Below are 112,386 nucleotides of genomic sequence, written 5' to 3'. Positions count from 1 at the left end.
CTTCCGCGAGCGGGGCGACGGCGGAGGCGGGCAGCGTCCACCAGACGGCGCGGGTGCGGAGGGTTCGGGGCGGCAGGTCCAAGGGTTCGTCGCCGAGCATCTCGCCTGACTGGAGGCGTCTCTTGAGGTACGAGACCACCTGCCTGGTCACCTCCACCTCGCCGAAGTGCAGCGTGCCGGGGCCCAGCGGGTGGGAGCGCTGGGTGGCGAGGATGGAGATGTCGGTTATGTCCCGGGCGAACGTCGAGTAGTCGGGGTTGGCGGCGGAGACCAGGGCCACTCCGGCCTCCAGGTCGAGGAGCTCCACCAGGAACGTCTCGCCCTGGTGGATGTAGACCGCGCCCGTGTGCACGGCGGTGTGCGCGGACGGCTCGTCCACGCTGCCCAGCAGGCGGCCCGTGGACGACTCCACGACCTGGATGGGGGCACCGCCGCCGCCTCTGATGTCGGCGAGGTCGGTGGCGCGCTCGCGCTTGGTCCAGAACCAGCCTGCCTCGCGCCTTCTCAACAGACCCTGGCTGACCAGGTCATCCAGGACGTCGGCGGTGGTGGTGCCGAAAATGGACAGATCATTCTCGGTCAGGGGGATCTCGGCAGCCGCGGCGCAAAGGTGGGGGCCCAACACGTACGGGTTGTCGGGATCCAGGACGATCGCCTCCACGGGCTGGCCGAAGAGGGCCTGCGGGTGGTGAACGAGGTAGGTGTCCAAGGGGTCGTCTCTGGCGATCAGTACGGCGAGTGCGTCCTGACCGTCGCGGCCGGCGCGGCCTGCCTGCTGCCAGAGAGATGCTCGGGTGCCTGGCCAGCCCGCGATCAGCACGGCGTCCAGTCCGGAGACGTCTACGCCGAGCTCGAGGGCGTTCGTGGTGGCCAGGCCCATGATGGTGCCCTGGCGCAGCGCCTTCTCCAGGACGCGGCGGTCTTCGGCGAGGTAGCCGGCTCGGTAGGCGGCAATCTTGTTGGGGAGGTCCGCCAGGTCGGTGTGGTCGGGCACCGCCCACGTGAGAGAGTTCGCCGCCGTGGAGGGGGCGCTCGTGGCGGTTCCCTCGCCTGTCGTGCCGGCGGTGTCGTCGGATGCGCCGGTGGCGTCGGTCGCAGGTGCAACGTCGCCGGTCGGGGCGGCTGTGGTCCGCCTTGCACCCTTGTCATCGCCCGTTGACGTGCTCGCCCCATGAGACGGGTCAAAGGCGTTGGCCGCCTGCTGTGGGGCCGGCCTGGGCGGTTCGAGGTTCCCGCGGTGGGGAGTGGGCGGCGTACCGGTGAAGGGGATGGAGAAAGCGACGTCGGCGAGTTTGGCGCGGGCGGACAGGGCGACCGTTTCAGCGCCGCGCCGGGAACGGACGAACGCGAGCGTGCGGACGTCCGCCAGGACGAGGTCCGCCAGCAGATCGGCCGCCTCCGCCGTGGCCGTGCGCCGCACAGGAGCCCCTCCCTCGCCCCGTAGCTCCGTCAGGGGCGGCTCCCACAGCGCGATGGTGGTAGACCCCTTGGGAGAGGCGTCCACGGTCACCTCGTCCATCTCAAGCCCCGTCAGCCTCATCGCGAACAACCCCGGCTCGCTCGCCGTGGCCGAGGCGAGCAGGAACGTGGGGTGCGCGCCGTACCGGGCGCAGGCGCGCCGCAGGCGGCGCAGGATCTGGGCGACGTGGGAGCCGAAGACGCCGCGGTAGCCATGGCACTCGTCCACGACGATCATGCGCAGGCGGCGGAAGAACGAGGACCACTGGGCGTGTCGCGGCAAGATGCTCCGATGGAGCATGTCGGGATTTGTCAGGACGTAGTTTGCGTGCTGGCGTATCCAGGTTCGTTCCTCGAACGGTGTGTCGCCGTCGAAGCAGGCGGCCCGCACCTGCGTGATACGCAGCTCCCGCAGCCCGCGCAGCTGGTCGGCGGCCAGTGCCTTGGTCGGCGTCAGGTAGAGCACCGTGCCACCGTCGAGGCATGAGGCGACCGCGGGAGTGAGATACGCCAGCGACTTCCCCGACGCCGTTCCCGTGGAGATGATCACGTTTCGGCCACGAAACGCCAGGTCGGCGGCCTTATACTGGTGAGGCCAGAGTCCTGTCACCCCGCGGTTCGCCAAGCGCGTAACAAGCACTTCCGGCGCCCATTTGGGCCATCGGACTTGACCCGCCTGACGTGCTGGAACATGCTCCACATGGGTGACGCGCTCTTGACGTGCGGGAACACCAAGCAGGTGGCGGAGGAGTGGACCTGCCTGTTGTGGGGAGGATGCGAAGGAAGTCACTGTTTCCAGTCTTGCATCGATGGGCAAAGTCGCCGGGAATCGTGATTTCGTATAGACACAAGCCAGACGCGTGGTTGAATGCCGCGCGTCAGGGTCGGACAGTCTGGGGCCACGCTCCAGACTGCCAGGCCGGCAAGAGTACTTTCGCAGGCGAGGCGCTGGAGGATCTGTGGATCTGAAGTTGGATCACCACAACGAGGACCGACTCACCATCGTCGAGGTCGAGGGTGAGATCGATGTCTACACTGCGCCGAGATTGCGTGAGCTTCTCATCGACCTGGTGAACAAGGGCAACTTCCACCTTCTCGTCAACATGGAGAAGGTCGACTTCCTCGACTCCACGGGCCTCGGCGTCCTGGTCGGGGGGCTCAAGCGGGTTCGGGCGCACGATGGCTCCCTCGAGCTCGTCTGCACGCAGGAGCGCATCCTCAAGATCTTCCGGATCACCGGTCTGACGAAGGTCTTCGGGATCTACGCTTCCGTCGACGAGGCCAAGGAAGCTCACGGCAAAGACAAGTAGCATGGCTACCGTCGAGCTGACGTTCAGCGCGCTTCCCGCACACGTGCGGACCGCGCGGCTGGTGGCGACGGCGATCGCTCGCCGCACCGGCGTGGAGGAGTCCCTGCTGGACGAGGTCAGGCTCGCCGTGGGTGAGGCATGTTCCCGGGCGGTGGAGGCGCACCGCGTCCACTGTCCGGGTGAGCCCATCCGCATCGAGCTGCGTGACGACGCCGGGCGCTTCGAGGTCACGGTCAGCGACCATGCCCCCAGCGATGAGATCCAGCAGGAACAACCTCTCGATCTGGGCATGCTCTCCGATTCGTTCATGACGGGCTTCGGGCTCGCGGTCATCTCGGGGCTGGCCGACGACGTCGAGGTCCTTCCCACTCCCAAGGGGACCGACATCCGGATGAGCTGGCCCGCCGGCACCGGTGTCCCGCAGACATAACCCCTTCTTCACGGCGGAGCCAAGCAGGCTCCACCCGCCGACGCCGGTGACCGGCCCTCCAGGGGGACGGTTACCGGCTTCACCGGCGTGCCGCCGTTACGGCGCGCGGGCACCGTTGCCTCAGCGCGGCGTGGACCATGAGCTTCGTCTCCATGCCACCGGGCCGCCTCCGACGGTCCTGTGAGCGCAGCACCCGCCGATGTCTGGATTCAGCGCGTCCAAGACCAAGAGCCGGACCGGCGTCTCCCAGTGGACTCCGCCCCGCGCACAGGGCGGACCCTGCGTTGCCTCCGCCCGGCCCGCACGGGCCCGCACCTCGCCTCCGCCTGGGGGCGTGTCCGCAGGCTTCGAGCCGCGCGCCGCTGTGGACGTGCCTCGTGACCCGAGGGCGCGGGGGGCAGGGGAGGCCGAGCGCGGTGGGCAGTTCGTGTACTCCCCATCCTGGGTTTCGGTCGTCCGTATTGACACCTTGCCGTGACCGTAAATCGAGGGAAATTTCACTTGTCAGAACCCAAACCGGGGCGTTGTCAGGGGCTTACTAGACGCATGCCCAATTAGTGACCTTCGGAGCCTTCATATCCGTTCACTGCCTGCGTAGACTCCCGGCACCGGCCAAGGTGATCCGGCGGAATGCGGATTCAACCGGAAGCGGCACCCACAACCCGGATGGTGCCGCAACACCCGCCGAGGTACGCCGCAGGCACCGCCCGGGCAGGACGACCGGTCTTGCCGAGGAGAACGATGAGCAGGCACATGCTGGCAGCGCAGCCAGCGTCAAATCTGGACCTGAGCGCAAACAATCTCACCATCGTGATCGTGGTCGCCGCGGTCGCACTGATCGCGCTAGCCGTCGCCGGCGGCCTGGTGCGCGAAGTGCTGTCCGCCGGCCAGGGCACCGAGCGCATGCAGAACATCGCCCGGGCCGTACAAGAAGGCGCCGCAGCCTATCTCGCGCGCCAGTTCCGCACGTTGGCGATCTTCGTCGTCGTGATTCCCTTCCTGCTGCTCCTGCTACCCGGAGAGTGGGACGAACGCATAGGGCGGTCGATCTTCTTCGTGGTCGGCGCGGTCTTCTCTGCGCTGACCGGATTCGTAGGCATGTGGCTGGCCGTGCGCGGGAACGTCCGCGTCGCCGCCGCGGCCAACGAATCGGGTGAGAAGCGCGCCATGCGCATCGCGTTCCGCACCGGCGGCGTGGCCGGCATGTTCACCGTGGGCCTCGGCCTGCTCGGTGCGGCCGTCGTCGTGATCATTTACCAGGGCGACGCGCCCGTCGTGCTCGAAGGGTTCGGGTTCGGGGCGGCGCTGCTGGCGATGTTCATGCGAGTCGGCGGCGGCATCTTCACCAAGGCCGCCGACGTCGGCGCCGACCTGGTCGGCAAAGTCGAGCAGGGCATCCCTGAGGACGACCCGCGCAACGCCGCCACCATCGCGGACAACGTGGGCGACAACGTCGGCGACTGCGCCGGCATGGCGGCCGACCTGTTCGAGTCGTACGCGGTCATGCTGGTCGCCAGCCTCATCCTGGGCCGGGCGGCCTTCGGCGAGGAGGGGCTGATCTTCCCCCTCATCGTCCCGATGATCGGCGTGATCACGGCGATCATCGGCATCTTCGTCACCGGAATGCGCGACCGCGACCGCAACGGCATGGCCGCGATCAACCGCAGCTTCTTCATCTCGGCCGCGATCTCCGCGGTGCTGGTGACGGCGGCCGCGTTCTGGTACCTGCCCGACAACTTCGCCGGCCTGACCGGCTCCACCGTGCAGTCCACCGCCGACCCGCGGCTGATCGCCATCGGCGCGGTCCTCATCGGCCTGGTGCTGGCCAGCGCCATCCAGCTGCTGACCGGTTACTTCACCGAGACCACCCGGCGTCCCGTACGCGAGATCGGTGAAAGCTCGCGCACCGGTGCCGCCACCGTCATCCTGGCCGGCATCAGCGTCGGCCTGGAGTCGGCCGTCTACTCCGCCCTGATCATCGGCGGCGCGGTCTACGGGGCGTTCCTGCTCGGCTTCGGGAACGTCACGCTCGCGCTGTTCGCGGTAGCCCTGGCCGGTACCGGCCTGCTGACCACGGTCGGCGTCATCGTGTCCATGGACACTTTCGGTCCGGTCTCCGACAACGCCCAGGGCATCGCCGAGATGTCCGGCGACATCGAGGGAGAGGGCGCCCGCGTCCTCACCAGCCTCGACGCCGTCGGCAACACCACCAAGGCGATCACCAAGGGCATCGCGATCGCCACGGCCGTGCTGGCGGCGACCGCGCTGTTCGGCGCCTTCCGAACCGCCGTGGAGATCGAGCTCGCCAAGGCCGACCAAGCGATCAAGGACGCGCTGGGCGCCTTCTCCACCTTCAGCCTCAGCATCGACCAGCCGAACGTCCTCGTCGGCCTGATCATCGGGGCCGCGGTCGTGTTCCTGTTCTCGGGTCTGGCGATCACGGCGGTCGGGCGTGCGGCGATGCGGGTCGTCTTCGAGGTACGCGACCAGTTCCATAAGAACCCCGGCATCATGGACGGCACGGTGAAGCCGGACTACGGCCGCGTCGTCGACATCTGCACCCGCGACTCGCTCCGCGAGCTGGCCACGCCCGGCCTGCTGGCGATCATGACGCCGATCGCGGTCGGGTTCGCCCTCGGGTACGCGCCGCTGGGCGCGTTCCTGGCGGGTGCGATCGCCTGCGGCACGCTGATGGCCGTGTTCCTGGCGAACTCCGGTGGCGCCTGGGACAACGCCAAGAAGCTGGTCGAGGACGGGCACCACGGCGGCAAGGGCTCCGAGGCGCACGCCGCCACGGTCATCGGCGACACGGTCGGCGACCCGTTCAAGGACACGGCCGGACCGGCGATCAACCCGCTCATCAAGGTGATGAACCTGGTGGCGCTGCTGGTGGCCCCCGCGGTGGTCCTGTACGCGGGCAACCCGGCACTGCGGATCGGGGTCACGGTGGTGGCGGTGGCCGTGGTCGTCGGCGCCATCGTCGTCTCCAAGCGGCGGTCGGCGACCAGCGAGCCGGCCAGCGACAACAACGACCGCGAGCAGGAACCCGTCGCGTCGTAGCACTTTTCAGCGCCGAGACGCCCGCTTCCCCGCGTGGGAGCGGGCGTTTCGCGTCTGCGGCGCCGAGGTTCGGTGTGGGGGTTTCGCGTTTGTGGCGCCACCGTGGGGTGAGGGCGTTTCTGGTCTGTGGCGCCGCGGTCGGGCGCCGGTGTTCCCGCGTTTCGGGGCTGAGGTCCACTGTGGATGGTGAGCGCTCTGGCGCCGCAGCCAGGCGCGGTGGCCTGGTGATCAGGGCACCGCGGTCGGGTGTGGGCGCGCGGGGAGCCGGTAGGCGGGCGTGGCACCGGGACCCCTCGGTGGGAAACTGGGCGCGTGGAAGATGACAAGCAGCCCGGCGGCGGTAAGACCCTGGGCCTCATTCTCCTGGCCATGCTCGTCATCCTGGCCGTGCTGGTAGCGCTGGCCACCTGGGCCTCGAAGACAGGGTGATCCCGTGCGGACGTTGATAGTGCTGCGGCATGCGAAGGCCGCCCAGGTCTTGGGCCTCGCCGACCGGGAGCGGCCGCTGACGGGCCGCGGGGAGCGGGACGCCAAGCGGGTGGGCGACGAGATCAGGGCGGCCGGGCTCCAGCCGGACGTGGTGCTGTGCTCGCCGTCGATCAGGACCAGACGGACCGCCGAGATCGCCTTCCCCGACGCGGAGATCAGCTACGAGCGCGACATCTACGAGGCCTACCCGGAGGAACTGCTCGAGCTGGTCCGCCGGTCCGATCCCGAGCTGGGCACCGTGGTGCTGTGCGGGCACAACCCGGGCGTGCACGAGCTGGCCCTGGGCCTGGCCGGAGGCGACTACGTGTTCCGGCCAGGGGCGTTCGCGGTGATCGAGGTCGAGTCGGAATGGGCGGATCTCCATCCGGGGGAGGGCCGCCTGGTCACGCTCTGGGATCCGAAGGAGAGTTAGCCCTTCGCGAGCACGTCGTCCTCGGCGTCGGCCGCCTCCACCTCGTACCGGGAGATGCCCAGCAGGTAGAGGATGGAGTCCAGGTACGGCGTGTTGACCGCCGTGTCCGCGGCCTGCCGGACGACCGGCTTGGCGTTGAACGCGATGCCCAGTCCGGCCGCCGCGATCATGTCCAGGTCGTTGGCCCCGTCGCCGATGGCCACGGTCTGGGAGATCGGCAGGCCGGCCTCGCGTGCGAAGCGTTCCAGCGCCCTCGCCTTGCCCGGCCGGTCGACGATCTCGCCGACGACCCGGCCGGTCAGCCGCCCGTCGACGACCTCCAGGACGTTCGCGGCGGAGTAGTCGATGCCCAGCTCGTCGACCAGGCCGTCGGTGATCTGGGTGAAGCCGCCGCTGACGATGGCGAAACGGAAGTCGAGCCGCTTGAGGGTTCGTACGAGCGTACGGGCGCCGGGCGTGAGCACGACCTCCTTGCGTACGCTCTCGAACACCTCGGCGGGCAGGCCTTCGAGCAGGGCCACCCGCTTGCGCAGCGACTCGGCGAAGTCCAGCTCGCCGCGCATGGCCTGCTCGGTGACCCGGGCGACCTCGTTCAGGCAGCCGGCGTGCGCCGCGAGCAGCTCGATGACCTCGCCCTGGATGAGCGTCGAGTCGACGTCCATGACGATCAGGCGCTTGGCCCGCCGCGACAGTCCCGTGCGCTGCACGGCCACGTCGACTTCCTGGGCGGCGGCCTCGGCGGCCAGCTCGATCCGCAGGGCGTCGGGGTCGGCGCCGGAGACGGACAGCTCGATGCAGGTGACGGGCCACTGGGCGAGGCGCTCGATGCGGTCGATGTTCGCGCCGGCGGCGGCTATACGCCCGGCGATGCCGGCGATGGCGGCCGGCTGCAGCGTGGAGCCGAGCACGCTTACCGACAGGCGGCCGCGGCGGCGCTGCTCTTTGGTCTGGGATCCGGTGGAGAGCTCGACCTCCATGCCGAGGTCCTCGGCCACTCGTTCGACGGCGGTCCATAGGGCGCCGAGCGTCGTGCCGGTGCCGGTCGACGGCCCGCCCGCGTACGCGACGAGCACGCCGAGTGTGAGCCGGCCGCGGATGACGACCTGCTCGATGTCCGCCACGGTCACGGGGAAGCCGGACAGAACGGAGAAGAGGCGCGATGTGACGCCGGGCCGGTCGGGGCCGGTCAGGGTGATCAGGAGGCTGCGCTGGTCCACATCCAGCCACGGTACTGCGCCCGGTCCGATGGTCGCGCAGCAGGTGCGGCTTTCGGACACGGGCGCAGACAATCAAACGTCAGCGAACGACCTTGGTCTTGACGGTCTTCGCGAAACCGAACTCGGGGATGCCGAGCCGGTCCAGCTCTTCCTTGCTCATGTCTTCCATGCCCTGGTCCACGTTGTAGGAGACCACGCCGAGCGTCGCCTTCTGCGTGCCCGTGGCGGACTTCTTCACCTTGGCCCCGAAGGTCATGGAGACGGCGTCACCCACCTCGAGGAGTCGCGGCAGGAAGCAGAAGAACGCACGGCCCTCGCCGAAGCACTCGGTGCCCTTGACGCTGGTGGCGTACCTGATCTTCTTCAGGTCGACGCCCTTGGGGAACTGGCCGCCGACGAACCAGGCGTCCGCGTAGTGCGGGCCCTTGTTGGTGGCGACGATGGTGTACGTGATCGTGCCGCCGGGCTTGACCGTCTTGGACGCCTTCACCGTGACGTTGAAGGCCGAATACGGGTCGGCCGCGGCGGCGACCGCGGCCTTGGCGGCGACCGGGGCGGCGGCGGAAGCGGGAACAGCCGGGAGGAGCAGGGCGCCGGCGAGCAGAGCCAGTGTGGCGCCCTTGGCGAAGGAGTTGGGCATTCAACGTCTCCGGTGAGGAAGTGGGCACGGGGACGCACGTCAAAGAAAGCCCCCGTAAATGTCGGCTGTTCCTATCACAATGGCAAAATCTATGTAAAGCCTATTTCTTCAGTATCAGGTGTGTGTCGCCGAACTCGTGCCACAGATATCCCTCCCGTAGCGCCTCCTCATAGGCCTGTGCCAGCGCTTTCTCGCCCGCGATCGCGGTCAGCATCAGCAGGTGGCTGGAGCGCGGCTCGTGCAGGCCCGTGATCAGCCCCGTGACGGCCCGTACGCCGATCTCCGGTGTGACGACGTGCCGGGTCCAGCCCGCCGCCGCAGTCACCTGCCCGTGCGCGCCCGCGGCCGTCTCCAGGGCCCGTACGACGGTAGTCCCCGCCGCCACCACCCGGTTGCCGCTCTCCCTTGCCAGGTTGACCAGCCGCGCGGTGAAGTCCGGCACCTCGTACCGCTCCGCGTAGGGCGGCTCGTCCTTCTCCGGCGAGGCCACTCCGGTGTGCAGGGTGATCGGCGCGATCCCGACGCCGCGCGCCACGAGCGCCGTCACGAGGCCGGCGGTGAACGGGCGCGCCGCGCTCGGCATCTCCGCGCTGCCCGGCACGGTCGCGAACACGGTCTGGTAGGCGTCGATCGGCCAGTCTTCGTCCACGTAGGCGTAGCGGATCGGCGTCCCGTACGCGCGCAGGTACGCCTCCACGTCGCGGTCCAGCCGCGCCCGCCACAGCCGCGGCGTCTCCCGCTCGATCAGCCGCAGCGTGGCCCGCCCCGGCAGCGGCAGCCATTCGCCGGCCTCGCCCCCGCCGTACGGCTCGGACGCCCGCGCGGTACGCCGGCGCAGCTCCACCAGCCACGTGCCATCTTCGCGCGCGGTGGAGAAGTGCACGGCCAGCCGGTCCAGTCTGATGGCCGCGGGCAGCGTCGCCGAGTTGTTCACCACGATGAGGTCCCCGGGGTCGAGCAGCCCCGGCAGGTCGCCGAACCGGTGGTGCTCGGGCGCCAGGTCTCCCCGCGAGACCATCAGGCGCACCGCGTCCCTGGACAACCCTCTGGCCTCGGGCGGCTCGTGGGCCGACAGGCCGGGCGGCAGGACGAAGTCGAGTGCCAGGGTCATTGCAGGCTCACTTTTCCGCTGGCCGGGCGCGAGCTGACCAGGTCGTGCAGCGCCGCGGCGACCTTCGCGGGGTCGGTGGCGGCCGCGGCCTCCTGGGCGCCCACGGCGTCGGCGAGCATGCGGGTGTTCATCTCACCCGGATCCACCCACCAGACGCGTACGCCGGCCTCCTCGGCGGCCAGCACGTTCGACAACTGCTCCAGCGCGGCCTTGCCGGCGCCGTAGCCGCCCCAGCCCTCGTACGCGCCGGTGGCGGCGTCGGAGGTCACGTTCACGATCGCGCCGCCCGACGAGCGCAGGGCCGGCAGCGTGGCCTGGATGAGGGCGAGGGGCGCCGTCACGTTCGTCTCCAGCAGTGCCCTGAACACCTCCAGCGGGTATCCCGCCAGCGGCGGCAACGGGGTCGCCCCCAGATCGCTTGCGTTGTTGACCAGCAGGTCCAGCTCGGGCGCGGCCCGGGCCAGCCGCTCGACGTGCGCCGGGTCGGCCACGTCGCCGGGGATCGCGGTGGCGGCCAGCTCGGTCGCGACCCGCTCCAGGTCGTCCGCCCCGCGCGCGGTGAGCACGAGGTTCCAGCCCTCGCCCGCCAGGGAGCGGGCCAGGGCGAGGCCGAGTCCGCGGGAAGCGCCGGTGATGAGTGCGGTGTTCGTCATGGTTCCGACGGTAAGAACGCGGGTGGCGGCGGGCATCGGGCTGAGGGCCCGGTCCGTCCTGGGCACATCGTCCTAGGACCCTAGAGTGGATGCCGTGACGGCCGACCGAGACGAGATCCTGCAGGCGGTGAGCTCCGCGGTGCTCGCGGTCACCCGCCACCTGTCGGTCCGCGAGGTGCTGCAGGTCATCGTACGCTCGGCGCAGCGCCTGCTCGACGCCCGCTACGCCGCGCTCGGCGTGCCCGACGACGACGGGTCGTTCGCGGAGTTCGTCGCGGAGGGCATCACCGACAAGCAGTGGGAGGCGATCGGGCCGCTGCCCCGTCAGCATGGCATGCTCGGCGCGATGCTCCGCGAAGGGGTTCCCGCGCGGCTGCCCGACATCCGCGAGGACTCGCGGTTCGAGTATTGGCCGAAGGCGCACCCGGTCATGAAGGACTTCCTCGGCGTGCCCATCCGCGACGGGGAGCAGGTGCTCGGCATCATCTTCCTGGCCAACAAGCGCACGCCCGGCGGCTTCACGCAGGAGGACCAGGACCTCCTCACGCTGTTCGCCGCGCACGCCGCGATCGCGCTGACCAACGCCAGGCTCTACGAGCGCGGCCGTGAGCTGGCCATGCTGGAGGAGCGCAACCGGGTGGCCAGGGAGCTGCACGACGCCGTCACGCAGAAGCTGTTCTCGCTGCGGCTCAGCGCCCAGGCGGCGGGGACGATGCTGGCGAAGGCGCCCGACATGGCGGCCGTGGAGCTCGAACGCGTCCAGCGCCTGGCCGGTGAGGCCCTTTCCGAGCTGCGCGCGGTGATCGTGGAGCTGCGCCCGGCCGAGCTCGACCGGCACGGGCTGACCGAGACGCTGCGCAAGCACGTACGCCTGCTCGACCGGCTGCACCCGTCCGTGGTCGTGTTCGAGTGCGCGGAGCTGCCGCCGCTGGACTCGGCGGTCGAGGTGGCGGTGCTGCGGGTGGCCCAGGAGGCCCTGCACAACGCGCTCAGGCACTCGGGGGCCGAACGCGTCCTCGTACGCATGGAGTACCAGGACGGCACGCTGGCACTCACCGTCAGCGACGACGGCAGCGGGTTCGAGCAGGCGGAGTCGCGCGGCCTCGGCCTGGTGTCGATGCGGGACAGGGCCGAGTCGGTCGGCGGCGTGATGACCGTCGAATCGGCCCGGGGTCAAGGGACGACGGTACGCGTGGAGGTGGGCGTTTGATCCGGGTGCTGATCGCCGACGATCATCCGGTGGTGCGGCAGGGGCTGCGTACGTTCCTCGACCTGCAGGACGACATCACGGTCGTCGGCGAGGCGGGTGACGGGGCGCAGGCCGTCGAACTGGTCTCGGAGCTGGCTCCTGACGTGCTGCTGCTCGACCTGAAGATGCCGGTCCTCGACGGCCTGGGCACGCTGGGGCGCCTGTCCGGCTCCAAGACCAGGGTGCTGGTGCTGACGTCGGTGAGCGACCGCGGGGACGTGGGCCCGGCGATGCGCGCGGGCGCGTCCGGCTTCCTCTACAAAGACGTGGATCCGACGGCGCTGGTCCAGGCCGTACGCGCGGTGCACGGTGGCCAGGTGTTACTCGCTCCCGAGGCGGCCGAGGCGATGCTGTCCGCGTCCGCCGCTCCTGAGATGCCCGCGCCGGTCCCGCTGACCGACCGCGAGCGCGAGGTCCTCGCGCTCATCGCGGCCGGCCGGTCCAACAGGGAGATCGCGAGGAGCCTGGCCGTCGCGGAGAAGACGGTCAAGACTCACGTCTCCAACGTGCTGATGAAGCTGGGCGTGCAGGACCGCACCCAGGCCGCGCTGTACGCCGTACGGCACGGCCTGGGGTGACGGTCAGGTGTCCTTCTTCTTGTTCGTCTCGACGTGGCGGGACGGCGGGTTGTACTCCCTGACCGGGGGCGGCGGCGTGTAGCCGCGCGAGGGCCGGCCGCGCCGCGGCGGGGTGACGATCGTCGTCTTGACCTTCTTGAGCCAGTGGTAGCCCTTGACGCCCAGGCGCTCGAGCTCCGCCTCACTCATGTCATCCATGCCCTGGTCCACGTCGAACGACAACACGCCGAGGCGGGCCGTGGCCGTGCCCTTGGTGCCCTTCTTCAGCGTCACCTGAAAGTTGAGCCAGTCGGTCTCGCCCTTCTCCAGTTCGAACGGGCTCCAGCACCAGAACCAGCGGTCCTCCCATTCGCACTCCGTGCCCTTGGGGCCCTCCCAGTTCAGCGTCGTTACGATGCCCTTCGGCACTTCGCCGCCCAGCCAGTAGTAGTCGGCGTAGTGCGGGCCCAGATTCGTCGCCTTGATGGAATATGCGATCTTGCCGCCGCGCTTGGCGCGCGTGGTGTGTTTGACGGAGATCCGGAAATTCGAGTACGGCGCCATCCGCGCGGTGGCGGCCGTCGTCGTGCTGGTGGGCGCCACGGTCGTGGCAGTGGTTGCGGCGGTGGCCTGGCCCGGCGCGGTCAGGGCGCCGGCGGCGAGTCCGCCGGCTAAGAACAGGCTGAAGCTTTTGCGCATGTGACGGCTCCCCGTACGGTCTGGAAATCCCCGATCATCTCCACGATTATTGCGGAGGGCAAATTTTTCGCAAAGAGCGATGATCTTTCGTGACCTGGGATGGCTTGCGGGGTTTTGGGCGGGCCTATCACGCTTGTGGTCGGGGGTCTAGCACAAGGGGGAGGACCAGGTGCCGGAAGCGCATCCCTTACAACCGGGCGATCCGCAGTCGCTCGGTAACTATCGGTTGCTGGGCCGTCTGGGCAAAGGGGCGCAGGGGATCGTCTTCAAGGGGGAGGGGCCGGACGGGCGGCTGGTGGCGATCAAGCTGCTGAACACCCGGCTCGACAAGCCGGGGATGGACGGCGAGCGGTTCATGCGCGAGGTGGCGGCGGCGCGCCGGGTCGCCCAGTTCTGCACCGCGCAGGTGATCGGCGCCAACATGGACGGCGAGCAGCCCTACATCGTCAGCGAGCTGGTCGACGGGGTGTCGCTCCAGATCGTGGTGCAGCGGGAGGGGCCGCGCGAGGGCGGGGCGCTCTACCGTCTGGCGGTCGGCACCGTCACCGCGCTGGCGGCCATCCACCGGGCGGGCATCGTGCACCGGGACTTCAAGCCGAGCAACGTGCTGATCGGCAGCGACGGGCCCCGAGTGATCGACTTCGGCATCGCGCGGGCGCTGGACTCGGCGATGACGATCACCAGCGGGGTGGTGGGGACTCCGGCGTACATGTCGCCGGAGCAGATCTCCGCCGAGCGGGTCGGGCCGGCCAGCGACATGTTCAGCTGGGCTCTGACCATGATGTTCGCCGCCACGGGCCGGCCCGCGTTCGGGCAGGACAGCCTGCCGGCGGTCATCTACCGGGTGATGAACGAGGAGCCGGACCTGTCGGTGCTGCCCGATGAGCTGCGGCCGATCGTGCAGGCCTGCTTGAGCAAGCGGGCCGAGGAGCGGCCGCCGGCGGCCGATGTGCTGTTCGCGCTGCTGGAGAACCAGGGAGAGGCGCGGCCGCTCGACGACGAGATCGCCCTCACCACCGGCTCCCAGCTCGCGGCCGAGGAAGACCCCTCACCCACCCCCGCCTCAGCCCCGAACGCTTCGGAACCGCATTCCGCTGGGCCGCATGCCGGTGACTCGCATGGGGGCCCCGCTGCGTCGGGTGCGCCTGCGGGATCTGCGGCGGATGGAGGTGGAGCGGAGGGCAGAGCGCCTGGTGCCGGTGCCGGATGGGTCAGTCCCGAAGGGGCGACGCCGTCCGCGAATCCGGCGGCATCGGGCTGGGCCAATCCGTCGGGCGACGGCTACGGGCGTCCGCAGGCGCCTCCCGCCGATTCCCGGCACCTGGCCAACGGGCTTTATGTGCCGGCGCAGCCGTCCCCGGCGCCGTACGTGCCGCCGCAGCAGGGACCGGGCGGGCAGACGCAGAGGCCGCCGCACGGTCCGTCGGCGGGGTCGTTGGTGCCGCCGCAGTCCGCGCCCGGTCAGCAGTACAGGCCGCCCTACCCCATGGGCGCGGCACCGTATCCACCGGCGCCCTGGCAAGCGCAGCCCGAGTCGCCGCCCCGGGACGGCAACGACGCGTTCTTCAAGCACGCCCCGGTCGAGGAACGGCCCGGCGAGGTCAAGGCCAGACGGAGGCGGGCGGCCCTGGTGGCGGGCACGCTGGTCGTGGCGCTCACCCTGGCCGGCGGCGTGCTGTTCTTGGGCCCGAGGATGCTGGGAACCACCTCCGGCCCGGGCGGCGAGAACATCGCCCAGGCGACCACGTCGTTCACCCCGACCCCGACCCCGACCCCGACCCCGACCCCGACCGCACCGACGCCCACCCCCACGATCACCCCGACCCCCGCCCCCGACCAGCCCCAGGCGCAGACGGTTCCGGTGGTGGGCAAACAGGACGGCAAGTCGCTCAAGGGCCACACCAAGGGCGTCCAGACGTTCTCCGCCGTCTCCGTGGGCGACAAGACGACCTGGCTCGTCACCGGCGGACAGGACGGCCGGGTACGCCTGTGGGACCTGGCCAAGCACAAGTCCCTGGCCACCATGAAGGGCCACAGCCAGGAGGTGTACGCGGTCGCCGGCGCGATGATGGGCAAGACCCCCGTTGCGGTCTCCGGCGGCTACGACGGCAGCGTCCGCCTGTGGAACCTCAAGACCCGCAAGGGCAAGGTCCTCGGCTGGCACGGCGACGCCGTCTACGCGGTAGCCCTGACCAAGATCAAGAACAAGTGGGTGGCGGTCACCGGCGACGCCGACGGCTACCTGAGGTTCTGGGACCTGGACAAGCGCAGGTCCACGGGCAAGAGCATCAGGGCCCACCGCAAGCCGGTGAACTGGCTCAGCGCCACCCACCTCGGCGACCGCGCGATCGCGATCTCGGCCAGCGAGGACGAGTCCGTGCGCATGTGGGACATGTCGAAGCGCAAGGCGTACGGGAAGGCGTACAAGGGTCACTCGAAGGGCGTCTATGCCGTCACGGTCGGCAAGGTCGACGGCAAGGTGGTCGTGGCCTCGGGCGGCAAGGACGGGAAGATCCGGCTCTGGGATCCGAAGAACGGCAAGACCATCGGCACGATGGCAGGCCACAAGAAGATCATCTACTCGCTGTCCTTCGGCAGCATGGGCGAGCGGACGGTGCTGCTGTCCGGCAGCACCGACGGCACGATCAGGCTGTGGGATCCCGGCACCCGCAAGGCTCTCGGCAAGCCGGTCAGGGCGCACAAGAGCGGCGTGTACGCGGTGGGCGTCGTCCGTGTCGGCGACCGCGTCTCCATCGTCTCGGCGGGCAAGGACAAGCTGGTCAGGCTGTGGAAGGCTATTGGTTCCTGATCGGCTCGAAGATCGCGTGGTGGGCGGCCACGAGCGCGCGCCGCACCGCGCGGTCGAGCTCGCGCAGAGCGGCGGCGCGGGCGGCGGCCTGCCCGGATGTGAGGCCGCGGTCGTCGGCCAGGCGCAGCACCGCGGCCAGCCGCGTGGCCAGCGCGGAGACGCGGTGCGCCCGCGCGGGATAGCCCGGCGCCAGCTCGCCGCCCTGCCACCCCAGTTCGGGACGGCTCTGCGCGGGCCCTTCGACCGAGGCCAGCGCGTCGGTGGCCGACCGGATCGCGTCCGACAGGTCCCGCTCGGCTTCGGCCAGCGAGGGCAGGTCGTGGCGTACAGGCCCGGACTCGTGCACCTCCAGGCGTACCCCGACATAGGACGACCCGCGCCGGTCCGGCGCCGGCAGCAGGCCGAGGTTGTGGCCGTCGAGCACGGCGATCACGGCCTGGCCGACGTCGACCGCGGCCGAGTTGAACGAGGCGGGACCGGACAGTCCGAGCGGGTCGCCGGGCGCGGGGAGGGCCAGCCGCAGCTCGCGCAGACCGTCGGCACGCAGGTTTGCGAGGTATTTACGCAGCGGGACCTCGCCTGCGACGGCGGGGCCGCCGGCGGCTTCCACGTGGTCAGCGGCCTCGTCGAGGCCGACGTAGCCGGCGAGCCACGCGTTGCCCCAGGCGACCAGGGAGGGACAGACAGGCGATTCAGGGCGCACCGATCCACGATAAGCGCTCGGCCTGCAATAGGTTTGTCCCGAGGGTGACTCCAAAAGGAGGTTCGGGGATGGGTGGTCAGGTGCTGCGGCTCCAGGACGTTGCCGTCAGGCGCGACGGAGCGGCCCTGCTGCGCGGCATCGACTGGACGGTCAACGAGGACGAGCGGTGGGTCGTCATCGGTCCCAACGGTGCGGGAAAGACCACGTTGCTGCAGGTCGCGGCCACGTTGCTCTACCCGAGCGAGGGCTTGATCGAGGTGCTGGGAGAGCGGCTGGGGCAAGCGGACGTGTTCGATCTGCGGCCGCGCATCGGGCTGGCGAGCGCCGCGCTGGCCGAGCGAATCCCGCCGGAGGAGAAGGTCATCGACCTCGTCCTGACCGCCTCCTACGGGATCATGGGCCGCTGGACCGAGGAGTACGACTCCAACGACGTCACCAGGGCGGTCGAGCTGATCGACATGATGGGGGCGGCCCACCTGATCAGGCGCCGGTTCGGCACCCTGTCGGAGGGCGAGCGCAAGCGGGTGCAGATCGCCCGCGCCCTCATGCCCGACCCCGAGTTGCTCCTGCTCGACGAGCCCGCGGCGGGGCTCGACGTGGGTGGCCGCGAGGACCTGGTGCGCCGCCTGTCGGTGCTGGCCGGCGACTACCGCTCACCGACGCTGGTGCTGGTGACGCACCACGTGGAGGAGGTGCCCGCCGGGTTCACGCACGGGCTGCTGCTGCGGCACGGGTCCGTGGTGGCCCAGGGGCCGCTGGAGACGGTGATGACGTCCGACAATCTGACCCAGACGTTCGGGGTGCCGCTGTCGCTGGAGCGCAGCGCTGAGGGCCGCTGGTATGCCCGCGCTCACTAGATCACTCTCGATTTATGTCCATAAAATCCGCACAAACCTGAAACCAAATAGGATCTACGGAGTCGGTCCCCTCGGCTTCGGAGCGTCGCCATGTCCGTCGAGCAGCTCATCGTTGTCCTCGTCGTGGTCGCGGCGGTGGGCTTCGGGGTGGTCCGCACCATCCGCATCATCCCGCAGGCCACGGCGGCCATCGTCGAGCGGCTCGGGCGCTACCACCGAACGCTGACGCCGGGGCTGAACCTGGTGGTGCCGTTCATCGACCGCATCAAGGACATGATCGACCTGCGGGAGCAGGTGGTGTCGTTCCCGCCGCAGCCGGTGATCACCTCCGACAACCTGGTGGTCTCCATCGACACCGTGATCTACTTCCAGGTCACGAATCCGAAGGCGGCCACCTACGAGATCGCGAACTTCCTCATCGGCGTCGAGCAGCTCACGGTCACGACGCTGCGCAACGTGGTCGGCGGCATGGACCTGGAGCGTACGCTGACCTCGCGCGAGGAGATCAACACCGAGCTGCGCGGCGTGCTCGACGAGGCCACCGGCAAGTGGGGCATCCGCGTCAACAGGGTCGAGCTGAAGGCCATCGACCCGCCCGTCTCCATCCAGGACTCGATGGAGAAGCAGATGCGCGCCGATCGCGACAAGCGGGCCGCCGTGCTGACCGCGGAGGGGCAGCGGCAGGCGGCCATCCTGGCGGCGGAGGGCGAGAAGCAGGCGTCGGTGCTGCGGGCGCGCGGCGAGGCGGAGGCGGCCGTGCTGCGGGCCCAGGCAGAGGCGGAGGCCCAGGCCATGCGGGCCAAGGGGCAGGCGGACGCGATCGGCATGGTGTTCAAGGCCATCCACGAGGGGAAGCCCGACCAGCATCTGCTCGCGTACCAGTACCTGCAGACCCTTCCGGAGATCGCCAAGGGCGACTCCAACAAGATCTGGATCGTGCCGTCGGAAATGGGCAAGATCCTGGAGGGGCTGGGCGGTCTCTTCTCGCCGCCCAAGGGTTCGGACACCCCCTGACGACCCGCTGAGCGTCCTGCCGATACGGTGGGCCGCGTCCAGCGGTCCACCGCGGGCCGCGGGTCCCCGCACCTACGGTGGCCGCGCGCATCAGCGGTGGTCAGGGAGGGCTTGTGACGGGGTGGGAACTGGTCGCAATCTGCGCGGCCGGGGTGGTGGCGGGCGCCATCAACGCGGTCGTCGGGTCGGGATCGCTGATCACGTTCCCGACGCTGGTGGCCATCGGCGTCGACCCCGTCACGGCGAACGTGTCCAACACCATCGGCCTGGTCCCCGGCTCCTTCACCGCCGCGTACGGCTACCGCGTCGAGCTCGACGGCCAGCGCGGCCGCCTGCTGCGCCTGGGCATGGCCTCGGCGATCGGGGCGCTGATCGGCGGGATCCTGCTGTTGTTCCTGGACCCGGACGTGTTCGAGATCGTCGTGGTCGTGTTGATCGCGCTGGCCTGCGTGCTGGTTCTGGTGCAGCCCAGGCTCAACCGGTGGCTGGCCGACCGGCGCGAGCACGCGCACCCGCACGGCGGCGCCGCGCTGTGGCTGGGCGTGCTGGCCGCGGGGATCTACGGCGGGTACTTCGGCGCGGCCCAGGGGGTCCTGCTGATCGGCCTGCTCGGCAGCTTCCTGGACGACCACCTCCAGCGGGTCAACGCCGCCAAGAACGTCCTCGCCCTGATCGTCAACTTCGTGGCGGCCGTGTTGTTCGTGGTGGTCGCGGACGTGGACTGGCAGGCCGTGCTCGGAGTGGCGCTGGGCGCGGTGGCCGGCGGGTTCCTGGGAGCCAAGCTGGGGCGGCGGATCCCGGCGCCCGTGCTGCGGGGGATCATCGTGGGCGTGGGGATCGCCGCAATTATCGTACTGGTGTACGGATAGGTGTAATGGGTATAACCCGGACATGAAGGGTGACCGGGTGGAGATCGTCATCGACGCGGGCGGCTCCCCGCGCACTTACGAGATCAGGGCCACCCGCGCCGGCCGGCGGGTCGAGGTGGCCACGCGCCGGGGGCTCGTCGAGGTGAGCGAGGTCACCCGCAGCGGCACCCCCGTACGCACGGCCAGGTTCATGTCCAGCCGCATCCTCGCGCTCGTGGAGCACCCGGCCGACGAAGTCAGCTGAAGTCCGCCGCGTGGTCCGCCGCCCACTGGCGGAACGTCAGCGCGGGCCTGCCGAGCAGCCTCTCCACGGTGTCGGTGACCGGCTCGGGAACGGCCACGAAGCCCTCCCACGTCCGCAGCGCGGCCGCCACGAACGCCGGGTCGCCCCAGGCGGCCATCATCCGGTCGCGGGCCTCGTCCGGCGACTGGTCCTCCCAGCGCACCTCGCGCCCGATCACCTCGCCGATGACGCGTACCTGCTCGGCCTGGGTGAGCTGTTCAGGGCCGGTGAGGACGTACGCGGCCCCGCCGTGGCCCCCTGAGGTGAGCACGTGCACGGCCACCGCGGCGATGTCCTTCTCATGGATCAGCGGCCTGGACGCGGCCCCGTACGGCCAGCGCACGACGCCCTGCCGGATCTGCCCGGCCCAGCCCAGCGTGTTGGCCGCGAAACCGCCGGGCCGCAGGAACGTCCAGCCGAGCCCCGAATTCCGGATCAGCCGCTCGATCTCGTGGTAGTGCGTCCCAGGCTCGTCCGCCGCGTTGGCCGACAGATACACGACGCGGCGCGCGTGTTTGGCGATCGCCTCGACCACCTCGGCGGCGCCGTCCGCCGTGAAGGCCGGCCAGAGCAGGAACACGCTCTCGACGTCCTCCAACGCCGGGTGCAACGTCTCGGGCATGGTCAGGTCGCCCTGTGCCATCTCGACCGGCAGCCCCGCCCGGCCAGGATCCCTGACGAGCGCCCGTACCTCCAGCCCGGCCTCCGCGAGCTGAGAAACCACATGTCTGCCTACATTTCCGGTCGCGCCGGTCACCAGAAGCTTTCCCATGGCATGACGGTAAAACCTCAAGCGAACTTCAGGTCAAGCTCGGCCGGACCTGGATGGTGCCGTCCCGCCGGATCCGCGTCTCGAAGGTGGGCGCGGGAGCGGTCGCGGGCCCGTGCCGCACTGAGCCGTCCACCAGCCGGAACGTGCTCCCGTGCCACGGGCAGATCACGCACGCCTCGCCGTTGTCCATGACCAGCCGGCCCTGGTGCAGCGGCCCGGCCAGATGCGGGCAGTGGTCGGCGAGCACGGTCACGCCTTCGCCCTGGCGCAGGACGAACAGCTGGATGTAGCCGAGCCGCCGCGCCACCGGCCGGCCGTCCGGCAGGTCCCTGATCGGGCACAGATCGTGCCAGCCCAGCGGCACCAGGTGCGAGACCTGTGGCGCGTGGTTGGCCCCGGCGGCCTGCCGGTATGCCATGTGGCCGCCCAGATAGGCGCCGAGCACGCCGACGCCGAGCCCGGCGAAGGACAGCGTCTTCCCCGAACGCTCCCGGCCGCGCAGGCGGGCCACCAGCGAGGCGGTGAACAGGCTGAGCGCGGTCAGGTTCGACAGCATGTGGACGAAGCCCACCCGCTGCTGCTCGCGGTGGAGAGAGGACCAGTCCGTCAGACCGGCGGCCGCGGTGGGCAGCGCATTGGCGACGCCCGTGGCCAGCAGCAGGCGCGCTGCCCGCGGATCGGCGCCCGCCAGGTCCAGTATGGCCGTCGACATCCAGCAGCCCAGGCTCACCGAGGCCAGCGGCGGATGCAGCGGCTCGCCCAGCGGCACGCCGTGCAGCGTGTCGCGCAGCCAGCCGGGTCGGATGCGCCGGCGTACGGCATTGGCCAGCGCTCTGACCGGTCGGTCCATGACCTTCGATTTCTCGAGCCGATCGGCAAGCGCAACCGGCCCGGCGAAACCGCGCAGCTGCCGACGTTTCGCTCGTACTTCCTCTTTCACGACAAGTCCCCTACCCCAGCCGCGAGGGGATCACTCGGACAGGTGTCCCCTGGCCACGGAGAGATCGACCAGCTCCAGCGCGTACGCGCCGAGCGAGGGCGAGCCCTCCTCGATGATGCGTACCTTCTCCCTGACCTGCGAGGCCCTGACCTTGAACAGCGGCCACGTGCCGCCCTCGGTGTGGTGGTTGGCCAGGATCGGGGCGAAACGGTCCAGCGCCTTGGCGAACTTGGCCTCCGGCGTCTTCCTGTCCTCGAACTCGTCCCACAGCTCCCGCACCCACGCCGCCTGCTCGCCGGGCAGCAGGCCGAAGATGCGGTCCGCGGCGGCCCGCTCGGCCTCGGGCTGCGCGGCGACCTCAACCGGGTCGTAGATGAAGGCGTCACCGGCGTCGATCTCGACCAGGTCGTGCACCAGCAACATGGCCACCACCCGCTGGAGGTCGGTCCCCGGCGGGGCATGCTCGCCGAGGACCATCGCCAGCGTGCCCACGTACCAGGAGTGCTCTGCGGAGTTCTCCCGCCGCGAACCGTCGATGAGATGGTTGCGGCGGATGATGCGCTTCAACTTGTCGATTTCGATGGCGAAGGAGATCTGGGCGGTCAGGCGGTCCTCTTCTGGCGCGATAGTCACGCGCGACACCCTAATGCGCGGTGATCACCCCGGTTGGTGAAATACTGACCGGAACTCCGTTGAACACTGCGTTACCACTTGGAACGTCGACGGCGGACTCGTCGGTGAGCACGTTCACGGAGACTCCGGCGTGCTCGGCCGCCACGCTCTGCGCGCTGCCCGCGTGACCCCAGCCGTGCGGCAGGCTGACCACGCCCGGCATGATGGTGTCGGTGGGCTCCAGCGGCACCGTGAGCCGCCCCTTCGCCGAGCTGATCACGGCCTCCCCGTCCAGTCCGAGCCTGGCCACGTCGGCGGGGTTGATCTGCAGCGTGCAGGTGTTGCTGCCGCCGACCAGCGAGCCCACGTTGTGCAGCCAGCTGTTGTTGGAGCGCAGGTGGCGCCGCCCGATCAGGACGATCTCCGGCGGCTCCTCGTCCAGTCTGCTCCGCAGCCGCTCCACGTCCTCGATGAGCTGCGGCGGCGCCAGCTCTATCAGCCCGGAGGCCGTCCTGAGCACCTCGTCCAGGCGCGGCTCCAGCGGGCCGAGGTCCAGGCCGTGCGGGTTGTCGAGCAGCTTGCGCAGCGACAGGTCGCCCTTGCCGGCCCACTCGCCGTACGGGCCGAGCCGGAGCATGAGGTCGAGCCGGCGCTCGCCGCCCGTCTCGCCTTCCAGCGCGTCGCGCAGCTCCGCGATGTCCCGCCCCTCGACGCCCGAGCCGGGCGTCTGCGTGGCCTTGCGCAGCATCTCGTCGATGACGAACGCGTCCAGGTCCCCTTCCAGCCCCGAAGCGATCATGGCCAGCCTGGCCAGGATCTGGGCCTCCGACGGCTGCCCGTCCAGCGGCAGCAGCGGCGGCGAATACCGCGTGTAGTTGCGTACGGCGAATCCGAGCAGCGCGAAATCGTAGTGCCCGGACTGCAGCACCCGCGGCGGCGGCAGGATGACGTCGGCGTGCTTGGTGGTCTCGTTCAGGTACGGGTCCACGCTCACCATGAAGTCGAGCCGCTCGAAGGCCGCGTCCAGCCTTGCTCCGTGGGGCGCGGACAGCACGGGGTTGCCCGCGACCGTGATCAGGAACTTGACCTGGCCCTCGCCCGGCGTCTCGATCTCGTCGGCGAGCGTGGCCACCGGCAGTTCGCCGTTCGCCTCGGGCAGGCCGCGGACCCGGCTCTTCCATCTGCCGAGCTGATAGGGCCTGCGCGTTTTCAAGGCCTCACTCCGTGAGGCGGCACTCCCTCGCCGCGACGGGGACTCCGTGGCGGACTTGGGGAACATGGCCCCGCCCGGACGGTCCAGGTTGCCGGTGAGCACGTTGAGCACGTCCACCAGCCACTGGGCCAGCGTGCCGAACTCGGCCGTGCAGGTGCCGATCCTGGCGTACACGGCCGCCGTACGCGCCGTCGCCAGTTCCCTGGCCAGCCGCACGATCACCTCGGCCGGCACCCCGGTACGGCGGGCGACCGACTCCGGCGGGAAGTGCTTGGCCGCCTCCCTCACCTCAGCCAGGCCGCTCACCTCATGAAGCGGCGTGACGAGGTCCTCGGCGAACAGCGTGTGGACCATGCCGAACAGCAGATACGCGTCGGTCCCCGGCCGGACGAACACGTGCTCGTCGGCCAGCGTGGCGGTCCGCGTGCGGCGGGGGTCGACCACGACGAGCCGCCCGCCGCGCCGGCGCAGGGCCTTGAGCCTGCCGGGGAAGTCGGGCGCGGTGCACAGCGAGCCGTTGGACTCCAGCGGGTTGGCACCCAGCATGAGCAGGTAGTCGGTGCGGTCCAGGTCGGGGACGGGGATGGCCAGCGGGTGCCCGAACATCAGGCCGCTGGCGACGTGCTTGGGCATCTGGTCGGCGGTGCTGGCGGAGAACACGTTGCGGGTGCCGAGGGCCTTGATGAGCGGGGCGCCGTAGAGTGCGCCCGCCATGCTGTGCGCGTTCGGGTTACCGAGGTAGACCGCGATGGACTGGCGGTCGGCGACCTGATCGAGCCCGGCCTTCACGGCGGCGAACGCCTCGTCCCAGCCGACCTCGCGCCACAGGTCGCCCTCCCGGACGAGCGGCTTGCGCAGCCGGTCGGGGTCCTCGTCGAGCCGGCCGAGGCTGGCCCCCTTCGGGCAGATGAAGCCCTTGCTGAACGGATCGTCCTTGTCCCCGCGGACGCTGGTCACGTGCCCTCCCTCGTCGAGGGTGAGCGTAAGGCCGCAGACGGCCTCGCAGAGGGGACAAGTCCGGTGGACGGTCGACGTCATCACGACTCCTGAGTTCGCCAGCTGAACTCATCTTGGCCCGTACCCGGCGCATGGGGAAGCCCCGGAGCCCCCGCGGTCTCCGGGGCTTACCCCCTGGGGTTAGGCCCCATTCCTTCCCCAGGGTCTTAGCCGACCTGCGGCAACACGAGCGGTGCGCGCAGATCAGGCGGCTCCTCGAGGTCGGGCCGGAGTGAGACCCAGGCGTGCCGGCCGTAGAGCCGGTCCAGCCCGGGAGAGGAGACGCCGGGGAACTCATCGCGCCGGACGATCTCCACGATCAGCAGCTGCGCCCGCGTGCGATGCCGGTAGACGTTCACGCTCCTGGCCCAGCAGGCCGCCGCGATCTCCTCGCTGTACGCCTCGAACTCCTCGGCGCAGATCCCGGCCCGCGTCAGGATCAGCGCCTTCTCACCGGTCGTCGTCGGCGTGATCCACAACACCAGCGGTATCCGCCCGGCCCTGGTGTGCATCGTCGTCTCAAGGCAGACGCGCTGCAGGCGGTGCCTGGACACCACGCACCAGAAGTGGGCGGCGATCCAGTTGCGGCCCTTCCTGGTGGCGGCCGGCACCGAGATCGCGCTGGTCAGCAGCACAAAGGGCGCCCACCGGCCCTCCTGCGCCGTGCCCAGCAGCGTCAGCACGAACAGCGCCAGCGCGGTGACCGCCACCAGCTCGGCGCGGGCCCGCCAGAGCCGGACCAGCGGCCCGCCGCCCCGGGCGGCGGGCAGGTCCTCGTTCGCGGGGTAGATCTGGTTACGCGGGTTCCTCGGCACCTCACGTCACCTCCTCGTGCACCCGGCGAGGCAGGCGGAGCTGGTCGAAGCGTGGATCCCGGTAACGACGGGCGCCGAATCCCGTCTTGGTGACCGTCCATCCGATGTGGTACGCGAATTCGTCGGGCTCCATGCAGATTTCGCGATCGGCCCATGCGATGAGTTCCCGGATCCGGGACTTGATTCGGCTGAGTCCCTTGGTACCTTGTGAGTACATAGAAGACCCCTTTCGCGGCATTTCTAGAGGTGGCTTCTTCGCCGGTCCGACGGCTGGTGACCGGTCCCTTTCGCAGGGTGGCAGCCCATATGCGGGGAACTGGTCGTCAGCGTCGGTCCGGCATTTTCGTGCTCTGCTGAGCTCACATGCGCGCGATTCCGTGGCGCTGCGCTCGTCAGGCGATTTCGAGATCCTTCCGGCAGGCGGCCTCCCTGGGGTTGAAATTCCATTCCGGGACGGCGACGTTGCCGGTGTGACGGCCCGCGTGCGGGCGCGCGTTCATGGGGGGAAGGCCCGGTGCGTGCGGCGATGTCGTCATGCCCGGCCTCCTCACACTCGAGAAACCCTCTTGGCTCTGATCGTCCCCCTAGGCCCGTGATGCTGCAATACCTTGAGCAAGGAAGATTTGAATTTCTTCGCACCTTGCCTCTAGCCTTGCCGTGCAACTTGCACGAGAAGTGTCGAAGCATCCTGGAGCGGGGGAGGAACCTGGAAGACCTCGCCCACCTTGGGGGGCTTCACGGAGCTTGTCTTGCTCCTACGCTCTCTCCGTGAAAGCCTTCTGGCAAGGTCAAACGGCATGAGTCGTGCAACTTGCAGTGTAAGATTGGACGAACGGCCCAGAACGCCGGGCCCCAAACGATCCCTTCCGGCTACATCTTCCTTCCCGACGAGGAGAGTGGACGGTGTCATCGCAGCAGGGCAGTCCGACGGTACGCAGGCTCCGGCTCGGTCAGGAGCTGCGCTTGCTGCGCGAGCGGCGGAAGCTCACCGGGGCCAAGGCCGCCAGGGAGCTCGGCTGGTCCGCCAGCAAGGTCAGCCGCATCGAGGCCGCCAGGACCATGCCGAGCACCGACGACATCAAAGCCCTGGTGAAGCTCTATCGCGTCGATGGAGACAAATTTGACGAACTCATCGGCCTGTTGCGGGATGCGGAGCAGCGGGGGTGGTGGGAGGATTACGAAGACTCTCTGCCTGAGGAGTACACAAGATTCCTTGGGCTAGAGGCGGAGGCGATCTCTCAGCGATCGTGGGAACCCCAGATCGTGCCCGGCCTCCTGCAGACCGAGGACTACGCGCGGGAGGTCATCCTGGCCTCCCGGGGCATCGCGCGCATCACGCACAGCGGTGTCCGCAGCCGCGTCGAGGCCCGCCTCGACCGGCAGCGGCGCGTTCTGCATCGCCCGGATCCCTGCCGGCTCACGGTCGTGCTCGACGAGTCCGCGTTGATGCGCCGCTTCGGCGAGCCCTCGGTGATGCGCGAACAGATGGAGCATCTCCTGGAGATATCCATGCTGCCGCATGTCGGTGTGCACGTCCTGACCCAGGACTCACTTCATCCGGTGAACACCGGTACCTTTATCCACCTGCAGTTTGCGGCATTTGACGATGTTGTGTACCTAGAACAGCTGTACACTGCCAACTTCGTCGAAGACCTCGCACGAGTGGCTGGATACGAAACCGCCTTCGATCACATCAAGGCGGAGGCGCTCGACGAGGACGAGTCCCGCGTCCTCATTCAGCGCAAAGCCATGCTCTGGCGACGTTAGAGACGACCACCTCAACAAGGGGCAATGGAGCCCCTTTAGCTATTTGGGGAGATAATGCACAACCACCCTTCCAAGGCGGCTTGGCGGAAGAGCACCTTCTGCAATGGCGCAGATGCCTGTGTCGAGGTCGCCCCCCTCTCCGACGGAAACGTCGCGTTGCGTGACAGCAAGGAGCAGGACGGTCCCGTTCTGGTGTTCACTCCGGCGGAGTGGGCCGCGTTCACCTCGGGCGTACGCGAGGGTGAATTCGACCTGGCGACACTGGCCACGAGCGTCTGAAAGAGAAACGGCCCGGCGAGGTTGATGACGGCAACATCGCAGGGCCGCTCCCCGCGAGGCCCGGAAGGGCCCGGCTGAACTCCGCACACATCATGGCACAGCATCCCCCTGGATGATCAACCGGCCGCGCGGCGCTTTTTCATGCCCGTCGCGAGCCATCATTTCCCGGTGTGATAACCGGCGTTACCGGATCCGTTTCAGAGCTGACGGTGAAAAGCCGCGAGGTCCGGAAGAATTTCACTGGAACGCGGGTGCGGCGCATCCTTTTTCGGGGACGCGCCGCACGAACCACGTTCAGGCATGCGAGGGCACGCGCCGGCGGACCAGGAAGATCGAGCTCAGGCCGGCGAGGACGGCCAGGCCGGCCATGGCGATGGCGGCGCCCAGGGACGCGGACACGGCGGCGTGGCCCTGGCTGAGCGTGATGAACAGCGTTCCCACTGTGGACACCCCGATGACCTGGCCGAGCTGCATCACGGTGAGCAGCGCGCCGCTGGCGTCCGCCGCGTACGCGCCGTCGACCCGCTCGGTCGCCATGTTCGTCACCGCGATCTGCACGCCGAGCCCGGCGCCGATGAGCGCGCTCATGATCGCGTACATGATCCCGCCGTCGGCGGCGAGCCCGAGGCCGATGTAGGCCGGCGCGGCCACCACGTAGCCGAACGGCACCAGCGGGCGCTGCAACTGGATCGGCAGGCGCGGCCAGAGAAGCCCGACCAGGCCGAAGGCCAGCGCGCACGGGACCAGCATCATGCCGGAGGCCAGCGGCGTCAGGTGCAGATCACCCTGCAGGTGCAGGGCGGAGGTGAACAGGTACGCGCCCCAGGTGGCCGGGCCGAACAGCAGGATCGCCAGCCCCGGCCGCATGCCGGGCGCCCGCAGCACCCGCGCGTCCACCAGGGGCCTGCCGCCGCGCGCGGTCACCCACCGCTCGATGCGCACGAACGCCCCGAACGTCACCACGCTCAGCCCCATCGAGATCCAGCCCCACAGCGGCCAGCCGAGGTCGCGCCCGAGCACCAGCGGCACCACGAACAACAACACCGCAGCCGACAGGGTCACCAGGCCCCACGGGTCGAGTCCCGTACGGCCGCCACCCTCGTCGGCCGGCAAAACCCTGAACCCGGTCGCCAGCAGCAACGCGCTGATGGGCACCAGCACCAGGAACACGATCCGCCACCCCGCGCCGAAGCCCAGCAGGATGCCGCCGAGCGCCTGGCCGACCACGATGCCGCCGCTGACCGTCAGCGACCACAGCCCGATCGCCCGGCCCCTGGCCGCGCCCTGGTAGTTGCGCTGGATCAGGGTCAGGACCTGCGGCATCATCAGCGCCGCGCCGGCGCCCTGGAGCAGGCGGAAAGCCACCAGCCAGCCCGTGGAGGGCGCCAGGCCCGCGGCGAGCGTGGTGACGGTGAACGCCGCCAGCCCGCCGAGGAACGCGTTGCGATAGCCGAACAGGTCGCCGACCCTGGCTCCGGTGATCAACATGACGGCGTAGACAATGGTGTAACCGGCGACGATCATCTGCAGGCCGGCGCCCGAGGAGTGCAGATCGGCCTCGATGGTCGGGGTGGCCACGTTGACGATGTTGACGTTCAGGATGGCCAGGAACTGCCCCACGAGGATGATCGCAAGGAGCAGGCCGCTGGCCTTGGCTCCTCCCTGTGGCTTTGTGTCCACAGAAGGAGGGAAAGTGGCACTTTGCGTCATGCTGCTTAGTTTGCCGGGCGTTCAGTACCAGTAACGAGAGCCCACTTATACTGGTACTGGCGGTAACTGGATAAGCGTCACCGGATGTCTGCATAGTGGAGACATGACGGTGGCAGAGGCGAAACGTTCAGATTTGTCCGCATTCCTGCGCACTCGTCGCGAGCGGATCACCCCCGAGATGGTCGATCTGGCGCCCGGGCCGCGCAGGCGCACCCCCGGGCTGCGGCGCGAGGAGGTGGCGCAGCTGGCCGGGGTCGGCGTGACCTGGTACACGTGGCTGGAGCAGGGGCGGCCGATCAACGCCAGCACCCAGGTGCTCGACGCGATCGCGCGTACGCTGCGGCTCGACAGCGCCGAACGGCAGCACCTCTACCGGCTGGCGGGGCACGCGGAGACCCCCGCGCCCGTGGACTCCGGGCAGGTGACGCCCGAGCTGCAGGGCATACTCGACCGGCTCGGCGACATGCCGGCCGTCGTCTCCAACGGCCGCTGCGACGCCCTGGCCTGGAACGCCGCCTACGCCGCGTTGTTCCCCGAGCTGGTCAACGCGCGCGAGGGCGAGCGCAACTCGCTCTGGGTGACCTGCGTGAACCGCCATCCCACGACCCTGCTGGTCAACCGCGAGCAGGAGCTGGCGCGGGCGGTCGCCGTCTTCCGCGGCGCCTACAGCCGGCACGCGGACGATCCGTGCTGGCAGGACTTCGTGCGCCGGCTCTGTGCGGAGAGCGCCGAGTTCGCCCGGCTGTGGGCCAGGCAGGACGTGGCCGACCCCGGGCCCAGGGTGAAGGTGTTCAAGCACGCGGCGGTGGGGGAGCTGCGCTTCAGCACGACCAGCCTCACGGCCGTCCCCGAGATCCGGGTGATCGTGTACACGCCGATGGACGACGAGACCAGGTCCGCTATGGGGGTATTGATGGGGTCTGCACGGTAATACGCCGCGCATGGCATGCTCGATCCCTGAAAGTCAGGATTCGAGCGGAAGTGGCGGCAGATGAGACTCCCCCGTGCCCTCCCGTTGTTCGCCGTCGTCGCCTCGCTGGCCGCGTGTTCCTCGGCGCCCGACAAGGAGCCGCAGAGCAAGCAGATCGACCAGCAGGCCGCCGTCGAGTCGACGGAGAAGCCGACGCCGGAGCGGCGGCCGTACACCATCTCCTTCGGAGGGGACGTGCACTTCGAGGGGATCCTGCGGCCCCGTCTGTCGAACCCGCGCACGGCGCTCGGGCCGATCGCGAGCGTGCTGCGCAAGTCCGACTTGGCGATGGTGAACCTGGAGACGGCCATCACCACCGGGGGGACGCCGGCGCCGGGCAAGCAGTTCACGTTCAGGGCGCCCGCGACCGCGTTCACCGCGATGAAGGCCGCCGGGGTGGACGTGGTGTCCATGGCCAACAACCACGGCATGGACTACATGGAGAGCGGACTGGCCGACTCGCTGGCGGCGATCAGGCGCAGCAAGTTCCCCGTGGTGGGGATCGGGAAGGACGCGGCGGAGGCGTACAAGCCGTACAGGAAGACCGTGAACGGGAACCGGGTGGCGATCATCGGAGCCACGCAGGTGATGGACGCCGAGTTCATCCAGTCGTGGACGGCCACCTCCGGCAAGGGCGGGCTGGCCTCGGCCAAGGACGAGACGAGCCTGCTGAGGGCGGTGCGGCAGGCGCGCAAGAACTCCGACACCGTGATCGTCCACCTGCACTGGGGCACCGAGATGCAGAAGTGCCCGAACCCGGCTCAGCTCTCGCTCGCCCCCAAGCTGGTCAAGGCGGGCGCCGACGTGGTCGTCGGCGGGCACGCGCACATCCTGCTCGGGTCCGGATATCTCGGTGACGCCTATGTCAACTACGGCATGGGCAACTTCGTCTTCTACAACTCCAACCCGGCGACGACCGGCAGGACCGGCGTGTTGACGCTGACGATCAACGGACGGAAGATCTTGAAGGACCGCTGGACCCCGGCCACCATCCAGGGTGGGGTTCCCATCCCGATGACCGGGGCGGCCAGGACCCAGGCGGTGGCGGACTGGAAGGGGCTGCGCTCCTGCACCGGGCTTTCCGCCCGGCCCTGAGCTATATTGCACTCAGAGTCCAATAAGGAGGCCGCGATGCGGTGGGTCGAGTCCGGCGACGTGCGGCTGGCGGTCTTCGAGGACGGCGATCCGGCTCACCCGACGGTGCTGCTTCTGCACGGTTATCCGGACACCCATCGCGTCTGGGACGAGGTGGTCGCGAGGTTACGGGACCGCTTCCACGTAGTGCGGTACGACGTACGAGGGCACGGGGCGTCCACCGAGCCCGGGGACCGGCGCGACTACGGGTTCGACCGGCTGATGGACGATCTGCGGGCCGTGATCGACGCCGTGGGCAAGCCGAAGGTCCACCTCGCCGGCCACGACATGGGGTCGGTCCAGGGGTGGGAGGCGGTGAGCCGGCCGGAGGTCGCGGACCGGCTGGCCTCGTACACCAGCCTCGGAGGGCCGGGGCTGCGGCAAACGGCCCACTTCGTGCGGCACGGCAGGCGGCGCGACGTCGCCGCGCAACTGGCCAGGTCGTGGTACATCGGCGGCTTCCACGTCCCCGTGCTGCCCGAACTGATCTGGGGCTCGCTCCTGCCCCGCCTCGTCGCCGGCGGGTACGGCGACGGAGTCGGGCCGCGGGACGGGCATCCCGCCGAGACCCTCGTCAAGGACGCGCGCAACGGGTTGTGGATCTACCGGCGCAACATGACCGCCACGCTCGGGGGCGGCCTCGATCCACGCGTCGGCGACGTGCCCGTGCAGCTCATCGAGCCCACCCGGGACCCCTTCGTGACTCCCGCGCTGCTGGCCTCCATCGCGCAATGGGTGCCGAGGTTCTGGCATCGCAGGGTGGCGGGCGGGCACTATGCGCAGCGCAGCCATCCCGATCTCGTCGCCGGGATGATCGCCGAGTTCGCCGCGCACGTCGACGGCGCGGCGCCCGCCAGGGAACTGCGGCGGGCGGGCGCGGGGCGCGGGGCGTTCGGGGATCGTCTGGTGGTGGTCACCGGGGCGGGGTCGGGGATCGGACTGGCCACGGCGCGGGCGTTCGCCGCTCATGGGGCTGAAGTGGTCTGTGCCGACATCGACGCCGAAGCCGCCGCGCGGGCTGCGGACGGCATCGCGAAGGACCTTCGAGGTACGGGGTGGGCGGTACAGGTAGATGTCGCCGATATCGATCAGATGGAGGATTTTTCGCGAAATATCATCTCGCAATATGGGGTGCCGGACATTGTGGTCAACAATGCCGGGATCGTCGTTGCCGGGCCCATTCTCGATCATACGGTTGACGACTGGCGCAGGACGATCGACGTCAATCTCTGGGGTGTCATTCACGGGTGCCGGCTGTTCGGGGCCGCCATGGTCGAACGCGGCCAGGGCGGACATATCGTCAACGTTGCCTCTCTGGCCGCGTTCGCGCCGACCAGGACGCTTCCCGCGTACTCGGTGTCGAAGGCCGCCGTGAAGTCGCTCAGCGACTGCCTCAGGGCGGAGCTGGCCGGGCACGGGATCGGCGTCAGCGCCATCTGCCCGGGCTTCGTCTCCACCCCGCTGGCCCACCACGCCACATACGTGGGGCGGTACCAGAGGGAGGAGGCCGTGCGGGGGCTGGCGCGGCGCCGGTACCCGCCCGAGCGGGTGGCCGCCCACATTCTGCGGGCCGTGCACCGGAATCAGGCGGTCGTACCGGTCAACCTGGAAGGCAAAATAGGTTATGTCCTCTCCAGGATTTCGCCGCGGGCGATGCGCGGGCTGGCCCGGCTCGGTTGAGCCACGAGAAATCCATAAATCGGCAAGTAACGATCGCCCGCACAGGAGAAGATGAATACGTGTCTTCGCCGCAGACGGATGATGATTGCGCCCAGCCCCAGGCTCTCAGGCGGCGGCCCGCGCAGCGCCGCAGCGCCCGGCGGGTCGAGCGGATGCTCGACGCCTGTGCCGAGCTACTCGACGAGACCGGATACGAGGCCCTGTCCACCACCCGCATAGCCGAGCGGGCGGACGTGGCGATCGGGTCGGTCTACCAGTTCTTTCCCGACAAGCGGGCCATCACCCAGGAGCTCACCCGGCGCAACGTCGAGGAGTTCGTCCGCAGGGTGGACCGCAGGTTCCTCGAGGAGGACTACCGCGGCTGGTGGGAGGCGGTCGACGCGATCATCGACGAATACGTCGACATGCACCGGACCGTCGCCGGCTTCAAGAGCCTGCACTTCGGTGACGCCGTGGACCTCAACCTGCTCGACTCCGACTCCGACAACAACACGGTGATCGCGGGGCGGTTGCGCGGGCTGTTCCTGAAGGAGTTCGGGCTGGCGGACAGTCCCGCGCTCGACCTGGCGATGCTGGTGGCCGTCGAGGCCGGGGACGCCGTGCTGAAGCTGGCCTTCCGTCGCGACCCCGACGGCGCTCCCGAGATCATCGATGCCGCCAAGCAGCTGATCCGCGGCTTCCTGTCCCGCCAGCTGAGGTCCTGGTCGCCGCCCGCATAGGGCGCGGTCACCGGCCCCGGAAGCACGCCCGCGCGCACGGCAGCGCGAGCAGCACGACGACGAGCACCGAGCCGAGGTCGTCAGCGCGAGCTTGCCGATGTTCGCGTAGAGCAGCCAGCCCGGCATGACCTGTACGGCAGCGTCCACCAGGGCCCGTACTCGACGGCCTCGAGGCCCGGCTGGGCGCGATGACGCGGGAGCTCACTCCTCGAGGGCGTTTCCTACCTCTTTGAGTAGTCCGGGGAGCCAGGCCGGCACGTCATGGGGCCAGGGCCGGGTGTCGCCGAGCGCGGTGGCGGGCAGCTGCTGGAGCCGCGGCGTGGGCGGCGTGCGCAGGCATGGCGCGGGGAACGACACCGGGCGCGCGTCCCGGGCCTCGCGGAGATCCAGCCTCGCCTCCAGCGCCCGCAGGTTGCGCTCTGCGGCCTCGATGGCCTCCAACCGGGCCGACAGATAGCCCGCCAGACCGGGAACGAGGGCGGACAAGACGACCGCACAAGCCAGCGCGAAGGTCGTCTGCTTGGACATGCCCATCACAGCCCCTTCCGCTCGCGGAACGCAAAGCGAGTGTTATATGCCCTGTGACGTGCACAAACACGCGTACTGTAAGCAGGAATGGACCAGACGTTACCGAATATGGGACCGACCGGCGATGCGCATTGACCGGGCAAAGCGCCGGTGGGCTCGGTAGTCTCGCGGTGTGGCGCATGTGACCCGTGAGCACCTTGATCGTCTGCTTGAGCAGGCCCTGCTGGCCGACGACCACAGTTCCCTGGCCAGTCGGCTCTACGACGTCGCGCTGGACTATTCGTCCGGCGACGTCTCCAGGGCATCCATCCTGGTCCTCGCCGCCGAGGAGTGGCGAGCGGCCGGTCAGCCCGCGCGCGCGATGGAGTGTTTCCAGCGCGCGGTCGAGGACGGTGGCGAGGAGAGTTTCGACCCGCGTGCCGGCATTGCCGACACGCTTTTCGAGCTCGACCGGCCCGATGAGGCAAGGGAGGTCATCGAGACGATACGCCGTGAGGGCGGCGTCTCCACGGCGACCGCGCACACGATCGCCGAGACGCTGGTCGCGTATGGGGATTTGCGGGGCGGGCTCGAGTGGGCCACTCAGGCCGCGCTGGGGTCCGACGACAGCGATCCCGAGCATGTGGCGGCGCTGCGTACGCGGTACCGCATCAGGGTCGATCTCGGTCTGCCCGAGGACGAACTGGACGCGCTCGTCCACTGACGGGCACGTTCCATCGGCGGTGCGTGCGCATCCCGCTTGTCGGCGCACGCACCCGCCCATGTGGGCATGCCCGTCGACAGGACGCTGCGCGCCCGGCTCGCAACGGTCCTTCGCGGGACCGATGACACGGCGGCCTCCCCTTGATCACGTCCCCCTGGCTGTTCCGCTTCCGCATGTGCCGCTTCGTTGCAGGTCGACGGTGATGATCGGCGGAAACGACCGGCGCTGGCCGGTGACGGCGGTGCAGTGGCGGCCGGCAGCGGTGCGGCGACGCGGTGGTGTGGCGAAGATCCCTGGGCCGGCTTGGGGAGCGGAGCAGGGGCCGAGGGGGTCGCGGTTCCGGCTGGCCGCGACCCCCTCGGCTAGGGGACGCCGGGCGCGGCAGGCACAGAGCGCGCCCGGACGGTGTGGCTGGAACGCCGGCCGCTCACCGCAGGCCGAACCCCTTGACCAGGCCCGCGAGACCCTCCACGCCGGAGTTCCCGCCGGCCGGGCCTGGCACGGAGCTCCCGTCGGTGCCCTCCATCGCCTTCGGCAGCACTTCGTTGATGACCCTCGACCCGATCTCTCCCACCGGCTTCTCGACGCCGCCCCCCGACTTGCCGATGGCGTCCGACTTGTCGTAGCCCTCATCGCCGGTCGCCGAGACTCCGTAGAGGAACGGGCCGCGGCCGAGCGTCGTGTCCCGCGGGGCCTGTTCCTGGAGCGGATTCCCCGGAATGGGCAGGGCGGGCAGATCGGGCACGTGGGCTTCGGTGGACAGGTCCTCCATACCGACCGGCCCGGGCCTCAGGGACAGCCCGGGTGAGGCGGAGGCCAGCGAGGGCATGCCCCAGGTCGCCGCGATCCCGCCGAGGTCGAGCAGGCCGGGAACCGGCCGCGTGCTCGCCAGGCCGATCAGGCCGATGTCTCTGGCCAGCCGCCCGGCGGCCATGGTCAGATCGACCGCCTCCGGCGTGATCTCCCTGCTGCCGGGAGGGGCGTCGTTCGGTCGCGGCGCCGCGGGTTCCTCGCACGCGGTCTTCCCCGCCGCGTGCTTCTTCCCGCAGGCACCCGCGTCGGCGGGCGCCGCGGCGAGCCAGCTGACGCCCGCGGCCAGAGCCGCCGCCGCGATGATGCTCCGGATCTTGTGGGGTGACACCGCACGTCCCCTCGATGTCGGTGATCTGACGAACGCAGAACGTAGTCGCGGCCGCGGCGGTGGACGTGGGCTTGTCCGAAGAGTGGGCCGGACCTTACCGACAAGAGACCTGCTCACCGGACCCGGCGGACATTCGGATGACCGTGCCATGACACGCGGAAACCCGGAGATCGCCGATGGATCTCCGGGTTTCGTTCGTGCGGGTCAGGCGGCTCGCTGGACGACCAGCTCGTCGTCGCCGAGCTCGACCGTGACCTTGTCGCCGTCCACGACGTCCCCCGACAGCACGGCCTTGGCCAGCTTGTCGCCGATGGCGGACTGGACCAGGCGGCGCAGCGGGCGGGCGCCGTACATGGGGTCGTAGCCGGTCAGGGCCAGCCACTCGCGGGCCGCCGGCGTGACCTCCAGCGTGAGCCTGCGGTCGGCCAGGCGCCGGGCCAGGCGCTCGACCTGCAGGTCGACGATCTGCGCCAGCTCCTCGGAGCCCAGCGCGTCGAACAGGATCACGTCGTCGAGGCGGTTCAGGAACTCCGGTTTGAAGGAGCTGCGCACCGCCCCCATGACGGCCTCGCGCTTGGCGCCGTTCTCCAGTTTCGGATCGACGAGGAACTGCGAGCCGATGTTGGAGGTGAGGATCAGGATCGCGTTGCGGAAGTCGACCGTGTGGCCCTGGCCGTCGGTCAGCCGGCCGTCGTCGAGCACCTGGAGGAGGATGTCGAAGACCTCGGGATGGGCCTTCTCGACCTCGTCCAGCAGCACCACGGTGTACGGGCGCCGCCTGACGGCCTCGGTGAGCTGGCCGCCCTCCTCGTAGCCGACGTAGCCGGGAGGCGCGCCGACGAGCCTGGCCACACTGTGCTTCTCGGAGTATTCGCTCATGTCGATGCGGGTGATGGCCCGCTCGTCGTCGAACAGGAACTCCGCCAGCGCCTTGGCCAGCTCCGTCTTGCCCACGCCCGTAGGGCCCAGGAAGAGGAACGAGCCCGTCGGCCGGTCCGGGTCGGCGATGCCGGCCCGGCTGCGGCGTACGGCGTCGGAAACGGCCTGTACGGCCCGCTGCTGGCCGATGAGCCGCTTGCCCAGCTCCCCCTCCATCCGCAGCAGCTTGGCCGTCTCAGCCTCCAGCAGACGCCCTGCGGGGATGCCGGTCCACGACGAGATCACCTCGGCGATGTCGTCGGCGCCGACCTCCTCCTTGACCATGGCGTTGTCCGGAGGCGCGGCGTCGGACGCGACCTTCAGCGCCTGCTCCAACCGTGGCACCTCGGCGTACATCAGCCGGGACGCGGCCTCGAAGTCGCCGTCGCGCTGCGCCCGCTCGGCAGCGCTGCGGGCCTCGTCGAGCTGCTTCTTCAGCTCGCCGACCTTGTTGAGCCCGGCCTTCTCGTGCTCCCAGCGGCCTACAAGGGCGTTGAGTTCCTCCTGGCGGTCGGCCAGCTCCTGGCGCAGCCGCTCCAGCCGCTGGACGGAGGCCTCGTCGGTCTCCTTGGAAAGGGCCAGCTCCTCCATCTTCATGCGGTCGACGTTGCGCTGGAGCTGGTCGATCTCCACGGGACGGGAGTCGATCTCCATGCGCAGCCGCGAGGCGGCCTCGTCGACCAGGTCGATGGCCTTGTCGGGGAGGAATCGGCTGGTGATGTAGCGGTCCGACAGCGCGGCGGCGGCCACCAGCGCGCTGTCGGCGATCTGCACCTGGTGGTGGGCCTCGTAGCGGCCCTTCAGCCCGCGCAGGATGGCGATCGTGTCCTCGACCGTGGGCTCGCCCACGTAGACCTGCTGGAAGCGCCGCTCCAGCGCCGCGTCCTTCTCGATCCGCTCGCGGTATTCGTCGAGCGTGGTCGCGCCGATCATGCGCAGCTCGCCGCGGGCCAGCATGGGCTTGAGCATGTTGCCGGCGTCCATCGCGCCCTCGGCGGCCCCCGCGCCGACGACGGTGTGCAGCTCGTCGATGAACGTCACGATCTGTCCGTTGCTCTCCTTGATCTCGGAGAGCACGGCCTTGAGCCGCTCCTCGAACTCGCCGCGGTATTTGGCGCCGGCCACCATCGCGCCCAGGTCGAGCGCGATCAGCCGCTTGTTGCGCAGCGACTCGGGCACGTCACCGGCCACGATGCGCTGGGCCAGGCCCTCGACGACAGCGGTCTTGCCGACGCCGGGCTCGCCGATCAGCACCGGGTTGTTCTTTGTACGGCGGCTGAGCACCTGGACCACGCGGCGGATCTCGGTGTCGCGGCCGATGACCGGGTCGAGCTTGCCGCCGCGGGCACTCTCGGTCAGGTCGACGCCGTACTTCTCCAGCGCCTGGTAGGTGTCCTCAGGGGTCTCGCTGGTGACGCGGGCGTGGCCGCGTACTTTCTCGAAGGCGTCGAGCAGCGCCTGCGGCGTCGCGCCCTGCGACTTGAGCAGCGCGGCAACCTGGCCGCCGTCGGCGGACAGGCCCACGAGCAGGTGCTCGGTGGAAACGTAGAGGTCCTCGAGACGGTTGGCGTGCTGGGCCGCGGTGTTCATCACGGTGAGGAGCTGGCGCGAGCTCGACGGCGCCCCCACCGTCGAGCCCTGCGCCTTCGGCAGTGCCGCGAGCAGTTCCTCGGCCCGTGCCCGCAGCGTGCGCCAGTCGGCGCCCACGGCCTCGAGCAGGGGCGCGGCGGTGCCGCCCGTCTGTGAGAGCAGCGTGGTGAGAAGATGAGCCGGGGAGATCTCCGGGTTGCCCTCCGCGGCGGCACGCCGCATGGCACCCGAGAGCGCTTCCTGACTCTTCTGGGTGAGCTTGTATTCCATGTCCTTCTAGGCCCCCGGTGGCAGCTCGTAGCGGATCAAAGCCCTGACCATCCGCATCTCGGCACGCAGGCGGTGAACCTCCTCACGCAGCCGGAGAGTTTCGTTCTCGAGCTCGAGGATCCGCTTGATGCCCGCGAGGTTGATGCCCTCTTCTTGGGAGAGCCGCTGCACCTCGCGGAGCTGGATGATGTCTCTCGTGGAGTAGAGGCGGCCGCGCCCCGCCGTGCGCCCAGGACTGACCAGTCCCAGCCGGTCGTACTGCCGCAGGGTCTGCGGGTGCAGCCCGGACAACTGCGCGGCTACCGAGATCACATAGACGGGTGTGTCGTCTGACAGATCGAAGTAATTGGCGTCCATCGGCTACTCGCTTCTGGCTCGCTGAATGAGATCAGCGCGCGGGTCCTCTCCCGCTGCCGCGGTGTTGAACTCGGTCAGGAGCTCGCGCGACTTGTCGTCGAGCGTCTTCGGCACGACCACCTCGACGGTGGCCAGCAGGTCGCCCTTCGTGCCGTCCTTGCGGGTGACGCCCCTGCCGCGGACCCGGAAGGTGCGCCCGTTGGGCGTGCCCGCGGGAATGCGCAACGTGACCGGCAGGCCCTTGAGGATCGGCACCTTGATCTCGGCGCCCAGCGCGGCCTCCGTGAACGTCACGGGGACGGTGACGGTCAGGTTGTCGCCCGACCTGCCGAAGACGGCGTGTGGCTTGACGTGGGTCTGGATGTAGAGGTCGCCGGCCGGGCCGGCGTTCTCGCCCGGCGCGCCCTTGCCCTTGAGCTTGACCCGCTGCCCGTCGGCCACGCCGGCGGGGATGCGGGCCTGGATGGTGCGGGTGCTCTTGGCCCGGCCGCTGCCGTCGCACACGGGGCAGGGGTCGTCCACGATCAGCCCGCGGCCCTTGCAGTCGCGGCAGGGCTCGGAGAAGGCGAAGTTGCCCAGGTTGCGGCTGGCCGCGCCGGTGCCCTCGCAGGTCGGGCAGACCCTGGGGGTCGTGCCCGCCCGGGCGCCGGTGCCGGTGCAGGCGGTGCACGCGGCCGAGCTGGTCAGCCTGAGCGACACCGTGGTGCCCTCCACGGCCTCGGTGAACGTCAGCGTGACCTCGGACTCGATGTCCTGGCCGCGCCGCGGCCTGGACGTCGTGGTGCGGGTCGTGCCGCCGCGGTTGAACAGCCCGCCGAACAGGTCGCCGAGCCGCTCACCCGCGCCGCCGCTCTGCTGGCCGGTCCCGCCGAACAGGTCACCGAAGTCGAACGGGAATCCGCCACCGCCGGGCCGCTGACCGGCGCCCACCCCGGAGCCGAACAGCGTGCGCGCCTCGTCGTACTCCTTGCGGCGCTTGCCGTCCGACAGGACGTCGTAAGCCTCCGAGACCTCTTTGAACTTGGCCTCTTTGGTCGGGTCGCCCTGGTTGCTGTCGGGATGGTATTGCCTGGCCAGCTTGCGATAGGCCTTCTTGATCTCGTCGGCGGTGGCGGACTTGGGCACACCAAGGACGGCGTAGTAATCCTTCTCCAGGTAGTCCTTGGTGCTCATCTACGGCCCTTCGTCCTCGTTAACGGTCTTCTTCGGATTGTGCTTCGCCATTGGACGCCGTGGGGACGTCTTCCGGTTCTGCGGGCTCTGCCACGGCGACCCGCGCCGGGCGGAGCACCCTGTCACCCATGCGGTATCCAGGCTGCAACACCTCGATCGCGGTCGGCTCGGTCACGTCCGCCGAATAGCTGTGCATCAGCGCCTCGTGGACGGTCGGGTCGAAGGGCTCGCCCCTCTGCCCGAAGGCGCTGAGGCCCAGCTTCATGACGGCCGCCTCCAGCGACTCCGCCACCTTCGCGAAGCCTCCGGTGAGCTCGCCGTGGTCGCGAGCCCGGCCAATGTCGTCGAGCACGGGCAGGAGCTCCGTCAACGCGCCCGCGACCGCCTGCTCCCTGACCGCGGCCCGGTCGCGCTCGACCCGCCTGCGGTAGTTCACGTATTCGGCCTGGAGCCGCTGCAGGTCGGCCGTCCGCTCGGCGAGCTGGGCGGCCAGCTCGCCGTCGGGGGAGGGCGCCGGCGGGGTCTCGGTGGACGGCTGCTCGGCGGTGGTCTCCCTGACCTGCCCCGTCTCCGGGTCGATCTTGCGATTGTCGCGGATCACCGGTTCGTCATGCCCGTTTTCACGCGCCGGCATCACTTGTCCTTCTTCGGCTCGTCGTCGACGATCTCGGCCTCGACCACGTCCTCGTCGGCCTTCTGGCCGTCACCGGCCGCGGCGTCCTGAGGGGCGCCCTCGCCACCGGCCTGCTGGCCCTGGCTCGCGGCGTAGATGGCCGAGCCCATCTTCTGGCTGACGGTGGCGAGCTTCTCCGCCGAGTTGCGGATGACGTCGGTGTCGGTGCCCTCCAGAGCCTTCTTCAGCTCGGCGAGGGAGTCGTTGACCTCGGTCTTGATGTCGCCGGGGACCTTGTCGTCGTTCTCGCGGAGGAACTTCTCCGTCTGGTAGGCGAGCCCGTCCGCGTTGTTGCGGACCTCGGCCTCCTCGCGGCGCTTCTTGTCCTCCTCGGCGTACGACTCCGCCTCGCGCATCATGCGCTCGATGTCGTCCTTCGGCAGCGCCGAGCCGCCGGTGATCGTCATCGTCTGCTCCTTGCCCGTGCCCAGGTCCTTGGCGGAGACGTTGACGATGCCGTTGGCGTCGATGTCGAAGGTGACCTCGATCTGCGGGATGCCGCGCGGCGCCGGCGCGATGCCGGTCAGCTCGAAGGTCGCCAGCTTCTTGTTGTAGGCGGCGATCTCGCGCTCACCCTGGAAGACCTGGATCTGCACCGACGGCTGGTTGTCCTCGGCCGTGGTGAAGACCTCGGAGCGCTTGGTCGGGATCGTCGTGTTGCGCTCGATGATCTTGGTGAAGATGCCGCCCTTGGTCTCGATGCCCAGCGACAGCGGGGTCACGTCGAGCAGCAGGACGTCCTTGACCTCACCCTTGAGCACGCCGGCCTGCAGGGCGGCGCCGATGGCGACGACCTCGTCCGGGTTGACGCCCTTGTTGGGCTCCTTGCCGCCGGTGAGCTCCTTGACCAGCTCGGTGACGGCGGGCATACGGGTCGAGCCGCCGACGAGCACCACGTGGGCGATGTCGGAGACCTTGATGCCGGCGTCCTTGATGACCTGGTGGAACGGGCCCTTGGTCCGCTCGAGCAGGTCGGCCGTCAGCCGCTGGAACTCGCTGCGCGTGAGCTTCTCGTCCAGGTGCAGCGGACCCTCGGAGGAGGCCGTGATGTAGGGCAGGTTGATGTTGGTCTCGGACTGGCTGGACAGCTCGATCTTGGCCTTCTCCGCGGCCTCGCGGAGACGCTGGAGCGCCATCTTGTCCTTGGCCAGGTCGACGCCGTGGGCGTTCTGGAAACGCTTGACGAGCTCGTCCACGACGCGCTGGTCCCAGTCGTCGCCGCCCAGGTGGTTGTCACCGGAGGTGGCCTTGACCTCGACGAAGCCGTGGCCGTCCTCCTGGCCGACGTCGAGCAGCGACACGTCGAAGGTGCCGCCACCGAGGTCGAAGACCAGGATGGTCTGGTCCTGCTCCTTGTCGAGCCCATAGGCGAGGGCCGCCGCGGTCGGCTCGTTGATGATGCGGAGCACGTTGAGGCCCGCCACCGTGCCGGCCTCCTTGGTGGCCTGGCGCTGGGCGTCGTTGAAGTAGGCCGGGACGGTGACCACCGCGTCGGTGATCTTCTCGCCCAGGTAGGCTTCCGCGTCCTGCTTCAGCTTCTGCAGGACGAAGGCGCTGATCTGTTGCGGCGAGAACTTCTTCCCGTCGATCTCCTGGGACCAGTTGGTGCCCATCTCCCGCTTGACCGAGCGGATCGTCCGGTCCACGTTGGTGACGGCCTGCCGCTTGGCGACCTCACCGACCAGGACCTCGCCGTTCTTCGCGAAGGCGACCACGGACGGCGTGGTCCGCGAGCCCTGCGCATTCGCGATGACGGTGGGCTCACCGCCCTCGAGGATCGAGACGACGGAGTTGGTCGTCCCAAGGTCGATACCTACCGCACGTGCCATGAGTACGTCCTTGTAGTCAAAGTTGAGTCGGTCGGACTCAAGCTACGGATGTCTGTCGTTCTTGTCAAACGACTTGAGCCTACTCGACTCAACCCTCGTGAGTGCGGACGCATTCCCGATTCTGCATGACAAGGCAGACCCCCGGGCGGTGGGCGCGCACCGGGGGTCTGCGGGGGAGATGGCTCAGCTGACGGGCGAGCCCATGTCGGTCTGGATCTCGGCGTCGGTCAGTGCCCGGTTGTAGATGCGGACTTCGTCGATGAGGCCGTTGAAGTGTTCGCCCCAGAGGCTGTTGCCGCCGATGCGGAGGACGCCGTTGTCGGTGCGGATGGGGCCGCCGGCGGTGCGTTGGCTGATTTGGGTGCCGTTGACGTACAGGCGCAGGGTGGTGCCGTCGTAGGTGGCGGTGAGGTGGCTCCAGGTGTCGAGGGGGAGTGAGGCGGTGCCGCCGGTGCCGACTTCGCCGGTGGTGTGGATGACGGTGTGGGGGCGGTTGTTGTCGCTGCCGGCGGACAGGACGTAGGCGAGGTCGCCGGTGTATTGCTTCATGATGACGGTGCGCCAGCTGTTGACGGTGGTGGGGCGGATCCAGGCTTGGAGGGTCATGCCGGTGGTCAGGCGCAGGCTGGGCGAGTCGCCGACGGTGACCCAGCTGGACGTGCCGTTGAACGACAGCGCACTGCCGTATTTACCGGTGGCCGACCAGGTCGTGTTCGTCAGGGTGCCCGAATTGCCGGTGGCCGAGGCGTCCGCGATGGTCGACCCCGTTCCCTCGTTCATCCCGTACGCGGCCACCAGTCCCTGGTTGGTCGGCGGCGCGCTGACGGCGGCGGACACCTCGGCCGACGAGGAGCTCAGATTGCCGGCCGCGTCGAAGGCGCGGACCCGGTAGTAGTAGGTGCCCGCGATGAGGCCGGCGTCGGTGAAGGTCGTGGTCTGCGACGAGCCGACCTGGTTCGCGCCCGAGGGTGTGAAGCCGGGTGTCGTCGACCGGTGCACCGTGTAGCCCTCCACGCCCACGTTGTCCGTCGAGGCGGTCCAGGTGAGCTGCGCGTTGCCGGCGCCGCCGGCCGCGGCGGGCGAGCCCGGCGCGGTCGGCGCCTGGGTATCGGGCGGCGGCTCCTCGCCGATCGGGGTGCTCATGTCGGTCTGGATCTGGGCGGGGGTGAGTGCCCGGTTGTAGATGCGGACTTCGTCGATGAGGCCGTTGAAGTGTTCGCCCCAGAGGCTGTTGCCGCCGATGCGGAGGACGCCGTTGTCGGTGCGGATGGGGCCGCCGGCGGTGCGTTGGCTGATTTGGGTGCCGTTGACGTACAGGCGCAGGGTGGTGCCGTCGTAGGTGGCGGTGAGGTGGCTCCAGGTGTCGAGGGGGAGTGAGGCGGTGCCGCCGGTGCCGACTTCGCCGGTGGTGTGGATGACGGTGTGGGGGCGGTTGTTGTCGCTGCCGGCGGACAGGACGTAGGCGAGGTCGCCGGTGTATTGCTTCATGATGACGGTGCGCCAGCTGTTGACGGTGGTGGGGCGGATCCAGGCTTGGAGGGTCATGCCGGTGGTCAGGCGCAGGCTGGGCGAGTCCCCGACGGTGACCCAGCTGGACGTGCCGTTGAAGGACAAAGCCTTGCCGTACTTGCCGGTCGCGGACCAGGTGGTGGCCGTGGTGGTGCCGTGGTTGCCGGCCGCGGAGGCGTCGCCGACGGTGCTGCCCGCGCCCTCGTTCATGCCGTACGCCGCCACCAGGCCGGCGGGGGACTGCACGGCCTTGTAGGCCGCTGTGTAGGTGGTCGCCGTCGCAGGCGCCGCGATGTTGTGGGTGGCCGCGCCGCCGTCGGACCAGGCGTCGAACGCGTGGTCGCCCTGGGGCGAGGGCGCCGTGACGGAATTGCCGGAGTTGACGATCACCGTCCGGGTGAACGGCGTGACCGTCTGCTCCTGGTTGAAGCCCATCTGGAGGCCGGGCGGGTCGGTCTGGAACGTCAGATTCACGGTCTTGGGCTGCAGCAGCACGCTTTTGGTGTCGGTCAGCCCGTGCTCGTCGGTGACGGTCAGCCGCAGCTCCAGATGCGACGGGTACTCGTGGTCGGGCGCCTGGAAGGATCCGGACGCGCCGGTGTACCTGGTGATCTCGTGCTCGTGGCAGGCGCCGGGGCAGTGATGCATGATCAGGGTCCACGACATGCGTGCTCCGGGGATGGAGCCCTCCTCGGGATCCGTGCCCGTGCCCGAGAAGCCGATCGTGTCGCCGACCGCCCAGGTGGCGGCGGACGACGGGGTGGTGATCGCGGCGGTGGGGGCGGTGTTGCCGACGTTGATCGTGACGGTGGCGTCGCCCTGACCGCCCTTGTCGTCCTTCACCCGCAGCCTGACGACGTACGAGCCGGCCTGCGTGTACGTGCGGGACGGCGTGGCGGAGGCGGAGTCGTCGAGCTCCCCGTCGCCGTCGAGGTCCCAGGCGTAGGTGAGCGGGTCGCCGTCGGCGTCGCTGGAGCCGGTGCCGGAGAAGGCGACGGTCAGCGGCGCGCCGCCGGAGGCCGGCGTGGCGTTGATCACGGCCGTGGGCGGGGCGTTGTTGTAGATGTAGCGGACGATCGCGCCGTTGTCGTAGTCGACCGCGTACAGGTCGCCGTTCGGGCCGGTCTCCAGTTCGACGGCGCCGATCCCGGTGTCGAACGAGGTGACCGTGGCCGGGTCGGGCAGGCCGTTCGATCCCTCGGTCATCACCCAGGCGCACTTGCGGCTGTAGTCGGAGAAGAACAGGGCCCCGTCGTAGGCCTCCGGGTACGGCCCGCCCTCGTAGAACGCGACGCCGCTGGAGGAGGACTGGTTGCCCGGCGCGCAGGCGTCGCCGGCATGGAGCCGCTGGCCGTGATTCCAGGCGAAGTACGGCTGCGCGTGCGCGCTCGCGCCGGCGCTGTAGAGGTTCTCGCAGAGCGTCAGGTTGAGCGCGTCGTAGCCGTCCTCCCTGGCCGCGCCCTCGTAGCAGGGCCAGCCGAAGTTGGCCACGCCGCCCGTCGGGTTCGCGATCCTGTTGATCTCCTCGAAGGTGCCCCAGCCGACCTCGCCGGACCAGATCTCGTCGGTGCCTGGGCGGGTGGTGATGCGGAACGGGTTGCGCAGGCCGTGGGCGACGATCCTGGCGACGTTGGGGTCGGAGCTGCCGGCGTTCGGGTTGCCGGAGGCCGCAGCCCCCGTGTCCGGATTTATCCGGATGATGGTGCCGTCGAGTCCGGCCGGATCGCCGTTCGTCCGCACGTCCTGGGAGCGCAGCGCCCCGCCTTCGGCCGCGGGCGGGGTCAGCGCGGTCCCCACCGGGCTGGGCGGGTCGCCGCACGGGTTGTCCGGCACCACGTCGGAGCCGGTCTGGTTGTCCTGGCCGTAGTCGGGGAACTGGAAGCTGGCGCCGTCACCGGCCGAGGCGTAGAGCATGCCGTCGCGGCCGAACTGCAGGTCGCCGACGGAGTGGCTGGGGTACTGCTGGCACCAGTCGGTGATCAGCGGGGTCTCCGCCCCGGAGGGGGAGATGACGGACAGGCGGCCGGTGATGCGGCAGCCGTCCCCGGTCGGACCCGGAGGAGAGGCGCAGGCGTCGAAGTCGTCGTCCGGCAGGCCCCAGCGCGGCGCGGTGCCGCCGGGCTCGGCGTCGTACGAATAGAGCACGTACACGCGCGGGTCGGCCGGGAAGTCCGGGTGGAGGGCCATGCCGAGCAGGCCGCGGTCCCAGAAGTCGTGGACCTTGGTGCGCAGGTCGGCGTACACGGTGGGAGTGGTGTCCGAGAGCGAGTCGAAGACCTTGATGTAGCCGCCCTTCTCGGCCACGAAGACCCGGCCGTCGGAGGCGAACTCGATGTTGGTCGGACTCACCAGCCCGCTGAAGACGGTCTGTTTCTGGAAGCGCTGGGGCAGGGCCGCCGCTTGGGGAGCCAGCGCGATCAGGCAGGTCAGAAGTAAGGCAGCCGAAAACAGACAGTGCGAGAGCCGTCTCACGGATCCCCCCATTGGAGCGTGACATCACCGCCGGCGCCCCGCCGCCCGCGCGTCCTGATCGATGTATCGCAACAAATCGATCAGTTGTCACTGGGGTTGTCCGTATGTGGACATGTCAGACTTTGGAACCGTCCACGATCTTGCGCTTGCCGATCGCCTTCTTCAGCTTGACCGTCGTGGTCTTCTCTATCGCGATCATGATGCACGACACGTCCTTGGCCTTGGGCGAGGCGCCCTCGTACAGCGTGATCGTGACCTTCTTCGCGGTCTCCTTGACCTTGACCTTGTGCAGCACCGTGCACGGCGCGACACCCGACCACCAGGTGAGCCTCACCCTCTTGCCCTTGGCGTACACCTTGGCCTTGGTCCAGCCGACCTTGTGCACGTTCACGGCGTTGCCCGTGGGTTTGACCGGCTGGGGCTTCTTGGTGGGGGCGGTGGTTACCGGGCTCACCTCGACCGGCGCGCCGGTGGTGGGGGACGTGGCCTGCTTGGCGGGCGGCTCGGCGGTGGCACAACTCGTCGCGAGCACCAGGGATCCGGCCAGAAGAGTCGCTGTGGTCATTGTGCGCATACTCCTACGACGGACAAAGCGGGTTCCTGGTTCAGCGTCATGCCGGAGTTAGTGTGGTTCACGTGCTCCGTCAGGCCTTGCTCGCCGTCTCCAAGAGCGAACGCGCCGAGCGCGTCATCTCCACCTCGCCGCTGACCAGGGACGTGGTCAGGCGCTACGTCGCCGACGACGTCGGCTCCGTGATCGGCGAGCTGACCCGCAGGGGGCTGCTCGTCACCGTCGATCACCTCGGCGAGGAGGTGACGGACCGGGCGCAGGCCGAGAACGCCGTCAGGGAATACCTGTCGCTCCTCGACCTGCTGCCCGCGGGCGCCGACGTGTCCGTCAAGCTCACCGCGCTCGGGCTGCGGCTGTCGGAGCAGCTGGCGATCGACCACGCCACGGCGATCTGCCGGGCCGCCGCGATCCGGGACGTCACGGTGACGCTCGACGCCGAGGAGCACGACACGATCCGGGGGCTGCACGCCGTGCACACGGCGCTGCGCAGAGATCATCCCGACGTGGGCGTGGTGGTGCAGGCGTACCTGCCGGACGCGCTGGAGCGCTGCGAGAAGCTCGGGGGCGCGCGGGTGCGGTTGTGCAAGGGGGCCTACACCGCGCCGGGCGCCTACACCAGACCGCGCGACATCGACCGCTCGTTCGTCCGCTGCCTGAAGATCCTCATGGCCGGCACCGCCTACCCCATGGTCGCCACGCACGACCCCAGGCTGGTGCGGATCGCCTCCACGCTCGCCGTGCTCAGCGGGCGCGACGTGACGGGCTTCGAATACCAGATGTTGTACGGCGTCCGCCCCGACGAGCAGGCCCGCCTGGCCGGCCTCGGCGCCCAGATGCGCGTCTACATCCCGTACGGGGACGACTGGTACGCCTACCTCATGCGCCGCCTCGCCGAGCGCCCCCGCAACCTGACCTTCTTCCTCAGGTCACTGTTGTCCCGCGGATGACGCGCCGCCGTGGCGGCATCCGCCTGCCGCCCTCTCAGCTGGGCGACATCGCCCCGCACCCACCTGCCCTGGACGAGGCCGGGGTGTTAGTAGGCTGCCAGGATGATTGCGATTCTGGGCACGGGCAAGATGGGCGAGGCTCTGCTGTCCGGGCTGCTGCGCGCCGGGTTCAAGCCGGGCGACATCATGGCGACCACCCGCCGGCCGGAGCGGGCGCAGGCGCTGCGCGAGACGTACGGCGTGCGCACGGTCTCCAACTCCGAGGCTGCCAAGGCGGCCGACACGCTGATTCTGGCCGTCAAGCCGCAGGACATGGCCACGCTCCTGGCGGAGATCGCCCCCTATGTCCCGGCGGACCGCCTGGTGATCAGCGCGGCGGCTGGCATCACGACGGCGTTCGTGGAGCAGCGGCTGGGGGTGGACGTCCCCGTGGTCAGGGCGATGTCCAACACGCCGATCAGGTTCGACGAGGCGATGAGCGTGATCTCGGCGGGCGCGCACGCTGGCGAGGAGCACCTCAAGCTCACCGAAGACCTGCTCAAGCCCGTCGGCAAGGTGCTGCGCATCCCGGAGTCCCAGCAGGACGCCGCCACGGCCCTGTCGGGGAGCGGTCCGGCCTACTTCTTCTACCTGGTCGAGGCCATGGTGGACGCGGGCATCCTGCTCGGCATGCCCAGGGCCGCCGCGCTCGACATGGTCACCCAGTCCATCGTCGGCGCGGCCGTGATGCTGCGTGACTCCGGCGAGCACCCGGTGATCCTGCGCGAGGCCGTCACCTCGCCGGGCGGCACCACCATCGCCGCGATCGCCGAGCTGGAGCGGCACAGCGTGCGGGCGGCGTTCCTGGCCGCCATCGAGGCCGCCCGCGACCGCAGTCGTCAGCTCGCCTCCGGCTGAGGGCTCGCTGAGAGCCGGTCGGCCGCCCGCGGGCGCCGGCTCCTACGATGTCTCGGGTGACGTTACGTCGCGGTGTCGCGCCGCTGCTCGTCCTCTTAACGCTGACCGGCTGCACCTCCGAGGCACCGCCCGCCGTCCAGGTCGGCGACGTCAGGCGTGCCCCGGTGACCGAGGTCGTCGAAGCCCCCGCCACGGTCGGCGCGCGTGCCTCGGCGACGCTCCGCTCGCCCGCCCAGGGCACGGTCGCCAAGCTCTACGTGCGCGAGGGCGACCGCGTACGCAAGGGCGACATCCTGGCCAAGATCCGCTCGCCCCAGGCCCAGAGCCAGCTCGAACAGGCCCGCCAGGCCTCCAGGATGGCCGCCCCCGCCGGCGTCGCCACCCCGGACGTGCGCCTGCCGTCGTTCGACACCAGGGCGTTCGACCGCAAGGTGGCCACGCACTTCGCCAGGGCCCGCAGGGAGGCGAAGAAGGTCGAGGACGCCCGCGCCCGCAAGCAGCTGCTCAACGCCATCAGCCTGGCGCAGGCCCAGCACAAGGCGCAGACCAGGGCCCTGGCCTCGATCACCGCCCAGCTCAACCGCTCCATCAACGGCGTGCTGTCCGGCGTCACCACCGGCCTGTCCAGCTCCATGGCCTCGCTGCAGGCCGCCTCCAGGTCCCAGGCCAAGGCAGCGGTCAAGGCGGCCGAGGGCACGGTCAAGTCGCTCACGATCAAGGCGCCGTTCGGCGGGGTCGTCACGCTCGGCCGCGTCTCGGGCGGCGGAGGCGGCAGTGGCGTCGAAGGCCTGCTCAGCCAGCTCCCCGGCGGGCAGCAGCTCCCCTCCGTGCCCTCGGGAGGATCGGCCACCGGCACACCGGTGGCGACAGGGGTGCCGGTCTCGGCGGGCGACTCCATCGTCACCGTCACCGACGTCTCCAAACTGCTGCTGGACGCCGATGTGGATGAGACCGACGTGCTGCTGGTCGGGAAGGGTGTGAAGGCCGCGGTGGAGCTGGACGCCGTTCCCGGGGCCACGTACACGGCCGTGGTCACCGGCATCGGCGTCACCCCCAAGGAGGGCACCACGGGCGGCGTCAGCTACCCGGTGCGGCTCACGCTCGGCGCCGGGACCTTCGACGACGGTTCCAAGGCACCCACGCCCAAGCCGGGCATGAGCGCCGTCACGCGGCTGACCGTACGCGAGTCGCCGTCCGCCGTCGCCGCGCCCGCCTCGGCCATCGTCTCCAGCGGGCGCGAGAGCGTGGTCTGGGTGATCAGGAACGGCGTCGCCGAGCGGCGCGTGGTCAAGCTGGGCGCGCAGGGCGACGCGGTGGTCGAGGTGCTGAACGGGCTGTCCGTGGGCGACCGGATCGTGGTCAAGGGCGCGGACTCCGTACGGCAAGGGCAGCGCCTGCCATGACGCCGGCCATCGAGGCGGTGGACCTCACCCGGCGCTACCAGCTCGACGGCGTGGCCGTGGAGGCGCTGCGCGGCGTGTCGCTGACGATCGGGCAGGGTGAGTTCGCCGCCATCGTGGGCCCGTCGGGGTCCGGCAAGTCCACGCTCATGCACCTGCTCGGCTGCCTCGACCGCCCCACGTCCGGGACGCTCAGGATCAACGGAGTGGAGATGTCGGGTTTATCGGACACCGCCCTGGCCGAGCTGCGGAACAAGACGATCGGCTTCGTCTTCCAGTCCTTCCACCTGCTGGGCCGGACCACCGCGCTGGACAACGTGGCGCTGCCGCTGGTCTACCGGGGGGTCGGCAGGGCCGAGCGGCGGGCCAGGGCCGGCACGGCGCTGGAGTCGGTGGGGCTCGGGCACCGCATGGGGCACCGGCCGTCCCAGATGTCCGGCGGCGAGCAACAGCGCGTGGCCATCGCCAGGGCGCTGGTCGGCGAGCCGAAGGTGCTGCTGGCCGACGAGCCGACCGGCAACCTGGACACCGTCAACGGCGCCGAGGTGATGGCCATACTCGACCGGCTCAACGGCGAGCGCGGCGTGGCCGTGGTGCTGGTCACGCACGAGGCCGAGGTCGCGGCCCACGCCAGGCGGCAGATCCACGTACGGGACGGCCTGATCGAGAAGGACACCTCGTGAACCCGCGAGGGAGTGCCGCGCCGCCGAACGGAGTGAGGCCATGAGCCCGCGAGGGAGTGCCGTCGCCTGGAGGAGCGGCGGGAGCGGAGCGACCAGAGCGGGGGGAAGGCGGCGGCGTCTGGCGACCGAGCCCGCCTCACGGAGTGAGGCCATGAGCCCGCGAGGGAGTGCCGTCGCCTGGAGGAGCGGCGGGAGCGGAGCGACCAGAGCGGGGGAAGGCGGCGGCGTCTGGCGACCGAGCCCGCCTCACGGAGTGAGGCCATGAACAGGGTCGAAGCGTTCGTGATGGCGCTGGAGGCGTTGCGGGTCAACCGGCTGCGCAGCGTGCTGACCATGCTCGGCGTCATCATCGGCGTCCTGGCCGTGGTCATCCTGGTGGCCATCGGCACCGGCGCGAAGGATGAGATCGAGAAGCAGATCTCCGGACTCGGCACCAACATCATCCTGGTCGTGCCTGGCCGCATCAGCCTGGGCGCGGCCCCGACGCAGAGCAAGCTCGGCCTGGCCGACGTGGCGTACGTGCGGCGCGTGGTGGGCGACCCGTCGAAGGTGACGGTGTCGCTGCAGTCGGGCGAGACCGTGCGGGTGGGCCGGGCCGAGGCGTTCGTCACGGTGGTCGGCACCGACCAGAACCTCGTCAACATCTTCGAACGGCCCCTCGACAAGGGCCGTCCGCTGAGCGAGACGGACGTGGACACCCGGCGCAGGGTGGCCGTGCTGGGCTCGGAGGTGGCGGACCGGATGTTCGGCGACCTCGACCCGATCGGGCGGCAGGTGACGATCTCCGGGGCCAGGTTCCGGGTGGTCGGGGTGTACGCCGAGGTCGGGCAGACGTTCGGGCTCTCCCGCGACCAGGAGGTCCACATTCCGGTGACGACGGCGCAGCGGCTGCTGGGCCTCGAACGGATCAACGGGATGGCGGTCGGCGCCTCGGGGCCGGAAGACATCGACCCGCTGTCGGACAAGGTGACGGCCGCGTTGCGGGCCCGCTACCCGGGCGAGCAGTTCTCGGCCGTCACACAGACCGCGCTGCTCGGCACCATCGGCAACGTGCTCGGCATGCTCACCGGCGTGCTGGCCGCCATCGCGGGCATCTCGCTGCTGGTCGGCGGCGTGGGCGTGTCGAACATCATGCTGGTCAGCGTGCGCGAGCGCACCCGCGAGATCGGCCTGCGCAAGGCGCTGGGGGCCAGGCAGCGCGACATCCTGGCCCAGTTCCTCATCGAGGCGGTGCTGCTGACCACGATCGGCGGCCTCATCGGGATCGCGCTCGGGGTCGGAGGCTCGCTGGCCATCGCCGCGTTCACCGAGGTGCCGGCCTCGATCACGTGGTGGTCGATCGCGCTGGCGTTCGGGGTGTCGGCGGCGGTCGGGGTGTTCTTCGGCGTGGCGCCGGCGCGGAGGGCGGGCAAGCTGGACCCCGTCATCGCCCTCCGCGCCGAGTAGGCCGTGCTCATGCGTCGCGGCGCTGCATCAGCACGGCGCCCGCGATCGCGGCGACGGCGATCCACACCATGTAGACGCCGAACCCGCTCCACGGGTCCAGGGAGCCGCCGCGCCCCGGTATCACGAGCAGCGATCCGGCGTTGGTGGTGAAGTATTCGGCAACGGTTTTGCCCCACTGCCCGGGCAACTGGTTCGCCACCTGGGGCAGCACCAGGATCAGCGCGATGGCCGACACGATCGCGCCCGGCGTGTGCCTGATGAGCGTGCCGAGGCCCAACCCGAACAGGCCGCACGCGGTCAGGTAAAGGCTCGCTCCGAGCACGGCCTTCCCCACGTCGCCCATCTCGAACGACGACGGCTGGGCGATGGCCAGGCCGATGCCGACCGCCGCGGCCGACGCGACCGCGCTGACGATCAGCGACGCCGCGGTGAACACCACGATCTTCCCGGTCAGCAGGCTCATACGCTTGGGCACGGCCATCAGCGAGGTGCGGATGCCGCCCGTGCGATATTCGCTGGAGATCACCAGCACGCCCAGCGTGGCGATGGACAACGAGGCGAACGTGACGCCGAGCAGGCTCAGCTGGATCACCTCCGCGCCCGGCATCGGCTTGTCGGTCGAGCCCTTGGCCGCGGAGACGAGGAGCGCGCCGAGGCCCGTCATCAGCAGGGCCGTCACGGCGAGCGTCCACACCGTCGAGCGGACAGAGCGGATCTTGGTCCATTCGGACCTCAGGATGTCGATCATGACGTGAACTCCACGCTGTCCTTGGTGAGCTCCATGTAGGCCGCTTCGAGCGAAGGCTGCACGAACGTCAGCTCCTCCAGCGGGATGCCGGCCCTGGCGGTGAGGGTGCCGATCTCGAGCGTGCTCATCGCGGTCACCCGCAGGTGGTCGGGGTGCAGCTCGCCCACCTTGACCAGCTCCGCCACCTCGGCCAGCCGGGGCGAGCGCACCCGCACGTACCCCTGCGAGCTGCGCCCGATGAACTCCTCCACGCTCGTGTCGGCGATGAGCTTCCCCTTGCCGATCACGATCAGGTGGTCGGCGGTCTGCGCCATCTCGCTCATCAGGTGGCTGGAGACGAACACCGTCCGCCCTTCGGCGGCCAGCTTGCGCATGAACGTGCGGATCCACAGGATGCCGTCCGGGTCGAGGCCGTTGACGGGCTCGTCGAACAGCAGGATCTCGGGGTCGCCGAGCAACGCCGCCGCGATGCCCAGCCGTTGCGACATGCCCAGCGAGAACCCGCCGATCCGCCGCTTGGCCACCTCCCGCAGCCCCACAGCCTCCAGCACCTCGTTCACCCGGCTCGCCGGGATGCCGTTGCTCTGGGCGATGGCCAGCAGGTGGTTGCGCGCGCTGCGGCCGCCGTGCACGGCCTTGGCGTCCAGCAGCGCGCCGACCTTGCGCAGCGGATGCTTCAACTCGTGGTACGGCCGCCCGTCCACAAGCACCGAGCCGCCCGAGGGCCGGTCGAGCCCGAGGATCATGCGCATGGTCGTGGACTTGCCGGCCCCGTTCGGGCCGAGGAAGCCGGTCACCTGGCCGGGCTCGACGTCGAACGACAGGTCCGCTACCGCGACGGTGCCGCCGTAGCGCTTGCTCAGGTTCGTTGCTCGGATCACGGTCATGATCCCAGGGTGCCGTCGCGGCCGGCTGGTTTCTTCCTGCCCGGGAACCGTTCTCGGCGAGGGGATCTAGGACCCTGGTCCTACTCTCCAGGGTGGATCAAGGCCGCCTCGTACGCGACGATCACCGCCTGCGCCCGGTCCCTCACACCGATCTTGGCGAACAAACTCGTCACATGGTTCTTGACGGTCGAGGGGGAGACGGACAGATCGGCGGCGATCTCCGGGTTCGACCGGCCGCGGGCGATCAGCACGAGGATCTCCCGCTCCCGGTCGGTCAGCCCGTCGAGCCGCGCGGGCACCGCCTTCGGCCGCGAGGCGCGTACGAACGTGCCGATCAGCCTGGTCAGCAGGCGCGGCGCGACGGCCGACTCGCCGCGGTGCACCACGCGTACGCCCTCGATCAGCTCCTCGGGGGAGACGTCCTTGGGCAGGAAGCCGTCGGCGCCCGCCCTGAGCGCCGCGACGACGTTCTCGTCCAGGTCGAACGTGCTCAGTGCGAGCACCCGCACTTCCGGCAGCTCCCCGGTGATCAGCTCAGTCGCACGCACGCCGTCCAGGTTCGGCATGTGCAGGTCCATCAGCACCACGTGGGGCTTGAGCCGCCTGCTCAGCTCCACCGCCTCCGTGCCGTCGCCGGCCTCGCCGACCACGCTCAGGTCGGGCTGGGCGTCCAGCATCAGCTTGAAGCCCTTGCGTACCAGCTCGTGGTCGTCGGCCAGCAGCACTCTGATCATGATTTCTCCAGGGGGATGCGGGCGTGCACGCGGAAACCGCCTCCTGGGCGCGGTCCTGTGGACAGCCGGCCGCCGCATAACGCCACGCGCTCGGCCATGCCGCCGAGCCCGAACCCCGGCGCGCCGGACTCCTTCGCCAGGCCGTCGTCGATCACCTCGACCTCCACCGCCGCCGGCTCGTACGCCAGCCGCACGCTGGCCCTGGCGCTGACCGCGTGCTTGCGCGTGTTGGTCAGCGCCTCCTGGACGATCCGGTAGACCGCGTGGTCCACGGTGGCGGGCAGCTCCACGGGCTCGCCGATCACGGCCAGGCCGGCGGGCAACCCGGCCGACTCGGCCTCCTTGATCAGCGCGGGCAGCCGCTTCGCGCCGACCCCCGTCGCGGCGTCGGGGCCCTCGTTGCCGTCGGCCCTGAGCACGTCCAGCAGCCGGCGCATCTCCGACATCGCCTGGCGGGCGGTCTGTTCGGCGCTCTCCAGCGCGGACCTGGTGACGTCGTGCTCGGGCGGGAGCGTGGCCCGCGCGCCGCCGACCAGGGCGTTGATCACGGTGATGTGGTGGGCGACCACGTCGTGCAGCTCCCTGGCGATGCGCCGCCGCTCGGCGCGTACGGCGGCCTCGGTGGCCTCGCGCCTGCCGCGCTCGTTGAGCTCCGTCCTGAGCCTCACCAGCTGCCCGATGCCCACGGGCACGGCGACGGCGAACAGGGCCGCCAGCCAGCCGCCCTGCGCACCGCCCTGGACGCGCCAGAACAGCTCCATCGCCGTCGCGTAGAGGACGAACCCCGCCGCCGAAGTGATCACGGTCGTCCGGCCGCCCGTGTAGCGGCCCACGCTGTAGTACGCGATGGCCGAGGGCACATTGGTCACGATCACGAGCTGCGTCGCGATGCCCACGACGTCGAGCACGGTCACCAGTCCGGCGACCAGGACCGGCCGGCCGCGCCGCATGAGCAGGAACAGGGCGCCCACCAGGAAGTGCGCCGCGCCCAATGCCGTCAGCGCCTCGTTCTGGACGATCATGGAGACCATGCCGATGGCGGCAGGCAGGGAGATCACGACCACCAGCGCCGTGTCCAAGACCCGGGGGCGTCGGAAGAAACGCACGATCTTCATGAACGTTCGCGCCATGCGCACGGCTAAAACCCTAAGTCAGGATCATCCGCCATGAGCCCGGGCTACAACGAGGTGTCTGTGCTGCGGTAACGTCGGCGCAAGGTGAGGGAGCGCGCGGAGGAGTTGTGATGAGCCGGTCGGCACGGGTGATCTGGGACGACGCTCTCATCGCCTATAACTTCGGGCCGAGTCACCCGCTCGCCCCTGTGCGGGTGGAGCTGACCATGGCGCTCGCCCGCGAGCTGGGCGTCCTCGACAAGGTCGAGCTGGCCGGCTGCGAGCCCGCCGGCGATGACGAGCTGTCCATGGTCCACAAGCGCGACTACATCGAGGCCGTCAAGCGTGTGTCCGTCTCCGGCCGCCCCGACCTCGGCTGCGGGCTCGGCACGCCGGACAACCCGGCCTTCGCGGGTGTGCACGAGGCCTCCGCGTTGATCGCCGGGGCCTCGCTGGCCGCCGCCCGCTCGGTCTGGGAGGGCACGGCGGAGCACGCGATCAACATCGCCGGTGGCCTGCACCACGCGATGCCCGCTGTGGCCAGCGGCTTCTGCGTCTACAACGACCCCGCGCTGGCCATCGCGTGGCTGCTGGCCAAGGGCGTCGGCAAGATCGCGTACGTGGACGTGGACGTCCACCACGGCGACGGCGTGCAGGCGATGTTCTACGACGACCCGCGGGTCCTCACGATCAGCCTGCACGAGAGCCCGCGAACGCTGTTCCCCGGCACCGGGTTCCCGGAGGAGACCGGCGCCGACGGCACGGCCGTCAACGTGGCGCTGCCCGCGGGGTGCGGCGACGCCGGCTGGCTGCGGGCCTTCCACGCGGTCGTGCCGCCGCTGCTGAGCGAGTTCAGGCCCGACATCCTGGTGACCCAGCACGGGTGCGACAGCCACGCGCTCGACCCGCTCGCCAACCTGATGCTCAGCGTGGACGGCCAGCGCGCCGCGTACGCCGCCCTGCACCGCCTGGCCCACGAGACGGCCGGCGGCCGGTGGATCGCCACGGGTGGCGGGGGATACGAGCTGGTCCAGGTCGTGCCGCGGGCGTGGACGCACCTCATCGCCGAGCTGGCCGGCCACCCGATCGACCCGGCCACGCCGACGAGCGAAGAGTGGCGCAGGTTCGTCAGGGAGCGTACGGGTGAGACGCCGCCGCTCACCATGACCGATGGCCGCAGTCCGGAATTTCATGACCTTTCTAGTGGTTATGACCCAGCGGACCCCATTGACCGTGCGGTCATGGCGACCCGGAACGCGGTGTTCCCCCTGCACGGCCTCGACCCGATGCCCTAGCGAAGGAATGCTGTGCTGAGCCGCGACCAACTCCGCGAGCACCTTGTCCGCAGCCGCATTGCCGGCGACGTCGCCACCCCCCGCGAGAACAACCTCGACCACTACAGCTCGCTGGCCAACGGCGACCCGCACTACATGCTGGGCCTGACCTTCGACCAGCCGTGGTCCTATCGCGACATCCTGGCGCTCATGGCCAAGTCCGCGGGCGTGGTCGCGGATCCCGGCCACCGCTGGGGACAGGACACCATCGATCCCGACCTGACGATCGACGCGGTCGACGCCATGGCCGAGCGGATCGCGGCGGTGCTGTCGCGGCCGAGCCCGCGGATCCTGTTCGCCACCGGGCACCCCACCGGGCTGCTCGCCGTCCACCTGCCGCTGGCCCTGCTCTGCGCCGAGCGCGGTGCCCGGCTGGTGACGCCGGCCGAGGGGTGGACGTACTCCGGATCGGCCTTCGGCCGCCCGCGCCGGATCCGCTACCTGCAGGACGTCGCGATGCTCGACGACAGGGGCGGCTTCGTGCACACCCATGACGCGGCGCCGATGCGGCACATGATCGAGGAGCTCGGCGGCGAACCGCCGGACCTCGTGATCGCCGACCACGGCTGGGCAGGGGCGGCGGGACAGGTCGGCGTGCCGACGGTGGCGTTCGCCGACTCCAACGATCCAGGGCTGTTCGTCGGTGAGGCGGAAGGCAAGATCGACGTGGTGGTGCCACTCGATGACAACGTGCTACCGCGTTATTACGCTCCGTTGACGGATCGGCTCGTCACTCAGGTCTCACGAGCCCTTTGAGTCCGATTCGGTCCTCCCCATACCGTCTTTTCGCGCCTGCATTCCAAGGGGCTCGCTGTCCCTTTGCCAACTTTTGATGGGGCCTCGGCGACTCTTATGTGTGGCAACTTGGACAGTTCCAACGTCCGAGTGAGGTGCTCCGCCCGGCTCCTGGCCAGCGATTTTGCTGGTTCGGCTGACACGTGGCTCCGTCGAGGGAGAAAATAGGGGGTTTGCGCACTCGGAGTCCCGACTTACGCTGACGGCAGTACACGTGCGTGAGCAATGGCACCAGTGGGGATAACCCGGAAACACGTGCGGAAGAGGCGTCCGATGGGTGCAGGCGAAAGACCTCTCAGCGAGGTTAAGTTCCTGACCGTCGCAGAAGTGGCGACGGTCATGAGGGTGTCCAAGATGACGGTGTACAGGCTCGTACACTCCGGCGAGCTCCCGGCCATCAGGGTAGGCCGGTCGTTCAGAGTGCCCGAGCAGGCCGTACACGACTATCTGCGGGAGGCCTACATCGAGGCAGGTTGACGTAGCGACGTGATGGTCACGCCGTGAGTGCTGTCGCGGGAGAGAGGCCCGGCCGTCGCACGACGCGACCGGGCTCTCACCCCCCAATGGGCGATCTACCGTGGATCGCCGGTAGTCTGTGAGCCGGTGTGCGCTCGCACTCCGATCACACTTGCTACCAGCACCAGGGGGTCCCGTGGGCTCTGTTATCAAGAAGCGCCGCAAGCGGATGGCCAAGAAGAAGCACCGCAAGCTGCTCAAGAAGACGCGCATCCAGCGGCGTAACAAGAAGTAACCAACGCAGCTGCGAGGCGCTGATGACCCACACCGTGCTCGTCACCGGGGTCTCGCGCCACATCGGCGCCCGGGTGGCGAGTGTTCTCGCTGCGGACCCGGACATCAGCCGTGTCATTGGAGTGGACACCGTGCCGCCCCCCTCGCTTACGCGAGACGGCGGCATCTCTCTCGGCCGGACGGAGTTCGTCCGGGTGGATCTGCGCAGCCCCGACATCGCCCAGGTGATCGCGGCCGCGGACATCGACACCGTTGTGCACATGAGCCTCGTCAGCGCTCCCTCGCGGAGCGGTGGCAGGGCCGCCATGAAGGAGCACAACGTCATCGGCACCATGCAACTGCTCGGTGCCTGTCAGCGGTCGGCGACCGTCCGGCGCGTGGTGGTCCGCTCCACCACCGCCGTCTACGGCTCGTCGCCGCGGGATCCAGCGGTGTTCACCGAGGACCTGGAGCCGCATGACGGCCCCAGCCATGGCTATGCCAAGGACGCGGTCGAGGTCGAGGGCTATGTGCGCGGTTTCGCGCGCCGCCGTCCCGACGTGACGGTGTCGCTGTTGCGCTTCGCCAACTTCATGGGTCCAGGCGTCGACTCGCCGCTGACGCGTTACTTCACCCAGCCGGTGCTGCCGACCGTGTTCGGCTTCGACCCGCGGCTGCAGTTCGTCCACGAGGACGACGCGGTCGAGGTGCTGCGCCGGATGGCGACAGAAGATCACCCCGGCACGTACAACGTGGCCGGGGCAGGTGTGTTGCTGCTCTCGCAGTGCGCCAGGAGAGCGGGGCGGCCGTCGCTGCCGCTGCTTTCGCCCGCGTTCAAGGTGCTGGGCGACACCGCGCGCAGGATCGGGCTGGTCGAATACTCGCCCGAGCAGGTCAGGCTGATGAGCCACGGTCGCGCGGTCGACACCGGCAGGCTCGAGGCCGAGCTCGGCTGGAAGCCCAAGTTCACGACCGGGGCGGCCTTCGAGGACTTCCTGCGCTCGCGTGGCCTGCACCCGTTCGGAGGTGTGCCCAGTTGAGCGTTCCCCGAGATGAGGACGACGCCCGAGTGATCCCGATCAGCGCCGCGCCGTCCTTCGAGGAGCCTGAGCCGGATCCCATGGCCCGGCTCCTGTCCTTGCTCCGCAGGCGGGTCACCGGCGACTACGAGGTCGACGAGTTCGGCTACGACGCCGAGCTGACGGACAAGGCGTTCCTCGAGCTGGTCAGGCCCCTCTACACCCGCTGGTTCAGGGTGGAGACGGTCGAGCTGAAGAACGTGCCCGAGGAGGGCGGCGCGCTGGTCGTCGCCAACCACTCCGGCACGCTTCCGGTCGACGCGCTGATGCTGCAGGTGGCCATGCACGACGAGGCGCACCGGCCGCTGCGGCTGCTCGGCGCCGACCTGGTCTACCAGCTCCCGATGCTCAGCCACCTGGCCCGCAAGACCGGCCACACGCTGGCCTGCCGTGAGGACGCCGACCGGCTGCTGCGCAAGGGCGAGCTGGTCGGGGTGTTCCCCGAGGGCTTCAAGGGCGTCGGCAAGCCCTTCTCCGAGCGCTACAAGCTGCAGCGGTTCGGCCGTGGCGGCTTCGTGGCCTCGGCCATCCGCGCGGGGGTGCCGATCGTGCCCACGGCGATCGTGGGCGCCGAGGAGATCTACCCGAAGATCGGCGATCTGAAGGTCGTGGCCCGGCTGCTCGGCCTGCCCTACCTGCCGATCACGCCGTTCTTCCCGCTGCTGGGGCCGCTCGGGCTGGTCCCGCTGCCGTCCAAGTGGATGATCGAGTTCGGCGAGCCGATCCGCACCGACGAATATGAGCCCAACGCGGCCGACGACCCCATGCTGGTGTTCAACATCACCGACCACGTGCGCGAGGTGATCCAGCAGTTGCTCAACGAGTTGCGGCTGCGCAGAGGCCACGCGTTCCCGCCCTTCCTCTAGCGCAACCGGCGGGGTGTTCCCGGTGTTCTCCGAGCGATTCGCAGTTGACACCGAAGGGACATCCTCATGGATCTCGAGCTTTCCGGGCGCGTCGCCGTCGTCACGGGCGCGTCCAAGGGCATAGGCCTGGCCGTCGCCCGCACCCTGGCCGATGAGGGCGCACACGTGGTCGCCGCCTCGCGCACGCCGGTCGACGCCAAGGTGACGCACGTCGCGGTCGACCTCATGGACCCGCAGGCGCCGGCCATGGTCGTCGCCCGCGCCGTGGAGGAGTTCGGCGGAGTGGACATTCTGGTCAACAACGCCGGCGGGCCGCCGCCCGGGGTGACGCTGCCGCGGGTCGGGTTCATGACGCCCGGGGACGCGGACTGGCAGGCGATGTTCGAGTTCAACCTGTTCTCGGCCGTACGCATGATCCGCGCCGCCGTGCCCGTCATGGTCGAGCGGGGCAGCGGCTCGATCGTCAACATCTCCTCCGGCTCGGCCCGGCAGCCCGGCGCCATGAACGTCGACTACGGCGCGGCCAAGGCGGCTCTCAACCACGTGAGCAAGGCCGTGTCGGAGGAGTTCGGGGCGCAGGGCGTCCGCGTGAACACGATCTCGCCCGGCCCGGTGCTCACCGACTGGTGGACCAAGGACGGCGGAGCCGCCGAGGTGATCGCGGGCATGGCGGGGACCTCCAAGGAGGACGTCATCAAGCAGGTCGCGCCCGGCATGATGAAGCTGGCCACCGGGCGGCTGGTGGACCCGCAGGAGATCGCCGACATGGTCGCCCTGCTGGTCTCGCCGCGCTCGGGCAGCACGACCGGCGCCGACTTCGCCGTCGACGGAGGTTTTCTCAAGGAGCTGTAGGCGCGGACACCGCGGGCCTGCGGTGGGCCGCTGAACGCGGCCCACCGTGAACCTGATTGGCGGGTTGTGGCAAGACATCGGTGACCCGATTCCCCGCAGAAGGGCGGAGATGATCCTGCAACCCGCCACCAGGGGTGCGGACTCGGAGCTCGTGAGTGCCTCGTGGACCGAACCCGAGGCGTTCGCCGAGCTGTTCGACCGCTACTCCGCCATGCTCTACCGGTACGTCTCCAAACGGCTCGGTCCTGAGCCGGCCGAAGACCTCGTCGGCGAGACGTTCCTGATCGCGTTCTCCCGGCGGGAGAGCTACGACCTGGCGTACCCGGACGCCAGGCCGTGGCTCTTCGGCATCCTCACCAAGCTCATCTCCCGGCACCACCGCAAGGAGGCCGCTCGCTACCGCGCCCTCCTGCGCGCCCCTGTCGAGTCCGACATCGAGTCGCCCGCGGACCGGGTGGCCGCGGGCGTCACGGCTCAGGCCGTACGCGCCGAGCTTGCCGGCGCCCTCGCCGCTCTGCCGGCCAAGGACCGCGACGTGCTGCTGCTGATCGCCTGGGGCGATCTCACGTACGAGGAGGTCGCGCAGGCGCTCGGCATCCCCGTCGGAACCGTGCGCTCCCGCCTCAACAGGGGCAGGCGGAAGGTACGGGCCGCGCTCGGCGACACCAACCCCATGGAGGAGGAGTGACGATGGACGACCTGAATCTGCTCCGCGACCTCGGCGGGGAGCTGGAGCACGAGCCGCCCGCGACGCTCGCCCGCCAGCGTGACCGCCTGCTGCGGACCCGGCCGCGACGCCGCTGGGCGGGCTGGTGGACGGCAGGGCTCGTGGCCGTCGCCACGGCCGCCGCGGTTGCCGTGCCCGCCATGCTGATCGCCGACCGCCACACGGCCGCGCCGCCCGCCGGGTCGACGGCCGTGGACATGAGCGGCGCCAGGAACGTGCTGGTGATCGGCTCGGACACCCGCCAGGGAGCGAACGCCGAGTACGGCCCTCAACTGGCCAAGGAGCCTGGCGGTGGAGGCGCGCGAGCCGACACCATCATGATCGTCCACGTGCCCGCCGACCGGGGCGAAGCCACGGCCGTCAACGTGCCGCGGGACTCGATGGTGACGATCCCGAGCTGCTCCGGGAAGCCCGCGCAGAAGAACATGATCAATGCGGCGTACAACGACGGTGGCGCGTCCTGCCTGCGGAAGACGCTGCAGAAGCTGACGGGCCTGACCATCCACCACACGGTCGAGCTGGACTTCACCGGCTTCAAGGGCATGGTGGACGCACTCGGCGGCGTGGAGATCACCGTGCCGCGCGCGGTGGACGATCACAAGGCGAAGCTGAAGCTGCCGGCCGGCAAGAACACGCTGGACGGTGAGGAGGCGCTGGGCTGGGCGCGGCTGCGGTACTACGGCGACGGCTCGGACCTCGGGCGGATCAAGCGCCAGCAGCAGCTCGTGCTCGCGATGCTGAAGAAGGTCAAGGGGGCGTTCTCGGACGCGGGGCGGCTCAAGTCCTTCCTGGGGGAGGTTCGCAAGTCGGTCAAGACGGATTTGAGCGTGGAATCGATGTACGACCTGGCCACCGAGCTGTCCAAGACCAAGGTGAACCTGGTGACGACTCCGGTAAAGCCGGACGCGGACGACCACAACCGCCTTCAGTGGAGGCAGCCGGACGCGAACGAGCTGTTCGAGTCCCTGAAGGGTTAGCGGCCGCGGTAGTGGCGGCGCAGGGCGATGCCCGCCGCCACGCCGCCCGCCACGGCTCCCAAGCCCGCAGCGATGGGGAGGGCCGTCAGCGTGGCCTTGCGGCCGGTACGGAAGTCCTTGATGGGCCACTCGTGCTTCTTGGCGTGCTCGCGCAGCTCACTGTCCGGGTTGATGGCCACCGCGTGCCCGACCAGGGACAGCATGGGGAGGTCGTTGGCGGAGTCGCTGTAGGCGGTGCACCGGGTCAGGTCCAGGCCCTCACGGCGGGCCAGGGCGCGGACCGCCTCGGCCTTCGCGGGGCCGTGGAGGAGGTCGCCGACCAGGTTGCCCGTGTAGACGCCGTTGCTGGTCTCCGCGACCGTGCCCAGCGCGCCCGTCAGGCCTAGGCGCTGCGCGATGACCCTGGCCAGCTCCACCGGCGTGGCGGTCACCAGCCAGACCCGCTGGCCGGCGTCGAGGTGGCTCTGGGCGAGAGCCCTGGTGCCGCCCCAGATGCGGTCGGCCATGACCTCGTCGTAGATCTCCTCGCCGAGGCGTACGACGTCGTCCACCTTGGCCCCGGCCACGAACGCCAGCGCGGTCTCCCGCGCCACCGCGATGTGCTCGGGGTTCTCGTTGCCGCGCAGCCGGAACACCGCCTGCCCCACGGCGAACTTGAACAGGTCCGACGTGGTGAACAGGCCGCGCGTGGCCAGCCCGCGGGCGAAGTGGTAGATCGAGGCGCCGCGCATCATCGTGTTGTCGACGTCGAAGAACGCCGCCGCCTGGAGGTCCGGCTCGACCGGGGCGACGGTGACCGCCGCCCGCGCCGCGGCCTCGCCGGCGGCCTCGGGCTCCACCTCTTGTCGTCGTCGCAAAAGCCGCCACATGGGGTTCAGCTTACTTACCCCTTAGGCCCGTATCCCGCATGGTCGCGTCTCCTGTGATCGGTACGAGTCTCCCGTGGGCGGATTCCGCCTACTGGGGGGCGGCCAGGCCTTCGATGTAGTGGAGGTAGCCCTGCGCCTGGGCCTGCTGGTCCTCGCTGAGCCGCGGCAGCATGGGCCCGACGACCTTCTTCTGGTCCCGCGCGAATTTCTTGATCTTTGGGGAGCGCGGCTCGGCGCGTTCCAGTCTGTTGATGCCGGACCGAGTCGACGCCTCCATCTCCGTCAGCGTCTTGCTGACCAGCGGGCCGCTCTCGGACGAGCCGAGCAGGCTGGCGACCTCCTTGGCGCGGCTCTTGGCGGAATCCAGCTCACGCGCGCCGCGCTCGGCGTCGTCGGCGCTGAGGCGGACGAGCGTGCTCTCGGCGGCGCGCTTGAGCGGGTAGAGCGAGTCCCCCGGCACTGACTGGTACGTGGCGAACGCCGACACCATCATGGCCGCCGCCAAGCCGAACGTGGCCAGATGGGACACCAGCGGCCGCCTCGGCGTCGGGCGGCGGCGGGCGTGCCTGCCGGGCGCCGGGCGTACCGGCTCGCCGGCGTGGGCGCCCGAGAGCAGCTCCGCGCGCAGCCGGGCGCGGAAGGACGGCTCCGGCGCGCCGCCGAGCGGCAGTCGTCGCAGCGCCGTGAGGTGCTCGAGCACGCGTTCCCGCCGCCTGCGCGCGCTACCCATGACAGCTCCCGTCTGGCCGTGACACCTGCCTAACGAAGGGCGGATGGGGGAGGTTACGCCAGGTCGTGCTTGAGTGCCCTGGCCAGCGCGCGTACGGCACGGAACTGCAGCGCTTTGATCGCTCCACTCTTCTTCCCCATGATCAACGCGGTTTCCGCGAGCGACAGTCCGTGCAGGAAACGCAGGACCACGCACTCTTGCTGCTCAGGATTGAGCTCACGTACGGCACGCAGCACCCGGTCGTTGATGATGGCCGTGACCACGGCGTTCTCGGGAATGTGCGAGCCGTCGAGCGGAACGTCGATGATCTCCCCGGTGGGGATCTCCAGCCGGTACCGCCCCGACTTGAAGTGATCGGCCACCAGGTTCCTGGCGATGGTCACGAGCCAAGCGCCGAAATCTCGGCCCTGCCAGGTGAAGTCGGCCATCCTGCGCAGTGCCCGCAGGAAGGTCTCGCTGGTCAGGTCCTCGGCGAGCTGGTGGGAGCCGACACGGAAGTAGATGTAGCGGTAGACGAGATCCACATAACGGTCGTAGAGCGTGCCAAAGGACTCCGTGCATCCGTTCTTGGCGTGCAGCACGAGAGTGCGTACGTCGTCGAGCACTTCTTCGCGCACGGCGAGCTCGCCCGTCCGGGCAGGTCCAGCGACCGCTGGCGCAAGCAGCCCGGCGAACGGTGACGAGTTAGGCATCCGGTATCCCTAGGGGTAAGGGGTGCGGCGTGCTCGAACACTCTAGAAATCAACCGGAAATTCCACAATCCGCATCGTGCTTGCATGACTAGGCGTAATCGGCAGATACCGTGAGGTTCGACCTCTTCCCTCTTCGGCTACCGGCTGGGAGGCATCGTCCGGCAGCATTGGAGTCACCATGGAGATCCTCGTTGCTGTCATAGGTTTCGCCGGTGCGATCCTCGCCGCCTTCGCGGCCGGCGCCCTGATCAAGCGGCTGCGCGACGAGCCCGAGGGCTGGCTGATCGCTTGGACCGTCGCGGCGGTGGCGCTGTGCTTGTCACTCGGCGTGATCGGCGTCGGCTATCTCATGGGCTTCGGAGCGGTCACGTTCCGGGTCTTTCAGGTGACGGGTTCGATGCTGGCGCCGCTCTGGCTGGCCGTCGGCATGATCCAGCTGCTGGCCGAGCGGGTGCCGCCGCGGTTCCTCGCGTGGTTGATGGGCATCGCGCTGACGATCGTCGCCGGCGTGATCATGATCTTCGACCCGCTCAAGTCGGACGAGCTGGGCAAGACGCTGCCCGCCCCCTCGACGTTCTGGAACATCGTCCCCACCTACCTGCTGATCGCCGTGCACGCCGTGTCGGTGCTGGTGATGCTCGCGATGCTCGTGGTCGCGGCGTTCAAGTGGCGCAGCGGCGACGAGTACGACACCGACAACCTGCACGCGTCCCTGGTCATCGTCCCGTCGGGGATGGCGCTGGTCGGTGCGATGCGGTTCACGGTGCCGCCGCTGTTCACCACGGCGCTGCTGGCGGTGGCCGGGGCGGCGATCTGGTACACCGTGCTGCGCCCGCTGGCGCCGTACGAGGACGAGGACGAAGACGAGTTCTCCGGTCCCAAGGAGCAGGTGGGTCCGCGCGCGCAGCACAGGGAGGAGCGGCCGATGCCGCCTGACGACCGTTCACCGCGCGGGCGCAGGGCCATGCCCGAGCCCATGCCCATGCCCGCGCCCGCCGACCTGCCGCCCGGGCCGCCGCGCAGGCCGACCGGGCTGGGCGATCTGGTGGCCGAATACCGGGCCGGGGAACGGGAGGTCGACTACGCCGCCCGCATGGCGCCGCCGCCCTCCGATTCGGGCCCGGCGACCGGCTACATCATGAACGGCGCCCCGCCCCAGCAACAGGGCATGCCGCCCCAGCAACAGGGGATGCCTCCGCAACAGCAGGGCATGCCGCCCCAGCAACAGGGGATGCCTCCGCAACAGCAGGGCATGCCTCCGCAACAGCAGGGCATGCCTCCGCAACAGCAGGGCATGCCGCCCCAGCAGCAGGGGATGCCGCCCCAGCGTCCCGACTACGCGATGCCGCCCGCGCCGCCCTCGTCGGGACCGGCCACGGGCATGCTCTACTCCGGCGCGGACCTCTTCTCTCCCGCTCAGCCGCAGGCCCAGTCTCAGCCCGGCTCGACCAAGCCGTCGCCGAGCATCTACGGCCTGCTCACCGTCTTCACGATCATGGACGGCGCGGGCGAGGCGTTCGACCGGCTGGCCGAGGCCACGGTGGAGGCTGTGCGCCGCAGCGAGCCCGACACGCTGGTGTACGCCTGCCACGCGGTCAAGTCGGCCCCCCTGCAGCGCATCGTCTACGAGCTCTACCGCGACGAGGTGGCCTACCGCGACCACCAGCGCCAGTCGCACGTTGAGAGGTTCGTCACCGAGCGGCAGTCCATGGTGCTGGCCACCAACGTCATCGAGCTCAACGTCAACGCCGCGAAGGTGGTGCCCCTCCCGACGGCTATGTTCTGAGGGCCTCGCGCAGGCGGCCCTCGTCCACCCGCCAGAAGTCGTGCTGCACGCCGTCGATCAGCGTCACAGGGATCATCTCCCAGTATTTCTCCCTGAGCTCTTCGGAGGTTTCGATGCTGACCTCCTCCCAGGGCACGCCGAGCTCCCCGGCCACCCTCGAGATGATCTCTCTCGCATCGTCACACAAGTGACAGCCGGGTTTGCCGATCAACGTGATGCGGTGCATGGCACAACCGTACCCGGGTGACTTTGTGCATCGGTTCACAAAGGGATTAACCTGAAAGGCGGTTCGTTCCGTTTCCCGCGGTCCCCAAGCCGCCCGTCCCCTGGAGCTCCGGCACGTGAAGAGCCCGTCCCAGCCCCGCGACCGCGGTATACCCGAGGCGACGGTCGCCAGGCTGCCGTTGTATCTCCGGGCGCTGAACGGGATGGCCGAGCGGGGCATCGCCACCGTCAGCTCCGAGGACCTGGCCGTGGCCGCCGGCGTCAACTCCGCCAAGCTCCGCAAGGATTTGTCACATCTCGGCTCGTACGGCACCCGCGGCGTAGGCTATGACGTGGAATACCTCGTCTATCAGATCTCCCGCGAGCTCGGGCTGACGCAGGACTGGGCGGTCGCGATCGTCGGAGTCGGTAATCTCGGCCGGGCGCTGGCGAACTACGGCGGTTTCGTCTCCCGGGGCTTCCGGGTGGCGGCGTTGGTCGACGCCGACCCCGAAGTCGTGGGCGACACCATTGCGGGGTTGAATGTAGAGCACATCGACGAACTGGAAGCCGTCATCACGCGGCGCGGAGTCTCGATCGTGGTGCTGGCGACACCGGCGGATGCGGCGCAGGAAGTCTGCGAACGCGTGATCGCCGTCGGCGTCACCAGCATCTTGAACTTCGCCCCAGTTGTACTTTCCGTGCCGGACGGTGTCGATGTCCGTAAAGTCGACCTATCAATCGAACTGCAGATTCTCGCGTTCCACGAGCAACGCAAGGCTGGGGGGCCACTCATGGCGGTGGACAGTCAATGAGTGTTCTGGCTATCGGACTCAGCCACCGGACCTCTCCGGTGGCTCTGCTCGAGCGCGTCTCGATGACGGGTGACGCGCTCGCCAAACTCCTGCACGACGTCCAGCAGGACCCCTGCGTCGCGGAGGCCATGGTCGTCTCGACCTGCAACCGGGTCGAGGTCTACGCCACCGTCGACCGCTTCCACGCCGCGGTCACCGCCGTCACCGGCCTGCTGGGCCGGCACTCGGGGGTCCCGGTCGGGGAGCTGACGCCGCACCTCTACGTGCACTACGAGGAGCAGGCGGTCGAGCACCTGTTCTCCGTGGTGTGCGGGCTCGACTCGATGGTGGTCGGCGAGGGCCAGATCCTCGGGCAGGTCCGCCAGGCGCTCAAGCTGGCGCAGCGCCACGGCACCGTCGGCGCCACCCTCAACGATCTGGTCCAGCAGGCACTGCGGGTCGGCAAGCGGGCGCACCACGACACCGGCATCGACCAGCACGGCGCCTCGCTGGTCTCGGCGGGCCTCGCGCTGGCGGGCGACCTGGCCGGGCGGCGGGCGCTGGTGGTCGGCGCGGGCTCCATGAGCTCGCTGGCCGCCGTCACGCTGGCCCGCGCGGGCGTCACCGACATCGTCGTGGCCAACCGCACGTACGAGCGTGGCGCCCGGCTGGCCGAGAACGTCGGCGGCCGGGCGGTGGAGTTCGCCGCCGTGGCCGACGAGCTGGCCACGGCCGACATCGTGATCGCGTGCACCGGCGCGGGCCGGCACCTCATCACGCCCGGCATGCTGAGCCGGCCGGCGTTCCTGCTGGACCTGGCGCTGCCGCACGACATCGACCCGGACGTGCGCCAGGTGCCCGGCGTCACGCTGGTCGACCTGGAGACGATCCAGGAGTCCGGCATCGGCTCGCGAGAGGGCGACGCGGTCCAGTCCGTACGCACCCTCGTCGCCGAGGAGCTGCGGGCGTACCTCGACGCCGAGCGGGCCGCGAAGGTCACCCCGACCGTGGTCGCGCTGCGCACCAAGGCTGCGAGCGTCGTCGAGTCGGAGCTCGGCCGCCTCCTCATGCGGGTGCCCGAGCTCGACGACCGGACCAAGGACGAGGTCGCCATGACCGTGCAGCGGGTCGTCGACAAACTGCTGCACGAGCCGACTGTGCGTGTCAAGCAGCTCGCCACCTGCCCAGGAGGCGATCATTATGCGGAGGCGCTGCGTGAGCTGTTCAATCTGGATCCGAAGGTGCCCGAGGCCGTGAGAGAGGTGGAGCTGTGAGGTTGGGGACCCGCCGGAGCCTGATGGCCACCACGCAGTCGCAGATGGTGGCCGACGCCTACACCGAGCGCACCGGGCGTGAGATCGAGCTGGTGGGCGTCACGACCTTCGGCGACGTCTCCAAGGCCCACCTCGCCCAGCTCGGCGGCACGGGCGTGTTCGTCACCGCGCTGCGCGACAAGCTGCTCGAAAACGAGATCGACTTCGCCGTGCACTCGCTGAAGGACCTGCCGACCACGCAGGACCCGCGCTTCACGCTGGCCGCGATCCCGGCCCGGCACGACCACCGGGACGCGCTGGTCGGCCCGCTCAAGTTCGCCGACCTCGCGCCCGGCGCCCGGGTCGGCACCGGCTCGCCGCGCCGGATCGCCATGCTCAGCGCACTGCGCCCCGACCTGGAGTACGTCCCGATCCGCGGCAACGCCGACACACGTATCGGCAAGGTAACATCAGGTGAGCTCGACGCGGTCGTGCTGGCCTCGGCCGGCCTGACGAGGATCGGCCGGAGCGCGGACATCGCGCAGATCTTCGAGGTCGAGGAGCTGCTGCCCGCCCCCGGCCAGGGCGCGTTGGCCGTCGAGTGCCGCTCGGACCGGCCCGACCTCATCGAGTTCCTCAGCGTGCTCGACGACCCGTGCACCCGTTCCGCGGTGACCGCGGAACGCGCCGTGCTGAACGCTCTCGAGGCGGGCTGCGCAGCCCCAGTGGGTGCTTTCGCGGTCGATGACGGGCACACTCTGAACTTGACCGCCACGGTCGTCGCCATAGACGGCCGCGAGGCGGTCCGCAAGTCCGCCGCCGGCTCTCCTTCGGAGGCTGTTGACCTGGGTCGCCGCCTGGCGGCCGAGATGATCGCCGAAGGGGCCGACAGATTGATGGGGGAGCATTCCCATTGAGCTCCGATAGTCCAACCTCCGGATTCGTCGCGTTCGTGGGCGCGGGTCCCGGTGACCCCAACCTGCTGACGCTCCGCGCCGCCGAACTGCTCGGCAAGGCCGACGCCGTGCTGCTCGGCGAGGAAGCGCACCGCCCGCTGCTGCGTCACTGCCGCGAAGGCGTCCAAGTCGTCGAGGGCGACGCCGTCAAGCGCGCCGAGGGCGGGCAGGTCGTGGTGCGCCTGTGCACGGGCGATCCCATGCTGTTCTCCTCGATCACCGAGGAGGTCGCGGCCTGCGCCGCAGCGGGGGTGGACTTCGAGATCGTGCCCGGCGTGCCGCCCGCGACCGCCGTGCTCACGTACGCGGGCATCCCGCCGGCGACGGCCGTGCCGGAGTTCCGGATCGTGGACGCCGCGCAGGAGCAGGACTGGAGTGCCCACGCGGCCTGTCGCGGCACGCTGGTCATCTACAACGGCATCGGCGAGGCCGTGGCCATCGGCAAGGCCCTCATCGCCGGCGGCAAGCCCGACACCACGCCCGTCGCGGTCAGCAGCGGCGGCACCACCACCGAGCAGTACACCGTCGTGTCCTCGCTCGGCCGGCTCCAGGCCGACCTCAAGCACGCCGGGTTGACCGAGCCCGCGCTGATCGTGGTCGGTGAGGCCGTGGGGATGCGCGACAAGCTGTCGTGGTTCGAGACCAAGCCGCTGTTCGGGTGGCGGGTGCTGGTGCCCCGTACCAAAGAGCAGTCGCGCAGCCTGTCCGAGCAGCTCATCGCGTACGGCGCGGTGCCGGAGGAGGTGCCGACGATCTCGGTCGAGCCGCCCCGCACGCCGCAGCAGATGGACCGGGCGATCAAGGGCCTGGTCACGGGCCGCTACGAGTGGGTGGCCTTCACCAGCGCGAACGCGGTCAAGGCGGTGCGCGAGAAGTTCGAGGAGTACGGCCTCGACGCGCGGGCCTTCGCCGGGCTCAAGGTGGCGGCCGTGGGCGACGCGACCGCGCGGGCCCTGGTCGAGTTCGGGGTCAAGCCGGACCTGCTGCCGTCGGGCGAGCAGTCGTCCGAGGGGCTGGTGGCCGAGTGGCCGCCGTACGATTCGATGCTCGACCCGATCAACCGGGTGCTGCTGCCGCGGGCCGACATCTCCACCGACACGCTGGTGGCCGGGCTCACCGAGCTGGGCTGGGAGTGCGACGACGTCACCGCGTACCGCACCGTGCGGGCCGCGCCGCCGCCCGCGCCCATCCGCGAGGCGATCAAGGGCGGCGGCTTCGACGCCGTGCTCTTCACGTCCTCGTCCACCGTGCGCAACCTGGTGGGCATCGCGGGCAAGCCGCACAACGTCACCGTGATCGCGGTCATCGGGCCGCAGACGGCCAAGACCGCCGAGGAGTTCGGGCTCCGGGTCGACGTCATGTCCGACAAGCCATCCGCATCCGCCTTGGCCGCCGCGCTGGCCGAGTTCGGTGCCAAGCAGCGCCAGGCGGCCCTGATCGCGGGCGACACGCCGCGCAGGCCCTCGCAGAACCGCCGCGGCGCCAGGAGAAGGAGAGTCTGATGAGCGCGCACTACCCCGTGGCCCGGCCCCGGCGGTTGCGCCGCAACTCCGCCCTGCGGCGGATGGTGGCCGGCACCCGGCTGAACGCCGCCGACCTGATCCTGCCCCTGTTCGTCAAGGAGGGCATCGCCGAGCCGGCGCCTGTCGTGTCCATGCCGGGCGTGGTGCAGCACACTCGCGACTCGCTGCGCAAGGCCGCGCACGAGGCCGCCGAGGCCGGTGTGGGTGGGCTCATCCTGTTCGGCATCCCCGCCGTGAAGGACGCCCGCGGCTCGGCCGCAGACGACCCCGACGGGATCCTGCAGCTGGCGCTGCGCGACGTGAACGCCGAGGTCGGCGACTCCATCGTGGTGATGGCCGACACATGCCTCGACGAGTTCACCGACAACGGGCACTGCGGGATCCTCACCCCGTCGGGTGACGTGGACAACGACGCCACGCTGGAGCGGTACGCCTCGATCGCGGTGGCCCAGGCAGCCGCGGGCTCCCAGATGGTGGCGCCGAGCGGGATGATGGACGGCCAGGTCGGGGCGATCCGGTCGGCGCTGGACGGGGCCGGTTACGGAAATATCCCGATTTTGGCCTATTCCGCCAAGTACGCCTCCGCCTTCTACGGGCCGTTCCGTGACGCCGCCGAATGCGCGCCGCAGTTCGGCGACCGCAGCACCCATCAGCAGGATCCGGCCGGGCCGCTGGAGGAGGCGCTGCGCGAGGTCCGGCTCGACCTCGCCGAGGGCGCCGACGCGGTCATGGTCAAGCCGGCGCTGGCCTACCTCGACATCATCGCCCGGTTCCGGGCCGAGGTGGACGTGCCGGTGGCCGCCTATCAGGTGAGCGGCGAGTACGCGATGATCGAGGCCGCCGCGGCGAACGGCTGGGTGGACCGGGAGCGGATGATCATGGAATCACTGGTCGCGATCAAGCGGGCCGGGGCCGACCTGATCTTGACGTACTGGGCCACCGAGGTGGCACGACGCCTCTAACCTAGGGGTTTCCCGTCAACTCGTGGGACGTGTGCGTTAGAGTGCGATAACAAGTGCTGGTGTGTCCCGCGTGGCGTGTGCGCTCGCCTGCCCGGAGCTGGGACCTCCTCAGGCGCGCGAGGGACTCGACGGGAGACACCAATGGTGGGGGTACCACTGGCTCGGCGTACCAAAAAGCGGACGCGGCCGACGCGGATCGCCTCAGTGCTGGAATACGCCGCCTTGGGGTGGCCCGTCGTGCCCGGCGCCTTCCCTCTGAGGAACGGTCCGCGCGCGTGCTCCTGTGACCGCCTCGGCTGTCCCGATCCAGGCGCCCATCCGCTCTCTCCAGCCTGGCACCTGCAGGCCACGACGGATCCCGCGCTGCTCACCCGCTGGTGGCAGGCCGAGCCCGAGGCCGGTGTGATCCTGCCCACCGGACGCGTGTTCGACGTCTTCGACGTACCGCTCGCCACCGGCCTGTCGGCCCTCACCCGAATCGACGCCGCCGGAGCACACCCGGGCCCGGTCGCCGCCAAAGGCGACCGGGTTTTGTTTTATGTGGCCACGCGCGGCAATCCGGAGGACGAGGACGAGTGGTGGTCGTGCCATCTGGACTGTGATCCGGCGACCATCGAGGAGACGCCCGGACTGCGGTGGCACTGCCGCGACAGCTACGTCCTCGCGCCGCCGTCGATGTTGCCCAGCGGACAGCCCGTCTCGTGGCTCCGGTCTCCGGACGGGCGTCCTCTGCCCGACCCGCTGCGCATTCTGGAGTGGCTCGCCGACTGAGTCAGAATCGGCGGACGTCGCGCTGCTCGACCTCGGTCATGACCTTGGCGACGGTGGCGAAGTCGTCGTCCACGTGCAGCACCGTGAGGCCATGGTGCACGGCGGTGGCGCACAACAGCAGGTCTCTGACACCGGCAGAGCGGTGTTGCCCCCTCTGCGTGAGTTTGTATTGGGCGTTCTCGACCCAGCGCCAGGCGGTCTTCGGGACGGGCGCGAGTTCGCAGAGGGTATTGAGTTCGTGTTCCAACTCGTCCCGGTGAGCGGGCCCGGTGGCTGAATAGAGGAACTCGGTTCGTGTGGGTTCGCAGATGCGTAGCGGTTGCGTAGTGATCCGGTCGGCCCACGTCTCCAACGCTTCCGCGTTCCGCAGGAGGTACCAGAGCGCGGAAGTGTCTATGAGGTAGGACATCAAGTGATGGCCTCCTTCCACGCCGCTCTCGCCGCGTCGCGCGCCGCCGATGCCTCGTCGAATTCCCCGTGTTGCGCGCGGGAGGCGAGCCTGCGACAGGCCCCTTTGGGAGGTCGACCTGTGCTCTGGCTAACCTGGGTCGGGTGAGCCGTACACAGAACTCCGAGGACCTGTTCGCCCGAGCCCGCCAGATCGTGCCGGGAGGCGTCAACTCGCCGGTGCGCGCGTTCGGGGCGGTCGGTGGCACGCCGCGCTTCATGGCCTCAGGGCAGGGGCCCTACATCACCGACGTGGACGGCAACCGGTACGTGGACCTCGTCTGCTCCTGGGGGCCGATGATCCTCGGGCACCGGCATCCGGCGGTCGTCGAGGCCGTGTCCGGGGCGGTGGCCAGCGGTTTCTCCTACGGCACCGCCACCCAGGGCGAGGTCGAGCTGGCCGAGGAGATCGTGGCCAGGGTGGCGCCGGTCGAGAAGGTGCGGCTGGTCAGCTCGGGCACCGAGGCGACCATGAGCGCGGTGCGGCTGGCGCGCGGCTTCACCGGGCGGTCGAAGGTGATCAAGTTCGCCGGCTGCTATCACGGGCACGTCGACGCGCTGCTGGCATCGGCCGGGTCCGGGGTGGTGACGTTCGGGCTGCCCGACACGCCGGGCGTGACCGGGGCGTCGGCGGCGGACACGATCGTGTTGCCGTACAACTCCGTCGAGGCCGTCGAGGAGGCCTTCGCCACGGCCGACGTCGCGTGTGTGATCACCGAGGCGTGCCCCGCGAACATGGGCGTCGTCCCGCCGCGCGACGGCTTCAACGCGCGGCTGCGCGAGCTGTGCACGGCCAACGGGGCGCTGCTGATCATCGACGAGGTGCTGACGGGGTTCCGGGTCTCGGCCGCCGGCTGGTACGGCCTGGAGCCGGTGGAGGCCGACCTGATGACCTTCGGGAAGGTCATGGGCGGCGGTCTGCCGGCGGCGGCGTTCGGCGGGCGGGCGGACGTCATGGCCAATCTCGCGCCCGAGGGGCCCGTCTACCAGGCGGGGACGCTGTCGGGCAATCCGCTGGCGTGCGCGGCCGGGCTGGCCACGCTGCGGGCCCTGGACGAAGCGGCCTATGAGCGAGTGGACGCCGCGGCCCTGGCAGTGGGTCAGGCCGCCGCCGAGGCGCTGGCGGCCGCGGGGGTGCCACACCGGCTGCAGCGGGCGGGGAGCCTGTTCTCGATCTTCTTCACGGACGCCGAGGTGACGAACTTCACCGAGGCCAAGACTCAGAACACCGCCGCGTTCACCGCGTTCTTCCACGCGATGCTGGAGCAGGGCGTCTATCTGCCGCCGTCGGCATACGAGGCGTGGTTCCTGTCGGCGGCGCACGACGACGAGGCGATCAACCGCGTCGCGGAAGCGCTTCCTGCAGCGGCGAAGGCCGCCGCCGCCGTGCTGTAGTCCCCGCGTACAGCACGCCGCAGACGATGAGGACCGCCGCCAGCAGCTTGAGCCAGGTGAGCGGCTCGCCGGTCATCAGGGCGGCTGAGGACATGCCGAAGACCGGCACGAGCAGCGTGTACGGCGCCACGATCGAGGCGTCGTAGCGGCTCAGCAGCCACCCCCAGAGGCCGAACCCGCCGAGCGTGGAGACGAACGCCACGTACAGGAGGGACATCCAGCCCTCCAGGGGGGCGACGAGCACCGGGACGCCCTCCAGCCACAGCGACAGCAACAGGAGCGGGGGCGCGGACAGGGCGCTCACCCAGACCATGAACCGGAGCGAATCTGGTGGGGCAGCGCGGCGCTGGACCACGTTACCGAGGCCCCAGGCGGCCGCCGCGGCCACGCAGAGAGCGAAGGCCCCGAGCGGGCCCGACACCCCGAAGTCGTACGCGACCAGGGCCAGCCCGCCGAAGGCGATGGCCAACCCGAGGACACGGCGTGCGGTGAGCCGCTCTCCGAGCAGCGTCACCGCGAACAGAACGGTGAATAGTGCCTGCATCTGCAGGACGAGTGAGGTGAGTCCGGCCGGCATGCCCGCTCGCATTCCGACGAGCAGCAGACCGAACTGACCCACCCCGATGGTCGCCGCCACCCCGGCGACCCAGCGCCAGGCAACTCCGGGTCGCCCCGAGCAGGGCGGGGAAGGCGGCCATGCCGAACCTGATGCCCGCGTACAGCAGGGGCGGAAAGTGCCGCAGCCCTACCTGCATGACCACGAAGTTGAAGCCCCATACGGCCGCGAGTCCGACGGCCAGGGCGAGGTGGCGGGGGCGCACTCAGCGAGTGGGCTTCTGGTAGCGGATCCGCTGCTCGCGAGCCTGCTCGGCCAGCGTCTTCAGGTACGAGGAGGAGGACGGCTGCTGCTTCTTCGTCTTGATGATTCTCATGCATCTATTTTCATCTGCTACACATTGGAGGACAAGCGAGACTTTCTACGCTAAACCCTTTAGGCTGGCTTACATGTTGGACTTGAACCGGCTCAAGGCTCTGCATGCTGTTCACGTCTACGGGTCGGTGGGTGCGGCGGCCGACGCGCTCATGGTCACGCCGTCGGCGGTGTCGCAGCAGATCGCCAAACTGGAGCGGGAGACCGGCGCGCGGCTCATGGAGCGCAACGGCCGCGGCGTGCGGCTGACCGACGCCGCGGGGCTGCTGGCCGAGCACGCCGAGCGCATTCTCGCCCTGGTCGAGACCGCCGAGGCGGACTTCGAGGCGCTGCGCGGCGAGGTCGTCGGCCGGCTGAACATCGCGGCCTTCCCGACCGCCGCCCGCGGGATCATGCCCAAGGCGCTGGGCTCGCTCCGCACCCGCCACCCCGATCTGTGGATCCAGCTCAACGAGCGCGAGCCCGAGCGCGTCGTGCGTGACGTGGCCAGGGGCGAGCTGGACCTGGGCGTGATCCAGGACTGGCTCAACCGGCCCATGGCCATGCCCGACGGGCTGTCCAAGGCCACGCTGCTCGACGACGTCGCCGACGTGGCGCTGCCGGCCGGACACCCGCTGGCCGAGGCCAAGGAGGTGGAATTGGCCCAGTTGCAGAGCGATATGTGGATCAGCGGCTCGCCCGGCACCATCTGCCACGACTGGCTGGTGTTCACGCTGCGCAACGCCTCGCTGGAGCCGGTGATCGCGTGCATGGCCGACGAGTACCCGACCCAGCTCGCGCTGGTGGCGGGCGGTCTGGGGTGCGCGATCGTGCCGCGGCTCGGCCGGGACTGCGTGCCGGCCGGCGTCCGGCTCGTGCCGCTCAGGCCGCGCCAGTCGCGCCGGATCTACGCGATCTGGCGGGCGGACGCGGCCCGCCGCCCCGCGATCAGGGCCCTGGTCGAGGCCCTCGCCGAGGCGAGCAGGGACCAGGAGAACGCCTGGGCGGTCAGCTGAGTGGTCAGCTGAGCGCGATGGCGACGACACCGCCGAGGATCACGCCTGCCGCGAGCAGCCGGCGCGGCAGATCGCCCTCGGCCAGCAGCCGCCCGCCCAGCACGACGGCGATCAGCACGCTGACCTCCCTGGCCGGCGCCACCACGCTCACCGGCGCCATGGTGAAGGCGATCAGCACCAGCAGGTACGACACGAAGATCAGCACGGCCGCGCCCACGATCCGCCACCGGTGCTCCCGCCACACCGGCAGGACGAGCCGCCGCCGCGTGGCGAGCACGACCGGCGTGAGCGCGAGCGCGCGCCCGACCTCGCCGAGGTAGTTGAGCATCAGCGGCGCCACCGCGAACGCACTCACCACCCGCGAGTCCCACACCGTGTAGCCCGCGATGAACACTCCCACGACCAGCCCCGGCACCAGCCCGCGCAGGTCGCCGCGCGCCGCACCCCCGCCGCCCAGACCCCCGCTCAGCATGAACACGCCGACCCCGACCAGCACGATCCCCGCCACGCCCGCCGCGGACGGCCGCTCGCCCAGGAACAGCACGGCGACCAGGCTCGCGAGCATGGGCCCCGTGCCGCGTGCGACCGGGTACACCACGGACAGGTCGCCCGTGCCGTACCCGCGCTGGAGCAGCAGGAAGTAGCAGAGGTGGAGCGCGGTGCTGCCGCCGATCACGGCGAGGTCGCCCCACGTCGGCCGGTCGCCCGTGACCAGCAGGAACCCGGCGAACAGCGGGCTCCACACGACGGCGGCGGCCACGGCGACGATCCAGACGAAGACCAGGCCGTCGGCCTGGGCGGCGCGCTTGCTCAGCAAATTCCACGTGGCGTGGGCGACGGCGGCGACGATGATGAGGACGAGCGCCCAGGGACTCACCCCGCGACATTATCTCCGGGTGAACTCCCGGCGAACGCGGCCCGCCCGAGCGGATAGGCTGTCGGAACCATGGCTGAAACCACCGTCGTCCACCTGCTGCGCCACGGTGAGGTGCACAACCCCGGCGGCATCCTGTACGGCAGGCTGCCCGGCTACCACCTGTCCGAGACAGGTCAGCTCATGGCCGAGACGGTCGCCCAGGCGGTCGGCGGCCGTGACATCGTCGCCCTCTACAGCTCGCCGCTCGAGCGCGCGCTGGAGACGGCGGCCCCGCTCTCCGAGAAGCTCGGCCTGGAGATCCAGCAGGACGTCCGCCTGATCGAGGCGGGCAACCTCCTGGAGGGCCGCAAGGTGGGGCAGGGGATGGGGGTGTTCCGCGACTGGCGCAACTACCGCTATTTCTGGAACCCTCTGCGCCCGTCCTGGGGCGAGCCCTATCCGGTCATCCTGCAGCGGATGAAGTCGATGATCGACGAGGCCAGGGCGGCGGCGCGCGGCCACGAGGCGGTGCTCGTCAGCCACCAGCTGCCGATCTGGGCGATCAGATCGGCCGCCGAAGGCCGCCGGCTCTGGCACGATCCGCGGCGCAGGCAGTGCGCGCTGGCCAGCCTCACCACGCTCACGTTCGACGGCAACCGGCTCATCAGCATCGGCTACAGCGAGCCGGCCGGGACGCTGGACACCGGGCCCTCCATCCCCGGCGCCTGAACCCGATGTCCGGGGCGCACGGCCCCAACGGTAGAGTTGCAAGCTCTACCGGTTGTAGTACAAGGAGATCTTCCTCCGTGCGCGCCAAGTCCATCTCCCTCGTTCTCCTGGCCGTGCTGGTCGGGGGCTGCGCCGGCAACCAGCAGAGCGGTCAGCCGCAGGCCGGTGACACCCGGTTCGTCGCGGGCGACGGGAAGATGCAGGTGTTCGCCGCGGGCGAGCGCAAGCCGGCGCCGGCGATCCAGGGGCCGACCCTCGACGGGGGCAACGCCTCGCTCACCGCGCACCAGGGCAAGGTCGTGGTGCTCAACTTCTGGGCGTCGTGGTGCGGCCCGTGCCGGGCGGAGGCACCGGTGCTCAAGGAGGTCGCGGCCAAGACCAAGGGCAGCGGCGTGGAGTTCCTCGGCGTCGACTTCAAGGACCGGCAGGCCGACGCGCTGGCGTTCGAGCGCACCGAGAAGACCGGCTATCCCTCGATCTTCGACCAGCCGGGCAAGGTGGCGCTGGCCTTCCAGGGCACGGTGCCGCCCGCGGCCATCCCCTCCACGCTGATCATCGACAAGCAGGGCAGGATCGCGGCCAGGGCGCTGGGCGCGGTGAAATTCACCGATCTGATGGACACGGTGACCAAGGTGCGCGATGAGTGACGTCGTGGCCTCCGGGTCGCTGCTGCTGGCAGTGCCGATCGCGGTGCTGGCCGGGGTCGTGTCGTTCCTGTCGCCGTGCGTGCTGCCGCTGGTGCCCGGCTATCTGTCGTACGTGACCGGCATGAGCGCCGACCCCAAGCGGGGGCGGCTGGTGCTCGGGACGGTGTTGTTCGTGGCCGGGTTCGGGCTGGTGTTCGTGCTCAGCGGGGCGTTGTTCGGCGGGCTCGGGTCGGTGATGCTGGGCAACGCCGAGATCATCACGCGAGTGCTCGGCGTCCTGACGATCCTGCTCGGGCTGGCGTTCCTGGGCATCGTTCCGGGGCTCATGCGCGACGTGCGCATCCACCGGCTGCCGGCCGCGGGGCTGGCCGGGGCACCGCTGCTCGGGGTGGTGTTCGGGCTGGGGTGGACGCCGTGCATCGGGCCGACGCTGGCCGTCGTGCTGGCGCTCGGGCTCAATGAGGGCAGCGCCGCCCGCGGGGCTCTCCTGGCCGTCGCGTACGCGCTGGGCCTCGGGCTGCCGTTCGTGGGCGCGGCGCTGGCGTACAGCAAGGCTCTGCGGACGTTCCGGGCCATCCGTAAGCACTCGCGCCTGATCACCCGGATCGGCGGCGGCATGATGGTGGCCGTCGGCGTGCTGCTGGTGACCGGGCTGTGGGGACAGATGATCGCGGCCATGCAGGGACTGATCGGCGCGTTCGAGCCGGTGATCTGATGAGCGTTCAGGAGCTGGAGAAGGAGCAGGCGCCCCAGCCGGCCGCGTTCGGCGTGACGGGCTGGCTGCGGTGGGGGTGGCGCACGCTCACCTCGATGAAGACGGCGCTGATCCTGCTGTTCCTGCTCGCGCTCGGCTCGGTGCCCGGCTCGCTGGTGCCGCAGCGCGGTGTCGAGCCCGACAAGGTGGCGCGGCTCTACGAGCAGAACCCGACGCTGGCCGAGTGGTACGACAGATTCCAGCTCTTCGAGGTGTTCACCTCGACCTGGTTCGCGGCGGTCTACCTGCTGCTGTTCACCTCGCTGATCGGCTGCATCATCCCGCGCACCCTCACCTACCTGCGCGAGCTGCGCCGCAAGCCGCCCGCAGCGCCGAAGAACCTGTCCCGGCTGCCGCACGTGGCCGCCTTCGAGGCGGACCTGGACGTCGCGGAGGCCGCGCGGCGGCTGCGTAGGCTGCGCTTCCGCGTCGTGACCGGGGACGGCTGGGTCTCCGCGGAGAAGGGCTACCTCCGCGAGACCGGAAACCTGTTCTTCCACATCGCCCTGCTCGGCATCCTGCTCGCGATCGGCGCAGGCTCGCTGTACGGCTACCGAGGCAACGTCCTGGTCGTCGAGGGCGACGGGTTCGCCAACACGGTCGCCGCCTACGACCGCTACATCCCGGGCAGCCAGGTGTCCGCGGAGTCGCTGGAGCCGTTCTCGCTCCAGCTCTCCGACTTCAAGGTCTCCTATCAGGTCACGGGCGACAAACGCGGCCAGGCGCTGGACTACTCGGCCTACCTCAAGGTCAACGACTCGCCCGGCGCGCCCGCCCGCGACTTCGAGCTCAAGGTCAACACGCCGCTCGAGGTCAACGGCACGCAGACCTACCTGCTCGGCAACGGCTACGCGCCCGTCTTCAAGGTCACCGACGGCAAGGGACAGGTGGCCTTCGAGGGCGCGGTGCCGTGCCTGATCGAGGACAAGGCCACGATGACCTCGGGCTGCGTGGTCAAGGCGCCGGACGCGCAGCCGGCGCAGCTGGGGTTCCTGCTGCGGTTCCTGCCGACCAGCGTGCCGCTGACCGACGGCACGTACGCCTCCGCCTTCCCCGGGGAGCTCAACCCCGAGGTGCAGGTGATCGGGGCCTTCTCCGGTGACCTGGGCCTGCGCTCGGGGCGGCCGCAGTCCGTCTACGAGCTCGCGCCGCCCGAGGCCATGAAGAAGCTCACGCCGCTCCTCATGGGCCCGAACGTGCCCAAACCGCTCGCGGTGGGGCAGTCGATCGACCTGCCCCAGGGGGCCGGCAAGCTGGAGTTCGCAGGGGTCAAGGAGTGGATGACGCTCCAGATCGCCCACGACCCCGGGCGCATGCCGGCCCTGATCTTCGCCGCTCTCGCCGTCGTGTCCATCGCCCTCTCGCTCATGATCCGGCGGCGCCGGGTCTTCGTGCGGGTCAAGAACGGCGGCACGGTCGAGGTGGGCGGCCTGACCCGCACCGAGGGCTCCGCGGCGGGCTTCACCGAGGAGTTCGCCGACATCGTCAAGGTTCTATCAGCAGGAGAAAAGAATGTCCGCTGAGCAACTCGCCGGGCTGAGCGATCTTTTCGTCGTCGCAGCGGTCCTGCTCTATGTCTTCGGCATGGTCGGTTTCGCGATGGAGCTGGCCTTCGGGCGCTTCCGCCCGGGCCGGACGGCGGCCGTGGGGGCTGCCGCCAAGCAACCGGTGGCGGTGGGTGTGGGCGGCGCGGCCGGGTCGGAGGCCGGCGAGACCGGGGTGAGTGAGGTGGAGGCCGGCGAGACCGGCGTTAGTGAGGCGGAGGCCGTCGCAGGCGCGGGTGCGTCGGCGGGCGTCGCCGAGGCGGGCGGGCAGTCGCCAGGGGCCGCCAGGGCCGGGACGGTGGCGCTGGCGCTCGCCTGGCTCGGCTGGGCCGCCAACCTGGCCGCCATCGTCACCCGCGGCCTGGCCGTCGAGCGGTGGCCGTGGGGCAACATGTACGAGTTCGTGGTGGCCATCTGCTTCGCCGCCGTGTCCGCGTTCCTCGGCACCCAGCTCCGCCACAACGTCCGCTTCCTCGGCGCGTTCGTCATGGTGACCGCCGCGCTCGGCCTGGGGCTGGCCGTCAAGGTCTTCTACACCGCCGCGGGCCCCGTGGTGCCCGCCCTGAACTCGTACTGGATCGCCATCCACGTCAGCGCGGCGATCATCTCCAGCGGCCTCCTCACGCTGGCGGGCGTCGCCGGCGTTCTCTACCTGATACGCGGCGACGGGCTCTCCCGGTTGCCCGCCCGCGAGGACCTCGAGCGAGTGGCGCACCGGGCGATCGTGTTCGCGTTCCCGCTGTGGACGTTCGCGGTGATCGCGGGTGCGTTGTGGGCGGACCGGGCCTGGGGCCGCTACTGGGGCTGGGACCCCAAGGAGGTCTGGTCGTTCATCACGTGGGTGGCCTACGCGGCGTACCTGCACGCCAGGGTGACGGCCGGCTGGCGGGGCAGGGCTGCCACGATCGTGCAACTGGTGGCGTTCGCCTGCCTGCTGTTCAACCTGATCGGCGTCAACGTCTTCATCTCAGGGCTGCACAGTTACGCCGACGTCGGCAACTAGCCCAGGTCGTCACCGCCCCGCATGCGCCGGTCCAGGTCGCGCAGGAACTCGGGGTCGTCGTCGGGCCCCTTCGGCACGCCCGGGCCGGGGGGCACCGGCCATGCCTGCCGCGGCGCCCGTGGGCGGCCGCGCACCATCCAGACCAGGCCGCCGAGCAGCGGGATCAGCACGACGATCAGCATCCACAGGGCCTTTGGTACGTTCCTGACCTCGTCTTCCGGTGTAGTGATCACGTCGAACAGGGAAAAGAGCCAGAAGGCCAGCAGCGCCAGGCCGATCAGAACACCTGCCATTCCCGAACTGTAAGCCATCCGCGACGTGATCGTGCTTGCTGTTGTCCCATTTCGGGTGACTAGGGGAAGATCCGCGTCGTACGGTGGTACCCGATGCGGCGGAGCCGATGGGGCGCCACGGGGCGTTGAGAGGTGCGATGGCCTTTTCCAACGACAAGGGCCGGCATCGGCGCGGCCACTGGTGGCGGCGCGGGTCGTACCTTTTCTGGCGTCGCGCGGAGGCGCCGCCGGGGGCGGAGCGGTCCCTCTGGTCCAACGCCCGTGAGAGGCGCCAGGAGGTCCCGAACGGCCACGGCGAGGGTAAAGGGCTCAACGGCGCCAAACGACGGCGCTGGCCGGGCGCTGAGCGGCGGGAGCGGCACGAACGGCGGGAGCGGCCGGAGCGGCTGGACTGGCCGGGCATGGACGACCCGCGGCCGGCGCGTCCGAAGGAGAGCTGGGACGGTTTCAACCTGCGTGAGCGCCACGAGCGGCTGTCGGCCGCCGTCGTGGAGAGCCCGCGCTACAGCTGGTACGACTTCGAGCTCGACGACCGGCCCCCCAGAGCCCAGCCGAACCGGCCCGACGCGCCGTCCCTGGGCGACGGCCTGCGCCACTGCGGCAGGCTGGAGTCGATCCTGCACCGCCAGTGGGACGTCAGGCTGGGCCCTCCGCCGCCCGACGTCGTACGCGCCGTCGAGAGCCTGGCCAGGCTCCCCGAGGGGCTCAAGGAGAAGCTGGCGGCCGGCCTGGAGGGCATCTACGTCGGCCCCGGCGGCGTCCCCGACCTCGACGACATGGGCTACTTACGCGGCGCGCCCCTACCCTCCGGCCGCGCGACCTGGGACATCTGCGCCGGCGCGTACGGAGACCGCAAGATCGTCGTGGGCGACCGTCCCTCGCCCACCCCGGACGTGATGATGCACGAGGTCGGACACGCCATCGACGACATCGACTCGGCGTACGGCGAGTGGGTATCCGATTCGCCAGAGTTCGTGCACCTCTACGAGAAGGCGAGGCCCATCCTGGCCTCGGGCTTCCACCGTCAGGGCGGCGGGCTCGGCCGGAAGGAGTTCTTCGCCGACGCCTTCGCCGCCATCGCCGCCCGCCAGCGTCCCGCCCTCGTGGACATGCTCGGGGGTGACACACGAATGGCGCTCAACGTCATGCTGTTCTTCAACCGGCGCTTCGGAATCTAGGTGATTCGGTCATGTACGTCATCCGGCTCGCGGACGGGACCTTGCGCGTACCGCAGAGCCTGACCAGCGAAGACGGGCGTCTGATCGGCAACGCGTACGTGGAGTTGCAGCCCGGCGACTCCGGCTACGAGCAATGGCTGGCCGAGTCGCTGACGGAGGAGGAGGCGGAGCTGCGCCGCCGGCGCTGGGAAGAGGAGAACGACGACCTGGAACGCGAGTTCCTGGCTTTCAAGGCGGAGCAGGAGGAAGACGCCTGATCAAGCTATCGGACAGGCGCCAGCCACGGTCGGCGGTTGGCGCCGCCCCGTGCTTGCCGTTCGGAATGTGGCCGGGAAGCACGCGAACAGTGGGTTCCGCCGGCGGTGACCCTGCCGGATCGCAGGATCACCGTCTGCGCGGAACGTCAGACGCGCGGGGACTCACCTGTTGGCCTGTCGGCCGTAAGAACGTCCTCGCCTCGGAGAAGGGCGTGCACTTCCGACTCGCGGAAGCGCCGGTGCCCTCCGGGGGTGCGGATACTGCTGATGCGGCCTGCCGCAGCCCAGCGCGTAACCGTCTTTGGGTCTACCCGGAAGAGGGCGGCAACCTCTCCTGGGGTCAGCAGACGCTCGCTGCTACTCTCCACCAATCTCTCCCCCTCGCATCCCGCTTCCTGCCAGCGGGCGGACAGGTAACCAGTGTGTCGAGCGAAGCCTGATTTATCCGTGGTTTTCTGCAAAGATCACGGGTTGTTATCAGCTGACTGCCCGATTGTTATATGATAGAGCCTCTTTGGGGCTCTCGTGGGTGTTTCTTTACGAAACTCCCTAACTGGGAACAGTAGCAGCGCTCGCGTCCGATGCGAAGAGCGACCGCTACATGGGCCCGAGTAACCTCGTACCTGTGCGTCCCGTTCTCGTTTACACCGCGTCGCGGATTGGTCTGTTTATCGTGACCCTCGGTGTGCTCTTCCTGCTCGGCCTGCATAACCCGCTGATCCTGATCCTGGCTTCTTTCGTGATCAGCGGACTGGCGAGCTACGTCCTGCTGTCCAAGCAGCGGGACGCCATGAGCGCACGCATCAGTGACAAGCTCGACCAGCCGAAGCCGCAGGACGACTAGGGCAGAGGGAACATGCCAATCCGGGCATGGTACTCCCGTCCGAGTCTCGTCGTGTCACTACCGACAAGTAGTCCGCTCCCGTGCGCAGAAAACGCTTTGACGCCGATGCCGCGCTCCCGTGTGGGATTCCAAGTCAGGGCCTTCCCGGTATGCGGATGAATGGCTCCGATGCCCGGCCGCGACACCGCTCCTGGGCCGGCTGAGTCGCGGCCCTTCGGATTGTTCAGCCAGCGCTGGTGCCCGCCGACATAGACCGCCGCCCCCGTCACCGCCACCGCGTACAGCGAGTCGCCTCCCGTCGCGTTGACCCAGGTGGGCCGGATGCCGGAGCCCTTGGCGTACGTCTCGAACCTGGCGGCCGTGTCGCACATCCCGCCCCTCGCGCCTCCGGTGGTGACGACGACGAAATGGCCGCCGTCGGGGGAGAAGTCGAGGCCGCGTACGTACGAGGGGAACGCGGAGGCGCACTTGCGGGCGTACGCCGCCGTCCGCCACGGGGCGACCCTGGCCACGGCCCCGCCGACGTCGATCAGCCCGAGCTGGGGCCTGGAATGGCCGTCGAGCGTCGTGAACGAGCCGTCCACGGCGAGCCGCCCGCGCGAGACGGCCAGCGCGTAGACCTTCACGCTCGACGTCAGCGGCCCGCCCGGCGTGATGTCGAAGCGCGGGTCGGCCGCGCCGGTGGTCGCGTCGAGCCTGGCCAGCGCCTCACGGGGGCCGATGAAGTCGCCCCCGACGTAGAGATGGCCGCCCTGCCTGGCCAGCGCGGTGACCGAGCCGCCGATGACGCGCGGCGCGAAGCCGCGCACCAGCGCGCCGTCGGAGAGGCGCAGCCTGGCCAGCGCCCGGGAGCGTGCGCCGTTGACGCCGTGGAACTCGCCGCCGGCGTAGACGGTGCCGCGCTCGCCCGCGGCCAGCGCGTGCACGGGGCCGGTCACGACAGGGGTGAAGCCGGGCAGGATCCGGCCCGTTCGCAGGTCGAAGGCGAACAGGTTGTCGCGGGGCAGGACGGTGGTGCGAGCGGCGTCGGTCACCTCGCTGAACGCGCCGCCGACCACGACGGTGCGGCCGACGACGGCGATGGCGTTGACGATGCCGTCGAGCACGTGGGGGGTGCTGTCGATCGGGTCGGCCGAGACGACGCGGGTGTGGGCGACGGGGGCCGCGGCGACGGGGCTCCCCTCCGCGATGAGGGCCGATGCGATGATCGCCGCAAGGGCGACACGGGCAAGCATTCCCCAACATCTAGCAGACGTTGAGTAATGTCATGGCTACTTTCCGTAGATTGCCCTGATAGCCAATAGGCTAACTGGCATGACGCGCGCTCAGTTGGACAAGCAGCCGGACGAGGTCGCCGCGATGTTCGATCGCACCGCCCGGCGCTACGACCTGGTCAACGACGTGATCTCCCTCGGGCAGGTCAGGCTGTGGCGCAAGGCGGTGGCCGCCGCCGTGGACGCCGGACCCGGCGAGGTCGTCCTCGATCTGGGGGCGGGCACCGGCACGTCCACTGACGCCTTCACCACGTTGGGCGCCCGCGCGATCGCCTGCGACTTCTCCCTCGGCATGCTCAGCACCGGCGTGCGCCGCCACGGTGGCAACGCGCTGAGCGGGGACGGGGTGCCGTTCGTCGCGGGTGACGCGATGCGGCTGCCGTTCGCCGACGACTCCTTCGACGCGGTGACGATCTCGGTGGCGTTGCGCAACGTCCATGACACTTCCCTGGCGCTGCGGGAGATGCTGCGGGTGACCAGGCCGGGCGGGCGGCTGGTGATCCTGGAGTTCTCGCACGTGATGTTCGGCGCGTTCGATCTGGTCTACCGCGAATACCTGATGAAGCTGCTGCCCAAGGTGGCCAGGGTCTTCGGGTCCAACGACGACTCCTACGAATATCTGGCCGAGTCGATCAGGGACTGGCCCGACCAGCCGACGCTGGCCCGGACCATCCAGGACGCCGGCTGGGAACGGGTGGCCTGGCGCAATCTCACGATGGGGATCGTCGCCATGCACAGAGGGTTCAAACCCGCCTGAGCTCGATGGTGAGCAGGTGGGCCCAGCGCTCCGACTGGTGGATCGTCACCTCCTTGGCGAAGCACGCGACCTTGATCTCGGGAATGTAGGCTTCGAACAGGTCGGGGCTCATGCCCGACCTGCACCACAGGAGCATCGCCACACCATCGGGAATGGACTGGGTGTGGACGACGAGCGGCATGCGTCCCTCAGGAGTGCGCATCGAGGTACGCAGGCACAAGCTCTGGAAGCGGTGCCGGACGAACAGCCGCGTCGCGGCCCGCCGTAGCACGGGGAGGCCGAGGCACATCGCCGCAGCCGCCGCGATCAGCGGCGCCGTCCACGGCCCCGTCCACTGCGTGAGCGGAACACCGACCATCGGCGTCGCGCCGGCCAGGGCGATCTCCGCCCGCCACCGCCAGAACAGTCCGGCGAGGGCGACGAGGTCGTGTGCCCGGGGAATCTTCGGCTGCCTCCGGTAGTACGCTTCCGCGCCGGATCTCTTGGGTGGCGCCTCGCCGACCACCTCCTCCTTCTTCCTCTGGGGTTCGTTCTCCAGAAGCTCCTTCTTGTGCTGGTCGAAACGCGGGTCACGGTACCTGCGACCGCCCCGCCTCGATCGGTCGATGTCCCAGCCCTGCTCGCGCGCGAACTGGTTGGGCCGTTGCCAGATCCACCGCTCCACGGCGGTCGCCAGACGGGCCCCTACGCCCTTGCGCTGTCCGCTTCCGGGTGTAGCGTCGGTCATGTCCGCCGTCCTGGAACGGGATGTCGCGCGGTCTCCGGGCGGATGGGTCACGACCATCCGCCCGCTCGCGTCGGCAAATCCTTGATTCATCTCCCCTCTTCCTGCCCGTTGCCGGATTCACGGGCTACTCTGAGGGTGTGCCCGTGGGAGGCCCTGTGCAATTCCCGCTGGGATGACGACAGGGACTCTTTACGGGATACAAGCCGGTCCTCCTTGTGACGATTGCGTAGGTGTGTTGGTGGGCATATCTACTGAATTCTCGGAGGGAGCTCGAGTGATCGGAGAAATCAATCCGACACTCCGCCGCCGGAAGCTCGCTGCTGAGCTGCGGCGGCTACGCGAGGATGCGGGGCTCAACGGCGTGCAGGTCGCGCAGTCCCTGCGTTGGTCCACCTCCAAGATCTCCCGACTTGAGACGGGACAGGTGGCGCCCTCACGCAAGGACGTGGCGAAGCTGCTGAACTACTACAAAGTGGAAAACGAGTGGGGTGCGCTCCTGCTCGCTCTGGCGGCAGACAACTGGAACACCAAGGGCTGGTGGGATTCCTACGCCGACCTTGTGCCGGAACCCGTTCTGGAGCTCTTCGGCTTGGAAGACGGCGCGAGTCAGGTGCGGGTCTGGAACGCGTTCAGCCTTCCCGGACTGTTGCAGACGCAGGACTATGCCATGCAAATCGGCAGGCGCACGGGCGAACTGGTGTCGCCTGGCAGGGTCGAGCGCAGAACCCGGGCCAAGCTCATGCGCCAGCGGGTGCTTACCAAGGAGCCGCCGCTGCGTTACTCCGCCGTGCTGGACGAGGGCGTCCTCCGCCGTCGCTTCGGTGACCTCGACGCGAAGCTGATGCGTGATCAGCTCCAGCATCTGGTGAAGCTGAGTGACCTACCGAACGTCACCATCCAGGTGGTCCGGCTGGAGCAGCCGCATCCGACTGACATTACCAACTTCATCCTTCTGAGCTTCCCCTCGATGCCCGCCCTTGGCCGGGTCTCCGAGGAGATCGTCTACTACGAGAACTACCCCTCCTTCACGCTGTCGGAGGACGAGGAGACGGCCTTTCAGCTCTCGCTCGTCTTCGATCAGCTCGAGCAGGCGTCCATGACTGAAGAGGAATCTCGCGAGTTCATGGCTTCGCTCGCGGCGCGCTAAAATCGTGATCAAACCGTGAGGCGTCGCTCGACGGTGGCTGGCGCACGCGGCCAGGATTGGGACTGATGTGTTCCTTGTTACTCAGGAGGATGGACGTCCCATGAATGCTCCCGCTGTGGCGCCGGACGGATGGCGCAAGAGTTCACTCAGCGGAGGAGTCGGCGAGTGCGTGGAGTTCGCCACGAGCACCAACGGAGAAGTGCTCGTGCGTGACTCCAAGAACCCAACCGGACCCGTCCTCACCTTCACGAAGTCGGAATGGCGTGCCTTCATCGGCGGTGTCCGCAACGCCGAGTTCGACGTCTGACCCGGCGTCGGTACCCTTGTCAAGGCCCTCCGTCACTGACGGAGGGCCTTGCTGGCGCCTAGAACTGCACCCCGACTGCCACTATGTACAGGAAAAGCAGTAGACTGCGGCCCGACAAGTTTGTGAAGGGGTTCACAAAGGAACGAAGGCCCACACCCCGAGGCCTTCGCGTGTGTAGGACAGGACAGTCCAGTGACCGTGCCAACAGCCACACAGGCTGACGCCGACGTCATCGTCGTCGGCGCCGGTCCCTCCGGTTCCGCAACCGCCTTTTACCTCGCTCAGGCCGGGCTCGACGTGCTGCTCCTGGAAAAGACCAGGTTCCCCCGCGAGAAGGTCTGCGGCGACGGCCTGACGCCGCGTGCGGTCAAGCAGCTGCTCAACATGGGCGTCGACGTCGACGCGCCCGGCTGGATCAGGAACAAGGGCCTGCGGGTCGTCGGCGGCGGCCATCGCTTCGAGCTCGACTGGCCGCAGCTCGACCGCTTCCCCGACTTCGGGCTGGTCCGCACCCGCATGGACTTCGACGAGATCGTCGCGGCCAACGCGGTGAAGAACGGCGTGCGGATGATGGAGGGCGTCACCGTCACGGGGCCCGTGCTCGACGACCGCAGCGGCCACATCGTCGGCGTGAAGACCAAGGACGGGCGCACGTACCGCAGCCGCCTGGTGGTGGCCGCCGACGGCAACAGCACCCGGCTCGCCGTGGGGATGGGGCTGCACAAGCGCGAGGACCGTCCGATGGGCGTGGCCGTCCGCACCTATTTCCAGAGCCCGCGGCACGACGACGACTACCTGGAGATCTGGCTGGAGCTGCGGGACGGCGACACGCTGCTGCCCGGCTACGGCTGGATCTTCGGCATCGGCGACGGCACCGCCAACGTGGGGCTCGGCCTGCTCAACACCAGCGCCCAGTTCAAGAACATCGACTACCGGGACCTGCTGCGCCGCTGGTGCAGGGCCATGCCCGCGGACTGGGAGTTCACCGAGGAGAACATGACGGCGCCCGTCCGCGGCGCCGCGCTCCCGATGGCCTTCAACAGGCAGCCGCACTACACGCGCGGCCTGGTGCTCGTGGGTGACTCGGGCGGGGCCATCAACCCGTTCAACGGCGAGGGCATCGCCTACGCCATGGAGACCGGCGAGATCGCCGCGGAGGTCATCGCGAAGGCGCTCAAGGGGACCACCCCCGCGCAGCGCGAGCGAACCCTGCGGACCTATCCGAAGACGCTGAAGGACGCCTACGGCGGATATTTCACGCTCGGGAGGTTGTTCGTCGAGGCGATTGGGAAGCCGGGTGTGATGAGCTTCGGTACCAGGCACGGGTTGCCTCACCCGAGGCTGATGCGCTTCGCTCTCAAACTCCTTGGTAATCTCACCGACCGGCGAGGCGATGCGTCAGACAGGATCATCAACGCACTCTCGAAGGTCGCCCCACCAGCATGAATCCCGGAATTAACAGATCAGGCTGCGCGCCCGCGCGCGCGGCGACTCCAGAGGAGGCGTAGCGATGGACCTTTACGTGCCCATCCTGGTGCTCGCCGTTCTCGCGGGGGGCTTCGCGATCTTCTCGGTCGCCATCGCTCCCTTCACCGGCCCCAAGCGCTGGAACCGCGCCAAGCTTGACGCCTATGAATGCGGCATCGAGCCGACGCCCCAGCCTGTCGGTGGTGGACGGTTCCCGCTCAAATACATGATCACGGCGATGCTCTTCATCGTCTTCGACATCGAGATCATCTTCCTTTATCCGTGGGCGGTCTCGTTCGCGCCGCAGACGGACGACCTCGGCCGGGTGCTCGCCTCGGGCCTCGGGCTGTTCGCGCTCGTCGAGATGCTGCTGTTCATCGTCACCGTGCTCGTCGCCTACGCGTACGTGTGGCGCCGCAAGGGTCTGGACTGGGACTGAAAATGGGACTTGAAGAGAAACTCCCCAGCGGGTTCATCCTCAGCACGGTCGAGGCGGCCGCCGGATGGGCGCGCAAGAACTCCGTATGGCCGGCCACATTCGGTCTCGCCTGTTGCGCCATCGAGCTGATGGCCACCGGTGGCCCCCACTACGACCTGGCGCGCTTCGGCATGGAGCGCGCTTCGGCGTCTCCCCGGCAGGCCGACCTGATGATCGTCGCCGGGCGCGTCTCCCAGAAGATGGCCCCCGTGCTGCGCCAGATCTACGACCAGATGGCCGAGCCCAAGTGGGTCATCGCCATGGGCGTGTGCGCCTCCAGCGGCGGCATGTTCAACAACTACGCCATCGTGCAGGGCGTCGACCACGTCGTGCCCGTCGACATCTACCTGCCCGGCTGCCCGCCGCGGCCGGAGATGCTCATCGACTCCATCGTCAAGCTGCACGACAAGATCCAGAACATGAAGTTCGGCGCGCACCGCGCCAAGCAGATCGACGAGCTCGAGCTGCAGGCGCTGCGCACGCTGCCGCTGATCGACCAGGGGGCCCCGAAGTGACCTCGCCCGACCACCTCCCCGGCAGCCCGGAGAGCGGGGAGACCCCCGAGGTCCCGGTCCCCGCGGTGCCCGAGTCGCCCGTCGTCAGGCGCGGCATGTTCGGCGCCCAGGACACCGGCGACACCTCCGGCTACGGCGGTCTCGTCGTACGCCGGGCGCCGCAGATCTCGACGCCCCGCCCGTACGGGAGCTACTTCGACGAGATCGTCGACAGCCTGGCCATGGACGACGCCGTCGAGCGCGTGGTCGTGGACCGCGGCGAGCTGACCCTGCACGTCAAGCGCGAGCGCCTGGTCGAGGTGTGCCAGAAGCTGCGTGACGATCCCACCCTGCGCTTCGAGCTGTCGCTCGGCGTGTCCGGCGTCCACTACCCGCACCTGGCGGGCGAGGAGCTGCACGCCGTTTACCACCTGTGCTCGATCACCCACAACAGGCGGGTGCGCGTGGAGGTGAGCGCGCCGGACGCGGATCCGCACATTCCATCGACTGTCAGCGTTTACCCTGGTCACGACTGGCATGAGCGGGAGACGTACGACTTCTTCGGCATCGTCTTCGACGGCCACCCCGGGCTCACCCGGATCATGATGCCGGACGACTGGGACGGCCACCCGCAGCGCAAGGACTACCCGCTGGGCGGCATCCCGGTCGAATACCGCGGTGCCACGATCCCCGCGCCCGACCAGAGGAGGTACTACTCGTGACCACGTCTTATGACGAGGCGACCGAGGGCAAGGTCTACTCGGTCGACGGCGGCGACTGGGACCAGGTCGTCACCGGTGCGCGCGACACCGAAGAGGAGCGCCTGGTCGTCAACATGGGCCCGCAGCACCCGTCCACGCACGGGGTGCTCCGGCTGGTCCTGACGCTCGACGGCGAGACGGTGACCGAGGCGCGCGGCGTGATCGGCTACCTGCACACCGGCATCGAGAAGAACATGGAATACCGGACGTGGACCCAGGGGACCACGTTCGTGACCCGCATGGACTACCTCTCGCCGATCTTCAACGAGACCGCCTACTGCCTGGGCGTGGAGAAGCTGCTCGGCGTCACTGACCGCATCCCCGAGCGGGCGCAGGCCATCCGCGTGATGATGATGGAGCTCAACCGCATCGCCTCGCACCTGGTGGCCATGGGCACGTTCGGCATGGAGCTGGGCGCGACCACGCCGTTCCTGTTCGGGTACCGCGATCGTGAAATGATCATGGACCTGTTCGAGTACATCACCGGCCTGCGCATGAACCACGCCTACGTCCGCCCCGGCGGCGTCAGCGTGGACCTGCCGGCCGGCGCGGTCGACAAGGTCGGCGAGTTCCTCAAGGAGATGCCCAAGCGGATCAAGGACATCCGCAAGCTCCTCGACGAGAACCCGGTCTACGTGCGCCGCACCAGGGACGTGGCCTACCTCGACCTGACGGGATGCATGGCGCTCGGCGTCACCGGCCCCATCCTCCGCGCCGCCGGCCTGCCGTGGGACCTGCGCAAGTCGCAGCCCTACTGCGGCTACGAGACGTACGAGTTCGACGTCGCCACCGAGCGCGGCTGCGACGTCTACTCGCGCTACCTCGTGCGCATGCGGGAGATGGAGGAGTCCCTCAAGATCGTCGAGCAGGCCCTGGACCGCATCGCCGGCCCGCTCAAGGGCGACCCGGTGATGATCGAGGACAAGAAGATCGGCTGGCCCGCGCAGCTCGCGCTCGGCCCCGACGGGATGGGCAACTCGCCCGACCACATCGCCCACATCATGGGCACCTCGATGGAGGCCCTCATCCACCACTTCAAGCTGGTGACCGAAGGCTTCCGGGTGCCGGCCGGGCAGGCGTACGCCAGCATCGAGTCGCCCAAGGGCGAGCTCGGCGCGCACGTGGTCAGCGACGGCGGCACCCGCCCCTACCGCGTGCACTTCCGCGAGCCGTCCTTCTGCAACCTGCAGAGCTTCCCCGCGATGGCGGAGGGCGGCCAGGTCGCCGACGTGATCGCCGCGGTGGCTTCTATCGACCCCGTCATGGGAGGTGTGGACAGGTGAGCGAGCTTGTCGAGCGAACAATTGGACACAGCACGCAAGTCATGAGGGCGCCGGAGGCGCGCTCATGACTTATTCACCGGAGGTCCGGGAGCGTCTGGAGCGGGACGCCAAGGAGATCATCGGCCGCTACCCGAAGACCCGGTCCGCCCTGCTGCCGCTGCTCCACCTCGTCCAGTCCGAGGACGGCTACGTCTCCGACGACGGGCAGGAGTTCTGCGCGGAGATGCTCGGCCTCAGCAAGGCCGAGGTCGTCGGCGTGTCGACCTTCTACACCATGTACAAGCGCAAGCCCGCCGGCGACTACCACGTCGGCGTGTGCATCAACGCGCTGTGCGCGGTCATGGGCGGCGACCAGATCTGGGAGGAGCTGTCGGAGCACGCCGGCATCGGCCACGAGGAGACGACTGCCGACGGCAAGGTCTCGCTGGAGCGCCTGGAGTGCAACGCAGCCTGCGACTTCGCCCCCGTGATGATGGTCAACTGGGAGTTCTTCGACAACCAGACGCCCGCGTCGGCCAAGCAGCTCGTCGACGACCTGCGTGACGGCAAGGACGTGCGGCCCACGCGCGGCCCGAAGAAGCTGTGCACCTTCAAGGAGGCCTCGCGCGTGCTCGCGGGCCTGCCGGACGACCTGGCGGGCGACGGCCCGTCGGCCGCCGGCCCCTCGCTCGAAGGCCTGAAGGTGGCCAAGGCCAAAGGATGGAAGGCCCCCGAGGCATGACGACGACGCTGACACCGGTCCTGACCGCGAACTGGGACCAGCCCAACTCCTTCACCCTCGACGGGTACGGCGAGTACGAAGCGGCCAAGAAGGCGCTGGGCATGGAACCCGACGCCGTCATCCAGGCCGTCAAGGACTCGGGCCTGCGCGGCCGAGGCGGCGCAGGCTTCCCGACCGGCATGAAGTGGGGATTCATCCCCCAAGGTGATGGCAAGCCGCACTACCTCGTCGTCAACGCCGACGAGTCGGAGCCGGGCACCTGCAAGGACATCCCGCTCATGATGGCCAACCCGCACGCGCTGGTCGAGGGCGTCATCATCACGTCGTACGCGATCCGCGCCAGCCACGCCTTCATCTACGTGCGCGGCGAGGTCCTGCACGTGATCCGGCGGCTGCACGCGGCCGTGCGGGAGGCATACGAGAAGGGTTACCTCGGCAGCGACATCTTCGGCTCCGGCTACGACCTGGAGCTGGTCGTGCACAGCGGCGCGGGCGCGTACATCTGCGGCGAGGAGACGGCGCTGCTCGACTCGCTGGAAGGCTTCAGAGGTCAACCGCGGCTCAAGCCCCCGTTCCCGGCCGTGGCGGGTCTCTACGCCTCGCCTACTGTCGTGAACAACGTCGAGTCGATCGCGAGTGTTCCCTCGATCATCGCCAACGGCGCCGACTGGTTCGCCGGGATGGGCACCGAGAAGTCCAAGGGCTTCGGCATCTTCTCGCTGAGCGGCCACGTCACCCGGCCCGGCCAGTACGAGGCCCCGCTCGGCATCACGCTGCGCGAGCTGCTCGACATGGCCGGCGGCATCCGCGAGGGGCACCAGATCAAGTTCTGGACCCCGGGCGGCTCCTCCACGCCGATCTTCACCGACGAGCACCTCGACGTGCCGCTCGACTTCGAGGCCGTCGGCGCCAAGGGATCCATGCTCGGCACCCGGGCGCTGCAGATCTTCGACGAGACCACCTGCGTGGTCCGCACGGTGCTGCGCTGGACCGAGTTCTACGCCCACGAGTCGTGCGGCAAGTGCACGCCGTGCCGCGAGGGCACCTACTGGCTCAAGCAGGTGCTCAAGCGCCTGGACAAGGGCCAGGGCACCGAGGACGACCTGGCCACGATCACCGACATCGCGGACAACATCCTCGGCCGCTCGTTCTGCGCCCTCGGCGACGGCGCGACCAGCCCGATTCACTCCTCGGTGAAGTACTTCCGCGAGGAGTACCTCAAGCACTTCGAGATCGGCGGCTGTCCGTTCGACCCGAAGAAGTCCACTCTCTGGGGTGAGCAGTGACCGTCGTAGAAACAGAAATCACCCTGGTGACCCTCACCATCGACGGGTTCCAGGTCAGTGTCCCCAAGGGCACTCTGATCATCAGGGCCGCCGAGCTCCTGGGCATCCAGATCCCCAGGTTCTGCGACCACCCGCTGCTGGACCCGGCGGCCAACTGCCGCCAGTGCCTGGTCGACATCCCCGACGCGGGCAACGGCCGCGGCTTCCCCAAGCCGCAGCCGTCCTGCGCGATCGAGGTCGCCGAGGGCATGGTCGTGCAGACCCAGCTCACCTCGCCGGTCGCCGAGAAGGCGCAGCGCGGGGCCATGGAGCTGCTGCTGATGAACCACCCGCTGGACTGCCCGGTCTGCGACAAGGGCGGCGAGTGCCCCCTGCAGAACCAGGCCATGTCCAACGGCCAGGGCGAGTCCAGGTTCCAGGAGCAGAAGCGGACCTTCCCCAAGCCGCTGCCGCTGTCCACGCAGGTGCTGCTCGACCGCGAGCGCTGCGTGCAGTGCGCCCGCTGCATCCGCTTCTCCGACCAGATCGCCGGCGACCCGCTCATCGAGTTCTTCGAGCGCGGGGCCAAGGAGCAGGTGCGCACGGCCGACGGCCAGCCGTTCAACTCCTACTTCTCCGGCAACACGGTGCAGATCTGCCCGGTCGGCGCGCTCACCGGCGCCGCCTACCGGTTCCGCGCCCGCCCGTTCGACCTGGTGTCCACGCCGAGCTCGTGCGAGCACTGCGCCGGCGGCTGCGCTCTGCGTACCGACCACCGGCGCGGCCGCGTCACCCGCCGCCTGGCGGGCAACGACCCGCAGGTCAACGAGGAGTGGAACTGCGACAAGGGCCGCTGGGCGTTCACCTACGCCACGCAGCCCGACCGGCTCAAGACGCCGCTGGTCCGCAACGAGGAAGGCGTGCTCGTGCCGGCCTCGTGGCCGGAGGCGCTCATGGTCGCCGCCGCGGGCCTGGCCAAGGCCCGCGGCAAGGCGGGCGTGCTGGTCGGCGGCCGGGTCACGGTCGAGGACGCCTACGCCTACGCCAAGTTCGCCAGGCTGGCGCTCGCGACCAACGACATCGACTTCCGCGCCCGGCCGCACTCCGCCGAGGAGGCGCAGTTCCTGGCCCACGCGGTGGCCGGCAAGGGCATCGAGATCAGCTACACCGACCTCGAGAACGCTCCGCACGTGCTGCTCGTCGGGTTCGAGCCCGAGGAGGAGTCGCCGAGCGTCTTCCTGCGCCTGCGCAAGGCGTGGATGAAGAAGGGGCTCAAGGTCTCCTCGATCGCCCCGTTCGCCTCGCCGGGGCTGAAGAAGATGGGCGGGACGCTCATCCGCACCGATCCGGGCGCCGAGGCCGACGCGATCGGCGACCTGGTCGGCACGCTGCCCGAGGGCACGATCGTGCTGGCCGGCGAGCGGCTGGCCACCGTGCCGGGCGCCCTGTCCGCCGTGGTACGCCTCGCCGCCGCCACCGAAGGCGCCCAGCTGGCCTGGATCCCGCGCCGGGCCGGCGAGCGCGGCGCCGTCGAGGCGGGGGCGCTGCCCAACCTGCTGCCGATCGGCCGCCCGGTGGACGACGAGACCGCCAGGGCCGAGATCGCCAGGGCGTGGAACGTGGGCTCGCTGCCCGCCACGCCGGGCCGCGACACCGCCGCCATCCTCGAGGCCGCCCGCTCGGGTGACCTGGACGCGCTGGTCGTGGCCGGGGTCGACCCCTACGACCTGGCCGACCCGGCGGCCGCGCTCGACGCGCTCGAGCACACGCCGTTCATCGTCAGCCTGGAGATCCGCGCCAGCGCCGTCACCGACCGCGCCGACGTGGTCCTGCCCGTGGCCGCCGTCCAGGAGAAGTCCGGGACGTTCGTCAACTGGGAGGGCCGCGGACGCTCGTTCGAGGCGCCGCTCAGGGTGCCGGGCCTGCAGAGCGACCTGGCCGTGATCGGCAACCTCGCCGACCGGCTGGACGTCCACCTGGGCCTGCCGGACGCCAAGGCGGCCCGGCGCGAGCTGTCCACCCTGGGCGCCTGGCGCGGCAGCCGGATCAGCGCGCCGAACGCCCTCACCCGCACCCAGGAGGTGCCGGAGGCGGGCCACGCCCTGCTGGCAACCTGGCACCTGCTGCTCGACGAGGGCAGGCTGCAGGACGGCGAGCCGTACCTGGCGGGCACCGCCCGTCCCGCCGAAGCGCTGGTCTCCGAGAGCACGGCCGCCGAGCTCGGCGTCGCCGACGGCGACAAGCTGGTCGTGGGCGGCAACGTCACTCTGCCCGTGCGCGTCGCCGACCTACCGGACCGGGTGGTCTGGGTGCCGGCGAACTCCGGCGGCTGCAAGGTCACGCGTGACCTGCGCGCGGTGGCCGGCGACATCGTCACCATCGGGAGCGCCTCATGATTCACGTTCTCGCGGCCAATCCCACCCTCGCCGACTTCGGCGACGACCCGGTGTGGATCCACATCATCAAGGCCGTGATGCTGTTCGTCTTCCTGATGCTGGGAGTGTTGTTCGGCGTCTGGTTCGAGCGCAAGCTCATCTCCAGGATGCAGAACCGCTACGGTCCCAACCGGGCCGGCAAGTTCGGTCTGCTGCAGTCCGTGGCCGACGGCCTGAAGATGGGCCTGAAGGAGGACCTCTTCCCGCGGACCGTGGACAAGGTGCTCTACCTGCTGGCGCCCATTATCATGGTGGTGCCGGCGTTCCTGGCCTTCTCGATCATCCCGTTCGGGCCGATGGTCAACCTGTTCGGCGAGCAGACGCCGCTGCAGCTGGTCGACCTGCCGGTGGCGGTGCTGTTCATGCTGGCCATGGGGGCGGTGTCGGTCTACGGCGTGGTGCTGGCCGGGTGGTCGTCGCGCTCGCCGTACGCGCTGCTGGGCGGGCTGCGGTCGGCGGCTCAGGTGGTCTCGTACGAGATCGCCATGGGCCTGTCGTTCGTGGCGGTGTTCATCTTCGCCGGGACGCTGTCCACCTCGGAGATCGTCGCGGCGCAGGCGGACACCTGGTACGTGGTGCTGCTGGCGCCGTCGTTCCTGATCTACGTGATCTGCATGTTCGGCGAGGCCGCCCGCATCCCGTTCGACCTGCCCGAGGGTGAGGGCGAGCTGGTCGGCGGCTTCCAGACCGAATACTCCTCCTCGCTGAAGTTCGCCCTGATCATGATGGGCGAGTACCTGCACACCTTCACCGCCTCCGGCATCGCCGTGACGCTGTTCCTCGGCGGCTGGCGGGCGCCGTTCCCGATCTCGCTGTGGGAGGGCGCCAACACCGGCTGGTGGCCGGTGTTGTGGTTCTTCATCAAGTTCGTGCTGACCTTCAGCTTCATCGTGTGGGTGCGCGCCTCGCTGCCCCGCGTGCGCTACGACCAGCTCATGTCCCTGGGCTGGAAGGTGCTGATCCCGGTCAACCTGGCCTGGATCCTGCTGGTGGCGGCCGTGCGTAACGTGGTGATCAACGAGGACAACAGGATGCTGAGCGTCGTGCTCGGCGCGGTCATCGTGGTCGGCGCGCTGGCCATCTGGATGCGGTTCGACACCGTCAACCAGCGGCGCAAGGAAGCCAGGAAGGCCGAGGTCGACGCCGAGTTCGAGGAACTGTCCAACGAGCCCGCGGCCGGTGGCTTCCCGGTGCCGCCGCTCGATCTGCCGCACTATCACGGGGTGCAGCACAAGGAGATTCCCAGTGGGACTAACTGATTGGCTGAACCCCGTCAAGGGCTTCGGGGTCACCTTCCACACGATGTTCAAGAAGCCCGTCACGACGAACTACCCGGAGGAGAAGAGGCCGACGGCTCCTCGCTTCCACGGGCGTCACCAGCTCAACCGCTGGCCTGACGGGCTGGAGAAGTGCGTAGGGTGCGAGCTGTGCGCCTGGGCGTGTCCCGCCGACGCGATCTACGTGGAGGGCGCGGACAACACCGAGGAGGAGCGCTTCTCGCCGGGCGAGCGCTACGGGCGCACGTACCAGATCAACTATCTGCGGTGCATCCTCTGCGGCCTGTGCATCGAGGCCTGCCCGACCCGCGCGCTCACCATGACGAACGAGTACGAGCTCGCGGACACCAGCCGCGAGAGCCTCATCTACACCAAGGAGATGCTGCTCGCGCCGCTGACCCAGGGCATGGAGCAGCCGCCGCACCCCATGCGGCTCGGTGAGACCGAAGAGGACTACTACCGGCTGGGGCGGACCAATGGGTGAGACCATCACGTTCTGGGTGCTCGCCGTCGTGTCCGTCGGCGCCGCGCTCGGCATGGTCTTCAACCGGAAGGCCGTGTACTCCGCGCTGATGCTCGGCACGGTGATGCTCTGCCTCGCGGTCCTGTACGCGGTGCAGGACGCGCCCTTCCTGGCCGCGGTGCAGATCATCGTCTACACCGGCGCGATCATGATGCTGTTCCTGTTCGTGCTCATGCTCGTGGGTGTGGACTCGTCCGACTCCTTCGTCGAGACGATCAAGGGACAGCGTGTCTGGGCGGTGCTGGCCGGCATCGGCTTCGCCACCCTGATCATCCTGGCCGTCGGCAACGCGGTCTTCGCGCCCGAGGTCGGGTTGACCCAGGCCACGGCGCAGGGCGGCTACATCCGCTCGATCGCCCTGCAGTTGTTCACCACGTACGTGTTCGCGTTCGAGATCACCTCGGCGCTCCTGATCACCGCGGCGCTGGGCGCCATGGTGCTCGCGCACCGCGAGAAGCTCACCGAGAAGCTCACGCAGAAGGACCTGTCCCGCGCCAGGTTCCAGGGCGACCGCCCGTCGCCGCTGCCGGGCCCCGGCACGTACGCCAGGAACAACGCCATCGACATGCCCGCGCTGCTGCCCGATGGCACAGCCGCGGAGTCGTCGGTCAACCGCTACATCGCGCGTTACGACGTCGAGCACGACCACCTGCCGGCCGACCCCAAGCTCGCCGAGGCCATCAAACACACGGCCGAGCACGACGTCGCGCCGACGGAGGCCGAGCAGGACGCCGAGACCAATGAGGTGACCAAGTGACGACGCAGTACCTGGTCCTGTCCGGCCTGCTGTTCGCCATCGGTGCGCTCGGCGTGCTGATCAGGCGCAACGCGATCGTGGTGTTCATGTGCGTGGAGCTCATGCTCAACGCCTGCAATCTCGCGTTCGTCACCTTCTCCAGGCAGGTCGGCAACCTGGAGGGCCAGATCATCGCGTTCTTCGTGATGGTGGTGGCCGCGGCCGAGGTCGTGGTCGGCCTGGCCATCATCGTGACGATCTTCCGAACCCGCAGGTCCGCGTCGGTCGACGACGCGAACCTGCTGAAGTACTAAGAGGTGACTGGTGCAATCTGAAATCGCTCAGATCATCCAGCACACCGGCGGCATGATCGGAAGCGCCTGGCTGATGATCGCCTTCCCGTTGCTGGGGGCGTTCATCCTGTTGGTGCTCGGCCGGTTCACGAACCGCTGGGGCCACCTGCTGGGCGTGGCCATGTCCCTCGCCTCGTTCGTCGTGGCGGTGCTGGCGTTCCTGGAGCTCCGAGGGTTCGGCGAGATGGAGCGCCGGCGGGCCGTCGAGCTGTACGAGTTCATCCCCAACATGGACATCAAAATGGGGCTGCTGATCGACCCGTTGTCGATCAGCTTCGCCCTGCTGATCACGGGTGTAGGGTCGCTGATCCACATCTACTCGATCGGCTACATGTCGCACGACGAGCACCGGCGTAGGTTCTTCGCCTACCTCAACCTGTTCGTGGCCGCGATGCTCCTGCTGGTGCTGGCCGACAACTACGTGGGCCTGTTCATCGGCTGGGAGGGCGTCGGCCTGGCGTCCTACCTGCTGATCGGGTTCTGGCAGTTCAAACCGTCGGCGGCGGTCGCGGCCAAGAAGGCGTTCGTGGTCAACCGCGTCGGTGACTTCGGCCTGCTGGTCGGCATGTTCGTCATCTTCACCACGTACCACACGCTCTCGTTCGCGGAGCTGAAGCCGATCACCGCGGAGAACGGCACCACGCTGGCCATCGGCCTGCTGCTGCTCCTCGGCGCCTGCGGCAAGTCCGCGCAGCTGCCGCTGCAGTCCTGGCTCCTGGACGCCATGGAAGGCCCGACCCCGGTGTCGGCGCTGATCCACGCGGCGACCATGGTCACCGCCGGCGTCTACCTGGTGGTCCGGTCCGGGGCGTTCTTCTTCCCCGAGGGCTCGGGGGCCGCGCTCGCCGTGTCGATCGTGGGTGCGGCCACGCTGCTCGCCGGTGCGATCATCGGTTGTGCGAAGGACGACATCAAGAAGGGCCTCGCCGGTTCGACGATGTCGCAGATCGGCTACATGATGCTCGGCGCGGGCCTCGGCCCGGTGGGTTACGTCTTCGCGATCGGTCACCTGATCACGCACGGCTTCTTCAAGGCCGACCTGTTCCTCGGGGCCGGTTCCGTGATGCACGGCATGAACGACGAAGTGGACATGCGGAAGTACGGCGGGCTGCGCAAGTACATGCCGCGGACCTTCGTCACGTTCTTCATCGGCTATCTGGCGATCATCGGTTTCCCGCTGCTGTCCGGCTACTTCACCAAGGACGGCATCATCGAGACCGCGATGGAGCACAACCAGGTCCTCGGCTGGCTGGCCGTGCTGGGCGCGGGCCTCACCGGCTTCTACATGTCGCGGATGGTCTTCATGACCTTCTTCGGCCAGAAGCGCTGGGCCGAGGACGCGCACCCGCACGAATCGCCGGCCGTCATGACCGTGCCGCTGATGATCCTCTCGCTCGGCGCGCTCTTCCTGGGCGGTTACCTGGTCATGGACGGGACGCTGTACGACTTCCTGCGTCCCGCGGTGGGCGGCGAGCCCGGTGGTGCGCCCGCCTTCCACTTCGTCAGCGTCCCCGGCCTCGCCACCCTGGCGCTCGTCGCCGTGGGTGCGGCCTTCGCGTGGGTGAAGTACGGGCGGGCCGAGGTGCCGGCCGCGCAGCCGCGTGGGTCGTTCGTCACCACGTTCGCCCGGCGCGACCTGTACGGTGACGCGCTCAACGAGTCGCTGTTCATGCGACCCGGCCAGTGGCTGACCCGCATCGCGGTGTTCTTCGACAACCGTGGCGTCGACGGGCTGGTCAACGGCCTGGCCGCGGGCATCGGCGGCAGCTCCGGGCGCCTCAGGCGGCTCCAGACGGGCTTCGCCAGAACGTACGCGCTGTCCATCTTCATCGGTGCCGCCCTGCTGACCGGCGCCCTGTTCCTCGTTGGGACCTTCTGATGTCACCCTGGCTTCCGATACTCATGGCGGTGCCCGTGGTGGGCGCCGTCGTGGTGGCGCTGCTCCCCAAGGGCAGTGACAAGCTGGCCAAGCAGGTCACGCTGCTGGTCTCGCTGCTGGTGCTGGTGCTCACGGGCGTCATGGCCGCCGGGTACGATCCGTCGTCCAGCGAGCGATTCCAGTTCAAGGCCGAGTACGACTGGATCCCCAGCTTCGGTGTGAAGTTCGGGGTCGGCGTCGACGGCGTGGCGCTCGTGCTGATCGCCCTGTCGGTGGTGCTGGTGCCGATCGTGGTGCTGGCCTCCTGGAACGACGCCGACGGGGTCAAGAGCGCCGACGGCACGCTGATCACGCCCAAGCGGTCGGTGAAGACGTACTTCTCGCTGCTGCTGGTGCTGGAGACCATGATGATCGGCGTCTTCGCGGCGACCGACATCTTCCTCTTCTACGTCTTCTTCGAAGCCATGCTGATCCCGATGTACTTCATGATCGGGTCGTACGGCGGCGCCCAGCGGTCCTACGCGGCCGTCAAGTTCCTGCTGTACTCGCTGTTCGGCGGCCTGCTCATGCTGGTCGCGGTCATCGGGCTCTACTTCGTGGCGGGCAAGGGCACGTTCATGTTCCCCGAGCTGATCGGGGCCATCCAGGACCCGGCCATGCAGAAGTGGCTGTTCGGCGGGTTCTTCATCGCCTTCGCGATCAAGGCGCCGCTGTGGCCGGTGCACACCTGGCTGCCCGACGCGGCCGCGCAGGCTCCGGCCGGCGCCGCCGTGCTGCTGGTGGGCGTGCTGGACAAGGTCGGCACGTTCGGGATGTTGCGCTTCTGCCTGGAGTTGTTCCCGGACGCGGCCAAGGCGTTCACGATGCCGATCGTCGTGCTGGCGGTCATCAGCATCCTCTACGGCGCCATCGTGGCCATCGGTCAGACCGACATGAAGCGGCTCATCGCGTACACGTCGATCTCGCACTTCGGCTTCATCGTGCTGGGTGTGTTCGCCATGTCGGAGATCGCGCAGTCCGGCGCGGCGCTCTACATGGTCAACCACGGCTTCGCCACCGGCGCGCTGTTCCTGGCCGCGGGCTTCCTCATCGCCAGGCGCGGCTCGCCGTTCATCGGCGACTACGGCGGCGTGCAGAAGGTCGCGCCGCTGCTGGCCGGCTTCTTCCTGGTCGCCGGTCTGGCCGGGCTCTCGCTGCCGGGGCTTTCATCGTTCGTCAGCGAGTTCATGGTCATGATCGGCACGTACGAGAGCCCGGCGCACGGCTCCGGAGCTCTGGCGGTGGCCGCGGTGATCTCCGCGCTGGCCGTGATCCTCGCGGCCGTCTACATCCTGTGGATGGTGCAGCGGACCCTGAACGGTCCGACCGCTGAGCCGGTCAAGGCGTTCAAGGACCTGAACGCCCGCGAGGTCCTGGTGCTGGCCCCGCTCGTCGCCCTGATCATCGGGTTCGGCTTCTTCCCCAAGCCGCTGCTCGACGTGATCAACCCGTCCGTGAAAGAGACAGTGGCCAACGTGAAGGTGCCGGTCTCCACCATCGCTGAGAAGGGGACAGGTCAGTGAACCCCGCCATTCCAGCGCCGACGATCGAGTACGGCACGCTGGCGCCCCTGCTGGTGGTGTTCGGCGCGGCCGTCATCGGCGTGCTCGTCGAGGCGTTCGCGCCGCGCTACCTGCGCAAGTCGATCCACGTACCGCTCACCCTGCTGAGCCTGGCCGGCGCGTTCGCGCTGGTCCTCGTGCAGGTGCTGCGCGGCCAGGTGTCCACCACGGCCGCCGCCATGGGCGCGGTGGCGGTGGACGGCCCCTCGTTGTTCATCTGGGGCGTCATCCTCGTCCTGTCGTTCGTCTGCGTGCTGCTGATCAACGACGAGGGCCACTTCGTCGCCTCGGCCGCGGCCGTGCCGGGCAGCGCCGACGAGGAGGAGGCCGAGACCCTGACCGGCGGGGCCGGCCACACCGAGGTCTACCCGCTGGTGCTGTTCGCGGTCGGCGGCATGCTGCTGTTCCCGGCCTCGCACGACCTGCTGATGATGTTCGTGGCCCTCGAGGTCATGTCGCTGCCGCTGTACCTGCTGTGCGGCCTGGCCCGCCGGCGCCGCCTGCTGTCGCAGGAGGCGTCGATGAAGTACTTCCTGCTCGGCGCGTTCTCCTCGGCGTTCTTCCTGTACGGCACCGCCATGGTCTACGGGTACGCGGGCACCGTCTCGCTCCCCGGCATCAACCAGGCGCTGTCCACAGGCACCGGGCTCGACCCGCTGCTGATGATCGGGCTCGCGCTGCTCGGCGTGGGCCTGCTGTTCAAGATCGGCGCGGCGCCGTTCCACGCCTGGAAGCCCGATGTCTACCAGGGCGCCCCGACCCCGATCACCGCGCTGATGGCCTCGGGCACGCTGGTCGCGGCCGTCGGCGCCGTGCTGCGGGTTTTCTGGGTGGGTCTGGGCAACCTGGACTGGAACTGGCGCCCGATCATCTGGGTCGTGGCCGCGCTCACCATGGTCGTCGGCTCGGTTCTGGCGATCACGCAGACCGAGATCAAGCGGATGCTGGCGTACTCGTCCATCGCGCACGCGGGCTTCCTGCTCGTCGGCGTGATGGCCACGTTCGGCACCGCCCAGCAGAACGCCGTCTCGCTGAAGGCGATCCTGTTCTACCTGGCGGTCTACAGCATCACTACGGTCGGCGCGTTCGCGGTGGTCACGCTGGTGCGCGACCCGGGCGGCGAGGCCGGTCACCTGTCGCGCTGGGCCGGGCTCGGCAAGCGCGCCCCGATGCTGGCCGGCGTGTTCGCCTTCTTCCTGCTGGCCTTCGCCGGAATCCCGCTCACCAGCGGTTTCTTCGGCAAGTACGCCGTCTTCGCCGCCGCTCTGGACAGCGGGACGCAGGCGGGCGACTCGATGGGCGGCTGGATGGCCGGCCTGGTCGTCGTGGGCGTGGTGGCCTCCGCGGTGGCGGCGTTCTTCTACGTGCGGGTGATCGTGCTGATGTTCTTCAGCGAGCCGGCGGCCGACGGCCCGGCGATCGCGGTGCCGAGTATGGGCACCGTGGCCGTCATCGCTGTTTCGCTGCTGGTTACCGTAGGAGTCGGGCTCTACCCGGAGTCCATGCTCGGTGTTGCCAACGACGCTGCTAGCAGCCTGTTCATTAGATAAGGGGAATCTCTATGTCTGCGCCTCCCGTGGTTGACCTTCCTATTGAGGACGAGCGGTTGGCGCAGGACGTGGCCAACGGACTGGCCGCGGTCGAGAAACTCCTGCGCTCGTCGGTGGAGAGCGAGGACGCCTTCGTCACGGAGGCGTCCAAGCACCTCATCGAAGCGGGCGGCAAGCGGTTCCGCACGCTGATGGTGCTGCTGGCAGCCCAGTTCGGCGACCCGTCGGCGCCGGGCGTGGTGCCCGGCGCGGTGGTCATCGAGCTGACTCATCTGGGCTCCCTGTACCACGACGACGTCATGGACGAGGCCCCGGTGCGCCGGGGCTCCCCGTCCGCGAACGCCCGGTGGGACAACACCGTGGCGATCCTCACCGGCGACTACCTGTTCGCCCAGGCCTCGGACATCCTGGCCGACCTCGGCCCGGAGCTGATCCGCATCCAGGCGCAGACGTTCTCCCGCCTCGTCCAGGGCCAGATCCGCGAGACGGTCGGCCCGCGGGACGGCGAGGACCCGATCGCACACTATTTGAATGTGCTGGCCGACAAGACGGGGTCGCTCATCGCCGCGTCCGGCCGCTTCGGCGCGCTGCTGTCCGGCGCCCCGGCGGATGTGGAGGAGCGGCTCAGCCGCGCCTGCGAGGCCATCGGCGTGGCCTGGCAGCTCGGGGACGACCTGCTGGACGTGGCCTCCACCGACGCCGAGTCGGGCAAGACGCAGGGGACCGACCTGCGCGAGGGCATCAAGACCCTGCCGGTTCTGTACGCGCTGGCCGCCGGCGACTCACCGCGCCTGACGTCGCTGCTGTCGGGCCCGGTGGCCGAGGAGGACGTGTCCGAGGCGCTGGAGCTGTTGCGCGCTCATCCGGCGATGGGGCGGGCGCGGGCGGAGCTGGAGGCGTGGGTGGACCGGGCCCGTCTCGACATTTCCGGCTTGCCGGACATTCCGGCTCGCGCGGCCTTTTTGGCCCTATGTGACTACGTGGTCCAGCGTTCGGGCTGATTTCCTGACCCGGGCGGCCGCGCGGGCCGTCCGGATGCTGTCGTACGTGAAGATCGCCAGGGCCAGCCAGACGATCGAGAACCCGATCCACCGGCTGGACGGCATCGTCTCCTTGGCGATCAGCACGCCGCACGCGAACTGCAGGATCGGTGCGATGTACTGCAGCAGCCCCATCGTGCTGAGCGGCACCCGGATGGCGGCCGCCCCGAAGCAGATCAGCGGCACGGCCGTGATGACCCCTGCCCCGGCGAGCAGCACGGCGTGCCATACCCCCTGCTGCGCGAACGTGGCCTCCCCGCTCGCCTGCAGGAAGGCGAGATACCCGAGCGCAGGGAAAAGCAGCACCAGCGTCTCCACGGCCAGGCCCTCGGTGGCCGCCACGTTGGCCTTCTTCTTGACCAGCCCGTACACCCCGAAGCTCACCGCCAGGGTGAGCGCGATCCACGGCAGCCGCCCGTAGTCGAGCGTCAGCACGAGCACCGCGAGCGCCCCGAACCCGACGGCCGCCCACTGCAGCGGCCGCAGCCGCTCACGCAGCAGCACCACGCCGAACAGCACGCTGACGAGCGGGTTGATGAAGTAGCCGAGCGCGCTCTCCACGACATGTCCGCTGTTGACGGCGTAGATGTAGGTGCCCCAGTTGAGGGTGACGACGATGGCGGCGACGGTGAGCAGCGCCAGCTTCCCGGGTTGCCCCGCCAGCTCGCGGATCCAGGACCAGTGGCGGCGCACGAGCAGCACGGCGGCGACGGCGACCAGCGACCACACCATGCGGTGCGCCAGGATCTCGACGGCTCCGGAGGGCTTGAGCAGCGGCCAGTAGAGGGGGAACAGCCCCCACATGGTGTAGGCGGCGATCCCGAAGAGCGCACCGCGCCGAAGGTCAGGCATGTAGCACATCTTCGCCCATTACCACCTTTAATCACAAATGGAATCCACTATATGGAAATGTGTAGCCCTCCTTAAGCGTTGCTGGCTATGTAGGCTGGAAGGCGTACCGATGGAGGTAGTGCGATGGGCTGGCTGTTCGGCGGCAACAAGACATCGATGGTCCGACCGGAGGACGCCCTCCCGGGCCGCACGGAGACCATGCCCGTGCCGTCCCGGCACGCGGTCCTGGACGCCCCCCTGGCCCCGCCTTACGCCGAAGGGCTGGAGATCGCCGACTTCGGCCTGGGCTGCTTCTGGGGCGCCGAGCGGAAGTTCTGGCAGACCCCCGGGGTCGTCACAACCGCGGTCGGATACCAGGGCGGATACACGTCCAACCCGACGTACGAGGAGGTCTGCAGTGGGCTCACGGGGCACACCGAGGTCGTGCGGGTGGTGTTCGATCCGGCGAAGGTGTCGTACGAGGAGCTCCTGAAGGTCTTCTGGGAGGCCCACGACCCCACGCAGGGGATGCGACAGGGGAACGACGTTGGGACGCAGTATCGCTCGGCGATCTATCACCACTCGCCGGAGCAGCAGAAGGCGGCGGAGGCTTCGCGGGAGGCGTACCAGAGGGTGCTGAAGACGGCGGGGTACGGGGAGATCACCACGGAGATCGCTGAGGCCGGGCCGTTCTACTTCGCGGAGGACTATCACCAGCAGTATTTGTTTAAAGTTCCGAACGGATACTGCGGCATCGGTGGGACGGGTGTCGCCTGCCCGGTCGGTCTGACCTCCGGCGAGGCGTAGACCTGCGGAGATAAGAGAAAGTTTGATCAGGGCGACTCGGCCGGTGCGCAGGAAGGCCGTAATGATGCCGTGCAGACCAAGCAAGAAGGAGGCGCTGGCGCAAGTCTGCGACGGCGTCGATCACGTTGGTGATCGACCGGACCCGGACCCCAGGCTCGCGATCGGCGAGGTGCACAGTTTCGGGATGACCTCGGCGATATAGGGGAAACATACCGCCCTCCTCTACCCTCCGTATGTCTTTCCCTGGCTCAACGGACAAGCTCAGACCCCGCCTCGGTGGTCGGAGAGTTGAGGCCGGGACCCCCTCGGAGGAGAAACACACGATGCCCGGATCTCTATCGCGCCGCAGCCTGCTCAGGATCGGTGGCGGGGCCTTGGTCGCGGGGGCGGCCGCGTCCCTGACCCGTGACGTACTGGCCCCCGACGCGGCGCAGGCGGCTACATGGCATTCCCAGCTCGTCTACCCGGGCGCCGACGGCCGGCTGGTCTACAAGCCGGATTCACGGGGGAAGGTGATCCCGGACTTCAGCTGGGCCGGGTACCGCAATGGCCAGACGCCGATCCCGTCCGTCCCAGTCGTCAAGGAGATCGGCCCTGTCGCGGGTGACAACACCGCGCACATTCAGGCCGCGCTCGACGAGGTGGGCGGGATGCCGCTCGGTGCCAATGGGTTCAGAGGGGCGCTGCTCCTCAAGGCCGGTCACTACATCGTCGACGGCACGCTCCGGATGAAGCACGACGGTGTCGTGTTGCGCGGGGTCGGCAAGGAAGCCGACACGTCGGTCAACACGGTCATCACCGGTAAGGGCGACGGGAGCAGGAGCGCGGTCCTCTTCGTCGGTGGTACCTCCGGCGGCTGGGAATCGCAGGTGCCCGGCACCAAGACCGGCATCACCTCCAGCCTGGTCACGACCGGACAGCGCCGGATCACCCTGGCATCGACGGCCAACCTCAAGGTCGGCGACAACATCATCATCTATCACCCGCACACCCAGGAGTGGATCGAGGCGATCAACGGCGGGGGCGTGGTGAACGACGCTCCCTGGGCCCCCGGCCAACCGCCGGAGCTGCCCATCATGTACAACAGGTACATCCGGGAGATCGTCGGCAACGACATCATCATCTGCGCCCCCGTCTTCAACGATCTGCGACGGTCCCTGTCCCAGTCCTACGTATACGTCTGGGACCGGGTCGGGCTCGTCCGCAATGTCGGTGTGGAGGACCTCCGCATCGACATGGACGATCCGTCGAGCACTAGCGAGGACCACCCACAGAGCTGCATCTTCGTCAGCAGGGTCGAGGACGCGTGGGTCATGAACGCCGCGCTCCTGCACTTCTCGGTCTCCGGCGTCTGGGTGCAGCGCAGCACGCGGGTTACCGTGCAGCGGGTTCGGGCCGTCCAACCTCGTTCCGAGATCATCGGAGGGAGGCGGTACAGCTTCTGCGCCGGTGGCATGTCCCAGCAGGTTCTCTTCAACGACCTAATAGCGTTCTATGCGCGGCACGCCTTCATCGGCACGGGGATGAGCACCTGCTCTGGCAATGTGTGGCTGAACGGGTACAGCAAGTTCGGCTACAACGAGACCGGCGGCCATCACCGGTGGAGTCAGGGGCTCCTGTATGACAACATCCAGGAACTGTCCAACCAGAGCGAGAACGACTGGGTCCTGGCCCTGCACAATCGCGGAGACAGGGGAGATGGGCATGGCTGGTCCTCGGTGAACAGCGTGGCGTGGAACTGCACCGTGGACAACGGCAAGAAGCTGTGCGTGCAAACTCCACCGACCGCTCAGAACTTCGCCATCGGCACTACCGGCATCGTCACCGGGCAGAACTGGTACACCAACCACCAGACCGGCTATGTGGAGGGGACCAACCGCTCGGGGCTGGCACCTGGCTCCCTCTACCTGGCGCAGCTCGCCGATCGGCTCCGTGGCTCGTAAGCGATGAGTGTTGGCCGCGCCTCACTGGGCACGGCCAACGCGCTCGACGCTACTGAGCTGAGCGTCACAGAGGCGGCCCAGCGAGGCGTTGCCCGCCTGGTGGCTGATGCGGAGCAGGGGACCGATCTGGTGGTCACCCGTCGGCATCAGCCAGTGGCGGCCGTGGTGAGCATTCGCCGGCTCAATGAGTTGGAGGAGGCGGCGGCTGATCTGCGTGATCTGGCGCTTGTGCTCGCCCGGTCGGTCACGGACACGGGGGAGCGGGTCTCGCTCGATGAGGTGCTTGCCGCTTTCGGGCATACTCGCGAGTCGCTGTCCGCCATCCCGGACGACGAGTGAATCGTGTCCGACGTCGTCTTCACGGCGCCGGCGGTCGACGACCTCCGGCGCATTGGCCCAGACGCGGTGCCCAAGGTACTCAAGAAGATCCTTCTCCTGCTGGACAACCCTGAGGCTGGTTACCCGCTCGGCGGGGAACTGACCGGTTTCCGGAAGCTGGTGGTCGGTCGCAACACCTGGCGTGTCGTCTACCGCATCACCGAAGACAAGTGGGTGGAGATCTGCGAGGTGTGGGCTGTCGGTGAGCAGGCCGACGCGGAAGTGTACGCGGAGGCGACGGCGAGAGTTCGCGAGGCGGGTGCCGGCCGTCCCGAGATCGTCCAGCTCGGCCAGGTGATCGAGCGACTTGGCACGCTGGCCGATCACATTCGGGTGGAGAAAGCACCCCCTAGAGAACCGGTTCCCGATTGGCTCGCGGATCGGTTGATCTACACGGTCGGGATGGCGCGCGAGGACATGGCCGCTCTTGATCTCCAAGAGGCGGTCGACTTGTGGGCTGAGTACCGGTCGAAGCCGCGTTAGGTCGCACGTCTATGGCCTGAAGTGAAGTGCTACCACCAGCAATATCTTTTTAAAGTGCCGAACGGGTACTGCGGCATCGGAG

111 protein-coding genes and 2 pseudogenes (2 of these 113 running past the window's edge) are annotated in these 112,386 nt (G+C 69.3%); 73 read left to right on the top strand and 40 right to left on the bottom strand.

What is annotated here, in order from left to right; genetic code table 11:
• A protein-coding gene (locus ACIBX3_RS22450; protein WP_397119861.1) for a DEAD/DEAH box helicase crosses the window boundary here: on the bottom strand, positions 1-2,008 show its 5' portion. It extends 359 nt beyond the left edge of the window; 2,008 of the gene's 2,367 nt are visible here — the first part of the coding sequence; it begins with the start codon at positions 2,006-2,008; the stop codon falls past the left edge of the window.
• Between the two features lie 409 nt (positions 2,009-2,417).
• On the opposite strand from ACIBX3_RS22450, the gene ACIBX3_RS22445 reads away from it, so the two are divergent.
• The 4 genes from ACIBX3_RS22445 (at position 2,418) to ACIBX3_RS22430 (ending at position 7,159) form a co-directional block, all read left to right on the top strand.
• Positions 2,418-2,768 carry an STAS domain-containing protein gene (locus tag ACIBX3_RS22445; protein ID WP_020542579.1) on the top strand — a complete coding sequence of 117 codons (351 nt, stop codon included), beginning with the start codon at positions 2,418-2,420 and terminating at the stop codon, positions 2,766-2,768.
• A 1-nt stretch (position 2,769) separates the two neighbouring features.
• Positions 2,770-3,198, top strand: a complete 429-nt coding sequence (locus ACIBX3_RS22440; protein WP_397119859.1) for an ATP-binding protein — start codon at positions 2,770-2,772, stop codon at positions 3,196-3,198.
• Between the two features lie 753 nt (positions 3,199-3,951).
• Positions 3,952-6,258 carry a sodium-translocating pyrophosphatase gene (locus tag ACIBX3_RS22435; RefSeq protein ID WP_397120252.1) on the top strand — a complete coding sequence of 769 codons (2,307 nt, stop codon included), beginning with the start codon at positions 3,952-3,954 and terminating at the stop codon, positions 6,256-6,258.
• 433 nt (positions 6,259-6,691) lie between these two features.
• Positions 6,692-7,159: a SixA phosphatase family protein gene (locus tag ACIBX3_RS22430; RefSeq protein ID WP_397119857.1), complete on the top strand. Its 468-nt coding sequence runs from the start codon at positions 6,692-6,694 to the stop codon at positions 7,157-7,159.
• On the opposite strand, the gene serB is transcribed toward ACIBX3_RS22430, so the two are convergent.
• From serB to ACIBX3_RS22410, 4 genes are all read right to left on the bottom strand, one after another.
• Positions 7,156-8,376, bottom strand: coding sequence for a phosphoserine phosphatase SerB (serB, locus tag ACIBX3_RS22425; protein WP_397119855.1), 1,221 nt, complete (start codon positions 8,374-8,376; stop codon positions 7,156-7,158). The genes ACIBX3_RS22430 and serB overlap by 4 nt on opposite strands.
• A 79-nt stretch (positions 8,377-8,455) precedes the next feature.
• Entirely contained in the window at positions 8,456-9,016 is a 561-nt protein-coding gene (locus ACIBX3_RS22420; protein ID WP_397119853.1) for a hypothetical protein, read from the bottom strand.
• Positions 9,017-9,116: 100 nt separating this feature from the next.
• Complete coding sequence (locus tag ACIBX3_RS22415) at positions 9,117-10,127, bottom strand: S-adenosylmethionine:tRNA ribosyltransferase-isomerase (protein WP_397119851.1); 1,011 nt, start codon at positions 10,125-10,127, stop codon at positions 9,117-9,119.
• A complete protein-coding gene (locus tag ACIBX3_RS22410; RefSeq protein WP_397119849.1) occupies positions 10,124-10,780 on the bottom strand; it encodes an SDR family NAD(P)-dependent oxidoreductase in 657 nt (218 codons plus the stop codon). The genes ACIBX3_RS22415 and ACIBX3_RS22410 overlap by 4 nt, the downstream gene beginning before the upstream one ends.
• Positions 10,781-10,874: 94 nt before the next feature.
• Here ACIBX3_RS22410 and ACIBX3_RS22405 point away from each other — a divergent pair, with 94 nt between their 5' ends.
• Positions 10,875-11,990: a GAF domain-containing protein gene (locus ACIBX3_RS22405; protein ID WP_397119847.1), complete on the top strand. Its 1,116-nt coding sequence runs from the start codon at positions 10,875-10,877 to the stop codon at positions 11,988-11,990.
• Positions 11,987-12,607, top strand: coding sequence for a response regulator (locus ACIBX3_RS22400; protein WP_397119844.1), 621 nt, complete (start codon positions 11,987-11,989; stop codon positions 12,605-12,607). The genes ACIBX3_RS22405 and ACIBX3_RS22400 overlap by 4 nt, the downstream gene beginning before the upstream one ends.
• A gap of 3 nt (positions 12,608-12,610) precedes the next feature.
• On the opposite strand, the gene ACIBX3_RS22395 is transcribed toward ACIBX3_RS22400, so the two are convergent.
• On the bottom strand, positions 12,611-13,285 hold the full coding sequence (locus tag ACIBX3_RS22395; protein ID WP_397119842.1) for a hypothetical protein: 675 nt from the start codon (positions 13,283-13,285) through the stop codon (positions 12,611-12,613).
• A 169-nt stretch (positions 13,286-13,454) separates the two neighbouring features.
• Here ACIBX3_RS22395 and ACIBX3_RS22390 point away from each other — a divergent pair, with 169 nt between their 5' ends.
• Positions 13,455-16,094, top strand: a complete 2,640-nt coding sequence (locus ACIBX3_RS22390; RefSeq protein ID WP_397119840.1) for a protein kinase — start codon at positions 13,455-13,457, stop codon at positions 16,092-16,094.
• Here ACIBX3_RS22390 and ACIBX3_RS22385 read toward each other — a convergent pair.
• The gene (locus tag ACIBX3_RS22385) at positions 16,081-16,797 is read right to left on the bottom strand and encodes a hypothetical protein (RefSeq protein ID WP_397119838.1); all 717 of its coding nucleotides are present in this window, start codon (positions 16,795-16,797) and stop codon (positions 16,081-16,083) included. The genes ACIBX3_RS22390 and ACIBX3_RS22385 overlap by 14 nt on opposite strands.
• Positions 16,798-16,865: 68 nt before the next feature.
• Between ACIBX3_RS22385 and ACIBX3_RS22380 the strand changes: the two genes are divergently transcribed.
• The 4 genes from ACIBX3_RS22380 (at position 16,866) to ACIBX3_RS22365 (ending at position 19,781) form a co-directional block, all read left to right on the top strand.
• Positions 16,866-17,654 (top strand): ABC transporter ATP-binding protein, encoded by a 789-nt coding sequence (locus ACIBX3_RS22380; protein ID WP_397119836.1) that lies wholly within the window; start codon positions 16,866-16,868, stop codon positions 17,652-17,654.
• A 90-nt stretch (positions 17,655-17,744) separates the two neighbouring features.
• The gene (locus tag ACIBX3_RS22375) at positions 17,745-18,668 is read left to right on the top strand and encodes an SPFH domain-containing protein (RefSeq protein ID WP_397119834.1); all 924 of its coding nucleotides are present in this window, start codon (positions 17,745-17,747) and stop codon (positions 18,666-18,668) included.
• A 113-nt stretch (positions 18,669-18,781) separates the two neighbouring features.
• On the top strand, positions 18,782-19,537 hold the full coding sequence (locus tag ACIBX3_RS22370) for a sulfite exporter TauE/SafE family protein (RefSeq protein WP_397119832.1): 756 nt from the start codon (positions 18,782-18,784) through the stop codon (positions 19,535-19,537).
• 22 nt (positions 19,538-19,559) lie between these two features.
• Positions 19,560-19,781, top strand: coding sequence for a hypothetical protein (locus tag ACIBX3_RS22365; protein ID WP_397119831.1), 222 nt, complete (start codon positions 19,560-19,562; stop codon positions 19,779-19,781).
• Here ACIBX3_RS22365 and ACIBX3_RS22360 read toward each other — a convergent pair.
• From ACIBX3_RS22360 to ACIBX3_RS22330, 7 genes are all read right to left on the bottom strand, one after another.
• On the bottom strand, positions 19,774-20,592 hold the full coding sequence (locus tag ACIBX3_RS22360) for an NAD(P)H-binding protein (protein WP_397119829.1): 819 nt from the start codon (positions 20,590-20,592) through the stop codon (positions 19,774-19,776). The two genes, ACIBX3_RS22365 and ACIBX3_RS22360, sit on opposite strands and share 8 nt — an antisense overlap.
• Positions 20,593-20,620: 28 nt before the next feature.
• The gene (locus tag ACIBX3_RS22355; RefSeq protein WP_397119827.1) at positions 20,621-21,442 is read right to left on the bottom strand and encodes a Rieske 2Fe-2S domain-containing protein; all 822 of its coding nucleotides are present in this window, start codon (positions 21,440-21,442) and stop codon (positions 20,621-20,623) included.
• A 120-nt stretch (positions 21,443-21,562) separates the two neighbouring features.
• Entirely contained in the window at positions 21,563-22,174 is a 612-nt protein-coding gene (locus tag ACIBX3_RS22350; protein WP_397119825.1) for an HD family hydrolase, read from the bottom strand.
• A gap of 1 nt (position 22,175) precedes the next feature.
• Positions 22,176-24,395: a molybdopterin-dependent oxidoreductase gene (locus tag ACIBX3_RS22345; protein WP_397119823.1), complete on the bottom strand. Its 2,220-nt coding sequence runs from the start codon at positions 24,393-24,395 to the stop codon at positions 22,176-22,178.
• Positions 24,396-24,520: 125 nt separating this feature from the next.
• A complete protein-coding gene (locus tag ACIBX3_RS22340; protein ID WP_397119821.1) occupies positions 24,521-25,168 on the bottom strand; it encodes a hypothetical protein in 648 nt (215 codons plus the stop codon).
• Position 25,169: 1 nt separating this feature from the next.
• Positions 25,170-25,301, bottom strand: coding sequence for a hypothetical protein (locus ACIBX3_RS22335; RefSeq protein WP_397119819.1), 132 nt, complete (start codon positions 25,299-25,301; stop codon positions 25,170-25,172).
• A gap of 259 nt (positions 25,302-25,560) precedes the next feature.
• Positions 25,561-25,704 carry a hypothetical protein gene (locus ACIBX3_RS22330; RefSeq protein WP_397119817.1) on the bottom strand — a complete coding sequence of 48 codons (144 nt, stop codon included), beginning with the start codon at positions 25,702-25,704 and terminating at the stop codon, positions 25,561-25,563.
• Positions 25,705-26,071: 367 nt separating this feature from the next.
• On the opposite strand from ACIBX3_RS22330, the gene ACIBX3_RS22325 reads away from it, so the two are divergent.
• A complete protein-coding gene (locus ACIBX3_RS22325) occupies positions 26,072-26,935 on the top strand; it encodes a helix-turn-helix domain-containing protein (RefSeq protein ID WP_397119815.1) in 864 nt (287 codons plus the stop codon).
• 54 nt (positions 26,936-26,989) lie between these two features.
• Positions 26,990-27,214, top strand: a complete 225-nt coding sequence (locus ACIBX3_RS22320; RefSeq protein ID WP_397119813.1) for a DUF397 domain-containing protein — start codon at positions 26,990-26,992, stop codon at positions 27,212-27,214.
• Positions 27,215-27,508: 294 nt separating this feature from the next.
• Here ACIBX3_RS22320 and ACIBX3_RS22315 read toward each other — a convergent pair whose 3' ends face one another.
• Complete coding sequence (locus ACIBX3_RS22315; RefSeq protein ID WP_397119811.1) at positions 27,509-28,894, bottom strand: MFS transporter; 1,386 nt, start codon at positions 28,892-28,894, stop codon at positions 27,509-27,511.
• A gap of 133 nt (positions 28,895-29,027) precedes the next feature.
• Between ACIBX3_RS22315 and ACIBX3_RS22310 the strand changes: the two genes are divergently transcribed.
• From ACIBX3_RS22310 to ACIBX3_RS22295, 4 genes are all read left to right on the top strand, one after another.
• Positions 29,028-29,855 carry a helix-turn-helix transcriptional regulator gene (locus ACIBX3_RS22310; protein ID WP_397119809.1) on the top strand — a complete coding sequence of 276 codons (828 nt, stop codon included), beginning with the start codon at positions 29,028-29,030 and terminating at the stop codon, positions 29,853-29,855.
• A 60-nt stretch (positions 29,856-29,915) separates the two neighbouring features.
• Positions 29,916-30,989, top strand: a complete 1,074-nt coding sequence (locus tag ACIBX3_RS22305) for a CapA family protein (protein ID WP_397119807.1) — start codon at positions 29,916-29,918, stop codon at positions 30,987-30,989.
• A 36-nt stretch (positions 30,990-31,025) separates the two neighbouring features.
• Positions 31,026-32,708 (top strand): SDR family oxidoreductase, encoded by a 1,683-nt coding sequence (locus ACIBX3_RS22300; RefSeq protein WP_397119805.1) that lies wholly within the window; start codon positions 31,026-31,028, stop codon positions 32,706-32,708.
• 152 nt (positions 32,709-32,860) lie between these two features.
• A complete protein-coding gene (locus ACIBX3_RS22295) occupies positions 32,861-33,427 on the top strand; it encodes a TetR/AcrR family transcriptional regulator (protein ID WP_397120250.1) in 567 nt (188 codons plus the stop codon).
• Positions 33,428-33,628: 201 nt separating this feature from the next.
• Here the strand turns inward: ACIBX3_RS22295 and ACIBX3_RS22290 are convergent, their stop codons facing one another.
• The gene (locus tag ACIBX3_RS22290; protein ID WP_397119803.1) at positions 33,629-33,955 is read right to left on the bottom strand and encodes a hypothetical protein; all 327 of its coding nucleotides are present in this window, start codon (positions 33,953-33,955) and stop codon (positions 33,629-33,631) included.
• Positions 33,956-34,127: 172 nt separating this feature from the next.
• Here ACIBX3_RS22290 and ACIBX3_RS22285 point away from each other — a divergent pair, with 172 nt between their 5' ends.
• Positions 34,128-34,658 (top strand): tetratricopeptide repeat protein, encoded by a 531-nt coding sequence (locus ACIBX3_RS22285; RefSeq protein ID WP_397119801.1) that lies wholly within the window; start codon positions 34,128-34,130, stop codon positions 34,656-34,658.
• Positions 34,659-35,085: 427 nt separating this feature from the next.
• Here ACIBX3_RS22285 and ACIBX3_RS22280 read toward each other — a convergent pair whose 3' ends face one another.
• From ACIBX3_RS22280 to ACIBX3_RS22245, 8 genes and pseudogenes are all read right to left on the bottom strand, one after another.
• Positions 35,086-35,799, bottom strand: a complete 714-nt coding sequence (locus ACIBX3_RS22280; protein ID WP_397119799.1) for a hypothetical protein — start codon at positions 35,797-35,799, stop codon at positions 35,086-35,088.
• A 204-nt stretch (positions 35,800-36,003) separates the two neighbouring features.
• Positions 36,004-38,577: an ATP-dependent chaperone ClpB gene (gene clpB, locus ACIBX3_RS22275; RefSeq protein WP_397119797.1), complete on the bottom strand. Its 2,574-nt coding sequence runs from the start codon at positions 38,575-38,577 to the stop codon at positions 36,004-36,006.
• 33 nt (positions 38,578-38,610) lie between these two features.
• Positions 38,611-38,934, bottom strand: a pseudogene (locus ACIBX3_RS22270) (heat shock protein transcriptional repressor HspR); the annotation flags it as partial.
• Positions 38,935-38,937: 3 nt separating this feature from the next.
• Positions 38,938-40,107: a molecular chaperone DnaJ gene (gene dnaJ / locus ACIBX3_RS22265; RefSeq protein WP_397119795.1), complete on the bottom strand. Its 1,170-nt coding sequence runs from the start codon at positions 40,105-40,107 to the stop codon at positions 38,938-38,940.
• Between the two features lie 19 nt (positions 40,108-40,126).
• Complete coding sequence (gene grpE / locus ACIBX3_RS22260; RefSeq protein WP_397119793.1) at positions 40,127-40,741, bottom strand: nucleotide exchange factor GrpE; 615 nt, start codon at positions 40,739-40,741, stop codon at positions 40,127-40,129.
• Complete coding sequence (gene dnaK, locus ACIBX3_RS22255; RefSeq protein ID WP_397119791.1) at positions 40,741-42,609, bottom strand: molecular chaperone DnaK; 1,869 nt, start codon at positions 42,607-42,609, stop codon at positions 40,741-40,743. Before dnaK ends, grpE begins: the two co-directional genes overlap by 1 nt.
• 183 nt (positions 42,610-42,792) lie before the next feature.
• Positions 42,793-46,590 carry a LamG-like jellyroll fold domain-containing protein gene (locus tag ACIBX3_RS22250; protein ID WP_397119789.1) on the bottom strand — a complete coding sequence of 1,266 codons (3,798 nt, stop codon included), beginning with the start codon at positions 46,588-46,590 and terminating at the stop codon, positions 42,793-42,795.
• Between the two features lie 115 nt (positions 46,591-46,705).
• The gene (locus ACIBX3_RS22245) at positions 46,706-47,155 is read right to left on the bottom strand and encodes a hypothetical protein (protein ID WP_397119787.1); all 450 of its coding nucleotides are present in this window, start codon (positions 47,153-47,155) and stop codon (positions 46,706-46,708) included.
• Positions 47,156-47,226: 71 nt separating this feature from the next.
• Here ACIBX3_RS22245 and ACIBX3_RS22240 point away from each other — a divergent pair, with 71 nt between their 5' ends.
• From ACIBX3_RS22240 to ACIBX3_RS22220, 5 genes are all read left to right on the top strand, one after another.
• Positions 47,227-48,108 carry a proline dehydrogenase family protein gene (locus ACIBX3_RS22240; protein ID WP_397119785.1) on the top strand — a complete coding sequence of 294 codons (882 nt, stop codon included), beginning with the start codon at positions 47,227-47,229 and terminating at the stop codon, positions 48,106-48,108.
• 102 nt (positions 48,109-48,210) lie between these two features.
• Positions 48,211-49,005: a pyrroline-5-carboxylate reductase gene (proC, locus tag ACIBX3_RS22235; protein WP_397119783.1), complete on the top strand. Its 795-nt coding sequence runs from the start codon at positions 48,211-48,213 to the stop codon at positions 49,003-49,005.
• A gap of 56 nt (positions 49,006-49,061) precedes the next feature.
• On the top strand, positions 49,062-50,408 hold the full coding sequence (locus ACIBX3_RS22230) for an efflux RND transporter periplasmic adaptor subunit (RefSeq protein WP_397119781.1): 1,347 nt from the start codon (positions 49,062-49,064) through the stop codon (positions 50,406-50,408).
• On the top strand, positions 50,405-51,088 hold the full coding sequence (locus ACIBX3_RS22225; RefSeq protein WP_397119779.1) for an ABC transporter ATP-binding protein: 684 nt from the start codon (positions 50,405-50,407) through the stop codon (positions 51,086-51,088). The genes ACIBX3_RS22230 and ACIBX3_RS22225 overlap by 4 nt, the downstream gene beginning before the upstream one ends.
• A gap of 261 nt (positions 51,089-51,349) precedes the next feature.
• Positions 51,350-52,534, top strand: coding sequence for an ABC transporter permease (locus ACIBX3_RS22220; RefSeq protein WP_397119777.1), 1,185 nt, complete (start codon positions 51,350-51,352; stop codon positions 52,532-52,534).
• A gap of 7 nt (positions 52,535-52,541) precedes the next feature.
• On the opposite strand, the gene ACIBX3_RS22215 is transcribed toward ACIBX3_RS22220, so the two are convergent.
• From ACIBX3_RS22215 to ACIBX3_RS22200, 4 genes are all read right to left on the bottom strand, one after another.
• Positions 52,542-53,282 (bottom strand): ABC transporter permease subunit, encoded by a 741-nt coding sequence (locus ACIBX3_RS22215; RefSeq protein ID WP_397119775.1) that lies wholly within the window; start codon positions 53,280-53,282, stop codon positions 52,542-52,544.
• Positions 53,279-54,163: an ABC transporter ATP-binding protein gene (locus ACIBX3_RS22210; RefSeq protein ID WP_397120248.1), complete on the bottom strand. Its 885-nt coding sequence runs from the start codon at positions 54,161-54,163 to the stop codon at positions 53,279-53,281. The genes ACIBX3_RS22215 and ACIBX3_RS22210 overlap by 4 nt, the downstream gene beginning before the upstream one ends.
• An 86-nt stretch (positions 54,164-54,249) precedes the next feature.
• Positions 54,250-54,903, bottom strand: a complete 654-nt coding sequence (locus ACIBX3_RS22205; RefSeq protein ID WP_397119773.1) for a response regulator — start codon at positions 54,901-54,903, stop codon at positions 54,250-54,252.
• Positions 54,900-56,033: a sensor histidine kinase gene (locus tag ACIBX3_RS22200; RefSeq protein WP_397120246.1), complete on the bottom strand. Its 1,134-nt coding sequence runs from the start codon at positions 56,031-56,033 to the stop codon at positions 54,900-54,902. Before ACIBX3_RS22200 ends, ACIBX3_RS22205 begins: the two co-directional genes overlap by 4 nt.
• Positions 56,034-56,146: 113 nt before the next feature.
• On the opposite strand from ACIBX3_RS22200, the gene ACIBX3_RS22195 reads away from it, so the two are divergent.
• The 9 genes from ACIBX3_RS22195 (at position 56,147) to ACIBX3_RS22155 (ending at position 63,374) form a co-directional block, all read left to right on the top strand.
• On the top strand, positions 56,147-57,310 hold the full coding sequence (locus tag ACIBX3_RS22195) for an acetoin utilization protein AcuC (protein WP_397119771.1): 1,164 nt from the start codon (positions 56,147-56,149) through the stop codon (positions 57,308-57,310).
• A 12-nt stretch (positions 57,311-57,322) separates the two neighbouring features.
• Positions 57,323-58,105, top strand: coding sequence for a phosphatase (locus tag ACIBX3_RS22190; protein ID WP_397119769.1), 783 nt, complete (start codon positions 57,323-57,325; stop codon positions 58,103-58,105).
• A gap of 312 nt (positions 58,106-58,417) precedes the next feature.
• Positions 58,418-58,621, top strand: coding sequence for a helix-turn-helix domain-containing protein (locus tag ACIBX3_RS22185; protein WP_026214222.1), 204 nt, complete (start codon positions 58,418-58,420; stop codon positions 58,619-58,621).
• A 175-nt stretch (positions 58,622-58,796) separates the two neighbouring features.
• Positions 58,797-58,895, top strand: coding sequence for a 30S ribosomal protein bS22 (locus ACIBX3_RS22180; protein WP_018654693.1), 99 nt, complete (start codon positions 58,797-58,799; stop codon positions 58,893-58,895).
• Positions 58,896-58,917: 22 nt separating this feature from the next.
• A complete protein-coding gene (locus tag ACIBX3_RS22175; protein ID WP_397119767.1) occupies positions 58,918-59,913 on the top strand; it encodes an NAD-dependent epimerase/dehydratase family protein in 996 nt (331 codons plus the stop codon).
• Positions 59,910-60,818: a lysophospholipid acyltransferase family protein gene (locus ACIBX3_RS22170; RefSeq protein WP_397119765.1), complete on the top strand. Its 909-nt coding sequence runs from the start codon at positions 59,910-59,912 to the stop codon at positions 60,816-60,818. The genes ACIBX3_RS22175 and ACIBX3_RS22170 overlap by 4 nt, the downstream gene beginning before the upstream one ends.
• A 66-nt stretch (positions 60,819-60,884) precedes the next feature.
• Positions 60,885-61,670, top strand: coding sequence for an SDR family NAD(P)-dependent oxidoreductase (locus ACIBX3_RS22165; protein ID WP_397119763.1), 786 nt, complete (start codon positions 60,885-60,887; stop codon positions 61,668-61,670).
• Between the two features lie 109 nt (positions 61,671-61,779).
• Positions 61,780-62,358: an RNA polymerase sigma factor gene (locus ACIBX3_RS22160; RefSeq protein ID WP_397119761.1), complete on the top strand. Its 579-nt coding sequence runs from the start codon at positions 61,780-61,782 to the stop codon at positions 62,356-62,358.
• A 2-nt stretch (positions 62,359-62,360) separates the two neighbouring features.
• The gene (locus ACIBX3_RS22155; protein ID WP_397119759.1) at positions 62,361-63,374 is read left to right on the top strand and encodes an LCP family protein; all 1,014 of its coding nucleotides are present in this window, start codon (positions 62,361-62,363) and stop codon (positions 63,372-63,374) included.
• On the opposite strand, the gene ACIBX3_RS22150 is transcribed toward ACIBX3_RS22155, so the two are convergent.
• From ACIBX3_RS22150 to ACIBX3_RS22140, 3 genes are all read right to left on the bottom strand, one after another.
• Entirely contained in the window at positions 63,371-64,243 is an 873-nt protein-coding gene (locus ACIBX3_RS22150; RefSeq protein ID WP_397119757.1) for an HAD family hydrolase, read from the bottom strand. The two genes, ACIBX3_RS22155 and ACIBX3_RS22150, sit on opposite strands and share 4 nt — an antisense overlap.
• Positions 64,244-64,331: 88 nt before the next feature.
• Entirely contained in the window at positions 64,332-64,973 is a 642-nt protein-coding gene (locus tag ACIBX3_RS22145; RefSeq protein ID WP_397119755.1) for a DUF5667 domain-containing protein, read from the bottom strand.
• A gap of 53 nt (positions 64,974-65,026) precedes the next feature.
• The gene (locus tag ACIBX3_RS22140) at positions 65,027-65,590 is read right to left on the bottom strand and encodes a sigma-70 family RNA polymerase sigma factor (protein WP_397119753.1); all 564 of its coding nucleotides are present in this window, start codon (positions 65,588-65,590) and stop codon (positions 65,027-65,029) included.
• Positions 65,591-65,843: 253 nt separating this feature from the next.
• Between ACIBX3_RS22140 and ACIBX3_RS22135 the strand changes: the two genes are divergently transcribed.
• Positions 65,844-67,451 carry a putative quinol monooxygenase gene (locus ACIBX3_RS22135; RefSeq protein WP_397119751.1) on the top strand — a complete coding sequence of 536 codons (1,608 nt, stop codon included), beginning with the start codon at positions 65,844-65,846 and terminating at the stop codon, positions 67,449-67,451.
• Here the strand turns inward: ACIBX3_RS22135 and ACIBX3_RS22130 are convergent.
• The gene (locus ACIBX3_RS22130) at positions 67,441-67,677 is read right to left on the bottom strand and encodes a glutaredoxin family protein (RefSeq protein WP_397119749.1); all 237 of its coding nucleotides are present in this window, start codon (positions 67,675-67,677) and stop codon (positions 67,441-67,443) included. The two genes, ACIBX3_RS22135 and ACIBX3_RS22130, sit on opposite strands and share 11 nt — an antisense overlap.
• A 115-nt stretch (positions 67,678-67,792) precedes the next feature.
• On the opposite strand from ACIBX3_RS22130, the gene ACIBX3_RS22125 reads away from it, so the two are divergent.
• The 6 genes from ACIBX3_RS22125 (at position 67,793) to ACIBX3_RS22100 (ending at position 73,914) form a co-directional block, all read left to right on the top strand.
• The gene (locus ACIBX3_RS22125; protein WP_397119747.1) at positions 67,793-68,470 is read left to right on the top strand and encodes a redox-sensing transcriptional repressor Rex; all 678 of its coding nucleotides are present in this window, start codon (positions 67,793-67,795) and stop codon (positions 68,468-68,470) included.
• Positions 68,467-69,723 (top strand): glutamyl-tRNA reductase, encoded by a 1,257-nt coding sequence (locus ACIBX3_RS22120; RefSeq protein ID WP_397119745.1) that lies wholly within the window; start codon positions 68,467-68,469, stop codon positions 69,721-69,723. Before ACIBX3_RS22125 ends, ACIBX3_RS22120 begins: the two co-directional genes overlap by 4 nt.
• A gap of 23 nt (positions 69,724-69,746) precedes the next feature.
• Complete coding sequence (gene hemC / locus ACIBX3_RS22115; protein ID WP_397120244.1) at positions 69,747-70,619, top strand: hydroxymethylbilane synthase; 873 nt, start codon at positions 69,747-69,749, stop codon at positions 70,617-70,619.
• Positions 70,616-72,160, top strand: a complete 1,545-nt coding sequence (locus ACIBX3_RS22110) for a uroporphyrinogen-III synthase (RefSeq protein WP_397119743.1) — start codon at positions 70,616-70,618, stop codon at positions 72,158-72,160. Before hemC ends, ACIBX3_RS22110 begins: the two co-directional genes overlap by 4 nt.
• Complete coding sequence (hemB, locus tag ACIBX3_RS22105) at positions 72,160-73,143, top strand: porphobilinogen synthase (protein ID WP_397119740.1); 984 nt, start codon at positions 72,160-72,162, stop codon at positions 73,141-73,143. Before ACIBX3_RS22110 ends, hemB begins: the two co-directional genes overlap by 1 nt.
• 141 nt (positions 73,144-73,284) lie before the next feature.
• Complete coding sequence (locus ACIBX3_RS22100) at positions 73,285-73,914, top strand: bifunctional DNA primase/polymerase (RefSeq protein WP_397119738.1); 630 nt, start codon at positions 73,285-73,287, stop codon at positions 73,912-73,914.
• 1 nt (position 73,915) lies between these two features.
• Here ACIBX3_RS22100 and ACIBX3_RS22095 read toward each other — a convergent pair whose 3' ends face one another.
• The gene (locus ACIBX3_RS22095) at positions 73,916-74,323 is read right to left on the bottom strand and encodes a PIN domain nuclease (RefSeq protein WP_397120242.1); all 408 of its coding nucleotides are present in this window, start codon (positions 74,321-74,323) and stop codon (positions 73,916-73,918) included.
• A gap of 143 nt (positions 74,324-74,466) precedes the next feature.
• Between ACIBX3_RS22095 and hemL the strand changes: the two genes are divergently transcribed.
• The gene (hemL, locus tag ACIBX3_RS22090; protein WP_397119736.1) at positions 74,467-75,756 is read left to right on the top strand and encodes a glutamate-1-semialdehyde 2,1-aminomutase; all 1,290 of its coding nucleotides are present in this window, start codon (positions 74,467-74,469) and stop codon (positions 75,754-75,756) included.
• Here hemL and ACIBX3_RS22085 read toward each other — a convergent pair.
• Positions 75,698-76,393 (bottom strand): EamA family transporter, encoded by a 696-nt coding sequence (locus ACIBX3_RS22085; protein ID WP_397119734.1) that lies wholly within the window; start codon positions 76,391-76,393, stop codon positions 75,698-75,700. The genes hemL and ACIBX3_RS22085 overlap by 59 nt on opposite strands.
• A gap of 368 nt (positions 76,394-76,761) precedes the next feature.
• On the opposite strand from ACIBX3_RS22085, the gene ACIBX3_RS22080 reads away from it, so the two are divergent.
• Positions 76,762-77,682 (top strand): LysR family transcriptional regulator, encoded by a 921-nt coding sequence (locus ACIBX3_RS22080; RefSeq protein WP_397119732.1) that lies wholly within the window; start codon positions 76,762-76,764, stop codon positions 77,680-77,682.
• A 4-nt stretch (positions 77,683-77,686) separates the two neighbouring features.
• Here the strand turns inward: ACIBX3_RS22080 and ACIBX3_RS22075 are convergent, their stop codons facing one another.
• A complete protein-coding gene (locus ACIBX3_RS22075; RefSeq protein WP_397119730.1) occupies positions 77,687-78,559 on the bottom strand; it encodes an EamA family transporter in 873 nt (290 codons plus the stop codon).
• Positions 78,560-78,628: 69 nt separating this feature from the next.
• Here ACIBX3_RS22075 and ACIBX3_RS22070 point away from each other — a divergent pair, with 69 nt between their 5' ends.
• The 5 genes from ACIBX3_RS22070 (at position 78,629) to ccsB (ending at position 83,215) form a co-directional block, all read left to right on the top strand.
• The gene (locus tag ACIBX3_RS22070; RefSeq protein WP_397119728.1) at positions 78,629-79,267 is read left to right on the top strand and encodes a histidine phosphatase family protein; all 639 of its coding nucleotides are present in this window, start codon (positions 78,629-78,631) and stop codon (positions 79,265-79,267) included.
• A gap of 77 nt (positions 79,268-79,344) precedes the next feature.
• Positions 79,345-79,914: a TlpA family protein disulfide reductase gene (locus tag ACIBX3_RS22065; protein ID WP_397119726.1), complete on the top strand. Its 570-nt coding sequence runs from the start codon at positions 79,345-79,347 to the stop codon at positions 79,912-79,914.
• Positions 79,907-80,629 carry a cytochrome c biogenesis CcdA family protein gene (locus tag ACIBX3_RS22060; RefSeq protein ID WP_397119724.1) on the top strand — a complete coding sequence of 241 codons (723 nt, stop codon included), beginning with the start codon at positions 79,907-79,909 and terminating at the stop codon, positions 80,627-80,629. The genes ACIBX3_RS22065 and ACIBX3_RS22060 overlap by 8 nt, the downstream gene beginning before the upstream one ends.
• Positions 80,629-82,191: a cytochrome c biogenesis protein ResB gene (locus ACIBX3_RS22055; protein WP_397119722.1), complete on the top strand. Its 1,563-nt coding sequence runs from the start codon at positions 80,629-80,631 to the stop codon at positions 82,189-82,191. Before ACIBX3_RS22060 ends, ACIBX3_RS22055 begins: the two co-directional genes overlap by 1 nt.
• On the top strand, positions 82,181-83,215 hold the full coding sequence (gene ccsB, locus ACIBX3_RS22050; protein WP_397119720.1) for a c-type cytochrome biogenesis protein CcsB: 1,035 nt from the start codon (positions 82,181-82,183) through the stop codon (positions 83,213-83,215). Before ACIBX3_RS22055 ends, ccsB begins: the two co-directional genes overlap by 11 nt.
• Here the strand turns inward: ccsB and ACIBX3_RS22045 are convergent.
• Positions 83,212-83,508, bottom strand: coding sequence for a PLD nuclease N-terminal domain-containing protein (locus tag ACIBX3_RS22045; RefSeq protein WP_397119718.1), 297 nt, complete (start codon positions 83,506-83,508; stop codon positions 83,212-83,214). The two genes, ccsB and ACIBX3_RS22045, sit on opposite strands and share 4 nt — an antisense overlap.
• A gap of 137 nt (positions 83,509-83,645) precedes the next feature.
• On the opposite strand from ACIBX3_RS22045, the gene ACIBX3_RS22040 reads away from it, so the two are divergent.
• Both ACIBX3_RS22040 and ACIBX3_RS22035 read left to right on the top strand, forming a co-directional pair.
• On the top strand, positions 83,646-84,686 hold the full coding sequence (locus ACIBX3_RS22040; protein ID WP_397119717.1) for a hypothetical protein: 1,041 nt from the start codon (positions 83,646-83,648) through the stop codon (positions 84,684-84,686).
• Between the two features lie 11 nt (positions 84,687-84,697).
• On the top strand, positions 84,698-84,943 hold the full coding sequence (locus ACIBX3_RS22035; protein ID WP_397119715.1) for a hypothetical protein: 246 nt from the start codon (positions 84,698-84,700) through the stop codon (positions 84,941-84,943).
• Positions 84,944-85,089: 146 nt separating this feature from the next.
• Here ACIBX3_RS22035 and ACIBX3_RS22030 read toward each other — a convergent pair whose 3' ends face one another.
• Complete coding sequence (locus ACIBX3_RS22030) at positions 85,090-85,311, bottom strand: BldC family transcriptional regulator (RefSeq protein WP_181616591.1); 222 nt, start codon at positions 85,309-85,311, stop codon at positions 85,090-85,092.
• Positions 85,312-85,568: 257 nt separating this feature from the next.
• Here ACIBX3_RS22030 and ACIBX3_RS22025 point away from each other — a divergent pair, with 257 nt between their 5' ends.
• Positions 85,569-85,787 (top strand): DUF4229 domain-containing protein, encoded by a 219-nt coding sequence (locus ACIBX3_RS22025; protein ID WP_397119713.1) that lies wholly within the window; start codon positions 85,569-85,571, stop codon positions 85,785-85,787.
• Here the strand turns inward: ACIBX3_RS22025 and ACIBX3_RS22020 are convergent.
• The gene (locus ACIBX3_RS22020) at positions 85,784-87,022 is read right to left on the bottom strand and encodes a hypothetical protein (protein ID WP_397119711.1); all 1,239 of its coding nucleotides are present in this window, start codon (positions 87,020-87,022) and stop codon (positions 85,784-85,786) included. The two genes, ACIBX3_RS22025 and ACIBX3_RS22020, sit on opposite strands and share 4 nt — an antisense overlap.
• A 79-nt stretch (positions 87,023-87,101) precedes the next feature.
• On the opposite strand from ACIBX3_RS22020, the gene ACIBX3_RS22015 reads away from it, so the two are divergent.
• The gene (locus tag ACIBX3_RS22015) at positions 87,102-87,818 is read left to right on the top strand and encodes a demethylmenaquinone methyltransferase (RefSeq protein ID WP_397119709.1); all 717 of its coding nucleotides are present in this window, start codon (positions 87,102-87,104) and stop codon (positions 87,816-87,818) included.
• Here the strand turns inward: ACIBX3_RS22015 and ACIBX3_RS22010 are convergent.
• Positions 87,805-88,545, bottom strand: coding sequence for a hypothetical protein (locus ACIBX3_RS22010; RefSeq protein ID WP_397119707.1), 741 nt, complete (start codon positions 88,543-88,545; stop codon positions 87,805-87,807). The genes ACIBX3_RS22015 and ACIBX3_RS22010 overlap by 14 nt on opposite strands.
• Before the next feature lie 274 nt (positions 88,546-88,819).
• Between ACIBX3_RS22010 and ACIBX3_RS22005 the strand changes: the two genes are divergently transcribed.
• The 18 genes from ACIBX3_RS22005 (at position 88,820) to ACIBX3_RS21920 (ending at position 107,823) form a co-directional block, all read left to right on the top strand.
• Positions 88,820-89,692, top strand: coding sequence for a helix-turn-helix domain-containing protein (locus tag ACIBX3_RS22005; protein ID WP_397119705.1), 873 nt, complete (start codon positions 88,820-88,822; stop codon positions 89,690-89,692).
• Between the two features lie 100 nt (positions 89,693-89,792).
• Positions 89,793-89,999 (top strand): DUF397 domain-containing protein, encoded by a 207-nt coding sequence (locus tag ACIBX3_RS22000; protein WP_397119703.1) that lies wholly within the window; start codon positions 89,793-89,795, stop codon positions 89,997-89,999.
• Positions 90,000-90,191: 192 nt separating this feature from the next.
• A complete protein-coding gene (locus tag ACIBX3_RS21995) occupies positions 90,192-91,445 on the top strand; it encodes a geranylgeranyl reductase family protein (protein WP_397119701.1) in 1,254 nt (417 codons plus the stop codon).
• 64 nt (positions 91,446-91,509) lie between these two features.
• Positions 91,510-91,905, top strand: a complete 396-nt coding sequence (locus ACIBX3_RS21990) for an NADH-quinone oxidoreductase subunit A (RefSeq protein ID WP_397119699.1) — start codon at positions 91,510-91,512, stop codon at positions 91,903-91,905.
• A gap of 2 nt (positions 91,906-91,907) precedes the next feature.
• Entirely contained in the window at positions 91,908-92,459 is a 552-nt protein-coding gene (locus tag ACIBX3_RS21985; protein ID WP_397119697.1) for a NuoB/complex I 20 kDa subunit family protein, read from the top strand.
• The gene (locus ACIBX3_RS21980; protein ID WP_397119695.1) at positions 92,456-93,160 is read left to right on the top strand and encodes an NADH-quinone oxidoreductase subunit C; all 705 of its coding nucleotides are present in this window, start codon (positions 92,456-92,458) and stop codon (positions 93,158-93,160) included. The genes ACIBX3_RS21985 and ACIBX3_RS21980 overlap by 4 nt, the downstream gene beginning before the upstream one ends.
• Positions 93,157-94,482 carry an NADH-quinone oxidoreductase subunit D gene (locus tag ACIBX3_RS21975; protein WP_397119693.1) on the top strand — a complete coding sequence of 442 codons (1,326 nt, stop codon included), beginning with the start codon at positions 93,157-93,159 and terminating at the stop codon, positions 94,480-94,482. The genes ACIBX3_RS21980 and ACIBX3_RS21975 overlap by 4 nt, the downstream gene beginning before the upstream one ends.
• Positions 94,469-95,203, top strand: a complete 735-nt coding sequence (gene nuoE / locus ACIBX3_RS21970) for an NADH-quinone oxidoreductase subunit NuoE (RefSeq protein ID WP_397119691.1) — start codon at positions 94,469-94,471, stop codon at positions 95,201-95,203. Before ACIBX3_RS21975 ends, nuoE begins: the two co-directional genes overlap by 14 nt.
• Positions 95,200-96,489: an NADH-quinone oxidoreductase subunit NuoF gene (gene nuoF / locus ACIBX3_RS21965; RefSeq protein WP_397119689.1), complete on the top strand. Its 1,290-nt coding sequence runs from the start codon at positions 95,200-95,202 to the stop codon at positions 96,487-96,489. The genes nuoE and nuoF overlap by 4 nt, the downstream gene beginning before the upstream one ends.
• The gene (locus tag ACIBX3_RS21960; RefSeq protein WP_397119687.1) at positions 96,486-98,864 is read left to right on the top strand and encodes an NADH-quinone oxidoreductase subunit G; all 2,379 of its coding nucleotides are present in this window, start codon (positions 96,486-96,488) and stop codon (positions 98,862-98,864) included. The genes nuoF and ACIBX3_RS21960 overlap by 4 nt, the downstream gene beginning before the upstream one ends.
• A complete protein-coding gene (gene nuoH, locus ACIBX3_RS21955; RefSeq protein WP_397119685.1) occupies positions 98,861-100,162 on the top strand; it encodes an NADH-quinone oxidoreductase subunit NuoH in 1,302 nt (433 codons plus the stop codon). The genes ACIBX3_RS21960 and nuoH overlap by 4 nt, the downstream gene beginning before the upstream one ends.
• Positions 100,149-100,664, top strand: coding sequence for an NADH-quinone oxidoreductase subunit NuoI (gene nuoI / locus ACIBX3_RS21950; RefSeq protein WP_397119683.1), 516 nt, complete (start codon positions 100,149-100,151; stop codon positions 100,662-100,664). Before nuoH ends, nuoI begins: the two co-directional genes overlap by 14 nt.
• Positions 100,657-101,460, top strand: a complete 804-nt coding sequence (locus ACIBX3_RS21945; RefSeq protein WP_397119681.1) for an NADH-quinone oxidoreductase subunit J — start codon at positions 100,657-100,659, stop codon at positions 101,458-101,460. The genes nuoI and ACIBX3_RS21945 overlap by 8 nt, the downstream gene beginning before the upstream one ends.
• On the top strand, positions 101,457-101,753 hold the full coding sequence (gene nuoK / locus ACIBX3_RS21940; RefSeq protein ID WP_188188573.1) for an NADH-quinone oxidoreductase subunit NuoK: 297 nt from the start codon (positions 101,457-101,459) through the stop codon (positions 101,751-101,753). The genes ACIBX3_RS21945 and nuoK overlap by 4 nt, the downstream gene beginning before the upstream one ends.
• A 52-nt stretch (positions 101,754-101,805) precedes the next feature.
• Positions 101,806-103,671 (top strand): NADH-quinone oxidoreductase subunit L, encoded by a 1,866-nt coding sequence (nuoL, locus tag ACIBX3_RS21935; RefSeq protein WP_397120240.1) that lies wholly within the window; start codon positions 101,806-101,808, stop codon positions 103,669-103,671.
• Positions 103,671-105,233 (top strand): NADH-quinone oxidoreductase subunit M, encoded by a 1,563-nt coding sequence (locus tag ACIBX3_RS21930; protein WP_397119679.1) that lies wholly within the window; start codon positions 103,671-103,673, stop codon positions 105,231-105,233. Before nuoL ends, ACIBX3_RS21930 begins: the two co-directional genes overlap by 1 nt.
• On the top strand, positions 105,230-106,822 hold the full coding sequence (gene nuoN, locus ACIBX3_RS21925; RefSeq protein WP_397119677.1) for an NADH-quinone oxidoreductase subunit NuoN: 1,593 nt from the start codon (positions 105,230-105,232) through the stop codon (positions 106,820-106,822). The genes ACIBX3_RS21930 and nuoN overlap by 4 nt, the downstream gene beginning before the upstream one ends.
• An 11-nt stretch (positions 106,823-106,833) precedes the next feature.
• Positions 106,834-107,823, top strand: coding sequence for a polyprenyl synthetase family protein (locus ACIBX3_RS21920; protein ID WP_397119675.1), 990 nt, complete (start codon positions 106,834-106,836; stop codon positions 107,821-107,823).
• On the opposite strand, the gene rarD is transcribed toward ACIBX3_RS21920, so the two are convergent.
• Positions 107,791-108,714 (bottom strand): EamA family transporter RarD, encoded by a 924-nt coding sequence (gene rarD, locus ACIBX3_RS21915; RefSeq protein ID WP_397119673.1) that lies wholly within the window; start codon positions 108,712-108,714, stop codon positions 107,791-107,793. The two genes, ACIBX3_RS21920 and rarD, sit on opposite strands and share 33 nt — an antisense overlap.
• A gap of 123 nt (positions 108,715-108,837) precedes the next feature.
• Between rarD and msrA the strand changes: the two genes are divergently transcribed.
• From msrA to ACIBX3_RS21890, 5 genes and pseudogenes are all read left to right on the top strand, one after another.
• A complete protein-coding gene (msrA, locus tag ACIBX3_RS21910) occupies positions 108,838-109,500 on the top strand; it encodes a peptide-methionine (S)-S-oxide reductase MsrA (RefSeq protein WP_397119671.1) in 663 nt (220 codons plus the stop codon).
• A 323-nt stretch (positions 109,501-109,823) separates the two neighbouring features.
• Entirely contained in the window at positions 109,824-111,443 is a 1,620-nt protein-coding gene (locus ACIBX3_RS21905) for a hypothetical protein (protein WP_397119669.1), read from the top strand.
• A 3-nt stretch (positions 111,444-111,446) separates the two neighbouring features.
• Positions 111,447-111,782, top strand: coding sequence for a type II toxin-antitoxin system prevent-host-death family antitoxin (locus tag ACIBX3_RS21900; protein WP_397119667.1), 336 nt, complete (start codon positions 111,447-111,449; stop codon positions 111,780-111,782).
• Positions 111,783-111,785: 3 nt separating this feature from the next.
• The gene (locus ACIBX3_RS21895) at positions 111,786-112,304 is read left to right on the top strand and encodes a type II toxin-antitoxin system RelE/ParE family toxin (RefSeq protein ID WP_397119665.1); all 519 of its coding nucleotides are present in this window, start codon (positions 111,786-111,788) and stop codon (positions 112,302-112,304) included.
• A 30-nt stretch (positions 112,305-112,334) separates the two neighbouring features.
• Positions 112,335-112,386 (top strand): annotated as a pseudogene (locus tag ACIBX3_RS21890) (peptide-methionine (S)-S-oxide reductase); its annotated part runs 47 nt beyond the window's last position; the annotation flags it as partial.

The organism is Nonomuraea sp. NPDC049480 (genome assembly GCF_044465905.1).
GTDB lineage: Bacteria > Actinomycetota > Actinomycetes > Streptosporangiales > Streptosporangiaceae > Nonomuraea.
This window is presented reverse-complemented; position numbering and strand designations above follow the sequence as displayed.

Excerpts from the sequence above, each read along its gene's own strand:
- ACIBX3_RS22440 (WP_397119859.1), top strand. The coding sequence starts at position 2,770 with ATGGCTACCGTCGAGCTGACGTTCAGCGCGCTTCCCGCACACGTGCGG.
- ACIBX3_RS22435 (WP_397120252.1), top strand. The coding sequence starts at position 3,952 with ATGCTGGCAGCGCAGCCAGCGTCAAATCTGGACCTGAGCGCAAACAAT.
- ACIBX3_RS22420 (WP_397119853.1), bottom strand. The coding sequence starts at position 9,016 with ATGCCCAACTCCTTCGCCAAGGGCGCCACACTGGCTCTGCTCGCCGGC.
- ACIBX3_RS22415 (WP_397119851.1), bottom strand. The coding sequence starts at position 10,127 with ATGACCCTGGCACTCGACTTCGTCCTGCCGCCCGGCCTGTCGGCCCAC.
- ACIBX3_RS22410 (WP_397119849.1), bottom strand. The coding sequence starts at position 10,780 with ATGACGAACACCGCACTCATCACCGGCGCTTCCCGCGGACTCGGCCTC.
- ACIBX3_RS22395 (WP_397119842.1), bottom strand. The coding sequence starts at position 13,285 with ATGCGCAAAAGCTTCAGCCTGTTCTTAGCCGGCGGACTCGCCGCCGGC.
- ACIBX3_RS22380 (WP_397119836.1), top strand. The coding sequence starts at position 16,866 with ATGGGTGGTCAGGTGCTGCGGCTCCAGGACGTTGCCGTCAGGCGCGAC.
- ACIBX3_RS22375 (WP_397119834.1), top strand. The coding sequence starts at position 17,745 with ATGTCCGTCGAGCAGCTCATCGTTGTCCTCGTCGTGGTCGCGGCGGTG.
- ACIBX3_RS22365 (WP_397119831.1), top strand. The coding sequence starts at position 19,560 with ATGAAGGGTGACCGGGTGGAGATCGTCATCGACGCGGGCGGCTCCCCG.
- ACIBX3_RS22360 (WP_397119829.1), bottom strand. The coding sequence starts at position 20,592 with ATGGGAAAGCTTCTGGTGACCGGCGCGACCGGAAATGTAGGCAGACAT.
- ACIBX3_RS22355 (WP_397119827.1), bottom strand. The coding sequence starts at position 21,442 with ATGGACCGACCGGTCAGAGCGCTGGCCAATGCCGTACGCCGGCGCATC.
- ACIBX3_RS22345 (WP_397119823.1), bottom strand. The coding sequence starts at position 24,395 with ATGACGTCGACCGTCCACCGGACTTGTCCCCTCTGCGAGGCCGTCTGC.
- ACIBX3_RS22335 (WP_397119819.1), bottom strand. The coding sequence starts at position 25,301 with ATGGAGCCCGACGAATTCGCGTACCACATCGGATGGACGGTCACCAAG.
- ACIBX3_RS22330 (WP_397119817.1), bottom strand. The coding sequence starts at position 25,704 with ATGACGACATCGCCGCACGCACCGGGCCTTCCCCCCATGAACGCGCGC.
- ACIBX3_RS22320 (WP_397119813.1), top strand. The coding sequence starts at position 26,990 with ATGCACAACCACCCTTCCAAGGCGGCTTGGCGGAAGAGCACCTTCTGC.
- ACIBX3_RS22310 (WP_397119809.1), top strand. The coding sequence starts at position 29,028 with ATGACGGTGGCAGAGGCGAAACGTTCAGATTTGTCCGCATTCCTGCGC.
- ACIBX3_RS22305 (WP_397119807.1), top strand. The coding sequence starts at position 29,916 with ATGAGACTCCCCCGTGCCCTCCCGTTGTTCGCCGTCGTCGCCTCGCTG.
- ACIBX3_RS22300 (WP_397119805.1), top strand. The coding sequence starts at position 31,026 with ATGCGGTGGGTCGAGTCCGGCGACGTGCGGCTGGCGGTCTTCGAGGAC.
- ACIBX3_RS22295 (WP_397120250.1), top strand. The coding sequence starts at position 32,861 with ATGCTCGACGCCTGTGCCGAGCTACTCGACGAGACCGGATACGAGGCC.
- ACIBX3_RS22290 (WP_397119803.1), bottom strand. The coding sequence starts at position 33,955 with ATGTCCAAGCAGACGACCTTCGCGCTGGCTTGTGCGGTCGTCTTGTCC.
- clpB (WP_397119797.1), bottom strand. The coding sequence starts at position 38,577 with ATGGAATACAAGCTCACCCAGAAGAGTCAGGAAGCGCTCTCGGGTGCC.
- dnaJ (WP_397119795.1), bottom strand. The coding sequence starts at position 40,107 with ATGAGCACCAAGGACTACCTGGAGAAGGATTACTACGCCGTCCTTGGT.
- grpE (WP_397119793.1), bottom strand. The coding sequence starts at position 40,741 with ATGCCGGCGCGTGAAAACGGGCATGACGAACCGGTGATCCGCGACAAT.
- dnaK (WP_397119791.1), bottom strand. The coding sequence starts at position 42,609 with ATGGCACGTGCGGTAGGTATCGACCTTGGGACGACCAACTCCGTCGTC.
- ACIBX3_RS22245 (WP_397119787.1), bottom strand. The coding sequence starts at position 47,155 with ATGACCACAGCGACTCTTCTGGCCGGATCCCTGGTGCTCGCGACGAGT.
- proC (WP_397119783.1), top strand. The coding sequence starts at position 48,211 with ATGATTGCGATTCTGGGCACGGGCAAGATGGGCGAGGCTCTGCTGTCC.
- ACIBX3_RS22225 (WP_397119779.1), top strand. The coding sequence starts at position 50,405 with ATGACGCCGGCCATCGAGGCGGTGGACCTCACCCGGCGCTACCAGCTC.
- ACIBX3_RS22220 (WP_397119777.1), top strand. The coding sequence starts at position 51,350 with ATGAACAGGGTCGAAGCGTTCGTGATGGCGCTGGAGGCGTTGCGGGTC.
- ACIBX3_RS22215 (WP_397119775.1), bottom strand. The coding sequence starts at position 53,282 with ATGATCGACATCCTGAGGTCCGAATGGACCAAGATCCGCTCTGTCCGC.
- ACIBX3_RS22205 (WP_397119773.1), bottom strand. The coding sequence starts at position 54,903 with ATGATCAGAGTGCTGCTGGCCGACGACCACGAGCTGGTACGCAAGGGC.
- ACIBX3_RS22200 (WP_397120246.1), bottom strand. The coding sequence starts at position 56,033 with ATGGCGCGAACGTTCATGAAGATCGTGCGTTTCTTCCGACGCCCCCGG.
- ACIBX3_RS22195 (WP_397119771.1), top strand. The coding sequence starts at position 56,147 with ATGAGCCGGTCGGCACGGGTGATCTGGGACGACGCTCTCATCGCCTAT.
- ACIBX3_RS22185 (WP_026214222.1), top strand. The coding sequence starts at position 58,418 with ATGGGTGCAGGCGAAAGACCTCTCAGCGAGGTTAAGTTCCTGACCGTC.
- ACIBX3_RS22175 (WP_397119767.1), top strand. The coding sequence starts at position 58,918 with ATGACCCACACCGTGCTCGTCACCGGGGTCTCGCGCCACATCGGCGCC.
- ACIBX3_RS22165 (WP_397119763.1), top strand. The coding sequence starts at position 60,885 with ATGGATCTCGAGCTTTCCGGGCGCGTCGCCGTCGTCACGGGCGCGTCC.
- ACIBX3_RS22160 (WP_397119761.1), top strand. The coding sequence starts at position 61,780 with ATGATCCTGCAACCCGCCACCAGGGGTGCGGACTCGGAGCTCGTGAGT.
- ACIBX3_RS22155 (WP_397119759.1), top strand. The coding sequence starts at position 62,361 with ATGGACGACCTGAATCTGCTCCGCGACCTCGGCGGGGAGCTGGAGCAC.
- ACIBX3_RS22150 (WP_397119757.1), bottom strand. The coding sequence starts at position 64,243 with ATGTGGCGGCTTTTGCGACGACGACAAGAGGTGGAGCCCGAGGCCGCC.
- ACIBX3_RS22145 (WP_397119755.1), bottom strand. The coding sequence starts at position 64,973 with ATGGGTAGCGCGCGCAGGCGGCGGGAACGCGTGCTCGAGCACCTCACG.
- ACIBX3_RS22135 (WP_397119751.1), top strand. The coding sequence starts at position 65,844 with ATGGAGATCCTCGTTGCTGTCATAGGTTTCGCCGGTGCGATCCTCGCC.
- ACIBX3_RS22130 (WP_397119749.1), bottom strand. The coding sequence starts at position 67,677 with ATGCACCGCATCACGTTGATCGGCAAACCCGGCTGTCACTTGTGTGAC.
- ACIBX3_RS22120 (WP_397119745.1), top strand. The coding sequence starts at position 68,467 with ATGAGTGTTCTGGCTATCGGACTCAGCCACCGGACCTCTCCGGTGGCT.
- hemC (WP_397120244.1), top strand. The coding sequence starts at position 69,747 with ATGGCCACCACGCAGTCGCAGATGGTGGCCGACGCCTACACCGAGCGC.
- hemB (WP_397119740.1), top strand. The coding sequence starts at position 72,160 with ATGAGCGCGCACTACCCCGTGGCCCGGCCCCGGCGGTTGCGCCGCAAC.
- ACIBX3_RS22100 (WP_397119738.1), top strand. The coding sequence starts at position 73,285 with ATGGTGGGGGTACCACTGGCTCGGCGTACCAAAAAGCGGACGCGGCCG.
- ACIBX3_RS22095 (WP_397120242.1), bottom strand. The coding sequence starts at position 74,323 with ATGTCCTACCTCATAGACACTTCCGCGCTCTGGTACCTCCTGCGGAAC.
- ACIBX3_RS22080 (WP_397119732.1), top strand. The coding sequence starts at position 76,762 with ATGTTGGACTTGAACCGGCTCAAGGCTCTGCATGCTGTTCACGTCTAC.
- ACIBX3_RS22070 (WP_397119728.1), top strand. The coding sequence starts at position 78,629 with ATGGCTGAAACCACCGTCGTCCACCTGCTGCGCCACGGTGAGGTGCAC.
- ACIBX3_RS22060 (WP_397119724.1), top strand. The coding sequence starts at position 79,907 with ATGAGTGACGTCGTGGCCTCCGGGTCGCTGCTGCTGGCAGTGCCGATC.
- ACIBX3_RS22055 (WP_397119722.1), top strand. The coding sequence starts at position 80,629 with ATGAGCGTTCAGGAGCTGGAGAAGGAGCAGGCGCCCCAGCCGGCCGCG.
- ccsB (WP_397119720.1), top strand. The coding sequence starts at position 82,181 with ATGTCCGCTGAGCAACTCGCCGGGCTGAGCGATCTTTTCGTCGTCGCA.
- ACIBX3_RS22045 (WP_397119718.1), bottom strand. The coding sequence starts at position 83,508 with ATGGCAGGTGTTCTGATCGGCCTGGCGCTGCTGGCCTTCTGGCTCTTT.
- ACIBX3_RS22040 (WP_397119717.1), top strand. The coding sequence starts at position 83,646 with ATGGCCTTTTCCAACGACAAGGGCCGGCATCGGCGCGGCCACTGGTGG.
- ACIBX3_RS22035 (WP_397119715.1), top strand. The coding sequence starts at position 84,698 with ATGTACGTCATCCGGCTCGCGGACGGGACCTTGCGCGTACCGCAGAGC.
- ACIBX3_RS22020 (WP_397119711.1), bottom strand. The coding sequence starts at position 87,022 with ATGCTTGCCCGTGTCGCCCTTGCGGCGATCATCGCATCGGCCCTCATC.
- ACIBX3_RS22015 (WP_397119709.1), top strand. The coding sequence starts at position 87,102 with ATGACGCGCGCTCAGTTGGACAAGCAGCCGGACGAGGTCGCCGCGATG.
- ACIBX3_RS22010 (WP_397119707.1), bottom strand. The coding sequence starts at position 88,545 with ATGACCGACGCTACACCCGGAAGCGGACAGCGCAAGGGCGTAGGGGCC.
- ACIBX3_RS22000 (WP_397119703.1), top strand. The coding sequence starts at position 89,793 with ATGAATGCTCCCGCTGTGGCGCCGGACGGATGGCGCAAGAGTTCACTC.
- ACIBX3_RS21990 (WP_397119699.1), top strand. The coding sequence starts at position 91,510 with ATGGACCTTTACGTGCCCATCCTGGTGCTCGCCGTTCTCGCGGGGGGC.
- ACIBX3_RS21985 (WP_397119697.1), top strand. The coding sequence starts at position 91,908 with ATGGGACTTGAAGAGAAACTCCCCAGCGGGTTCATCCTCAGCACGGTC.
- nuoF (WP_397119689.1), top strand. The coding sequence starts at position 95,200 with ATGACGACGACGCTGACACCGGTCCTGACCGCGAACTGGGACCAGCCC.
- nuoH (WP_397119685.1), top strand. The coding sequence starts at position 98,861 with ATGATTCACGTTCTCGCGGCCAATCCCACCCTCGCCGACTTCGGCGAC.
- ACIBX3_RS21945 (WP_397119681.1), top strand. The coding sequence starts at position 100,657 with ATGGGTGAGACCATCACGTTCTGGGTGCTCGCCGTCGTGTCCGTCGGC.
- nuoL (WP_397120240.1), top strand. The coding sequence starts at position 101,806 with ATGATCGGAAGCGCCTGGCTGATGATCGCCTTCCCGTTGCTGGGGGCG.
- ACIBX3_RS21930 (WP_397119679.1), top strand. The coding sequence starts at position 103,671 with ATGTCACCCTGGCTTCCGATACTCATGGCGGTGCCCGTGGTGGGCGCC.
- ACIBX3_RS21920 (WP_397119675.1), top strand. The coding sequence starts at position 106,834 with ATGTCTGCGCCTCCCGTGGTTGACCTTCCTATTGAGGACGAGCGGTTG.
- rarD (WP_397119673.1), bottom strand. The coding sequence starts at position 108,714 with ATGCCTGACCTTCGGCGCGGTGCGCTCTTCGGGATCGCCGCCTACACC.
- msrA (WP_397119671.1), top strand. The coding sequence starts at position 108,838 with ATGGGCTGGCTGTTCGGCGGCAACAAGACATCGATGGTCCGACCGGAG.
- ACIBX3_RS21905 (WP_397119669.1), top strand. The coding sequence starts at position 109,824 with ATGCCCGGATCTCTATCGCGCCGCAGCCTGCTCAGGATCGGTGGCGGG.
- ACIBX3_RS21900 (WP_397119667.1), top strand. The coding sequence starts at position 111,447 with ATGAGTGTTGGCCGCGCCTCACTGGGCACGGCCAACGCGCTCGACGCT.